At 67.6% G+C, this 114136-nt stretch carries 113 protein-coding genes and 3 pseudogenes (2 of these 116 cut by a window edge); 59 read left to right on the forward strand and 57 right to left on the reverse strand.

Annotated elements, in window-relative coordinates; genetic code table 11:
- Positions 1-54 carry the 3' end of an alpha/beta fold hydrolase gene (locus JZ792_RS02520; protein WP_216906408.1) on the forward strand. It extends 813 nt beyond the left edge of the window, so 54 of the gene's 867 nt are visible here — the last part of the coding sequence; the start codon falls outside the window, past its left edge; it ends in the stop codon at positions 52-54.
- Positions 55-68: 14 nt separating this feature from the next.
- Here the strand turns inward: JZ792_RS02520 and JZ792_RS02525 are convergent, their stop codons facing one another.
- Positions 69-542 carry a hypothetical protein gene (locus JZ792_RS02525; protein WP_216906410.1) on the reverse strand — a complete coding sequence of 158 codons (474 nt, stop codon included), beginning with the start codon at positions 540-542 and terminating at the stop codon, positions 69-71.
- A 41-nt stretch (positions 543-583) separates the two neighbouring features.
- Here JZ792_RS02525 and JZ792_RS02530 point away from each other — a divergent pair, with 41 nt between their 5' ends.
- From JZ792_RS02530 to JZ792_RS02540, 3 genes are read left to right on the forward strand one after another with little or no spacing between them, the layout of a single operon-like run.
- On the forward strand, positions 584-1882 hold the full coding sequence (locus tag JZ792_RS02530; RefSeq protein WP_216906412.1) for an NADH-ubiquinone oxidoreductase-F iron-sulfur binding region domain-containing protein: 1299 nt from the start codon (positions 584-586) through the stop codon (positions 1880-1882).
- A complete protein-coding gene (locus JZ792_RS02535; protein ID WP_216906414.1) occupies positions 1879-2133 on the forward strand; it encodes a ferredoxin in 255 nt (84 codons plus the stop codon). Before JZ792_RS02530 ends, JZ792_RS02535 begins: the two co-directional genes overlap by 4 nt.
- Complete coding sequence (locus JZ792_RS02540; RefSeq protein WP_216906657.1) at positions 2124-2321, forward strand: ferredoxin; 198 nt, start codon at positions 2124-2126, stop codon at positions 2319-2321. The genes JZ792_RS02535 and JZ792_RS02540 overlap by 10 nt, the downstream gene beginning before the upstream one ends.
- Positions 2322-2333: 12 nt before the next feature.
- Here the strand turns inward: JZ792_RS02540 and JZ792_RS02545 are convergent, their stop codons facing one another.
- Positions 2334-3506, reverse strand: a complete 1173-nt coding sequence (locus JZ792_RS02545; RefSeq protein ID WP_216906416.1) for an acyl-CoA dehydrogenase family protein — start codon at positions 3504-3506, stop codon at positions 2334-2336.
- Between the two features lie 124 nt (positions 3507-3630).
- Between JZ792_RS02545 and JZ792_RS02550 the strand changes: the two genes are divergently transcribed.
- Positions 3631-4464 carry an acyl-CoA thioesterase gene (locus tag JZ792_RS02550; protein WP_216906418.1) on the forward strand — a complete coding sequence of 278 codons (834 nt, stop codon included), beginning with the start codon at positions 3631-3633 and terminating at the stop codon, positions 4462-4464.
- 64 nt (positions 4465-4528) lie between these two features.
- Complete coding sequence (locus JZ792_RS02555; protein ID WP_216906421.1) at positions 4529-6130, forward strand: FAD-dependent oxidoreductase; 1602 nt, start codon at positions 4529-4531, stop codon at positions 6128-6130.
- A 60-nt stretch (positions 6131-6190) separates the two neighbouring features.
- On the opposite strand, the gene JZ792_RS02560 is transcribed toward JZ792_RS02555, so the two are convergent.
- Together JZ792_RS02560 and JZ792_RS02565 are read right to left on the reverse strand one after the other, a co-directional pair.
- Complete coding sequence (locus JZ792_RS02560; protein ID WP_216906424.1) at positions 6191-6493, reverse strand: hypothetical protein; 303 nt, start codon at positions 6491-6493, stop codon at positions 6191-6193.
- 21 nt (positions 6494-6514) lie between these two features.
- Positions 6515-8026 carry a class I adenylate-forming enzyme family protein gene (locus JZ792_RS02565; protein WP_216906426.1) on the reverse strand — a complete coding sequence of 504 codons (1512 nt, stop codon included), beginning with the start codon at positions 8024-8026 and terminating at the stop codon, positions 6515-6517.
- A gap of 240 nt (positions 8027-8266) precedes the next feature.
- Between JZ792_RS02565 and JZ792_RS02570 the strand changes: the two genes are divergently transcribed.
- The 9 genes from JZ792_RS02570 to JZ792_RS02610 all read left to right on the forward strand — a co-directional run bounded on the left by JZ792_RS02570 (position 8267) and on the right by JZ792_RS02610 (position 17369).
- Positions 8267-9211, forward strand: coding sequence for an enoyl-CoA hydratase/isomerase family protein (locus JZ792_RS02570; RefSeq protein ID WP_216906428.1), 945 nt, complete (start codon positions 8267-8269; stop codon positions 9209-9211).
- On the forward strand, positions 9195-10544 hold the full coding sequence (locus JZ792_RS02575; RefSeq protein ID WP_254189179.1) for a CoA transferase: 1350 nt from the start codon (positions 9195-9197) through the stop codon (positions 10542-10544). The genes JZ792_RS02570 and JZ792_RS02575 overlap by 17 nt, the downstream gene beginning before the upstream one ends.
- Positions 10538-11902: an amidohydrolase family protein gene (locus JZ792_RS02580; RefSeq protein ID WP_216906430.1), complete on the forward strand. Its 1365-nt coding sequence runs from the start codon at positions 10538-10540 to the stop codon at positions 11900-11902. Before JZ792_RS02575 ends, JZ792_RS02580 begins: the two co-directional genes overlap by 7 nt.
- Positions 11903-12151: 249 nt before the next feature.
- Complete coding sequence (locus tag JZ792_RS02585; protein ID WP_216906432.1) at positions 12152-13243, forward strand: Rv1363c family protein; 1092 nt, start codon at positions 12152-12154, stop codon at positions 13241-13243.
- The gene (locus tag JZ792_RS02590) at positions 13171-13749 is read left to right on the forward strand and encodes an Rv1363c family protein (RefSeq protein WP_438804288.1); all 579 of its coding nucleotides are present in this window, start codon (positions 13171-13173) and stop codon (positions 13747-13749) included. The genes JZ792_RS02585 and JZ792_RS02590 overlap by 73 nt, the downstream gene beginning before the upstream one ends.
- A gap of 116 nt (positions 13750-13865) precedes the next feature.
- Positions 13866-14726 (forward strand): acyl-CoA thioesterase, encoded by an 861-nt coding sequence (locus JZ792_RS02595; protein ID WP_216906436.1) that lies wholly within the window; start codon positions 13866-13868, stop codon positions 14724-14726.
- Positions 14727-14871: 145 nt separating this feature from the next.
- Entirely contained in the window at positions 14872-15528 is a 657-nt protein-coding gene (locus tag JZ792_RS02600) for a TetR/AcrR family transcriptional regulator (protein WP_216906438.1), read from the forward strand.
- Between the two features lie 46 nt (positions 15529-15574).
- Complete coding sequence (locus JZ792_RS02605; RefSeq protein ID WP_216906440.1) at positions 15575-16624, forward strand: NAD(P)H-dependent amine dehydrogenase family protein; 1050 nt, start codon at positions 15575-15577, stop codon at positions 16622-16624.
- Between the two features lie 271 nt (positions 16625-16895).
- Positions 16896-17369, forward strand: coding sequence for a hypothetical protein (locus tag JZ792_RS02610; RefSeq protein ID WP_216906442.1), 474 nt, complete (start codon positions 16896-16898; stop codon positions 17367-17369).
- 36 nt (positions 17370-17405) lie between these two features.
- Here JZ792_RS02610 and JZ792_RS02615 read toward each other — a convergent pair whose 3' ends face one another.
- Positions 17406-17963 carry a TetR family transcriptional regulator gene (locus JZ792_RS02615; RefSeq protein ID WP_216906444.1) on the reverse strand — a complete coding sequence of 186 codons (558 nt, stop codon included), beginning with the start codon at positions 17961-17963 and terminating at the stop codon, positions 17406-17408.
- A 282-nt stretch (positions 17964-18245) separates the two neighbouring features.
- On the opposite strand from JZ792_RS02615, the gene JZ792_RS02620 reads away from it, so the two are divergent.
- Both JZ792_RS02620 and JZ792_RS02625 read left to right on the forward strand, forming a co-directional pair.
- Complete coding sequence (locus JZ792_RS02620) at positions 18246-19829, forward strand: LVIVD repeat-containing protein (RefSeq protein WP_216906446.1); 1584 nt, start codon at positions 18246-18248, stop codon at positions 19827-19829.
- Positions 19826-20506 (forward strand): DUF305 domain-containing protein, encoded by a 681-nt coding sequence (locus JZ792_RS02625; protein WP_216906448.1) that lies wholly within the window; start codon positions 19826-19828, stop codon positions 20504-20506. The genes JZ792_RS02620 and JZ792_RS02625 overlap by 4 nt, the downstream gene beginning before the upstream one ends.
- Here the strand turns inward: JZ792_RS02625 and JZ792_RS02630 are convergent.
- Complete coding sequence (locus tag JZ792_RS02630) at positions 20474-21418, reverse strand: LysR family transcriptional regulator (protein WP_216906450.1); 945 nt, start codon at positions 21416-21418, stop codon at positions 20474-20476. The two genes, JZ792_RS02625 and JZ792_RS02630, sit on opposite strands and share 33 nt — an antisense overlap.
- 72 nt (positions 21419-21490) lie before the next feature.
- Between JZ792_RS02630 and dapA the strand changes: the two genes are divergently transcribed.
- Entirely contained in the window at positions 21491-22399 is a 909-nt protein-coding gene (dapA, locus tag JZ792_RS02635; RefSeq protein WP_216906452.1) for a 4-hydroxy-tetrahydrodipicolinate synthase, read from the forward strand.
- A gap of 53 nt (positions 22400-22452) precedes the next feature.
- Here dapA and JZ792_RS02640 read toward each other — a convergent pair whose 3' ends face one another.
- Complete coding sequence (locus JZ792_RS02640; RefSeq protein WP_216906454.1) at positions 22453-22944, reverse strand: MarR family winged helix-turn-helix transcriptional regulator; 492 nt, start codon at positions 22942-22944, stop codon at positions 22453-22455.
- 179 nt (positions 22945-23123) lie between these two features.
- On the opposite strand from JZ792_RS02640, the gene JZ792_RS02645 reads away from it, so the two are divergent.
- Positions 23124-24566 (forward strand): MFS transporter, encoded by a 1443-nt coding sequence (locus JZ792_RS02645; protein ID WP_216906456.1) that lies wholly within the window; start codon positions 23124-23126, stop codon positions 24564-24566.
- Here the strand turns inward: JZ792_RS02645 and JZ792_RS02650 are convergent.
- The 3 genes from JZ792_RS02650 to JZ792_RS02660 all read right to left on the reverse strand — a co-directional run bounded on the left by JZ792_RS02650 (position 24563) and on the right by JZ792_RS02660 (position 27937).
- A complete protein-coding gene (locus JZ792_RS02650; RefSeq protein WP_308165114.1) occupies positions 24563-25873 on the reverse strand; it encodes a cation:proton antiporter in 1311 nt (436 codons plus the stop codon). The genes JZ792_RS02645 and JZ792_RS02650 overlap by 4 nt on opposite strands.
- A gap of 87 nt (positions 25874-25960) precedes the next feature.
- Positions 25961-27208 carry a cytochrome P450 family protein gene (locus JZ792_RS02655; RefSeq protein WP_438804289.1) on the reverse strand — a complete coding sequence of 416 codons (1248 nt, stop codon included), beginning with the start codon at positions 27206-27208 and terminating at the stop codon, positions 25961-25963.
- A gap of 273 nt (positions 27209-27481) precedes the next feature.
- Positions 27482-27937 carry a PPOX class F420-dependent oxidoreductase gene (locus tag JZ792_RS02660; protein ID WP_216906458.1) on the reverse strand — a complete coding sequence of 152 codons (456 nt, stop codon included), beginning with the start codon at positions 27935-27937 and terminating at the stop codon, positions 27482-27484.
- A 190-nt stretch (positions 27938-28127) separates the two neighbouring features.
- On the opposite strand from JZ792_RS02660, the gene JZ792_RS02665 reads away from it, so the two are divergent.
- Together JZ792_RS02665 and JZ792_RS02670 are read left to right on the forward strand one after the other, a co-directional pair.
- A complete protein-coding gene (locus tag JZ792_RS02665) occupies positions 28128-29300 on the forward strand; it encodes a DUF3089 domain-containing protein (RefSeq protein WP_216906460.1) in 1173 nt (390 codons plus the stop codon).
- Between the two features lie 171 nt (positions 29301-29471).
- A complete protein-coding gene (locus JZ792_RS02670) occupies positions 29472-29870 on the forward strand; it encodes a PPC domain-containing protein (RefSeq protein ID WP_216906462.1) in 399 nt (132 codons plus the stop codon).
- An 18-nt stretch (positions 29871-29888) separates the two neighbouring features.
- Here the strand turns inward: JZ792_RS02670 and JZ792_RS02675 are convergent, their stop codons facing one another.
- Positions 29889-30287 carry a PaaI family thioesterase gene (locus JZ792_RS02675; protein ID WP_216906464.1) on the reverse strand — a complete coding sequence of 133 codons (399 nt, stop codon included), beginning with the start codon at positions 30285-30287 and terminating at the stop codon, positions 29889-29891.
- A gap of 37 nt (positions 30288-30324) precedes the next feature.
- Here JZ792_RS02675 and JZ792_RS02680 point away from each other — a divergent pair, with 37 nt between their 5' ends.
- The 4 genes from JZ792_RS02680 (at position 30325) to JZ792_RS02695 (ending at position 32753) form a co-directional block, all read left to right on the forward strand.
- Complete coding sequence (locus tag JZ792_RS02680; protein WP_216906466.1) at positions 30325-30594, forward strand: hypothetical protein; 270 nt, start codon at positions 30325-30327, stop codon at positions 30592-30594.
- Between the two features lie 514 nt (positions 30595-31108).
- Positions 31109-31483 carry a DUF2255 family protein gene (locus JZ792_RS02685; RefSeq protein WP_254189180.1) on the forward strand — a complete coding sequence of 125 codons (375 nt, stop codon included), beginning with the start codon at positions 31109-31111 and terminating at the stop codon, positions 31481-31483.
- Positions 31484-31721: 238 nt separating this feature from the next.
- Complete coding sequence (locus JZ792_RS02690) at positions 31722-32084, forward strand: hypothetical protein (protein WP_405181149.1); 363 nt, start codon at positions 31722-31724, stop codon at positions 32082-32084.
- Between the two features lie 348 nt (positions 32085-32432).
- On the forward strand, positions 32433-32753 hold the full coding sequence (locus JZ792_RS02695; protein WP_216906471.1) for an ArsR/SmtB family transcription factor: 321 nt from the start codon (positions 32433-32435) through the stop codon (positions 32751-32753).
- 12 nt (positions 32754-32765) lie between these two features.
- Here the strand turns inward: JZ792_RS02695 and JZ792_RS02700 are convergent, their stop codons facing one another.
- From JZ792_RS02700 to JZ792_RS02720, 6 genes are all read right to left on the reverse strand, one after another.
- Positions 32766-33239, reverse strand: a complete 474-nt coding sequence (locus tag JZ792_RS02700; protein WP_216906473.1) for an iron chaperone — start codon at positions 33237-33239, stop codon at positions 32766-32768.
- 142 nt (positions 33240-33381) lie between these two features.
- Entirely contained in the window at positions 33382-34209 is an 828-nt protein-coding gene (locus JZ792_RS02705; RefSeq protein WP_216906475.1) for an alpha/beta hydrolase, read from the reverse strand.
- A 43-nt stretch (positions 34210-34252) separates the two neighbouring features.
- The gene (locus JZ792_RS42565; protein ID WP_256461337.1) at positions 34253-34378 is read right to left on the reverse strand and encodes a hypothetical protein; all 126 of its coding nucleotides are present in this window, start codon (positions 34376-34378) and stop codon (positions 34253-34255) included.
- Between the two features lie 20 nt (positions 34379-34398).
- Positions 34399-35358 carry an AraC family transcriptional regulator gene (locus JZ792_RS02710; RefSeq protein WP_216906477.1) on the reverse strand — a complete coding sequence of 320 codons (960 nt, stop codon included), beginning with the start codon at positions 35356-35358 and terminating at the stop codon, positions 34399-34401.
- A 67-nt stretch (positions 35359-35425) separates the two neighbouring features.
- On the reverse strand, positions 35426-36259 hold the full coding sequence (locus JZ792_RS02715) for an alpha/beta hydrolase (RefSeq protein WP_216906479.1): 834 nt from the start codon (positions 36257-36259) through the stop codon (positions 35426-35428).
- Positions 36260-36318: 59 nt separating this feature from the next.
- A complete protein-coding gene (locus JZ792_RS02720; RefSeq protein WP_308165115.1) occupies positions 36319-37320 on the reverse strand; it encodes a helix-turn-helix domain-containing protein in 1002 nt (333 codons plus the stop codon).
- Positions 37321-37697: 377 nt separating this feature from the next.
- Between JZ792_RS02720 and JZ792_RS02725 the strand changes: the two genes are divergently transcribed.
- On the forward strand, positions 37698-38087 hold the full coding sequence (locus tag JZ792_RS02725; RefSeq protein WP_216906483.1) for a hypothetical protein: 390 nt from the start codon (positions 37698-37700) through the stop codon (positions 38085-38087).
- Between the two features lie 43 nt (positions 38088-38130).
- Here JZ792_RS02725 and JZ792_RS02730 read toward each other — a convergent pair whose 3' ends face one another.
- Positions 38131-38916: an IclR family transcriptional regulator gene (locus JZ792_RS02730; RefSeq protein WP_216906485.1), complete on the reverse strand. Its 786-nt coding sequence runs from the start codon at positions 38914-38916 to the stop codon at positions 38131-38133.
- A 177-nt stretch (positions 38917-39093) separates the two neighbouring features.
- Between JZ792_RS02730 and JZ792_RS02735 the strand changes: the two genes are divergently transcribed.
- From JZ792_RS02735 to JZ792_RS02745, 3 genes are all read left to right on the forward strand, one after another.
- On the forward strand, positions 39094-39861 hold the full coding sequence (locus JZ792_RS02735; protein WP_216906487.1) for a CoA transferase subunit A: 768 nt from the start codon (positions 39094-39096) through the stop codon (positions 39859-39861).
- Positions 39858-40517: a CoA transferase subunit B gene (locus tag JZ792_RS02740; RefSeq protein WP_216906489.1), complete on the forward strand. Its 660-nt coding sequence runs from the start codon at positions 39858-39860 to the stop codon at positions 40515-40517. Before JZ792_RS02735 ends, JZ792_RS02740 begins: the two co-directional genes overlap by 4 nt.
- A 78-nt stretch (positions 40518-40595) precedes the next feature.
- Positions 40596-41501 (forward strand): alpha/beta fold hydrolase, encoded by a 906-nt coding sequence (locus JZ792_RS02745; protein WP_216906491.1) that lies wholly within the window; start codon positions 40596-40598, stop codon positions 41499-41501.
- A gap of 197 nt (positions 41502-41698) precedes the next feature.
- On the opposite strand, the gene JZ792_RS02750 is transcribed toward JZ792_RS02745, so the two are convergent.
- Positions 41699-42703 carry a metallophosphoesterase family protein gene (locus JZ792_RS02750; RefSeq protein ID WP_216906494.1) on the reverse strand — a complete coding sequence of 335 codons (1005 nt, stop codon included), beginning with the start codon at positions 42701-42703 and terminating at the stop codon, positions 41699-41701.
- A 63-nt stretch (positions 42704-42766) separates the two neighbouring features.
- Positions 42767-43189 (reverse strand): pyridoxamine 5'-phosphate oxidase family protein, encoded by a 423-nt coding sequence (locus JZ792_RS02755; RefSeq protein WP_216906496.1) that lies wholly within the window; start codon positions 43187-43189, stop codon positions 42767-42769.
- A gap of 69 nt (positions 43190-43258) precedes the next feature.
- On the opposite strand from JZ792_RS02755, the gene JZ792_RS02760 reads away from it, so the two are divergent.
- The 3 genes from JZ792_RS02760 to JZ792_RS02770 all read left to right on the forward strand — a co-directional run bounded on the left by JZ792_RS02760 (position 43259) and on the right by JZ792_RS02770 (position 46118).
- Entirely contained in the window at positions 43259-43729 is a 471-nt protein-coding gene (locus JZ792_RS02760) for an SRPBCC family protein (protein ID WP_216906497.1), read from the forward strand.
- A 179-nt stretch (positions 43730-43908) separates the two neighbouring features.
- The gene (locus tag JZ792_RS02765; RefSeq protein ID WP_216906498.1) at positions 43909-45198 is read left to right on the forward strand and encodes a hypothetical protein; all 1290 of its coding nucleotides are present in this window, start codon (positions 43909-43911) and stop codon (positions 45196-45198) included.
- Positions 45195-46118, forward strand: coding sequence for a hypothetical protein (locus JZ792_RS02770; RefSeq protein ID WP_216906499.1), 924 nt, complete (start codon positions 45195-45197; stop codon positions 46116-46118). The genes JZ792_RS02765 and JZ792_RS02770 overlap by 4 nt, the downstream gene beginning before the upstream one ends.
- On the opposite strand, the gene JZ792_RS02775 is transcribed toward JZ792_RS02770, so the two are convergent.
- Complete coding sequence (locus JZ792_RS02775; protein WP_216906500.1) at positions 46102-46965, reverse strand: alpha/beta fold hydrolase; 864 nt, start codon at positions 46963-46965, stop codon at positions 46102-46104. The genes JZ792_RS02770 and JZ792_RS02775 overlap by 17 nt on opposite strands.
- Positions 46966-47101: 136 nt before the next feature.
- The gene (locus JZ792_RS02780) at positions 47102-47764 is read right to left on the reverse strand and encodes a hypothetical protein (RefSeq protein WP_216906501.1); all 663 of its coding nucleotides are present in this window, start codon (positions 47762-47764) and stop codon (positions 47102-47104) included.
- A gap of 523 nt (positions 47765-48287) precedes the next feature.
- On the opposite strand from JZ792_RS02780, the gene JZ792_RS02785 reads away from it, so the two are divergent.
- The 5 genes from JZ792_RS02785 (at position 48288) to JZ792_RS02805 (ending at position 53775) form a co-directional block, all read left to right on the forward strand.
- On the forward strand, positions 48288-49382 hold the full coding sequence (locus JZ792_RS02785) for a TauD/TfdA family dioxygenase (protein WP_216906502.1): 1095 nt from the start codon (positions 48288-48290) through the stop codon (positions 49380-49382).
- A 102-nt stretch (positions 49383-49484) separates the two neighbouring features.
- Positions 49485-50582 carry an inosamine-phosphate amidinotransferase 1 gene (locus JZ792_RS02790; protein ID WP_216906503.1) on the forward strand — a complete coding sequence of 366 codons (1098 nt, stop codon included), beginning with the start codon at positions 49485-49487 and terminating at the stop codon, positions 50580-50582.
- A gap of 18 nt (positions 50583-50600) precedes the next feature.
- The gene (locus JZ792_RS02795) at positions 50601-51254 is read left to right on the forward strand and encodes a class I SAM-dependent methyltransferase (protein WP_216906505.1); all 654 of its coding nucleotides are present in this window, start codon (positions 50601-50603) and stop codon (positions 51252-51254) included.
- Positions 51255-51319: 65 nt separating this feature from the next.
- On the forward strand, positions 51320-52381 hold the full coding sequence (locus JZ792_RS02800; RefSeq protein WP_216906507.1) for an NAD(P)H-dependent amine dehydrogenase family protein: 1062 nt from the start codon (positions 51320-51322) through the stop codon (positions 52379-52381).
- The gene (locus tag JZ792_RS02805; protein ID WP_216906509.1) at positions 52378-53775 is read left to right on the forward strand and encodes an ABC transporter substrate-binding protein; all 1398 of its coding nucleotides are present in this window, start codon (positions 52378-52380) and stop codon (positions 53773-53775) included. Before JZ792_RS02800 ends, JZ792_RS02805 begins: the two co-directional genes overlap by 4 nt.
- 6 nt (positions 53776-53781) lie before the next feature.
- On the opposite strand, the gene JZ792_RS02810 is transcribed toward JZ792_RS02805, so the two are convergent.
- Positions 53782-54486 carry a TetR family transcriptional regulator gene (locus JZ792_RS02810; protein WP_216906511.1) on the reverse strand — a complete coding sequence of 235 codons (705 nt, stop codon included), beginning with the start codon at positions 54484-54486 and terminating at the stop codon, positions 53782-53784.
- 91 nt (positions 54487-54577) lie between these two features.
- On the opposite strand from JZ792_RS02810, the pseudogene JZ792_RS41750 reads away from it, so the two are divergent.
- Both JZ792_RS41750 and JZ792_RS02815 read left to right on the forward strand, forming a co-directional pair.
- A pseudogene (locus tag JZ792_RS41750) lies at positions 54578-54852 on the forward strand (nuclear transport factor 2 family protein); the annotation flags it as partial.
- Between the two features lie 6 nt (positions 54853-54858).
- Complete coding sequence (locus JZ792_RS02815; RefSeq protein WP_216906513.1) at positions 54859-55974, forward strand: NAD-dependent epimerase/dehydratase family protein; 1116 nt, start codon at positions 54859-54861, stop codon at positions 55972-55974.
- An 8-nt stretch (positions 55975-55982) separates the two neighbouring features.
- Here JZ792_RS02815 and JZ792_RS02820 read toward each other — a convergent pair whose 3' ends face one another.
- Both JZ792_RS02820 and JZ792_RS02825 read right to left on the reverse strand, forming a co-directional pair.
- Entirely contained in the window at positions 55983-56690 is a 708-nt protein-coding gene (locus JZ792_RS02820) for an MspA family porin (RefSeq protein WP_216906515.1), read from the reverse strand.
- 265 nt (positions 56691-56955) lie between these two features.
- Complete coding sequence (locus tag JZ792_RS02825) at positions 56956-62421, reverse strand: ATP-binding protein (protein WP_216906517.1); 5466 nt, start codon at positions 62419-62421, stop codon at positions 56956-56958.
- A gap of 897 nt (positions 62422-63318) precedes the next feature.
- On the opposite strand from JZ792_RS02825, the gene JZ792_RS02830 reads away from it, so the two are divergent.
- Positions 63319-63900 carry a transglycosylase SLT domain-containing protein gene (locus JZ792_RS02830; protein WP_216906519.1) on the forward strand — a complete coding sequence of 194 codons (582 nt, stop codon included), beginning with the start codon at positions 63319-63321 and terminating at the stop codon, positions 63898-63900.
- 68 nt (positions 63901-63968) lie between these two features.
- Here JZ792_RS02830 and JZ792_RS02835 read toward each other — a convergent pair whose 3' ends face one another.
- A complete protein-coding gene (locus JZ792_RS02835) occupies positions 63969-64412 on the reverse strand; it encodes a DUF8021 domain-containing protein (protein WP_216906521.1) in 444 nt (147 codons plus the stop codon).
- Positions 64413-64583: 171 nt separating this feature from the next.
- Here JZ792_RS02835 and JZ792_RS02840 point away from each other — a divergent pair, with 171 nt between their 5' ends.
- Together JZ792_RS02840 and JZ792_RS02845 are read left to right on the forward strand one after the other, a co-directional pair.
- Positions 64584-65414: a mycofactocin-coupled SDR family oxidoreductase gene (locus tag JZ792_RS02840; protein WP_216906523.1), complete on the forward strand. Its 831-nt coding sequence runs from the start codon at positions 64584-64586 to the stop codon at positions 65412-65414.
- 168 nt (positions 65415-65582) lie between these two features.
- Positions 65583-66920: an ABC transporter substrate-binding protein gene (locus JZ792_RS02845; RefSeq protein ID WP_308165116.1), complete on the forward strand. Its 1338-nt coding sequence runs from the start codon at positions 65583-65585 to the stop codon at positions 66918-66920.
- Positions 66921-66971: 51 nt separating this feature from the next.
- On the opposite strand, the gene JZ792_RS02850 is transcribed toward JZ792_RS02845, so the two are convergent.
- The gene (locus tag JZ792_RS02850; RefSeq protein ID WP_216906527.1) at positions 66972-67832 is read right to left on the reverse strand and encodes an oxygenase MpaB family protein; all 861 of its coding nucleotides are present in this window, start codon (positions 67830-67832) and stop codon (positions 66972-66974) included.
- A gap of 224 nt (positions 67833-68056) precedes the next feature.
- On the opposite strand from JZ792_RS02850, the gene JZ792_RS02855 reads away from it, so the two are divergent.
- On the forward strand, positions 68057-69673 hold the full coding sequence (locus tag JZ792_RS02855) for an acyl-CoA synthetase (RefSeq protein WP_216906666.1): 1617 nt from the start codon (positions 68057-68059) through the stop codon (positions 69671-69673).
- 12 nt (positions 69674-69685) lie between these two features.
- Here the strand turns inward: JZ792_RS02855 and JZ792_RS02860 are convergent, their stop codons facing one another.
- The 3 genes from JZ792_RS02860 to JZ792_RS02870 all read right to left on the reverse strand — a co-directional run bounded on the left by JZ792_RS02860 (position 69686) and on the right by JZ792_RS02870 (position 72436).
- Positions 69686-70930, reverse strand: coding sequence for an amidohydrolase family protein (locus JZ792_RS02860; protein ID WP_216906529.1), 1245 nt, complete (start codon positions 70928-70930; stop codon positions 69686-69688).
- A gap of 168 nt (positions 70931-71098) precedes the next feature.
- Positions 71099-71332 (reverse strand): hypothetical protein, encoded by a 234-nt coding sequence (locus tag JZ792_RS02865; RefSeq protein WP_109524067.1) that lies wholly within the window; start codon positions 71330-71332, stop codon positions 71099-71101.
- Positions 71333-71461: 129 nt separating this feature from the next.
- Positions 71462-72436: an ATP-binding protein gene (locus tag JZ792_RS02870; RefSeq protein WP_216906531.1), complete on the reverse strand. Its 975-nt coding sequence runs from the start codon at positions 72434-72436 to the stop codon at positions 71462-71464.
- A gap of 129 nt (positions 72437-72565) precedes the next feature.
- Here JZ792_RS02870 and JZ792_RS02875 point away from each other — a divergent pair, with 129 nt between their 5' ends.
- Positions 72566-73918 (forward strand): hypothetical protein, encoded by a 1353-nt coding sequence (locus JZ792_RS02875; protein ID WP_216906533.1) that lies wholly within the window; start codon positions 72566-72568, stop codon positions 73916-73918.
- On the opposite strand, the gene JZ792_RS02880 is transcribed toward JZ792_RS02875, so the two are convergent.
- The 7 genes from JZ792_RS02880 to JZ792_RS02910 all read right to left on the reverse strand — a co-directional run bounded on the left by JZ792_RS02880 (position 73833) and on the right by JZ792_RS02910 (position 84176).
- Complete coding sequence (locus tag JZ792_RS02880; RefSeq protein WP_308165117.1) at positions 73833-74966, reverse strand: S8 family peptidase; 1134 nt, start codon at positions 74964-74966, stop codon at positions 73833-73835. The genes JZ792_RS02875 and JZ792_RS02880 overlap by 86 nt on opposite strands.
- A gap of 29 nt (positions 74967-74995) precedes the next feature.
- Positions 74996-75250 carry a carboxypeptidase-like regulatory domain-containing protein gene (locus tag JZ792_RS02885; RefSeq protein ID WP_216906538.1) on the reverse strand — a complete coding sequence of 85 codons (255 nt, stop codon included), beginning with the start codon at positions 75248-75250 and terminating at the stop codon, positions 74996-74998.
- Entirely contained in the window at positions 75247-76179 is a 933-nt protein-coding gene (locus JZ792_RS02890; RefSeq protein ID WP_216906540.1) for a trypsin-like serine peptidase, read from the reverse strand. Before JZ792_RS02890 ends, JZ792_RS02885 begins: the two co-directional genes overlap by 4 nt.
- 127 nt (positions 76180-76306) lie before the next feature.
- A complete protein-coding gene (locus JZ792_RS02895) occupies positions 76307-78277 on the reverse strand; it encodes a trypsin-like serine peptidase (RefSeq protein ID WP_254189181.1) in 1971 nt (656 codons plus the stop codon).
- A 126-nt stretch (positions 78278-78403) separates the two neighbouring features.
- On the reverse strand, positions 78404-81004 hold the full coding sequence (locus JZ792_RS02900) for a helix-turn-helix transcriptional regulator (RefSeq protein ID WP_216906542.1): 2601 nt from the start codon (positions 81002-81004) through the stop codon (positions 78404-78406).
- Positions 81005-81129: 125 nt separating this feature from the next.
- Positions 81130-82254, reverse strand: coding sequence for a catalase family protein (locus JZ792_RS02905; RefSeq protein WP_216906543.1), 1125 nt, complete (start codon positions 82252-82254; stop codon positions 81130-81132).
- 17 nt (positions 82255-82271) lie between these two features.
- Positions 82272-84176: a peroxidase family protein gene (locus tag JZ792_RS02910; RefSeq protein ID WP_216906544.1), complete on the reverse strand. Its 1905-nt coding sequence runs from the start codon at positions 84174-84176 to the stop codon at positions 82272-82274.
- A gap of 334 nt (positions 84177-84510) precedes the next feature.
- On the opposite strand from JZ792_RS02910, the gene JZ792_RS02915 reads away from it, so the two are divergent.
- Entirely contained in the window at positions 84511-85251 is a 741-nt protein-coding gene (locus JZ792_RS02915) for a hypothetical protein (protein WP_216906545.1), read from the forward strand.
- Between the two features lie 170 nt (positions 85252-85421).
- Here JZ792_RS02915 and JZ792_RS02920 read toward each other — a convergent pair whose 3' ends face one another.
- Complete coding sequence (locus JZ792_RS02920) at positions 85422-86057, reverse strand: flavin reductase family protein (protein WP_216906546.1); 636 nt, start codon at positions 86055-86057, stop codon at positions 85422-85424.
- Positions 86058-86571: 514 nt separating this feature from the next.
- Positions 86572-86898 (reverse strand): hypothetical protein, encoded by a 327-nt coding sequence (locus JZ792_RS41755; RefSeq protein ID WP_254189182.1) that lies wholly within the window; start codon positions 86896-86898, stop codon positions 86572-86574.
- On the opposite strand from JZ792_RS41755, the gene JZ792_RS41760 reads away from it, so the two are divergent.
- Positions 86897-87103 carry a PASTA domain-containing protein gene (locus tag JZ792_RS41760; RefSeq protein ID WP_254189183.1) on the forward strand — a complete coding sequence of 69 codons (207 nt, stop codon included), beginning with the start codon at positions 86897-86899 and terminating at the stop codon, positions 87101-87103. The two genes, JZ792_RS41755 and JZ792_RS41760, sit on opposite strands and share 2 nt — an antisense overlap.
- A 181-nt stretch (positions 87104-87284) precedes the next feature.
- Here JZ792_RS41760 and JZ792_RS02930 read toward each other — a convergent pair whose 3' ends face one another.
- Positions 87285-87551, reverse strand: a complete 267-nt coding sequence (locus JZ792_RS02930) for a hypothetical protein (RefSeq protein ID WP_216906547.1) — start codon at positions 87549-87551, stop codon at positions 87285-87287.
- Here JZ792_RS02930 and JZ792_RS02935 point away from each other — a divergent pair.
- The 6 genes from JZ792_RS02935 (at position 87550) to JZ792_RS02960 (ending at position 92404) form a co-directional block, all read left to right on the forward strand.
- Entirely contained in the window at positions 87550-87822 is a 273-nt protein-coding gene (locus JZ792_RS02935) for a hypothetical protein (protein ID WP_216906548.1), read from the forward strand. The genes JZ792_RS02930 and JZ792_RS02935 overlap by 2 nt on opposite strands.
- Before the next feature lie 236 nt (positions 87823-88058).
- Positions 88059-88247, forward strand: a complete 189-nt coding sequence (locus JZ792_RS02940; protein WP_216906550.1) for a hypothetical protein — start codon at positions 88059-88061, stop codon at positions 88245-88247.
- A gap of 481 nt (positions 88248-88728) precedes the next feature.
- Positions 88729-89676 (forward strand): ABC transporter ATP-binding protein, encoded by a 948-nt coding sequence (locus JZ792_RS02945; RefSeq protein WP_216906552.1) that lies wholly within the window; start codon positions 88729-88731, stop codon positions 89674-89676.
- 1 nt (position 89677) lies between these two features.
- On the forward strand, positions 89678-90451 hold the full coding sequence (locus JZ792_RS02950; protein WP_216906554.1) for an ABC transporter permease: 774 nt from the start codon (positions 89678-89680) through the stop codon (positions 90449-90451).
- Between the two features lie 135 nt (positions 90452-90586).
- Complete coding sequence (locus tag JZ792_RS02955; protein ID WP_216906556.1) at positions 90587-91741, forward strand: sensor histidine kinase; 1155 nt, start codon at positions 90587-90589, stop codon at positions 91739-91741.
- A gap of 57 nt (positions 91742-91798) precedes the next feature.
- Positions 91799-92404 (forward strand): response regulator transcription factor, encoded by a 606-nt coding sequence (locus JZ792_RS02960; RefSeq protein ID WP_216906558.1) that lies wholly within the window; start codon positions 91799-91801, stop codon positions 92402-92404.
- 17 nt (positions 92405-92421) lie between these two features.
- On the opposite strand, the gene JZ792_RS02965 is transcribed toward JZ792_RS02960, so the two are convergent.
- Positions 92422-93135, reverse strand: coding sequence for a hypothetical protein (locus JZ792_RS02965; RefSeq protein WP_216906560.1), 714 nt, complete (start codon positions 93133-93135; stop codon positions 92422-92424).
- Between the two features lie 225 nt (positions 93136-93360).
- On the opposite strand from JZ792_RS02965, the gene JZ792_RS02970 reads away from it, so the two are divergent.
- Positions 93361-94044 carry a hypothetical protein gene (locus JZ792_RS02970; protein ID WP_216906561.1) on the forward strand — a complete coding sequence of 228 codons (684 nt, stop codon included), beginning with the start codon at positions 93361-93363 and terminating at the stop codon, positions 94042-94044.
- A gap of 189 nt (positions 94045-94233) precedes the next feature.
- Here JZ792_RS02970 and JZ792_RS02975 read toward each other — a convergent pair whose 3' ends face one another.
- Positions 94234-94689, reverse strand: coding sequence for a hypothetical protein (locus tag JZ792_RS02975; protein WP_216906562.1), 456 nt, complete (start codon positions 94687-94689; stop codon positions 94234-94236).
- A gap of 303 nt (positions 94690-94992) precedes the next feature.
- Here JZ792_RS02975 and JZ792_RS02980 point away from each other — a divergent pair, with 303 nt between their 5' ends.
- From JZ792_RS02980 to JZ792_RS02990, 3 genes are all read left to right on the forward strand, one after another.
- Positions 94993-95826 carry a helix-turn-helix domain-containing protein gene (locus tag JZ792_RS02980; RefSeq protein ID WP_216906563.1) on the forward strand — a complete coding sequence of 278 codons (834 nt, stop codon included), beginning with the start codon at positions 94993-94995 and terminating at the stop codon, positions 95824-95826.
- 98 nt (positions 95827-95924) lie between these two features.
- Positions 95925-96890, forward strand: a complete 966-nt coding sequence (locus JZ792_RS02985; RefSeq protein ID WP_216906564.1) for an alpha/beta hydrolase — start codon at positions 95925-95927, stop codon at positions 96888-96890.
- A 227-nt stretch (positions 96891-97117) separates the two neighbouring features.
- Positions 97118-98566: an NAD(P)-binding domain-containing protein gene (locus JZ792_RS02990; protein ID WP_216906565.1), complete on the forward strand. Its 1449-nt coding sequence runs from the start codon at positions 97118-97120 to the stop codon at positions 98564-98566.
- Between the two features lie 335 nt (positions 98567-98901).
- Here the strand turns inward: JZ792_RS02990 and JZ792_RS02995 are convergent, their stop codons facing one another.
- Both JZ792_RS02995 and JZ792_RS03000 read right to left on the reverse strand, forming a co-directional pair.
- Positions 98902-99414, reverse strand: coding sequence for a hypothetical protein (locus JZ792_RS02995; RefSeq protein ID WP_216906566.1), 513 nt, complete (start codon positions 99412-99414; stop codon positions 98902-98904).
- Positions 99398-99655 (reverse strand): hypothetical protein, encoded by a 258-nt coding sequence (locus tag JZ792_RS03000; protein WP_216906568.1) that lies wholly within the window; start codon positions 99653-99655, stop codon positions 99398-99400. Before JZ792_RS03000 ends, JZ792_RS02995 begins: the two co-directional genes overlap by 17 nt.
- A gap of 330 nt (positions 99656-99985) precedes the next feature.
- Between JZ792_RS03000 and JZ792_RS43485 the strand changes: the two are divergent.
- Positions 99986-100187, forward strand: a pseudogene (locus tag JZ792_RS43485) (biotin/lipoyl-containing protein); the annotation flags it as partial.
- 6 nt (positions 100188-100193) lie between these two features.
- On the opposite strand, the pseudogene JZ792_RS03005 reads toward JZ792_RS43485, so the two are convergent.
- Positions 100194-101855 (reverse strand): annotated as a pseudogene (locus tag JZ792_RS03005) (ATP-binding protein); the annotation flags it as partial.
- A 396-nt stretch (positions 101856-102251) separates the two neighbouring features.
- On the opposite strand from JZ792_RS03005, the gene JZ792_RS03010 reads away from it, so the two are divergent.
- Positions 102252-102935: a response regulator transcription factor gene (locus tag JZ792_RS03010; protein WP_216906570.1), complete on the forward strand. Its 684-nt coding sequence runs from the start codon at positions 102252-102254 to the stop codon at positions 102933-102935.
- A gap of 12 nt (positions 102936-102947) precedes the next feature.
- On the forward strand, positions 102948-103949 hold the full coding sequence (locus JZ792_RS03015; RefSeq protein WP_216906572.1) for a sensor histidine kinase: 1002 nt from the start codon (positions 102948-102950) through the stop codon (positions 103947-103949).
- Here the strand turns inward: JZ792_RS03015 and JZ792_RS03020 are convergent.
- The 12 genes from JZ792_RS03020 to JZ792_RS03075 all read right to left on the reverse strand — a co-directional run.
- Positions 103934-105052, reverse strand: coding sequence for a DegT/DnrJ/EryC1/StrS family aminotransferase (locus JZ792_RS03020; RefSeq protein WP_216906574.1), 1119 nt, complete (start codon positions 105050-105052; stop codon positions 103934-103936). The two genes, JZ792_RS03015 and JZ792_RS03020, sit on opposite strands and share 16 nt — an antisense overlap.
- Entirely contained in the window at positions 105049-105498 is a 450-nt protein-coding gene (locus tag JZ792_RS03025; RefSeq protein WP_254189184.1) for a sugar 3,4-ketoisomerase, read from the reverse strand. Before JZ792_RS03025 ends, JZ792_RS03020 begins: the two co-directional genes overlap by 4 nt.
- Before the next feature lie 28 nt (positions 105499-105526).
- The gene (locus tag JZ792_RS03030; RefSeq protein WP_308165118.1) at positions 105527-106459 is read right to left on the reverse strand and encodes an ACP S-malonyltransferase; all 933 of its coding nucleotides are present in this window, start codon (positions 106457-106459) and stop codon (positions 105527-105529) included.
- 7 nt (positions 106460-106466) lie between these two features.
- The gene (locus JZ792_RS03035; RefSeq protein ID WP_216906578.1) at positions 106467-107621 is read right to left on the reverse strand and encodes a nucleotide disphospho-sugar-binding domain-containing protein; all 1155 of its coding nucleotides are present in this window, start codon (positions 107619-107621) and stop codon (positions 106467-106469) included.
- A gap of 37 nt (positions 107622-107658) precedes the next feature.
- A complete protein-coding gene (locus tag JZ792_RS03040) occupies positions 107659-107907 on the reverse strand; it encodes an acyl carrier protein (protein ID WP_216906580.1) in 249 nt (82 codons plus the stop codon).
- 68 nt (positions 107908-107975) lie between these two features.
- The gene (locus tag JZ792_RS03045) at positions 107976-108251 is read right to left on the reverse strand and encodes an acyl carrier protein (RefSeq protein WP_216906582.1); all 276 of its coding nucleotides are present in this window, start codon (positions 108249-108251) and stop codon (positions 107976-107978) included.
- 34 nt (positions 108252-108285) lie between these two features.
- Complete coding sequence (locus JZ792_RS03050) at positions 108286-109506, reverse strand: ketosynthase chain-length factor (RefSeq protein WP_216906584.1); 1221 nt, start codon at positions 109504-109506, stop codon at positions 108286-108288.
- Positions 109503-110771: a beta-ketoacyl-[acyl-carrier-protein] synthase family protein gene (locus tag JZ792_RS03055; RefSeq protein WP_308165119.1), complete on the reverse strand. Its 1269-nt coding sequence runs from the start codon at positions 110769-110771 to the stop codon at positions 109503-109505. Before JZ792_RS03055 ends, JZ792_RS03050 begins: the two co-directional genes overlap by 4 nt.
- Positions 110768-111094, reverse strand: a complete 327-nt coding sequence (locus JZ792_RS03060; protein ID WP_216906677.1) for a TcmI family type II polyketide cyclase — start codon at positions 111092-111094, stop codon at positions 110768-110770. Before JZ792_RS03060 ends, JZ792_RS03055 begins: the two co-directional genes overlap by 4 nt.
- Before the next feature lie 14 nt (positions 111095-111108).
- Complete coding sequence (locus JZ792_RS03065) at positions 111109-112593, reverse strand: FAD-dependent monooxygenase (RefSeq protein WP_216906586.1); 1485 nt, start codon at positions 112591-112593, stop codon at positions 111109-111111.
- 45 nt (positions 112594-112638) lie between these two features.
- The gene (gene fabG / locus JZ792_RS03070) at positions 112639-113391 is read right to left on the reverse strand and encodes a 3-oxoacyl-ACP reductase FabG (RefSeq protein WP_216906588.1); all 753 of its coding nucleotides are present in this window, start codon (positions 113389-113391) and stop codon (positions 112639-112641) included.
- Positions 113381-114136 carry the 3' portion of a beta-ketoacyl-[acyl-carrier-protein] synthase family protein gene (locus tag JZ792_RS03075; RefSeq protein ID WP_216906590.1) on the reverse strand. It continues 528 nt past the right edge of the window, so only the last 756 of its 1284 coding nucleotides appear in the window; the start codon falls outside the window, past its right edge; it ends in the stop codon at positions 113381-113383. Before JZ792_RS03075 ends, fabG begins: the two co-directional genes overlap by 11 nt.

The following is a 114136-nucleotide window of genomic DNA, read 5'->3' on the forward strand; positions in this document are numbered from 1 at the left end:
TTCGACACCTGGGTACTCGCCGCGCCCGCCATCCTGCGATTCCTGAGCAGCTGATGGCCGCGCGCGATTCACTTCGCGAGAACGGTGACCTCGCAGTTGAGCGAGGCCTCGAGCGCGGTGTGCAGGCGACTCTCCGGCACCCGCTCGAGATCTTCCTTCGCCACGATCACCGAGACGACGTCGAACCCGTCGGCGTCCTGGGTCCGCACGACCTCGGCGGTCAGCCCGAATCCGGCGAGGACGCCGCGGGCGTCGTCGTCGGTGCCGCGGCTGATGAAGGTCACCACACCGGCGGCTGGTTCGGTGCCGAAGGCCCGCGCGCAGAGTTCGAGCGCGGCCCGATGTGCGCCGTCGGCGTCGTCGGTGGCGACGAGCAACTGCACTTCGCGCCGATTCGTCGGCGCGGCGGACAGGTCACCGCCCAGCACCTCGCCGTCCCATGCCACGACCCCCGCACGCAACGCCGAGACCCCTTGCGCCAGTTGCTCATCGGTGAGCTCACCGGCCGGGTCGATATTGATACGCAGCACCGCCGTCCTCATGTCGGCCAGCTTAACCAGGAAATCAGCCAGAGGAGGTGACCATGCGCGATGCGTTCGAACCATCCGGTTCACTCACCGTTGCCACGGCCCCCGGCTGCCGCCCGCGTCTGTTGCGGGCCGCGCCGGGCATCGAGAGTGCGGCCGAATACCGCGAACAGGGCGGCTACCGCCCCCTGGCCTCGACCACGGATCTGCTCGCCGAGGTCGAAGGCAGCGGATTACTCGGCCGAGGCGGGGCCGGGTTCCCGCTCGCCGTCAAACTTCGCACGGTCCGCGAGGCCGGTCTGCGCGGCCGTGACACCGTCGTGGTGGCCAACGGCGAAGAGGGCGAACCGTCCTCCATCAAGGACAAATGGTTGCTGCGCCACCGCCCGCACCTGATCCTGGACGGACTGCGCCTGGCCGCGGCGGTCGTGGGAGCGCGACGGGCTTTCGTCTACGTCTCCGACCCCGAAGCGGCCGAGCGGATCGAGGCCGCCGTCGCCGAGGCCGCGTTCGATGATCTCGTCGTTCGCGTCGTCAGTGTCGCACCCGCGTACGTGGCCGGTGAGGAGACCGCGGCCGTCCAGGCCATCAACGGCGGGCCCGCGCTGCCCAAGGACAAGCCGCCACGCCCCTTCGAGCAGGGCGTCGCCGGTGTCCCGACGGTGGTGAGCAATGTCGAGACACTGTCGAACCTGCCGTTCGTCCAACGCTACGGCGGGCAGGCGTTCCGGTCCGAGGGCACGGCCACCTCGCCGGGAACCTTCCTGGCGACGCTCACCGTCGCCGGACGCGCGCCCGCGCTCTACGAACTCCCCCACGGTGTCGCGCTCACCGATCTGCTGTCCTGGGAGGGTATTTCGCCCGATGACGTGCGCGGCGCGCTCATGGGCGGCTACTTCGCGGGCATGCTCGACCGCGACGTACTCGGCGCGACGCTCGACCACGCCGCGCTGCGCGCGCTCGGCAGCGGACTCGGGTGCGGGGCGATCTCACTGATCACCTCCGAATGCCCCGTCGCGGTCGCCGCGGCGGTGATGAGCTACTTCGACCGCGAGAACGCCGGACAGTGCGGTTCCTGCTTCAACGGCACCGCCGCCATGGCCGCCGCCCTGTGCGCGCTTCGCGACGGCGTCGCGGGCACCGAGGATCTGGCCCGGCTCGAGCGCTGGTCGGTGGTGCTGCGCGGGCGTGGCGCGTGCGGCACTCTCGACGGCGCGACCAACACCGCGGCGACCCTGCTCGCCCGTTTCCCCGTCGAGGTCGTCGACCACCTCGACAATCGTTGTCCGACATGCCGATCCGGCGCCTACACCGCCGATCGACCCTTCGCAGTGGAAGCGGTGGCCCACGCATGAAGATCCGACTCGACCGCACCATGTGCGACGGCTTCGGCATCTGCGCCAAACACGCGCCGGAGTACTTCTCGCTCGACGACTGGGGCTACGCCGTCCTGGTCGGCGACGGCGTCATCCCGCCGTCGGACCGCGACGCGGTCATGCGGGCGCTGCTGGACTGCCCGGTGCACGCCATCATCGAAACCCCCGACACCGCCGCGCGTGCCGACGGTCCCTCGGCCGTCGCACAGACCACGGAGGTATCGCGATGAGGATCCACGTCGACACCGTGCTGTGCGAGAGCAACGGCATCTGCGCGGGAATCGTCCCCGAGGTGTTCGATCTCGACGACGACGATCGGCTCGAACTGCTGCGCGAGGAACTCACCCCGGATATCGAACCGCGGGTGCGCGACGCGGTAGTGCAGTGTCCGCGCAACGCCATCTCTCTCGCGCACTAGCGGATTCGGCGACTACCGGGGCAGTCCGAGCACTCGCTCGGCGATGATGTTGCGCTGGATCTCCGAGGTGCCGCCCGCGATGGTTCCGGCGAAGGTCCGCACGTAGCGGTCGAACCATCCGGCGGCCACGTCCTCGAGATTCAGGGCGCTGCGCCTGCCGGTGACGCCGGGATGGGCCAGCCCGTCCGGCCCCGCGGCGTCGAGCGCGGCTTCGGTGGCCCGCTGGGCCGCTTCCGAGCCGAGCAGTTTCAGCACCGACATACCCGCCACGTCGTCCACGCCGCGCGCGGCCTTGGCCAGCGCGCCGGAGCCGAGCAGGCGCAGCGCGTAGTTGTCCATGACCAGCGTCGCGTATTGATCGGCCTGCACGGGGCCGTCGGGCTCGAATTCGTCCACCAGATTGCCGAGCCGGTCGGCGAAGGCCAGCCACAGCAGCGTGCGTTCGTGTCCGAGTGATCCGGTCGCCACCGCCCACCCCTTGTGCAACTCGCCGACCAGGTTCTCGGCGGGCACCTCGACATCGGCGAAGAAGACCTCGTTGAAGTCGAGGTCGTCGCGGTCGCAGACCGAGGCGAAGGGTCGCCGGTGCACCCCTGGCGAATCGGTGGGGATGAGCAGGGCCGAGATGCCACGGTGTTTGACGGCGTCGGGGTCGGTGCGCACGAAGGTCAGCAGGACGTCGGCGTCGTGGGCTCCCGAGGTCCACACCTTCTGGCCGTTGACGACGAACCGGTCGCCGTCGAGTACGGCGCGGGTGCGCAGACCGGCCAGATCCGAACCCGCGCCGGGTTCGCTCATGCCGAGCGAGGCGGTCATATCGCCGCGCAGGATCGGAATCGCCCAGCGCCGTTGCTGTTCGGCGGAACCGAAGGTGATCAGCGAGGCGGCGATGATGCCGAGTCCCTGCGGGTTGAAATTCTCGTGGATGCCGCGACGCGCCAATTCCTCGCGGTGCACGTACTGCTCGATGACCCCGGCGTCGCGACCCCCGAATTCCGGCGGGTAGCCCGGCGCCAGCCAGCCGTTGTCGAATTGCAGGCGCTGCCAGCGCCGCGCCCATTCGGGGATGTGGGAGGTCGAGCGGGCCCGTTCGGTCGCTTCCGATTCGTCGGGCAGATGCTCGTCGAGGAAGGCGACGAATTCCGCGCGGAACGCCTCCACGGTCTCGTCGAAGGTCAGTTGCACGATCCAGCCTCGCTCTCGGCGCGTGAGCCCCCGCGGACCGTAACCCGGGTGCGTTGTCACCGGTCCGCTACCGTCACGGAGAATGCCCCTCTCAGTCAGAGAGAGTATCACTTACACTATTCGCATGTCCGATATGTGGAGCGACCTTCTCGCGTGCCTGGATCTGAAGGAAATCGCCGTCGACGACGACGCGACCTCGGCCGGAGCCACCGGCGCCCTGTACTACGAGGGCCCCAACCAGCAACTCGAGTACCACCGTATTTTCGGCGGTCAGATCCTGGCGCAGCTGCTGAGCGCCGCGCGTCTGGCCAGCCCCGACAAGACGGTCAAATCGCTGCACACCGTGTTCCCGCGTGAGGGCCGCGCCGATCAGCCGGTGCGCTACGAGGTGATCCGCAGGCACGAGGGCCGCTCCTTCGGCACCCTCGCCATCAACGCCACCCAGGGCACCGAGGTCGTCGCCTCGGCCGTCGCCTCGATCCACGCCCCGGAGGAAGGGATCGACCGCCAGACCGTCGACGCGGTCGGCGGCGCGGCCGAGCAGAGCACGCCTCGCGAATTCGGCCTCATCCCGTGGGAGGTCCGCGCCGACGCCGATCTCGACAGCACCGCCACCGGCCCCGCCGAATTCCAGTTCTGGATGCGCACGCCGGAGGTCGACCCCACCCTGGCCCCCGCCCTGGCCGCCTACGCCACCGACCTCACCCTGATCGGCACCGCGCTGCGCCCCGTCGATGGCATCAGCCACGTCGGCAACGGCACCCAGTTCCTGTCCGCGGTCACCTCGCACACGCTGTGGTTCCACCGCCCGCTGCGCACCGACGACTGGCTGCTGATGCGCCAGCACAGCCCGATCCTGGCCAACGGCAGGGCATTCGGCCGCGGTGACGCGCTCACCGAGGACGGCACCCTCGTGGCCTCCTTCGCCCAGGAAGCACTAGTGCGGTTCCGTTCGTGATCCGTCGGCGCACCAGCGCCCGCCACACGGACCCCGATCCGTCACCTTCGAAGGAGGCCGACCGATGACCTACGTCATCACACAGAACTGCTGCAAGGACGCCAGCTGCGTGTCGGCATGCCCGGTCGACTGCATCCGGCCGAGCGCCACCGACGGGTCGCCGGGCACCCAGATGCTGTTCATCGATCCGGAGACCTGCATCGACTGCGGCGCGTGCGCCGACGAGTGCCCGGTCGACGCGGTCTACTCCGAATTCGACCTCCCCGAGGGCATGGAGCGGTTCCTCGACATCAACGCGGAATACTTCCGGCACAACCCGCTCGAACCGGCGATGATCATGCCGATGACCCGTCCGCCCGCCGTCGACCGGGGCGCGCTGCGCGTCGCGATCGTCGGCGCGGGCCCCGCCGCCTGCTACGCGGCCGCCGAACTGCTCGGCGTCGACGGCGTGGAAGTCGAACTGTTCGAACGGCTTCCGACGCCGTTCGGGCTGATCCGGGCCGGCGTGGCGCCCGATCACCAGCGCACCAAATCGGTGGTCAAGATCTTCGAGGGCGCCTTCGGCAACGCCCGGTTCGGCTGCTATCTCAATGTCGAGATCGGGCAGGCGATCACGCACGCGGATCTGCTCGCCAACCACCACGCGGTGATCTACGCGGTAGGCGCGTCCTCCAGCCGGGACCTGGGCATCCCGGGAGACCGGCTCGCGGGCCACCACGCCGCCGCCGATTTCGTCGGCTGGTACAACGGTCATCCCGACCACGCGGCACGGGAATTCGAGCTGTCCGGGCGGCGCGCGGTCATCATCGGCAACGGCAATGTCGCCCTCGACGTCGCCAGGATGCTGCTGCTCGACACCGACGCGCTCACCGGCACCGATATCGCCGAGCACGCGCTCGCGGCCCTCGCGGGCAGCGAGATCGAGGAAGTGGTCATCCTGGGCCGTCGCGGACCGCGCGACGGCGCGTTCTCCCTCGGCGAGTTCCACGCGCTCGGACATCTGCCCGGGATCGACGTCGTCATCGACGGCGGCGACACCGAGAGCAGGCCCGACGACGACGTGGAGACCAGGCTCAAACTCGATATCGCGCGCGAGTTCGCCGAGCGCACCCCGACACCGGGCAACAAGCGCATCGTCTTCCGGTTCGACAGCTCGCCGACCGAATTCGTCGGCGAGGACGGGGTGACGGGTTTGCGCGTCGCGCGCACCGGAACCGACGAATCGACCGTCATCGAGACCTCGCTGGTGCTGCGGTCGATCGGTTACCGCGGCTCGGCGGTGACGGGTCTGCCCTACGACGAGGCGACCGGGACGGTGCCGCACGAGAACGGCAAGGTGATCGGCGCGGACGGCGCTCCGGTCCCCGGCGTGTACGTCACCGGCTGGATCAAGCGCGGGCCGCGCGGGGTCATCGGGACCAATCGCGGCTGCGCGGAGGAAACCGTCGCCCAGCTCATCGCCGATTTCGACCGGGGCGCGCTGCACCGTGAGGTCGGCGACCGCGCGGCACTGCGCGGACTGCTGGCCGAACGCGGTGTCGACGCGGTCGACTGGAAGGGCTGGCGGGCCATCGACGCCGCCGAACGCAAGCGTGGCGCCGAGGTGACCCGCCCGCGCGTGAAGTTCATCGATATCGAGGAGATGGTGACCACCGCGAGGGGGTAGCCCGAAACGACGATGGCACCGCACCCGTCACCGGGGCGGTGCCATCGTCGTATCCGGGAATCAGTCGCTGGCGGGCAGCGGCTTGGCCTCTTTGAGCGCCAGCTTGGTCGCGCCGACGCTCAGACTGCCCGCGCCCGCCTTGGTGACGAGCACCTCCGCACCGCTCTCGTCGACGTAGCGCTTGCCCATCACCGTGCCGTCGGCGAATTCGGCGTCGAGCGCCGCGTCCGCGGCCTTCTCGCCGTCGATCGCCACCATGGCGACGCCGCCCGCGCGCAGATCGTCGAGGCTGTCCGACGACTTCACGACGATGACCTCGGTATCGCAGACCTGGCTGCGTAGCCGAGAACCGTTCTTGATCATGATCATCCTTCCTGACCGGTACTACTGACCCGCGCCGCCGACAGCGGCGTCGAGGGTGAGTTCATCGATGAGTTCACGCCGCAGCACCTTGCCGGTCGGCGTCGCGGGCAGGCCGTCCCTGAACACCACCCGATCCGGGGTGCGTGAACCACGCAGTGTGCCACGCACGTAGGTGCGCAGTTCCTCCGGATCCGGATCCGCGCCCTCCTCGGGCACCACGACGGCGACGATGATCTGCCCCCATTCGGCGTCCTCGACGCCGACGACCGCCACCTCGCGCACACCGGGATGCTCCACGAGCACGTCCTCGATCTCGGCGGGCGCGATGTTCTCGCCGCCGCGAATGATCGTGTCGTCGGAACGGCCGCCGATGAACAGGTAGCCCTCGGCGTCGAGCACCGCGACATCCTTGGTCGGGAACCACCCGTTCTCGTCGAGCACCGAACCGATACCGGTGTACTTGCCCGACACCTGCTCACCGCGCACGAACAGTTCACCGGGTTCGTCCGGGCCGAGCACCGCGCCGAGTTCGTCGCGGATCTCGACCTCGATGCCCGGGACCGGGCGTCCGACCGAACCGAGTCTGCGCACCACGGCCGGATCGTCGGACGCGCGCGCCGCGCGGTGGTCGTCCGGGCCCAATACCGCGATGGTGGAACTGGTCTCGGTCAGTCCGTAGGCGTTGACGAAGCCGACCTCGGGCAGCAGTTCCAGCGCCGTGCGCACCAGCGGCAGCGGCACCTTGGATCCGCCGTAGGCCAGGTTGCGCAGCGTCGGCAGGGTGGTGCCGGCGCGCTTGATCTCGGTGATGACGCGATCGAGCATGGTCGGCACGACCGTCGCGGTGGTGACGCGTTCGTTGTTGATCAGCCGCACCCACTCGGCCGGATCGAAACTGCGCAGGTAGACCATCTTGCGGCCCGCGTACAGATTCGACAGCGCGGCGCTCACACCGGCGACGTGATACGGCGGCACACAGATCAGCGCCACGTCGTCGGGGTCCGCCGCGGCGAAATCGACCGTGCCGGTGATGTAGCTGACCAGGTTGTTGTGCGACAGTTCCACGGCCTTGGGCGCGGAGGTCGTACCCGAGGTGAACAGCACCACGGCGACGTCGTCGGGCTCGGGCATCTCCGATACCGGATCGGCCGAGGCCGCGGCGTCGAGGAAATCCTCCGAACGCAGCAGACGGCCCTCGTAGCCGCCGACGCTGTCGACGTAATCGCTGTCGCAGATCAGCAGCGGATCCTCGAGCCGATCGATCAGCTCGCGCAGTTTCACCCCGCTGAGCCGGTAGTTCAGCGGCGCGAACGAGACACCGGCGCGCGCCGACGAGAAGATCAGCAGCGGCAGCATCGCGCCGCCGGTGCCGACGTAGGCGACGGTGCGCGCGCCCGATCCCTGGATGACCCCGGCGCCGCCTTCGGTCAGCGTGTTCAAATGCCCCGCGGTCCACCGCAATTCGTCGGAGACGACCGCGACGCGGTCCGGGGCGCTCGACGCCGCCATGTCCAGCAACAACGAAATGCTCATGCAGTCGCCTCTCAGTGCGCCACCGATCGACATCGCCTCGGCATACCGCTGTCGGCATTCGGCGCGGACCGCCGGTCGATCCGCGTGATAGTGGCATTCTCCTGTTCGGAGAATAACATATGCAAACGAGCGTAACCCGTAGGCCGAAAAGTGCGGGAGCCCGGCATCGGACCAGCGCAAAGGGCGGAGGTGGCATCATGATCAGCACCACGACCGCACCAGGAAAGGCCGGAAAATACCGTGATCCGGGTGATAGAACCGAGCACCGCGCCCGATATCACCGAGGCGATGCCGTCCGGCCCGGTGATCGCCGTCGGCGTCGATCCCGCCGACCCGCAGTCATGGCTCCAGCACGCAACGTTCACGCTCACCGAGAACGAATCGAGCGATCCGCGCCTGGTCACCGTCGACTCCGTCGACAAGACGCTCGAGGAGATCGAGACCCGGTGCGCGCGGTCGCCGCTGGCCGCGACGATCTGTGACGACGTCCTGCGCGCCACCGCGGCCTGCACCGAACTGTGGCCGGGGCTCGCCCTGGAATCGCTGGCCTACTCGACATTGCAGGCCGGACCCGAATTCCGGCGCTGGCTCGACGAACGCGGGCCGAAACTCATCGCCGAGGAAACCACCGAGGCGGTGCTGTGCGCACGCGACGGCGACACCCTCGAGGTCTCGTTCAACCGTCCGCACCGGCACAACGCCTTCGACAATCGCACCAGGGCCGGTCTGCTCGACGCGCTGACGGTGGCCAGGCTGGACCCATCCGTGCGCGCGGTGCACCTGCGCGGCGCGGGACCGTCGTTCTGTAGCGGCGGCGATCTCGCGGAATTCGGCACCTTCGTCGACCCGGCGGCTTCCCACGTCGCGCGCACCAGGCACAGCCCGGCGCAGGCGATCGACGAACTGACCCGCAGGCTCGGGCGCGAGTGCCGGGCCTTCGTGCACGGCCGCGTCCTCGGCAGCGGACTGGAGATGGCCTCGTTCTTCGGCACCGTGCGCGCCCACCCCGACACGATCTTCGGCCTCCCCGAACTCGAACTCGGCCTGATCCCCGGCGCGGGCGGCACGGTGAGCGTCACCCGCAGAATCGGGCGCTGGCGCACGGCGTACCTGGTGCTCACCGGCCACACGATCACGGCGACGACGGCACTCGAGTGGGGTCTGATCGATGAGATCGGCGACTGATCCGATGGGCGGGACCGGCGGACCGACCCGGGGGCGTGCCCCCGGCGGTGCGGAGCCGAGGGCACCCCGCGGCGACTCCGAGCCGAACGACGAGATCACCGACGCGCCCTGCCCCCCGAGTGACGACACCGTCGACCCGGTGGAGGCCGCCGCACTGTGGGCGAGCAGCGGGCTCGCGTGGTTGACGGGGACAGCCGAAGGCACACCGGAGTTCTCACGCGCCCCGGTACTTGTGCGGGCGCTGGAGGTCGGACGGCGGATCACCGCGACGACCGGTGTCGCGATCGATGTACCGAATCTCCTGGCGGGCCGCGCTGCCCTGCTCGGGCTGCGACGCCGGGGCGATATGTCCGCGGGCGGGGCGACGACGCTGTCGGCCGCACTGGACGGGTGGTGCGCGCTGACCCTCTCGCGGACGGCCGATGTGGAGACCGTGCCCGCGCTGCTGGAATCCGACGCCGTCGAATCCGATCCGTGGCCCGCGATCCGGGAGTGGGCGGCGCGACGTCCGGCCGAGGAGATCACCGAGCGCGCCCGACTCCTCGGCCTGCCCGCCGCGACACTCGGTGAAACCGCCCCGGCGGCACCGCGTATCCGGCGCGTGGGCCCGCGCGGACCCGCGCGCGGTGTCGTCGGACGCCTCGTGGTCGATCTGACGTCGATGTGGGCCGGACCGCTGTGCGCCCGACTGCTCGCCGAGGCGGGCGCGACGGTGGTCAAGGTCGAGAGTCCGCGCCGCCCCGACGGCACCCGTGGCGGCGACCCGGCCTTCTTCGACTGGATGAACGGCGGAAAACTCTGCTGGGCAGCCGATCTGGACACCGACGCCGATTCGCTGCGCGATCTGCTCGCGGTCGCCGACATCGTGCTCGAGGGTTCGCGGCCCGCCGCGCTCGAACGGCGCGGCCTCGGACCGCACGACATCCCCGCGCGCCCCGGCCGGGTCTGGCTCCGGATCACCGGTCACGGGACGGAAGGCCCCGCGGCCGATCACGTGGCTTTCGGGGACGACGCCGCGGTGTCGGGCGGGTTGGTCGGCGGTGCGCCGCGGCGGCCCGTTTTCTGCGGCGACGCCATCGCCGATCCGCTCACCGGACTCGAGGCCGCCGCGGCGGTACTCGACGCGCTCGGACGCGGCGGCGGCGAACTCGTCGAACTGTCCATGGCCGCCGTCGCCGCGACCTACGCGGCACTGCCGCGCGCACCGCGCGATTCGACGTTCCCCGCACTCGCACCGGCCCGCCCGACCGATATCGGACCGCGCGCGGGCGCCGTCGGCGCGGATACCGACACCGTGCGACGGCTGGTCGCAGACAGGCTCGCGGCGTGCTGATCCAGCGCGCCACCCTTCTCGACGGCAGGCGCGTCGATCTGCGGGTCGGCGCGCGGATCGTCGCGATGGCCGAACGGTTGCAGGCGGCGCGCGGCGAAGAGGTTTTCGACGCGGCGGGCGGCGCGATCGTGCCCGGTCTGCACGACCATCACGTCCATCTCCGCTCGACCGCGGCGGCGCAGACCTCGGCGCGGGTCGGGCCGCCGTGGACGACCGATCCCGAGACTTTCGCCGTGGCGCTGCGCACCGCCACCGCCGATGTCGACGGGTGGATCCGGGCCGTGGGCTACCACGAATCCGTCGCGGGCGATATCGACCGCCGCGACCTGGACGCGATCGAATCCCGCAGGCCGATACGGGTCCAGCACCGCAGCGGCGCGTTGTGGATCGTGAACTCCCCCGGTCTTGCCGCGCTCGGGATGCCGGACCATCCGGACGGCAGGCTGTTCCGCGTCGACACCGACCCCGGGCACACCCTGCCCCCGGTCGAACATCGTCTGAACCGGCTCGGCGCGACTCTGTCGACGTGGGGCGTCACCGGCGTCACCGACGCGACTCCCGGTCAGAGCCGAGCCGATATCGACGCGCTCGCCGCCGCGCATCACAGCGGCGAACTGCCGCAACGACCGCACAGCCTGGCGGCGCTTGGCGTCACCGCCGTGCCCGGGGTGACGATCGGTCCGGTCAAGATCATCCTCGACGACGAGACCCTCGATCTCGACGATCTCACCGACCGGGCCGCGCGCTGTCATCGCGCCGATCGCGGTATCGCCGTGCACTGCGTGACCGAAAGCCAACTGGCGGTGACCGTCGCGGCGCTGCAGGCGGCGGGCCACGACCCGCGTGACCGCATCGAACACGGCGCGCTGATCCACGACGACTACCTCGACGTGCTCGCCGCACTGGGTGTGACGGTGGTGACCCAGCCGAATTTCGTGGCCGAGCGCGGCGACGCCTATCTGCGCGACATTCCCGTGCGGGACCATCCGATGCTGTGGCGGGTCGCCTCGTTGCTCGACCGGGGCGTCCGGCTGGCGCTGTCCACCGATATGCCGTTCGGGGACGGCGATCCGTGGGCCGCCATGCGCGCCGCCGTGCACCGCAGGACCGTCGACGGCGAGATTCTCGGTCCCTCCGAACGGATTTCGGCCGAGCGGGCGCTGGCACTCTTCTGCGGATCCGCGCAGCGCCCGGACCTGGCGCGGCGCGTGGACGTGGGGCAGCCGGGTGATCTGTGTGTGCTCACGGCGGCGCCCGAGCAGGCGCTGGCCGAACTCGCCTCGGACATGGTCGCGCTGACCGTCGTCGGCGGGCACGCGACCTACCGCTTGGACGCGGCGAACACCGACGCGCGGTGACAGCTCGAGCGACCGCGACCGCCGTCAGGACCTTTGACCGGAATGATGTTCGCGAAAATGAGGAATGACATTTCCGCATGTCAGAATACAAATCACCAGAGTTCCGTATGGAAATTTATGACCTGATTCACAACGGAGTGGTAACGTCATTCTCGTCAAAGTTGACACGACGGACCGATCGGTAGCCCGCACGGGCGCACGCCCGCAGCCCGGGAATTCGCGATCCGTCACGATGTCGAGGGACCGACGATGCAACCACTCACCGACCATGCTCTCGACCCACCCGGCGTGCGTGGCGCCGAATCCGACGAGACCACGGCGACCGCCGAAGCCGATTCGCGCACACTGCTTCTGGCACTGGAAGAGGCCGAGGCAGAAGCCGAGGCGGCCGAAGCCGCCGCCGAGGCGGCCCGCGCTCGAGCCCACGCCGCGCGATTACGTCGACACGCGGCGAGCGTCACCTCCGCGCCGAAGGGCCGACGCGAAGCGGATACCGGGAACGGTCGAACGAAGTCCGTCGCGGCGGAAGCGACGACGACGGACGACGTCGCCGAACCGGCGCCGACGGATCGAGCCGACAGCGCCGAAATCGCGAGCCTCGAATCCGAAGCGGCGAGCGAACTCTCGTCGGACACGCCTCCCGGCGACGCGGTCACCGACTCCGAGACCGGCACGGAAGACGCCGACACCGCCGCACGGTCGGATATCCCCACCGCGACCACCGAGACTGCCGCCGGGACGGATTCGGTCGGCATCACGCTCGAGAAGACGACCGCCGTCCCGTCCGACGACATCGCGCTCGCCGACCCGGAGACCGCCACCGCGGCACCGTTGCCGACCGATAGCCGAGACACGACATTCCGCCGCCGCATCGCCGTGGTGACGGCGGCCGTGGCACTCGTCGTCGTCGCCCTCGCCGCCAGCGGATTCTTCGTGTGGAATCACCACACGGCGTCCGAGGAACATCGCCGGACCGCGGAATTCAGCGCGGCGGCACGTCAGGGTGTCGTCGCACTGACCACTCTGGATTTCAATCGTGCCGCCGAGGACGTGCAGCGCGTGCTCGATAATTCCACCGGTTCCTTCCGTGAGGACTTCAGCAGTCGCGCAGACGATTTCACCAATGTCATCCGACAGTCACAGGTGGCTACCGAGGGGACGGTCAACGGTGTCGCGGTCGAGTCCATGACCGACGACACCGCAGTGGTACTGGTCGCGGCGACCTCGCGGGTGACCAATTCCGCGGGCGCCGAGCAGGAGCCTCGCGCATGGCGACTCAGCGTCACAGTGACGCGAGTGGACGGTCAGATCAAGATGTCGAAAGTCGAGTTCGTACCGTGATCGCACGTATAGTCGGCCGGCTCCGCGCCGAGCCCTGGATGGTCCTGCTCGCGCTCGCGGTCCTCGTTTCGGTGGCCACCGCGACCACCCTGGCGGTACGGCAGTACCAGCCGGACCGCGAGACCGGCGAGGACGCCGCGCGATCGGCCGTCGCCGCCGCCTCCGAAGGCACCGTCGCCCTGTTGTCGTACGGGCCGAACACCCTCGACCGCGATTTCGCGTCGGCGAAGGGCCATCTCACCGGCGACTTCCTGACCTACTATTCGCAGTTCACCCAGCAGATCGTCGCGCCCGCGGCGAAACAGAAAGCGGTCGAGACCACCGCCGCCGTGGTGCGCGCCGCGGTCTCGGACCTGAAGCCGGACTCGGCGGTGGTGCTGGTCTTCATCAATCAGACGACCACGAGTGCGGACAAACCCGATCCGGCCATGGCCGCGAGCAGTGTGCGGGTATCGCTGACCAAGGTCGACGACGACTGGCGGATCTCGTCCTTCGATCCGGTGTAGCGGTTACCGCGTTCTCGCTCCTGAACCACATGTTCTACCGGGACGCGCGTGATAGGCGACTGCCCCCACTGGAAGAACTCAGTTCTCGGATAGGCAAGGCTGTCCTACACTGAGTCATGCCCGATATGTGGAGCGACCTGCTGACCTGCTTCGATCTCCGTCTCCGACCGACGACCCCGTCGGCGCAGGACGGCGGTCGGCCGGACCCGCCCCCGGCCCGGCGCAGCACCCTGACCGTCTTCGAGGCGCCCTGTCAGCAGATCGAGCATCACCGACTGTTCGGCGGACAGTTGCTCGGACAGTTCGTCCGTGCCGCGACCCGCGCGTGCCCGTCGAAGGTCGTGAAATCCCTGCACGTGCTGTTCGCCAACGAGGGCAAGAGCGACTCCCCCGTCTACTACATCGTGCAGCGCCAGCAGGAGGGCAGGACATACGCCTCGCTGACGATCACCGCGCGACAGAAACGCGACGTCATCGCCACCGCCATGGTGTCGATGCATGTCGGCGAAGAGGGTCGCGAACATCAGACCGTCGACGGCATCCCCGCCCTGCCCGGCCCCGAGCACCGTCGCGATATCGCGCTCATGCCGTGGGAGACGCGGGCGACGAGCGATCTCGATTCCCCCGAGGTCGGCCCGCCCGATTACGAACTCTGGATGCGGACACCGGGCGTCGAGGACGATCTGAATCCGGCGATCCTGGCCTATGCGACCGACCTCAGTCCGATCGGCACGGCTCTGCGCCCGCTCGACGGAATCGGTCAGGCGGGGAACGGCACCGACTTCACCTCGGCGACCATCACGCATTCGGTGTGGTTCCACCGCGAGGTACGCGTCGACGATTGGCTGCTCCTGCGGCACCACAGCCCGCTGGTCGCGCACGGCCGCTGCTTCGGCCGGGGCGACATCCTGACCGAGGACGGCATCCTGGTCGCGTCGTTCGCGCAAGAGGGCTTGCTCCGTTTCCGGCCCTCGTGACGAGCGAGAAGAGAACACAATTCTCGATTTTGTAAGGCTAAATCTCAAAAACCTCGAAACGCCTGCAATGAGCGCAACAATCTTGGCACGTTCTCCGGTACAGTGCAATCATGTTCTCTCAGCATGACAGCGGGTCGGTAGCCCGGTGACCAGCGCCAGTGAAGAGCCGGCGTGGAAGCAGCGCGCCGTCGAGCGGTCCATCCGGACCGCGAAACTCCGTGCCGAACAGCGCGTACAGCGCTTCCTCGACGCGGCGCAGGCGATCATCACCGAGAAGGGCACGACGGATTTCACCGTCCAAGAGGTCGTCGACCGCTCCAAGCAGTCGCTGCGCAGCTTCTACCTGCAATTCGACGGTAAACACGAACTTCTGCTCGCGCTGTTCGAAGACGCGCTGAGCCGCGCCGCCGAGCAGATCCGCGCTGCCGCCACGGGCCAGAACGACCCCTATGACCGCCTCGAGATCGCCGTCCGCCTGCTGTTCGAGCTGTGTCGCCCCGATCCCACCGCGCAGCGCCCGCTGTTCACCGATTTCGCGCCGCAGCTGCTGGTCACCCATCCCGCGCAGGTCAAGATCGCGCACGCGCCGTTGCTCGCACTGCTGGCAGAACTGCTCTCCGAAGCGGATTCCGACGGCAAGCTGCGTTCGAACGTCAACGCCCGCCGGATGGCCGCCATGGTGATGCAGACCGTCATGTTCACCGCCCAATCCACCGGCGCGGAGGACGAGGAGACGCTCAATCCGATTACCGCGGACGAGGTCTGGAACTTCTGCGCGCTCGGCTTCGCGGGCAAGCTCTGAGGAGAATTTCATTCTCACTCCGTGAGAATGGCCCTACACTCGGGGCATGACCCGAACGACGGCCGCTCCGTACCGCGTAATCCAGTGGGCCACCGGCAATATCGGCGCGCGCTCGTTACGCGCGGTGCTCGAGCATCCGCATCTGGACCTGGTCGGCGTCTATGTGCACGGCGCGAAGAAAGTCGGCGTCGACGCGGGCACCCTGTGCGGTCTGGAGCGTGAGACCGGCGTCCTCGCGACCGGCGACATGGACGAGATCCTCGCCCTGGACGCCGATTGCGTGCTGTATATGCCCCGCGCGTTCGATGCCGAGCAGGTGTGCCGATTGCTCACCTCCGGCTTCAATATCGTCACCACCCGGGGCGAGTTCCACCATCCGCCCAGCATGGACCGGGAGTTGTGCGCGCAGGTCGAATCCGCGTGCTGGCTCGGCAATTCCTCGATCCACAGCACCGGAAGCAGCCCCGGATTCATCACCGAGGCCGTCCCGATCGCGCTCACCTCGATCCAGCGCCGCCTCGAACGCCTGACCATTCGGGAATTCGCCGATCTGTCCCGTCGCGATTCACCGGGAATCCTGTTCGACGTCATGGGTTTCGGCGCACCGCCCACGGCGTTCGACCAGCATCGACTCGACCATCTGCGGGCGAATTTCGAGCCGTCGCTGCGACTGCTCGCCGACGCGCTGCATCTGCCGCTCGACACCGTCGACGTGGCGGGCGAGGTGGCGACCGCCAGGCATCGCACCCGCATCGCCGCGGGCACCCTGGCGCCGGGGAGTGTGGCGGCCCAACGCATCACGATCACCGGTCACCGGGACGGCACACCGCTGATCGAGTTCTGTGCCATGTGGTACTGCACGACCGATCTCGAACCGGAATGGTCCGTGCGACCCACCGGCTGGCACATCGACGTCGACGGTGACGCCCCGCTCGACGTCGACCTGCGCTTTCCCGTTTCCCTGGACATGATGAGCGCCGTCTCCCCCGGCTACACCGCCAACCGCGCGGTGAACGCGGTGCCGTACCTGTGCGCGGCGCCGCCCGGAATCCGGACCAGCGTCGACCTGCCGCAGTTCACCCCGATACTCCACTGACCCGGTCCGCCGAGACCCCGGTCGAGCGGTTTCCCACGGTCGCGGTACGGCTTCTCGTCGGTGACCGACCGTGAACGGGCAGCTAACCGGAAAACAATATCCGGATCGCGTTCGTGTCTGTTCGACGCCCCCGTGCCCGAATCTTCGTGTCTAGTTCCCGCTAGCTGCATATTCAATTTTGAGAATGTTGTTTACGTCACTCAAGAAGCTGATTACCATCAACGGGGTAAGGACTCTCACAGTCGACATCCACCTAACGAGGCGAGCAATCGTGCCCGACCAAGCAGATACCAGCAGATTCCCAGCACTCCCGGCGCGATCGGAGGCGCCGGAGCGGACCTCGCACGCCCAGCGCAACCCGTGGCCGCAGGCCGCCGCACCACAGAAACCCGAGACCGAGGCCGATTCGGTCATCATCAGCGTCAGCGATGTGCTCGACTATTTCGAGAAGTGCCCGAGCTGCGGGTACCACGCGCAGGCCACGGCGACCACCCGTCGTTTCGACAACGGTCGCATCGAGACCACGGTCCACCCCACCTGCGGCCTGCCCTGCGGATGGCACGGCACCGTCCAGGTGACCTCCCGATCCGGGGCCCGGACCGAGACCAGGCCCGTCGCGGCGACGGATCCGGCCACCAGGCGCGAAGCACCGGCTCGGCCGGGCAAACCCGAACCGGGTATCCGCCACCGCCCGCTCCGTCGCCCCGGACTTGCCACGGCGCGACCGCGCACCCCTATTTCCTGAATTCGCGGGCGGGGTAGGCCGGACCGGACACTCGACTCATCTGGTCAGTCCGCGTTCCAGCAGACCCCACGCCTGCCGGGCTACTTCCCGTTTGGCCTGCACGTCGGCCTTCGTCAGTATCCCCGCCAGCATCGCCACCGCGAGAACCACTTCCGAGGCGGTGACGTCCGCGCGGATCGTTCCCCGCTGCGCCGGATCGGCCAATTTGTGCGCGACCAGTTCGATCAACCTGCCCGAGACTTCGAGCAATCGCGGATCGTCGGTTCCCGTCGGATCGAACATCGAGATGAACGCGGCCGACAGGGTGAGCTGATCGACGATGACCGCCAGCACGTCGTCGACGGTGCTGTCGGGATCGGCGGCCAGTTCCTCTACTTCGAGGATGTTCTCCTCGAAAACCGCGAGCGCCAAACTCTCCCGCGTCGGAAAGTGCCGATACAGCACGCCCTGACCGACGCCCGCCGCCCGCGCGATCGAGCTGAGCGCCGCCTCGAAGCCGTTCTCCGCGAATATTTCTCGTGCCGCCCGAATGAGTGCCGCGCGATTGCTCGCCGCGGCCTTCGGCCCCCTGTTGGCACGGCCTGCCGATGTCATCGCGCCAACGTACCGCACCGGATCGATTCGCTCGAACCTCGGTGCCCGCCGCGCGGAGGCCGGGATTCGTGATGTGATCCGTAACATCATTGACTCCGAACGTAACCGGTAGCACACTTACCGACACTCCTACCGGATAGTTAAGTCCGGTTAGTGGATCGCTGTCGCACCCTCGACAGACTCCGCACCACGGCGTCTCCGGCCCACATCAGGGAATCGGGGACATCGCGGCCGCACCGCGTGCCATCCGGACGAAAGGCGCCCTCACCGCCGAGGGACACTATGAGATCACAGCATTGGCTCCGTGCTCGACGGATTTCGGTGATCGCGGCAGCCGCCGCGTTGCTGCTTCCGACCGGAATCCTCTCCGCGCAACCGGAATCCGGTTCACCGGGCCGAGTCACCGAGATCGGTGGTCTCAGCACCGTCGCCGTGGGCCGCGCCGCGTGCGGGGCGGGTTCGGACCCCGCCTCCGGTCCCGAGACCGGCTTGCAGGGCGATGTTCCCGCCGCCGACCGGGACAGCAAGCGCAGTGCCGCGGGCTACAGCTGCAATATCACCAGACTCGGCGGCTACCCGGGTGTCGGCGGCGGTATCACCTCGACCACCTTCGACCATTGCGCCTATGTCGGCACCTTCTTCCCCGGTAATCTGCTCGGCCGCGAGCAGGGCGTGCAGGTACTCGACGTCTCGAATCCGTCGACGCCCGTCCTCACCGCCACGTTGACCGAACCCGCCATGCTCGCGGGCACCTGGGAAAGCCTGAAGGTCAACCACGAACGCAAACTTCTCGTCGGCACCGGGGCTCCCGTGCTCACCGGCGCGGGACTGCTCTCGGTCTACGACATCTCCGACTGCGCGCACCCGCGTCTGCTCAATCCCGGCCCGGGCACCGATCTCGGTATGCCACTGCCCATTACGGCGCACGAAGGCGGCTTCTCCCCCGACGGCAAGACCTATTGGGCCTCGGGCGTCGCCCCCGGGCTCGTCAGCGCCGTCGATCTCAGCGACCCCGCCGCGCCCCGGGTCATCTGGCAGAGCCTGCCCGGACTGTCGATGCACGGTCTCGGATTCAGCGCCGACGGCAACACCCTGTACCTGGCCAACAACTTCGGCGGCATGATGGTCCTCGATGTCTCGGCCGTGCAGCGGCGCGACCGCGACCCCCAGGTCCGCGAACTCTCGCACACCACGTGGACCGACGGCTGGGCGACACAGCACCATGTTCCCGTCACCTACGACGGCACGCCCTACGTGTTCTCCGTGCAGGAGGCCGGATCCGGCGGCGTCAAGATCTTCGACGCGCGCGACGGCAGCCGTCCGCAACTGGTGAATTCCATCAAGCTGGAAATCGATCTGCCGGACAACCAGGACGTGGCCATGGCCTCGGCGGCGGGCGGTTCGCTGTTCGCCTACGACGCGCACTACTGCGCCGCCGACCGGCCCGCGAATCCCACCGCGCTCGCCTGCGGATGGCTGTCGTCGGGAATTCGCGTGTTCGACGTCCGCGATCCGCGCTCGGTGCGCGAGATCGCCTACTACAACCCGCCCGCACGCACCGGCGACAACACCGAACTCACCAATTCGCCGCATGCGCTCGCCTCGATCATCGGACCGCCGGTCCTGGCCGCGCCGACGGTGATCCAGACGATCCTGCAGGGGCAGTTCGACCTGTCGCAGGCGATCGGCAGCCGGTCCGGCATGGTCGCGTTCGGGGATCTGTCCACCGACTGGTGCTTCTCGCCGCCCGAATGGCGTGGCAACCAGTTGTGGACGACGTGCGCCGACAACGGATTCCTCACCCTGCAATTGTCGCCCTCGGTCTACACGCCGCCCGCCGACCAGAAATCCACCGTCGGCTCATGACCCGAGCCGACTGGGTCAAAGGCGCCGCGCTCACCAGTTTCGCGGTGTTGCTGCTGGTCGTGGGCGCGGCGCTGGGACCGCTCGTGCTGTCCGACGACACCGCCGCACCACCGGTGATGAGCGATACCGAGATCGGCTTCACCCAGGACATGGTGGCCCACCACAATCAGGCGCTGTCGATGACCCAGCGCCTGGACCGCGCGGCGGACCCGACGGTCAGGGCGCTGGCCCAGCAATTGGCCGACACCCAGCGTCTCGAACTGGGCATGATGCTCGGCTGGCTGCGCATGGCCCGTGTCGTCACCACCAACCCGCACCCGATGGCGTGGATGCACGACGACACCGGGCCCGACAAGTCCGCACACCCGGGGCACGCGCACGGCGGCGCGGCCACGAGCGCGGCGGCCCAGACCCCGGCGCCGACGACCATGCCGGGGATGGCGACACAGGAGGAACTCGACGCCCTGTCCGCCGCGCGCGGCGCCGACGCCGAGATCCTGTTCCTGCGCCTGATGCAACGCCACCACTACGGCGGCATCCAGATGGCGCAGGCCGCCGAGCGACAACTGTCGAGCGGAATCGTCAAACAGGCGGCCCGCGACATGCTCGACACCCAGAGTCGCGAGTCCGGGTTGCTCGGACTGCTACTGGACCAGCGGACCGCGGCCACTCCCTGATACCCGCCCACGCGGCACCTGCTCGAGCGTCAGTTCCGCGAGCACAGCCCGGATCGCCGGACTGGCATCGGCGCTGTGCCGCCAGGCCGCGTGCACGTCGCGGGTCGGTTGCCGTCGCAGCGGACGGGCGACGAGTCCGTCTCCCAGCGGCGGCCGTGCCAGGCGCGGGATCAGGGCGATGACCGCGCCGGAGTCGACCAGCGACAGTTGGGTGGCGAAATCGTCGACCAGGTGGCGCACATCGGGTTCGGCGCGGGCGTCGGCGAACAATCGGCGGAACCACTGGTGGCACACCGTGCCCGGCGGACTCGTCACCCAGGCGTGGCCCGCGAGGTCGTCCGCGGTCAGTGGCCGGTCGATCTCGGCCAGCGGATGCGCGCGTTCCATGACGACGTCGCCGATATCGGTGTGCATGTGACGCTGGGTCAACGACGGCGGCAACGGCGCGGGCAGTCCGTCGGCGTCGTGGACGAGCGCCAGGTCCGCGGTACCCGTGTCGACGCTGTGCACGGCCCGGTCCGGATCCTGTTCGGTGATGAGCACGCGCAGATCCGGGCACCGCGTCGACAGGCGCGCCACGGCGGGCGCGAGCAGCCCTCTGATCGCGGTCGAGAACGCGGCGACGCGCAGTGTTCCGCGCGGCGCGCCTTCCGAAACCGATTGGGCCGCTTCGGCGCATCGTTCCAGAGCCTGGAACACCTCGGGCGCGGAGTCGACCACGGCCTGCCCGGCCGGGGTCAGCACGACCCCGCGCCCGGCCTGCGCCAGCACGGGCACACCGATCTGCCGTTCCAGCCGCTTGATCTGCTGCGAGACCGCCGAGGCCGTGAACCCGAGTTCCTCGGCCGCACGCGCCAACGTCCCCGACGCGGCCACGGCCCGCAACGCTCGCAGCGCGCCGACATCGATCATGAAGCAAGGCTACGCAATATCGACAAGAAAGCATCGCTGGACCGCATCTATCGACGGGCGCAGGATCGAGACATGACCGATCCGAACACCACCGCCGCCCGACTCTTCGGCACGAACCTCGTCGCCATGGTGACCCCGATGCGTCCCGGCGGCGGGCTCGACCGATCCGGCGTCACCGGACTCGTCGACCACCTGCTCGCCACCGGATGCGACGGCATCGTCGTCGCCGGAACCACCGGGGAGGCACCGACACTCACCGAGGCCGAATCCGCCGGTCTCGTCCGCGCCGTGGTCGCGCGATCGAAGAGTCGAGCGCGGGTGATCGCCGGAATCGGCACCTACGACACCGTCGCGAGTGTGCGCCGCGCACGCGACGGGCAGGACGCCGGTGCGGACGCGCTGCTGCTGGTCTGCCCGTACTACTCGAGGCCGACCCAGGCCGGGGTGATCGCGCACTGCGTGACCGTCGCCGATGCCACCGATCTGCCGGTGATGCTCTACGACGTACCGGCGCGTACCGGTCTCGCGATGGACGCGAGCACCCTGATCGAACTGTCCGCCCACCCCCGGATCCTGGCGGTCAAGGACGCCAAGGGCGACCTGTTCGAGGCGATGTCGGTCATGGCCTCGACGCCACTGGCGTACTACTGCGGTATCGACGAACTCGCCCTGCCCTACCTCGCGTGCGGCGCCGCCGGCCTGGTCAGCGTCGCGGGCAATATCGTCGCCGACCGCAATGGCGCGCTCATCCGCGCGGTCCGCGACGGCGATCTCGACTCGGCGCGGGCTATCCAGGCCGGGCTGATCCCGCTGGCCGATGCCCTCGTGCGCGTGTCCCCCGGGGCGGTGACGGCGAAGGCAGCCCTTGCCGAGCGCGGCATCATCGCCCATGCGACCGTGCGTCTTCCACTGCTGGAGGTACCGGTCCCGGATCTCGCGCTGCTGCGAGACGCGTTGGCAGGTACGCCGTTACCCGTGTGAGAGAAGTGGTGTGAGCGTCTCCGTGCGATCACGTGTTCGGACCGCGTGGCGGTTCAGCCCGCGGCGCCCCGGCCGAAACGGGTGGCCGACAGCGAACCGGCCGGGCGCGGCCACGGCCGCCCGTGATACCGCTCGATATCGGTGTTGAACCGCTCCAGGTAGGCACCGAAGATCGCGACATCCTCGGGAGCCCAATCGCTCAGGATGGTGTCCAGGTGCCGGATACTCTCGGCACGTTGCGCTTCCAACTGACGTTCACCGTCGGCGGTGGCGCGGAACTTGCGCGCCAATCCGCCGTCGGGATCGGCGATCCGCTCGAGCAGACCGGCTTTCATCATGGCGGCGGTCTGCCGGTTCACGGTCGAATCGTCCAGGCCGAGCGCCTCGCCGAGTTGGCCGATGGTCATCGGCCCCTCCATGTGGAGCCGGGCGAGCAGTGTGTAGACGCTGCGGTCGAGACTGCGCTCGTCACCTTTGCGGGAGGCCAGGCTGTATCGGCCGAACAGCATGGTCTCGAACTCGATCGAGTCGATGGCCTTGTCCATTGCGGTCCTTTCGACAGCTCCGCGAGACACTGCGGACAACTCCCCGACACCAGGTATACCACGCGTTATGCAGGACACATAGGCCATGCATCATGCATGACGTGTGCATCACACATAGGATATGCATAATGCATATTGGATGTACGATGCATATCGTTAGTTAACGTCAGCAAAGGGAGATGTCCGTGAGCACACCCAGCTCCACCGTCCGGCACAATGCCGTCCTGGCCGTCGTGGCGTCCGCGGGCATCGTCGCCGCGCTGATGCAGACCCTCGTCGTGCCGCTACTCGGTCAACTTCCACAGATCCTGCACAGCACCGCGTCCAACACCACCTGGGTGGTCACCGCGACGCTGCTCGTCGGCGCCGTCGTCACGCCGGTCGCCGGACGACTCGGTGACATGTACGGAAAACGCCCGGTACTGCTGGCCTCCATCGTCCCGCTCATCGTCGGATCGATCGTGTGCGCCACCGCCACCTCGGTGTTGCCGATGATCATCGGCCGCGGTCTCCAGGGCATGGGCGTCGGCATCATCCCGATCGGCATCAGCGCGATGCGCGACCTGCTGCCGCCGGAACGCCTCGGTTCGGCCATCGCCCTGATCAGCGCCAGCCTCGGAATCGGCGGCGCGCTCGGACTTCCCATCGCCGCCGCCGTCGTCGAGAACAGCGACTGGCGGATGCTGTTCTGGGGCTGCGCCGTGCTCGCCGCGATCGTCGGCGTCCTGATCTACCTCGTCATCCCCGAGATCCCCACCCAAGGCCCCGCCGGACGTTTCGACTACCTGGGCGCGATCGGACTCGGAATCGGACTCGTCTGCCTGCTGCTCGCGGTCTCCAAGGGCGCGACCTGGGGCTGGACCAGCGCCACCATCCTCGGCCTGTTCGCCGCCGCGATCGTCGCGATCCTGATCTGGGGCCGCTACGAACTGCGCACCAGCCAGCCACTGGTCGACCTGCGCGTCACCGCCCGCCCCCAGGTCCTGCTCACCAACGCGACCTCGGTGGTCGTCTCCATGGCGATGTACGCCCAGGCGCTGCTGATCCCCCAGCTGCTGCAATTGCCGAAATCCACCGGATTCGGTCTCGGGCAGTCCATGTTCGCCATGGGCCTGTGGATGGCGCCCGCCGGTCTGACGATGATGGTGATCTCCCCGTTCGGCGCGCGGCTCTCGGCCCTGCGCGGCCCCAAGTTCACCCTCGCCGCCGGCTGCGCCATCATCGCCGCGGGCTATGCCGCCTCGCTGATTCTGATGGGTTCCACCTGGGGGATCCTCGCGGCGACCGTCATCATCAACACCGGCGTCGGCTTCGCCTACGGCGCGATGCCCGCGCTGATCATGGGTGCGGTCCCGGTTTCCGAGACCGCCGCGGCCAACAGCTTCAACACCCTGATGCGGGCCATCGGCACCTCGATCTCGGCGGCCGTCGTCGGCGCGATCCTGGCGCAGATGACCCTCTCGGTCGGCGGACACATGCTCCCGACGGAGACCGGTTTCCGGGTCGGCCTGCTGATCGGCGGCGGCGTGGCGATCCTGGGCGCCGTGCTCGCGACGACCATCCCGGTCAAGCGGGTGCTGCCCGGCGTCGCGCCGCAGCCGAAGGTGGCCGCCCGGGTCTAATGCCTACCCCCGGAGTCCGCCGCACGCGATTCGTCGCGTGCGGCGGTTTCGTCTTCTCCGGCGGCGGATTCGGCCGACGCCCGCTCTGATTCCTCGTCGCCGTGTTCGTCGTCCCCGAATTCGTCGGCGAGCCGCTCGGGCACACCGATGACGCGCAACGCGGGCGCGGTCATCGCCGTCGTCACCAGCGCCATCACCACCAGCAGCGAATACAGTTGCGGCCCGATGATTCCGATTCCGAGCCCGACATTCAGGATCACCAGTTCGGTCAGACCCCGGGTGTTCAGCAACGCGGCGAGCGCGGCGGCCGGGCGCGGACGCAGCCCGGTCGCCCGTCCCGCCAGGTAGACGCCGAGCAGTTTCCCCGCGACGGCCACCACCACGATGACGGTCAATTCGCCGACCGCGGTCCGGTCCAGCGATCCGAGATCGACGGCCAGACCCGACACCACGAAGAATCCGGGCAGCAGCACCGAACTCAGGACCCGCGCGCCCGATTCCACACTCGTCCTGCGGGTGCGCGGGAATACGACACCGAAGGCGAACGCGCCGAATATCAGGTGCAGCCCGATCCATTCGGTGACCGCGCCGAGGAGCAGCGCCCCACCGACACCGACCACGATCATCGTCTGCTCGGTGCCCACCTCGGCCAGTCGCGCGAGGGCGGGTCGCACCACCCACCAGGTCACGGCGACCAGGGGTATCAACAGGAACAGTCGCCACTGGGTCCCCGCCGCCGGGTGCGCGACGGCGAGCACCACGGCGAGCGCCGACCAGGCCAGGATGTCGACCAGCGCGGCGCACGCCAGGCTGAGCTGGCCGAGCCTGGTGCGAATCAGCCCACGATCGTGCAGGATTCGCACGAGTACCGGAAAGGCCGTGACCGCGAGCGCGCAGCCGACGAAGAGGGCGAAATTCAACCGGTCGCCGGTGGCGTGGCGCGACAGCGCGATCGCGGCGACACCGCATCCGAGGACGAACGGGAACAGATAGGCGGCGGCCGACACCACCGAGATCGAGCGCCGCGCGCCCGCGAACATGCCACGATCGAGTTCGAGTCCGGCCACGAACATGAACACGGCGACACCGACATTGGCGAGCAGACTCAGATAGGGACGGATCTCGGGCGGGAACAACGCGGACGAGAGATCGGCGCCGAGGACGGTGGGGCCGACCAGGATTCCCGCCGTGATCTCCCCGATGACGGCGGGCTGGCCGACCTTCTCGGCGAGCCACCCCAGAACCCGCGCCACCGCCATGATGACGACGAGATCCAGGAATACCGTCACGATCTGACTACTGTGCACGCTTCCATCCTCGCGACATCCCGCCCGGCGACGCGACTCTCGGTCCGTATCCGTCGGCGGGATCACATCGCCGAGGGATACGAACGGTCACACGGCGAGCGGTGGGGCGGGCGGGAAGGTGACGGGCAACTCGGTCAGAGCACGATGGAACGGGCCGGGCCGCCACGCGGGGCCCCCGTCGGTCAGGTCGATCCTGATCTCGGGCAGGACGTCGAGCAGTTGATCGATCGCGCATTCGGCGATCAGATACGCCAGCGATTGCGCCGGGCAGGCGTGCGGGCCGACACCCCACGCGAGATGGGCGCGATTGCCGGTGAGTTCGGTGCTGCGGACTTCGGGATCGTTGTTGCACGCGGCCATGCTGATCACCACCGGCTGGTGCGCGGGCAGCCAGACGTCGTCGATGACGATCGGCTGGCGCGGGTAGGTCACCAGCAGATTCGCCACCGGCGGATCGTTGAACAGCACCTCGTCGAGTGCGTCGCGCGAGGACAGATTCCCGCCGAGGACGTTGTCGCCGAAGCGGACGTCGGAGACGATCAACAACAGGGTGTTGACGATCAGGTTGAGCTGGAATTCGATGCCGCCCCCGTAGATCTGCGACACGTGGTGCGACGCCTCGATGTCGTCGAGGCCGGAGGGATGTCGCAGCAATGTCGACGGGATGTCGCGACCGGGTTCGGCCCGTTTGAGCGTCACCAGATTCATCAGCGCCTCGCCGAGCAGCCGATTTCCCGTCTCGGCGTCCCCACCGTCGATGAGCGCGCTCGTCGCCGCCGCGACCTGGTCGTAGATCTCGGGCGGGCATCCGAGCATATGGTTGATGACATCGAACACCAGGGGGAACGCGTACTGCCGGATCAGATCGGCACGCCCGTCCGCGCAGAACGAATTGATCAACTCGACGGCGTGTTTCTCCACGACGCCGCGCAGCGAGAACAGGTCGACCGAGTCGATACCGGCCGTGATCGCCTGGCGATAGCGGGTGAATTCCGCGCCCGAGCATCTGCTCGCCATCGGCCGCCATTCGAGCAGCGGCAGGACGGGGCAATCCGACGGCACGCTCTGCTGCCAGGTTCTGGGGTCCGCGGGAAAACGTTCCGGGTCGTTGAGGATCCGCACCGCGGTCCGGTAGGCGATCACCAGGGTGGCCGGTACGCCGGGCGCGAGTTCCACGGGGGCCAAACTGCCGTAGCGACCGCGCATCTCGCGATAGTATCGGTGCGGATCGGCGGCGAATTCCGTTGTGTGCAGCGGGATCCGGTGTTCGTCTGCCGGAATCGGCGAGTGGTGGACGACCGGGCACGACATCTCCCGGGACTGCTGCGTACTCAAGTGAGAAACCTCCCCAATGTGTTCGTGTGCACTACAGGTTTGGTGAATCGCCGACACTCCGCGCGCTGACGCCGCGACGGAGCGCGTTGCCGGGTCTACGCAGGACCCCGGTAGATGGTACGACACGGTGAGGTAACAGGCGGACCCGCGAAAACGGGCTGGGCGGAATGTTTTTCGCGCTCCCCGCGCGCGCGGAACTCGTTCCCGGCCGACGCCGCTCGGGCCGAACCCGGTCGCGGCGCGAGCTTTTCGAGGTGCTCGAAGGCCGTCCGCCTACCGCTCGGGCGGGAAACCGCCGGTGGCGATCGGACCCCAGCGTTCGATGTGCACGCGGATCAGCGATTTGTTCTGCCGGACCATGGCCTCCCGGTATTCGGCCCAGTCCGGGTGCTCGCCGGAGATGCAGCGGAAGTAGTCGACCAGTCCGTCCAGGGCCTCCGGCATGTCGAGCACCTCGGCGCGTCCGTCGACCTGCACGTAGGCGTCGTTCCATTCGTCGGACAGCACGCACAGCGAGACCCGGGGATCGCGGCGGGCATTGCTGGTCTTGGCCCGGGTCGGATAGGTCGCGATCACCAGACGGCCGTCCGAGTCGACGCCGCAGGTGACCGGCGAGAGCTGGGGACTGCCGTCGGCGCGTCTCGTCTCCAGTACGGCACGGTGACGCGGGCGCAGGAATTCGAGCAGTTCGGCTCGTCGGACGACGTCGGCGGTGGCGATACGTGGCATGACCCCGATACTCGCACGCGAGCGTCGGCCGAGTCTCCGACGCACCCGCGACCCCCGCCCCGAAGACCTCGGTTCGGTCCCGGGAACGGGAGAACCGGACGGCTACGATGGCCCGACCCGGATCTCCCCCGCGCGGTGCCGCAGATCCACGGCGGCCGATGGCGGGACCGACACTGTGAAGGCGGAGGCGATGCGCGATAGTCGATGGTGGCGTGCGGTTGCGGCCGTGGTCTGCGGCATCGGTGTCATTCCCTGGGTGCCGGTCGGCGCGGGCGCCGCACCCGACGAGGGCGTCGTGTGGTTGTGCCGTCCCGGCCTGACCGACGACCCGTGTGCCGCGAGCACCGCGACGACCGTGCGGCGAGCGGGACAACCGGACCTGCGCGAGGAGGCGCCCGCGCCCGCCGATCCCGGCGTCGACTGTTTCTACGTGTACCCCACGGTGTCGTTGCAGTCGACGCCCAACGCCGACACCACCGTGACACCCGAACTGCGCACCGTCGCCGCCCAGCAGGCGGCGCGCTTCTCCCAGGTGTGCGAGGTGTACGCGCCGGTGTACCGCCAGCGCACCCTCGGCGCGCTCGCCGACGAAGACGATTACACCGCCGAACAGCGCGCCGAACTGTCACGCATCGCGTACACGGACGTGCGACGCGCCTGGCAGCAGTTCCTCGCCGAACACGATCCGTCGCGACCGGTGGTGCTGATCGGTCATTCGCAGGGCACCCGCATGTTGCGACAGCTGATCCGCGAGGAGATCGACCCGCGGCCCGAGATACGCGATCGAATCCTGTCCGCGATCCTGCTCGGCGGAAATACGGTGGTGCGCAAGAACAGCGATGTCGGCGGCGACTTCCAGCACCTGTCGCTGTGCCGCAGCGAGGCTCAGACCGGGTGCGTGCTCGCCTGGCAGACCTTCGACGAAATACCGCCGCCGGACAGCAGATTCGGCCGCAACCCGGTGACACCGGAGGCGACGCCGCAGCCGTACGGGCCGGATTACGAACTCGCCTGCACCAATCCGGCCTCGCTGGAACTCAACGAATCACGCACCGCGGCAACCATATTGCGCGCCCAGCCGGTGCCGAGCCCGATGGGCGTCGAACTCGCGCTTGCGCTCGGTCCGGGCGCGATCGCCGCGCCGACACCGTGGTTGGTCCCCGCGCAGACCTACCGGGTGCGGTGTATCCACCAGGACGGCGCGACCGCGCTCATGGCGACCGCGGAGCCGGGTAGCCCGAATCTGCCCGCCGTTCCCGACGCGGACTGGGGCCTGCATCTGGCCGACGTCGAGATGGCACTGGGCGATCTGGTGCGCATCGTGGCGGCACAGACCGTCGCCTATCGCGCCGCCAATCCCTGACGCGGAGTGTCCGACGAAGTGGCGCGCCCGACTCGATCCGCGAACGTGCGCCGGGTGCCGGACCAGCACGTTAACCGGCCTTTCAGGTATCGGCAAGTCGCGGTTGCCAGAGTCGGTGGCATCGCATTCCACCGGCGACATCCACCTCGCCCCCACGACAGGACACCGACCATGGCCTCCAACATCCGCACCGTGCGCGCCGCCTCCGCGATCGCGCTCGCCACCGTCGCGACCACCGTCGCCGTCGCTTTCGCTGGCACCGCGCACGCGGGGGTCTACACCGAGGTCGAATTCGCGCCGGGTACCAGCGCGGCGGTCGTCGACGGAGCGGTGGTGCGCGGCGATGCCGACAGCTATTTCTTCGAGGCGCGCCGCGGACAGGTACTCGACAGCACCCTGACCTCGGTGGAGGGGAACGCGAATCTCAGCATCTCCGGCCCCGACGGACCCGTGATCGTCGTCTCCGACGCCTGGACCCGGATCGTGCTGCCGTCGGACGGCTTCTACCGGGTGACCGTCGCACCGACGCGCGGCAATGCCACCTACACGCTGTACGTGGAAATCGTCTGAAAACGGCGTCCGCGCCGGTCAGGACTGTGTGACCGCGAGCAGTTGGGTGGTACGCGCGCAGTGGCGGCCCTGCGCGTCGTGCACATCGACCTCCACGCAGATCAGCGCCCGGCCGACCCGGACCGGTCGGGCCACGGCGGTGGCCGAATCACCCCGCAGCGGGGCGAGGAAGTAGGTCGACGATTCCGCGGTGGTGGTGACCTGTCCGGGTTCGACCTGGGCGGCCGCGCACAGCGCCGCGGCGATATCGCACAGACTCATGAGCGCGCCGCCGTGCATACCGCCGCCCATCGTGCCCAATTGCTCCCGATGGGCCAGCCGCACCCGCACCGATTCGGCGCTCGCCTCCTCGATCCGGACACCGAGGGTTTCCGCGAAAGGGGCGACGGCGTAGAGGAGTTCGTCGTTCAGCTGCATCACGTCATCATGGCAGCGTTATCGCGCGGACCGGACCGTGCGGGTCGAGTTCGCGTCGATGGACTTCTCGGCATCCGCGAACGATCCGCGGTGCGCCGGAGAAGGTCAGAGGCAGACGCTGATGCTGAACGGGGGGATCGGGATGTTCAGGCAGAGCGCGACCGAGCCGATGGGTGTGGCGGACGGTTCCGCTGTGGCGGGTGCGGCGGAGGCGGCGGGAGCGGCGATCGCACCGATGGACAGCGCGATGGCGGTGACGGCAAACGCTTGTGTGGCTTTGTTGATCATGATCACGTTCCTCGGCTGAGCGGTATGGCGACTGGCGAGCCAGTGTTGACCCGCCTGACATCATGCGCCGATGCCATGCCACGGGCAAGTGGCAATGACCCGGTCGGGTCGCGTGTTTCGCCGATCCGAGGGCGTAAAAGCCCGTGTGCCAGGAAAATACGTGAAACCACCGCCGCCGATACTCGCGCGGATCGAGGGGCGCGGAGCCGCCTATTCGAGCGTGCGGGCCGAGAATTCGCCGGTCCGGCTCGACGGCGGCAGCCCGGGTGGCCGGCAACTCGAGTCCGTCGGCCGCGCGTTCGGTCTCGTCGAGTTGCAGGGCGCATGTCATCCACGGCATGAGCGCGCCCGCGGGCCCGGGGAGGTACCGCGGGTACCTGGACCAGCGGTCACTGCCGGAGCGCCGGTCGCGCGGATGTCATAGACGGGTGTGCGAATCACGCCACATCAGCGAACTGTCGGCAAATATCATGGGGTATCCGACGGTGGACTCGGGCGCCGCGACCGGAGCCCGTCAATCGAAAGGGGATGTCATGAGCACTTGGACCAATGACCAACTGGAGACGATCGAACGGGTCGACGAGATCGAGATCGCCGCGCGGCGCACCGACGGAACACTGAACAAGCCACGGGTCATCTGGGCGGTGCGCGACGGCGACGACGTCTACATCCGGTCGGTGAACGGATCGAGCGCCGCCTGGTACCGCGCCACCCGCGGCCGCCACGAGGGCCATCTGAAGGCGGCGGGTGTCGATGCCGACGTCACGTTCACCGATGTCGGCGCCGCGGTCAAGGACCGTGTCGATGCCGCCTACCGCGACAAGTACCGCCGCTACGCCGCCTCGATCGTCGATTCGATCAACAGCCCCGGCGCGGCCGAGACCACGATGCGCGTCGTTCCGCGTTAGACGACGGAGTCACACTGGCCGTTCAGCGGGCTTGACGCCCCGCCGACGAGGCGGCGGCACCCGGCGATACGTCCGATCGCGCCGGGACCTGTGACGACGCCGATCTGATTGCACAACTTGCCAATTGCATACCTTGCGGAATTCTTCATCGATCCCCCCTTATCTCGCCCCTTTCTCGGTAGCGTCGGCCCGCACGAAGCCGTTCGTACCGTGGGAGAAGGGAAAGACCTTGGCGGACATGGAAGTTGCGTTGAAGGACATGATGATGCTGGACGGTGCCATCGGGGCCGCCGTCGTCGACTACGGCAGTGGCATGCCGCTCGGGGTGCTCGGCGGATCGAAGTCTTTCGACCTCGAGGTCGCGTCGGCGGGCAATACCGAGGTGATCCGCGCGAAGATGCGCACCATCGAGCAGTTGGGGCTGAGCGAGGAGATCGATGATGTGCTCATCACCCTCGCGACCCAATACCATCTGATCCGGCCGACGCGCAGCCGCCGGGCCAAGGGCCTTTTCCTCTACCTCGCACTCGACCGGTCGCGCGGCAATCTGGCGATGGCGCGGCACCGGCTCAAAGATATCGAGGCAGAACTCGAAATCTGAATCTCTTGACCGGTCGGTATGATTCTTTCGGCACGTGATCCGCGCACCGGAAGAATCATCTCGAGCCCGACATTCGTTGTCGCACCGGAGCATCGGAATCCCCACCGGGATCGATATGCCCGGTGGTAACCTCCATCAGCGCTCGGCCGTTCGTCGGTGTACCGGATCCGATTCGGAGATCCACCCGGCGAACAACCGTCGCATCCGCGAATCCCCACGGAACGAGCCGTGCCGCGGGTCTGTCGGCGCCGACGGACAGTCGAGTCATCGGGATCGGAAAGATATTTGGTTACGCCGTGTGCGGGGTCGGAGGTTTTCGTGGGTGGTGCGCGACAGCCGCTGTACCGAATGAAAGCGGATTTCTTCAAAACACTCGGACATCCGGTGCGAATACGGGTTCTGGAATTGCTGAGCGAACGCGACCACGCGGTGTCCGAAATGCTGCCCGAGGTCGGAATAGAGCCCGCGAACTTATCGCAGCAACTGGCCGTACTGCGGCGCACCGGACTGGTCACCGCGCGACGGGAGGGCCTGTCGGTGACCTACGCCCTGACCTCGCCGCAGGTGGCCGAACTGCTGCGCGTGGCACGTGCGATCCTGACCAATGTCGTTGCCGGACAAGCGGAATTGCTCGAGGAGCCCGTGCTGGTCCAGGACTCGGCGCGCTGAACGGACCCGAACTCAGCCCGCCGCCTTCCGCACCAGCTCGGTGATCCTGGCCTCGACGGCCGGGGTGAGTTTCGTCAGGGCGAAGGCGGTGGGCCACATGGTGCCGTCGTCGAGGGCGGCGATGTCGTTGAAACCGAGAGTGGCGTATCGCGCCTTGAATTTCTCGGCGCTCTGGAAGAACAGGACGACCTTGCCGTCCCTGGCATAGGCGGGCATGCCGTACCAGAGTTTCGGTGTGAGTTCGGGAGCGCCCGCGCCGACGATGGCGTGGATTCTCTCGGCCATGACGCGGTCGGGGGCCGCCATCTCGGCGATCTTGGCGACCACGTCGGCTTCGCCGTTGGCCTTGGACGCGCGCGAGCCGCGGCGCGCCGCCGTCTTCAGCTCCTGCGCGTGCTCCTTCATCGCGGCCTTCTCCTCGTCGGAGAACCCGACCGAGGACTTCTTCCGCGCGGCTGCCCGGGTGGTCTTCTGTGCTTCGGCCATTGCCGTTTCCTTCCCTACCGGGATCGATGTGAACGACTCTCATCGTAGGAAACCGGGGAGACCGCGGGCTTCTTCGAAACTGATCAATCCGGCATCGGCTCGGTCGGGTACCGGACACCTTCGGGTCCGGTACCCGCCGGGGTCAGGAGGTCGCGGTGATGGCGGCGCGCACCACGTCGGCGACCCGGCCCGGTTGCGACACCAGCGACACGTGGGAGGCGTCGACCTCGCTGGTGCGGCCGGGTGCGGCGCGCCCGGCCATCATCTTCTGGAGTGCGGGCGGGATCACCCGGTCCTGCTGGGAGATCAGGTACCAGCTCGGGGTGTCGGCCCAGGACGGTGCGCCGCTCGGCTCGAGATTGGCCGCCAGCGCGGCCGATTTCTGGTGGGCGTACATATCGGCGGCCACCGCCGCCGACACATCCTGGCAGAACACCTCGTGGAAGTACTCCTCGGCGATGTAGCCGTCGACATCGGCGCCCACCGGGCTCGCCCCGTCCGGGACGGAGGTGAGCTGCAACGCGGGGGGAAGCAACCGGCTGCCCGGATAGGTGACCGGGTTCAGCAGACCCTGGACGAATTCGCCCTCCGCGGGCGCGAACGCGGCGATGTAGACATTGGCCCGCACGTCGGAATCATGGGTGTTGGTGATCACCGCACCACCGTAGGAATGGCCGACCAGCACGATCGGGCCCTTGATATCCGCCAGGAATTCGGTGAGCCGGGCCGCGTCGCCCGCCGGACTGCGCAGCGGGTTGTCGAAGGTGCGGACCGGGTAGCCGCTCGCGGACAACTGCGCGGCCACATCGGTCCAGCCGCTGGCATCGGCGAAGGCGCCGTGCACCAGGACGACCGTCGGTACCGGAGCCGCGTTCGCGGGTGCCGCGGCGAGTCCGGCGAGCGTCAGGACGGAAGCGACCAGGGTCGCGGCCGTGCGAAGTCGGCGGCGAGCCGTTCTTCGGGAGTTCATGGATCCTCCGTGGTTCGAGTGTGTGAGAGCCCTCGCGCCGACTCTAGGAATGCGAGCCCGCGTCGAACTGGCTACGCGGGCACGGTTCTTTGCTCAGCGCGCCGAAGCGGCTGGTGCTCAGCGCGCCGAGATGGCTGCTGCTCAGTGCGCCGAGACGGCGGCTACTCATCTCGCCGAGACGGCAGCTACTCATCTCGCCGAGACGGCGGTGATCTCCGCGTTGCGCCACTCGGAGGGCGTGGCGGAGTACGCGGCACGGAAACGGTGCGTGAAATGCGTGGCGTCGTTGAACCCGTGCCTGCGTGCCACCGCGGCGATGGTGAGGTGGCGGTGGGTGCGTAGGGTGACGCGCGCGCGTTCGAGCCTTCGGCCGATCACGAAGTCGGACAGTCCGATTCCGGTGCGCGACCACACCTTGTAGAGCTGGCGCGTGGAGACGCTGTGCGCGGCGGCGATGCTGTCGGCGCACAGGGCCGGATCGTCGAGATTGTCCTCGACGTAGCGGCGGATCCGCGCGATCATGTCCGGTTCGGGGTCGCTTTCGGCCGTCTCGGCGGCGTTCAGGAGCAGTGCCCGGATCAGGTCGATCGTGGTGGTGTTCAGTTCGGGCAGCATCTCCGCGCTGGTGCTCGCCACGGTGGCGAGTTGCGGCAGAAAGGTACGGACGATGTCGTACAGGGCGTTGTCCGGCCGTAGCCCACGGACCGCCCTGGCCGTTACCCGGTCCGAGAGCATGAGACGCGCGCGGTCGAAATGCACGACCAGCACCGTCCCGGTGCCGCCGCGACGGAAATCGAACGGGGTCGCGTGATCGACGGCGATCAGCGTCGGCTCGCCGGGAATCGGGCCGATCACCGTGCCGTGATGGGTGAGGGTCCAGTCGCCGGGCGAGAGCACAGCGACCGCCATGCGCGCGACCGGCGCCGCCCCGGCCCGCACCGCCGTGCGGGCGGCGGCGATACCGGTGCTCTCCAGTCGCATCAGCGCGGTGCCGTCACCGAGATCCCACTGATGCAGTCGAATACGCGGTGACGTCCGCGGCAGCGGGGTGACCGAGACGGTGTCGGGGAGTCCGGCCTCGCGCAGCGCCGCCCGTAGCGCGGCCGGATCGTAGGGCCGCGCTTTCGAGACATCCAGAAGTAGTGCCATCGTGCTCTCCGCCGCCGGGGTCGCGGATTTCGGAGTCTACGCGGCGGACGGCTGGAATACCGACCGCTCAGTCCCCCGCCGGTTCCCGCACGGACCGCGCGGCCTGCGCCAGCGCCCATTCCAGCGCGTAGTCGGCGACCTCCTGCCAGCCGGGTTCCGCGCAGATCCAGTGCGAACGACCCGGGAACTCGTGGTATTCGGTGACGGCCTTCGACTTGTGGTAGAGCTTCGCGTTCGACTTGTTCACCGACGGCGGCATGATGTGGTCCTCGCTACCGCCGATGAACAGCAGCGGGGCGCGGTCGTCGCGGGAGTAGTCGACCCAGGTCTCGTGATGGCCGGGCCTGAAATTCTCGAAGACACCGTAGGTCCACACCCAATTGCCCGGCGCCGGAATGTGATAGCGGTCGTGGGCCGCGCGCGAGGCGGCCTCGTCGATGGTGTTGGTGAAGGCGTAGTGGAACTCCTCGGCCGTGAAACCCACCGCCTTGTGCCGGTTCGACAAACTCTTGAGCACCGGGAAAAGCGATTTCGCCTGCGACGGCGGCGTCACCCGCACGCCTTCGGTCGGCGCGGAATCGATCGCGGCGGCCGCCACGCCCAGACCTCGGTCGACCAGCAACTGAGTGAGCGTGCCGCCGAAGGAATGCCCCATGATGATCGGCGCGGTCGGTAGCGCCTCCACCACGGCGGCGAGATGATCCACGGTTTCGGTGACGGTGAGATCGGCGATCAGCGTGGGGTTTTCGCGCAATGCCTCCACTTCGATCTCGAAGCCGGGATAGCCGGGCGTGACCACGGTGTAACCCTTGGCTCCGTAGTACTCGACCCAGTGCTCCCAGCTGCGCGGAGTCATCCACAGACCGTGGACGAGGACGATGGTGTCGGGGGCGCCGGTCATGGCGGTCTCCGTCTCTGGCGCTGTCGGCGCCGGCGTCGGGGGTGGCGGACGCCGCGAGATTAGCGCCGTACGGGACGGCCGATCTGGCTCTGGTCGCACGGTTGTTTGCTCTCGGCGCCGACCGCCCGCTCCTGCTGCGCGATCCGGCGCCATTCCCTCGGCGACAGGCCGAACATGTCGCGGAACCGGCGACTGAAATGCGCGTTGTTGACGAAACCCCAGCGGCGCGCCACCGCCGCGACGGGCGACTCGGCGTCGCGGGCGAGTTCCTCGCGCGCGCCGATGAGGCGTTCGGCGATGATCCACTGTTCCAGACTGAATCCGGCCTCGGCGCAGAGCCGGAACAGGCGACGGGTGGAGATGTCGTGTACCCGGGCGATCCGCGCCGGGGTGAGTTCGGGATCGTTGAGATGTCTGCGCACATAGGCGCGAACCCGTGGCAGCAGCACTTCGGCCATCAGGCCGCGCGCGTAGTCGATGTCGTAGGCCGAAGCCAGCAGCGCCCTGGTGAGTTCGATACCGGTGTCGCCGAGCGCCGCGGCGCTCGGATCCGCCGATAGCCGCTCGGCCTGTCGCGTGAGTTCGCCGATATGGGCGGTGACCAGGGTGTGCAGCGGGCTTGCCGCCAGCCGCGTCGCCGCCTCGCGGACCACCTCGTGCGGCAGGCCGACGGCTTCGATGGGCACGTGCAGGCAGGTCGACGCCCCGAATCCGGGCAGCCGGTAGTCGTAGGGCGTGTTGAGGTCGACCACGAACAGATCGCCCGCGGGCAATACCTGTTGCACACCGAACTGCTCGTTGTATCCGACGCTGCTCAGTTGCACCGCGATGGCGAGCACCTCGGCCGGTCCGGCCTTCACCTGACGCGGCGAGCGCAGCAGTCGATACCCGGTCATATCGCTGCGGAAGACGCTGGCCTCGCCGTAGGACCAGACTTCCATCAGACAGTCGATCTTGTCCGGATCCTGCAACACCACCCGGGACGGCACCGACTGTTCCTGCATGGCCACCCGCGTCGCGTCCGCGCGCTCGTGCGGCGCGTAGTCCGCGGACCGGAACACCACTACCACCTCGCCACCTCCCGTGGAGCCGTCACCGCGACCCCTTCACTCGAAACCGGTCAGTCGTTCAAGTTAGTGCGAAACCGGGGCCGGGGCAGCGCGTGTGCACTGTCGGCACACAACGGTGCACTCGCAAGCAGATTCGGCGGCTCCCGGTTGCGCAGCGCCAGGTGAACGCGGGGATGGGTCGAACCAGCGTCGACACAAGAAAACAATGATGTTCGCATGTAATGTCCGGCAGAAACAATCGGTCGCCCGACCGACTACACCGCAGGTGGGATGAATGTCTAGGGTGGGTGGATGAGACAGTCACATGTGCTCTACCGTCGGTCCGCGCCGTCGGCGCCGGCCGGGGACCACCGGTGACACCGCCACCCATGACCGTCCGAGTAGCCGAAGAGCGCTTCCCCGAACTCGTCCTCGCCATTCACGACGCGCGCGACTCCCATCGGAAATGGCTGTACCGCAATATCATCGACATCTCGGCCGTGCGCATCGACGACGCCGACCCGCACGTGCTCCATCGCGCGCACGATCTCGCGAACCCGCCCGTGACCGCGGTGACGGTGACCAGGGGCGACACCGCCGTCGATATCACCTTCCATCTCGACGCCGGCGACGCGCTCGCCCTCTTCCACCCCTCGGCCATGCTCGGATTCGCCGCGGACCCGGACGAACTGACCGCCTGGATCGGTCACCTCGCCACGGTGACCGCCGAAACCCTCGCCGCGACCGGCATCCCGGCCGTGCTCGATATTCCGCGCTGACCCACGTCCGTGGCAGGAATGCCCGCCCGTTCCGGACGAGCGCTCACGTGTCGCCCACCGGATGGCGCTGCCGCAACGCGCGGGTCAGGCGGTGCGCCTCCCGCAACAGCAACTCACCGAGGTGCGAGCGGCGGTCGACGCCGAAACGGCTCTCGACCCCGGTGACGCTCAGCGCCCACGCCGGTTCGTCGCGGTCGTCGAACACGGCGGCACCCATGCCCCAACTGCCCTCGACCAGCAGTCCCGGGTTCAGCGAGTAGCCGGTCTCCCTGGTGCGCACCAGTCGCTCGGTCACCGCGTCCCGGGCGTGGCGCTCACCCCACTCCTCGGTGAGATCGACCCGGTCGAGGTAGTCCGCGACATCGTGCGGCGCCAGATGCGCGAGGATGACCAGCCCGGCCGACGCCACACCCAGCGGCAGCCGGATGCCGATGTGCAGGACATGCGAACGCAACGGGAAACTTCCCTCTTCGGCTGCCACACAGACGGTTTCGTCGCCGCGACGCACCGACAGAAAGGTGCTCTCCCCCGTCGTGCGTGCCAGATCCCGCAATACCGGCCGCGCGATGTCGACGATGTCGTAGCGGCTCGCGGCCAGCGAACCGAGTAGATACAACTCCGGGCCGATCGACCACCTGCCGGATCGGTGGTCGCGGTCGGCGAGCCCTTCGTCGGCCAGGGTCGTCAGCAGGCGGTGTACCGTCGGACGGGCCAGTCCGGTGGCGCTCGCGAGTTCCGAGGTCGTCGCGCCCGTGGGCTCGGCGGCGGCCAGCGCGCGCAACAGCGCGGTGGCCCGCCGGATCACCTGCGGCTTCTGCTGATCGTCCACCGCGCCAGCATACGTCCACTCAGTGAACGCTGGAACGGGAGCCGTCCACGTCGCGAACAATGTGCTCCCATCTCGACCGTTCCGCTTGAAATGCGGTCACTCTGACGGTTGAGTATCGACAGATCCCGATCGGGATGACCACTGAATGGACGCATCGACGCGACCGGAAGGAACGACATGGGCGCCACGGTCTTCACGACCCCCGCCGCTGCCGTAGCGGATATCGGCAACGACACATCTATCGCAGTCGGCGGCTTCGGACTGTGCGGTATCCCCGACGAATTGATCCGAGCGCTCGCCGAATCCGGCGTGAACAATCTGGAGATATTCTCCAACAACTGCGGCGTCGACGAGCACGGTCTCGGCATTCTGCTCTCCGCCGGACGCATTCGGCGTGTGGTCGCCTCCTATGTCGGCGAGAACAAGGAATTCGCGCGCCAGTACCTCAGCGGCGAACTCGAGGTGGAACTCACCCCGCAGGGCACGCTGGCCGAACGGCTGCGCGCGGGCGGCGCCGGCATCCCGGCGTTCTACACCCCGGCCGGAGTCGGCACCCCGGTCGCCGACGGTGGCCTGCCCTGGCGCTATGCCGCCGACGGCACCATCGCGGTGGCGTCCCCGCCCAAGGAGACGCGTACCTTCGGCGGAAACAGCTACGTCCTGGAAACGGGTATCACCGCCGACTACGCCCTCGTGCACGCCGCCGTCGGCGATACCGCGGGCAATCTGGTCTTCGAGAAATCCGCGCTCAACTTCAATCCGCTGGCCGCGATGGCGGGCCGCATCACCATCGCCCAGGTCGAGAATCTGGTGCCCGCGGGCACCCTCGATCCGGCGCAGGTCCATCTGCCCGGCGTGTTCGTGCAGCGCATCGTGCACACCGGAACGCAGAACAAGCAGATCGAGAAGCGCACCGTCACCGTCGAGGAGGGTTCGAACCGATGACCACACGCACAGGATGGACCCGCGACCAGATGGCCGCGCGCGCCGCCACCGAACTCACCGACGGCGAGTACGTGAATCTCGGAATCGGTTTGCCGACACTGATTCCCGGCTTCCTGAGCCCCGATGTCAAGGTCACCCTGCATTCGGAGAACGGCATCCTCGGCACCGGGCCGTACCCGACACCGGACGCCGTCGACGCGGATCTGATCAACGCGGGCAAGGAGACGGTCACCGTCCTGCCCGGCGCCGCGTTCTTCGATTCCGCGCTGTCGTTCGGCATGATCCGCGGCGGTCACATCAACACCGCCGTCCTCGGCGGCATGCAGGTGTCACGCCACGGTGACCTCGCCAACTGGATGGTGCCCGGCAAGATGGTCAAGGGCATGGGCGGCGCCATGGATCTGGTCCACGGTGCGGGACGGGTCATCGTGCTCATGGAGCACACCGACCGCGACGGCAACCCCAAGATCGTCGAGGCGTGTACCCTGCCGCTGACGGGCCGCCGCGTCGTCGACCGGATCATCACCGATCTGGCCGTCATCGACATCCCCGGCGACGGCACCCTGGTCCTGCGCGAACTCGCGCCGGGCGTCACCACCGAACAGGTCGTGGCCGCCACCGGCGCGCCACTGATCGTCGACAGTGTCGTGAGCTGATCGGGCCTACCGCCGACCTTCGACTCGAGCCGTCGCGATATCTGGGCATCGCGACGGCGCCGACGCATACTGTCGGGTATGTCGGAGTATGACGAATTCGGACTGTTCGCCGAGAACGCGGAGGAGGCGGGGCTGCCGTGGTCGGGTGCCCCGCGGGTGCGCAGGATTTCCGCCGATATCGGCAACGGAGCGAATATCAGCGCCCTGCGCTGGGGTGAGGCCGAACCGGAACTCGTCCTGCTGCACGGCGGCGCGCAGAACGCTCACACCTGGGACACGGTGGCGCTGGCGCTGAACCGGCCCCTGGTCGCGATCGATCTGCCCGGCCACGGCCATTCCGACTGGTGGCCCGATCACGACTACACGCCCGACCGTCTGGCCGAAGCCGTCGCGACCGCCGTGGACGCGCTCGCGCCCGGCGCGCAGGCGATCGTCGGCATGTCCCTGGGTGGTCTGACCGCACTTCGCCTCGCCGCTCGCCGCCCCGACCTGGTCCGGCGACTCGTTCTGGTCGACGTCACGCCCGGCACCGGCGACCATCCCGCGAAGACTGCGGCCATCACCGCCTTCGTCCACGGCCCCGCCGATTTCGCGTCCTTCGACGAGATCCTGGAACGCACCGTCACGCACAACCCCGGCCGATCGGTCCGGTCACTGCGTCGCGGCATCCTGCACAACGCGCGCGAACAGGACAACGGCCGCTGGATCTGGCGCTACGACCGGATACGTCCCACCGCCGACGGCACACTCGACTTCGGCCCGCTGTGGGAGGACGTCTCCGCGCTCGCCACCGCGCCCATGCTCGTCCGCGGAGCGCGTTCACCGGTCGTCGACGACGCCGACACCGCCGAATTCCTGCGCCGCCAGCCCGATGCGCGGATCGAGATCGTCGCCGACGCCGGACATTCCGTCCAGGGCGACCGACCGATCGAACTCGCAGCCCTCATCCAGGACTTCACCGTCGACCGGACCGCGGCGCTCTGAACGGGGCGCGTTTGTGCGGAGGTCGGCCTCCGACAGTCGGGCGTGCCGCCCCGAGCACACGCCCGACCAGGGCAGGCTCGAGTCCTCCGAGCGGCCGACCGAACAACGCGCCCGGTTCCGCCGCACGCGCTGTCCCTCCCCCAGCGGCGAGACTCGAACTCGTCCTTCGAGAAAGGCAGCGGTACAGCCGATCCCGCTCAGCGCGGCAATTCCGGCAGGTCTACCCCCAACGCGGTCGCGAGTTCGATCACCCTGCGCGGCGTGGTGCACTGGCGGGTCAAGCTCGCGTGATCGAGTCGGCCGTGATGGGCCTGGAACAGGAATCGCGCGGCGCGATGCTCTCCGATCCGATCCGCACCCAGTTCGCGGGCACGGTCGTACGCGGCGTTGATCACGGCGGGGAACGATTCGCGCAATCGCGCGGCCCACGCGTCGACCGCCGCGAGCCACTCACGGGTGGCCGGATCGGGAGTCGACGCGAACCTCGCGACTGTCTCCGCCGATTGCGACCAGGTGAAGTCGTGCCAAGGTTTGGACCGCAGGACGGGCAATTGCCATCGGCGGCGGGTATTCGACCAATGATCGGCGTGAGCCCGGACCGAGTGAACCGTGAATTCCGGTACACAGAGCGCGGATAACGCCCCGCCGTGACAGGCCCCGGTGTCGAGACCGAATATCCGGCCGTCGCGGATCAACGGCTCGTCGCCGGTCACGTGGTGGCCGAATACGATCGGGACGGAATCGTCGTAGCGATCGTGCCAATGACCGTCGGCGAACCGCGCGCCGAGTTCCCGCTCACCACGAGTCGAACCGCACAGTACTTCCGGGCGCTGATCCGCGAGTGCGATACCGGGCACCATGGCGGCGTGCACGACCCGAATCGCTTCGTTCTCGAAGTAGTACGGCAGTGTCCGCATCCACTCGACCATGTCGGCGTAGTCGTCACCGATCTGGAGGCGCGTGATCTCCTGAGCGTAGGAGAGGATCCCTCGCACGTGTTTGCGCTCGTGATTCCCCATGACCACGACCGAGTTCGGCCGCTCACGAAAGAATCGGACGACCGCGCCCGGTTCGGGACCACGGTCGACCAGATCACCCACGCTGATCAGGAGATCGTCCGGGGCGAGTTCGACCGTGTCGAGCAGTTCGAGCAATTCCTCGAAACAGCCGTGTATATCGCCGACGATGACGCTGCGCCGCATTCGGACGAGGTTAGGCGTCTGTCGGCCCCGGCGACAAAGGGTTTTCCGCCGCCGACGGTTCCCTCAGATCGCGCCCATGTCGGCGGAGAGCCAGTGGTCCGGGCGCATGAATACCGCGACCTGGTCGCCGTGGGATTGCGCGAATTCCAGGTAGGGGTCGACCTTTTCGGCGGGCAGGTAGCGCGCGGCCATCTCGCGCAGCATGCCGTCCTTCATGGGTTCGGTGCGGGTGATCGGGCCCTCGGCGGTCACGTAGCGGACGGTCGGCGTCACGACCTGCGCCATGAGGCTGAACCGCCCGGCCGCCTCCAGCAGTCGGATCTTCGTCGAATGCGCGCCGGTCAGTACCCAGAGTTCGGAGCCGGGTGAGTACTGGTACCAGATCGGCACATTGAGCGGGGCGCGGTCCGGACTCGCGGCGACCGCGAGCGCGCCGATATGGGGTTGGGCGAGGAACTCCTGTCGTTCTTGCGAAGTCAGTGCCATGACTCCACTTTACGTTCACGGGGTGACCGAATGCTGGCACCGCGGGCGGGAGGGTGATTCGATCGAGCCATGACAGATACCAACGAGCTACCGCACGTCGTGTCGGCCGAACGCGAGATCGCGGCCGACGCGGACCGGATCTTCGAGTTGATCGCCGATCCCGCCCAGCAGCCGCGATGGGACGGTAACGACAATCTGAACGAGGCCGCGGCGGGCCAGCGGGTGCGCGGCACGGGCGACGTCTTCGTCATGGCGCTGACCAACGGCGCGGTGCGCCACAACCGGGTGGTGGAGTTCGAGGAGGGGCGGCGGATCGCCTGGCTGCCTTCCGAACCGGACCAGGAGCCGCCCGGGCATCTGTGGCGCTGGGAGCTCGAACCCGTCGGGGACGGTGTCACCCGGGTCACCCACACCTACGACTGGTCGCGGCTGACCGATCCGAAACGTCTGGTGCGCGCGAAGGCGACGACAGCGGAGAAACTGCTCGCCTCGATCGAGAATCTCGCCGCGCTGGCCGAGGGAGCCGAGGACTCCCGGTAGGCGGAATACCGGCGAATCACTGCTAGCTTCTCGTCGCGGCTCGGCCCGGATTGAGCAGAAACCCCTGTTCTCTACCCCACACTCGACCGAACAGAATTCTGGCAAGAGGAGTTTCCACAAGAATGGTGTGTAACTTCTTCCGGTGTGTTACACATGTCTCCCATGGCAAGGAGGCGGTTGTGACACGTCCGTATCGGCTCGTCATCTGGGGACCGGGAGACATGGGTGGGCGCGCGCTCCAGGCGGCGCTGCGATCCGCCGATTTCGATGTGGTCGGCGTCAAGGTCTTCAGTCCGCACAAGGACGGCAGGGATATCGGCGAACTCGTCGGACTCGCACCGGTCGGCGTCACGGCGACGACCTCCAAGGAAGCGATTCTCGCCCTCGACGCCGACTGCGTCGTCCACACGCCGACCACGCCGTCGCTGTTGCGCGGCGCGGACGCCGACGTGGTGGATCTGCTCGAATCGGGGAAGAACGTGGTGTCGGCCGCCTCGTACCACAACCCGTCGATGACGAACTGGCTGTCGGCCTCGCGCACACCGCTGTCGGTGCTGCGTACGGTCGCGGAGATGAAGGTCACCGGCGACGCGTTCGGGCCGAGCCTCCGCCCCGCGCTGACGGCGGTGAAATGGGGTATGCGCGCGCTGGACTCCGCCCCCGCCCGGCCGCTCCGCCCCGCCGTCGAGCGACTCGCGGGTCCGGTCGTCGATCGCGTGATTCCCCGCCGCCCCTTGGGAAGCCGACTCCAGGTGGCCTGCGAGAAGGGCGGCGTCTCGTTGCACGGCACCGGCCTGCACCCGGGACTGATGGTCGAACAGGTGCTGCTGCGACTGGCCGGACTGCTCGACGAGGTCACCGAGGTGCGTTTCCTCGAGGTCGGCGATCTGTCCGCCGCGCCCGACGGCATGTGGGGCGGTCTGGAGAGTCTGGGATTCGGGACGCCGCTCGGCGCCGTCGACTCCGATCACGCGATCGGTCTGATGCAGCACTTCTATTTCAACGATGTGCTCGGCAATGTCGGCCACGCCCTGTTCGGCGTCGGGTCCGACGCGGTGCGCGTGGAACGCCACATCTATCCCGTACCCGCGCGGGTCACGGTGCGCGCGGGCGGCACGGTGATCGAACCCGGCACCGTGGGCGCCATCCACATGACCTATCGCGGCTACATCGGCGATCGCCTCTTCATGACCAACGAGGAATGCTGGCACGTCGGCCCCGGCAACGCCCATCTCGGACCGGACCATCCGCGCAGTCTGTCCGGTGGACATGTGATCACCCTCGACGGCAGTCCGTGCCGGGTCGAGATGCGCAACGAGATGGACGACGAGGCCTACAGCGCGGACTGGTCGGCGGTCACCGATATCTCGGTGCGGGCCATGCTCGCCGCGGTGCCCGAATTATGCGCCGCGCCAACGGGAGTCGCGATGCCCGATCTGACCCCGCGCTACCGGCTGGAGAACGCGTGAGCACCATCGCGGTCGCCGTACTCGGCACGGGAGCGGTCGCCGATCGGCTCGTCGCCGGAATCGAACGCCGTCCCGACCTGCGGTCGACCGGTCGGACGACGCCCGCGCTGCCCGTTCCCGACGGCACCGCGTGCGTCCTGTACGTGCCGTCCCTCGCCGAGATCGCCACGGACGCACCGAAAGACGTGGTGACGCGCCTGCTGCGCGACGGCTACGACGTGGTGTCGGCGCTGCCGCCCGGTGCGGACCTGCCGGTCGCCGACGTCCGCGCGGCGTGCCGGGCCGGTGACTCGACCTTCCACGCGACGGGCGGTTTCCAGACCGCGATCGCGACCCGGATCCTGCGCTCGCTGTCGGAGGTGACCACCGATATCCGCCGGATCGAACTCGAGGAGGAACTCGACCTCCCGCTCGCCGGGGTGTATCCGTGGAACGCCCTGGGCGACATCGGTATCGGCGGTACGGAGGTCGCGGCGAGGTCGGCCGTCGCGGCGGTCGCCGACTACTACGAAGCGGGGTTGCACGCACTCGACGACGCGGCCTTCGCGGGCACGGGCGAACCGGGGGTGAGCCCGGCGGTGTCGGTCGAGGTGCGCCTCGACGACGCGGGCGCCGTCGAGAAGGTGATCGTCGACCGCGCTCTCGGCCCTCGAATCGGCTACCGCTCGATCTGGAGCGCGGGCACGACCGACGACGCGCCGCTGCGCTATCGCCTGGTCACCAGCACCGACACCGCGAAGGGCGCGACGACGCTGCGGGTCGCCGCCGGGGAGGGCGTCCATCCCGCCGAGCACCTGACCTGCGTCGGCCTGCTCGACGCGGTGCGCCCGATCCACGACAGCGGTCAGGGGATCGCGCACCGCGATCTGTCGATCACCTACCTGATGCCCGACGAGCGTCTGATCACCCGGCGGCGGTAGCGGTCGCCGTTCGGTTCGGTGTGACGTCGAGGAAGGCCACCATCTCGGCAGCGGTCTCGGCCGGGCGTTCGACGTGCGGCAGGTGCCCGGTGTCGGAGAGGTCGACGCGACGCAGTCCCGGCACCATCGCGGTGACGATCTCGGCGATGAGGCGCAGATCCTCCACGTCGCGCTCGCCGGTGATCAGCAGCACCGGCATCCCGAGTTCGCCGAGACTTTCGACGTGGGGCCGGTCGGGCGGCGTCTCCCTGTCCGCGTCGAGCCACACCCGACAGGTGTCCGCGGCGATGGCCGTCCACAACCGCGCGGCCAGTTCGGGATCGCGGCGGGCGGGTTCGAACAGCGGGTGCTGGAACCAGAGTTTCCTGGCCGCGTCGAGGTCTCCGTCGACGGCGGTGCGCGTCAGTTCCCGCCAGCGTGCCCGCCACGACTCCGACCAGTCCCAGCCCGCCAGGTTCGGGCTGATCAAGACCAGTCGATCGACCCGATCCGGATGGGACAACGCGAAGTCGACGGCGATCCGGCCGCCCATCGAGACACCGGCCACGGACACCCGCTCCAGCCCGAGTCCGTCGATTAGCGCCGCCAGATCGTCGGCGTGCCGGAACGTCTCGACGGTGCGATCCTCCGACTCGCCGCAGCCGCGCAGGTCGTAGCGGACGCAGTGGTGACGCGCGGTGAGCGTCGGCCACAGGTCGTCCCAGGTCGCACGGTCGCCGCCCGCGCCGGGGACGAGGACCAGCGGGCTGCCCGCACCCGCCACCTCCGCCGACAACGCGACCCCCGCGGCCACGGTGATCCGATGTGTCGCCTGTCCACCCTCACCTACGGAGCCGTCAACGCGCATGCGCCAACTATCCCCGAGTGGGTGAGCGCGTGGATAGGGCAGCGACACGACAACCCAGGGGAAGCGCCGCGTCGACCGTGTGGCCGATGCTCGGCGCGGAAGGCCCGCCGCCCACGGGAAGCGGGCGGCGGGACGATCACACCGCGGGCTCGGGCGCCGCGGGCTCGGGCAGCGGCGCGACGGAACCCTCCACCGCGCCGACCACGGCGCCGACCGCCGCACCGACCGCGGCCGCGGGCAGGGCGATCACGGCGTAGCCGATCGCCGCGCAGACGACCGGCATGACGACGAGACCGGCGGGCAGGAAGGGGAAGCCGACGATGAGGCCGGTGGCGGCGCCGATCAGAGCGCTGGTCGCGGCGAGCGGGCTGGCGAGGGTGGATCCGACGGACGCGCCGATCACCGACGCGCCGATGACATCCTCGGCGATCCGGTCCGAGCGAGCGTGATCGACACCGGCCGAATCGAGCGCGTCCGACAGCGAGGATTCGACGCCCTCGGAACCGTCGTTGATCTGCTGCGCCTGTTCGGGGGTGATGAAATCGGGCCTGCCGACCTCGATATCACCGATACGGATGGTATTGACCGGGGCCTGCGGCGGCGCCGCGTTCTCGGGGGCGGGATCATCGATCGGCGTGGCTCGGACCGGTTCCGACGCCACGACCGACGGTTCGCCGTACGGCGTGGCGAATGCGGGAGCGGCGGCGACAGCGACGGCCACCGGCAACGCGCCGGCCACCAGGAATACGGCGGTGCGGCGGGAAGGCCGACGATGCGAGACAGGTTTCGATATGACCATGAGATCTCTTTTCCGGGAGGCGGAAGGCTCTTCTTCTGATTCGGACCGGATGACCTGGCGGATTGAATCGCCGAGTAAGAAATCCGGTGACCCGCTATTCACCGTGGCTATTGCCTCGAATATCCGCGGAAACGCCACGGCGCGCGTTCCGGAATGGAATGCGAGGGTTCCGCCGCTTTTCGACCGCACGGTGCGCGACACCGGAAATCTGTCCCGTCCGGGGCGCGCAATGTCGCGATACGAACGTCCACCGACAGCGGATTCGGCAGACGCACCGGCTCCGGTAGCCCTCCCGCGATCGACCTCTCCGTGAATATCACTGGGCCGGTGAGCAATTCGACGGCTCCGCGACACGCCAACTCAGCTTAGGACTGCCTTGCCTAACCGACCGGCGCTCGGTTATGGTCGACACCGTTCATGGTTGCGAGTCGGTCGGGCGCCCGTGTGCCCCACCGGGTTCCCGCGCAGCGTCGCGGAACCGTGCGAAGTCGACGGGTCAGCGCACACGCAAAGGGGAATCAGCATGCAGGTCGCCGCAGACAGCGGATCACGTTCGCTCGAAACGCGCATGTTGAGCACGAATTCGCGGGCTTTCCTGCACCAACTCGGCACGACGCTCGCCGCGGCGTACGGCAGCCTGTCCAATCCTCGCTGTCGGCAAGCGATCTCGGTACTGGCCGACAGTATCGACGGCGAGTTGCGCGAGGTGATCGCGCCCCCGGCGACGGACGGCGGCGTCTGCCTGATCCGCGGAATACAGATCGACGAGCGTTCGATCGGCGGGACCCCACCGATCTGGGCGGCGATCGACGACACGACGAGTCTGCCCGTCGACCTACAGATGTTGTTGCTGGCGTGCATGATCGGACGTCCGTTCGGGTGGCGCGGCCAACAGGAGGGACGTCTGGTCAACAACGTCGTGCCCGCGCGCGGACACGAGAAGGTCCAGACCGGCGCGAGCAGTTCGATCCTGCTGAGCCCGCATACCGAGGACTCCTTCCACCCGCACCGATCCCACGTCTTCCTGCTCGGATGCGTCCGCAACAGGGACGCGGTCGCCACCACCGTCGCCTCGATCCGGGATGTGCGCCTGTCCGCGGCCGACCGCGAAATACTCTCGCGCCCTGCCGTTCCGATCCTGCCCGACCTCACCTACGGGGATCCGGCGCGGTGGGGGGCGGCGGAGGCGGTGCCGACGCTGTGGGCACGCGCGGACGGGATGTGCCTGCGCTACGACCCGGATTACACGCCGTTGGCCGAGGCCGACCCCGAATTCCGCGCCGCCTACCGACGACTCGGCAGCGAACTCGAACGGGTCACCCGGCGCGTGGTGCTCGAACCGGGTGATGTCGCGATCATCGACAACGACGTGGTGGTGCACGGGCGGGTTCCGTTCACCGCGCGTTTCGACGGCACCGACCGCTGGCTCAAGAGAGTGAATATCGCGATACCCCGACGAGCGCGCCCCCTCGCGGAATCGAACGAGAACGGTTACGGCCAGCAGGTCGACTATCTGACACGAGAGCCGATTCCGGATCCGCGAGCGACGCCGCGCCACCGAGGCGAGACCCCGGCGGGGAAGCCGGAACGACACGGCGCGACCGCGTCCCGGCATTAACCTGATCGAATCCGGTCCATCGAAGCGACGAAAGAGATCGACGTGCGTCTGAACAGCTATGACGAGTGGTCCCCGCTGCGCGAAGTAATCGTAGGCTCGGGATTGAACTACACCACACACGAACGCGAACTCACCTTCGACATGTTCCTGCACGAGAACATCTCGATCGACAACGATCTCTCGCGCAAACCCTGGCTCTATCCGCCGTTCTCCCCGCCCGAGGGCAGCGACGCACGGTCGAGAATCACCATCGCGCAGCGGCACGTCGACGAATTGAACGAGGATATCGACGGTCTCGTCCGAACACTGGAATCCCTGTCGATCACGGTGCGCCGTCCCTTGGATCTGGGGCCCGATGTTCCCGAGGTGGGAACTCCGGCCTGGTCGGCGGCGATGATCCCCGCGCTGAACGTGCGCGACAACGTGATCATCATGGGCGACGAGATCGTCGAGACGCCGCCGATGATGCGCTCGCGCTATTTCGAGAACCAATTGCTCAAACCGGTTCTCATGGACTATTTCCGGCAGGGCGCGCGCTGGTCGGTGATGCCGCGTCCGCTGATGACCGACGGATCGTTCGACTTCTCCTATGTCGAGGGCGGTGGCTCCTTCGACGAACCCCTCACGCCCAGCGCGCTTCCCGACGACTCGCCCTACCGCGTCGGTTTCGAGATGATGATGGATGCCGCCCAGATCCTGCGTTTCGGCAAGGACGTGCTGGTCAACGTCTCGACGCAGAATCACCAACTCGCCTACGAATGGCTGGATCGGCATCTCGGCGATCGATTCCGATTGCACCGGATCTACCGATTGAGCGACGACCATATCGACAGCACGGTGCTGCCGCTGCGGCCCGGTCTGCTGCTGGCCCGCTCACCGGAGATCGTGGACCGCCTGCCCGCGGCACTCCAGAAATGGGACCGCGTCTACTACCCCGAGCCCACCGCCGACCAGTTCCCGCCCTACGACGACAACGACCTGGTCCTCACCAGCAAATACATCGACATGAACGTGCTCTCGATCGACGCCGAGACCGTCCTGGTCAATTCCGCGCACACCGAACTCGTCGGACTCCTGGAATCGCGCGGCATGACGGTCGTTCCGGTCCAGCACCGCCATCGTCGCCTGTTCGGCGGCGGATTCCACTGCTTCACCGTCGACACCGTCCGCGACGGCGGACTCGAGGACTACCTGTCCTGATCGGGCGACAATGGTCCGATGAGCGCCGATACCGCGTACCACGGTGAGTTGGGCGAACAGTTCGCCGCCCTGGCCACCGACAACGTCCACAACGCCCACACCGATCGGCCAGCCATGTTGCGGCTCGCCGGTGACGTCACCGGAACGCGAGTCCTCGACATCGGCTGCGGTGCGGGCCATTACGGCGCGGAACTGCTGAAACGTGGCGCGGCGCGGTTCACCGGGATCGACGGCAGCGAAACCCTGCTCGACGCGGCGCGACAGCGACTCGGCGACGACGCGATCCTGCACTGTCACGACTTGGAGCAGCCGCTGACCTTCCTCGCGGATCACTCGTTCGATCTGGCCGTGATGGCGCTCGTCTATCACCACGTGGCCGCGCGCGGCCAGTTGCTCGCCGAGATCCGGCGGGTGCTGCGCCCCGGTGGGCGCCTGCTCGTCTCCACCACTCACCCCACCGGCGACTGGATTCATTTCGGCGGGTCGATCCGGAGCGATACGAGAAGTCCCGGCATCGCCCGCACTTCCTGGCCGTCGCGCTCGGTCGCCCCTGACCGTCGCCGGGATCCGCGCAACGCGGACGCGCCTCGCACCGGAGACCGCGACACTATTTTTCTCCGATCGGGAAAAATATGGGCGAAAACGCTCCGTCGACCCGATCACGAGGTGTAAGCAGGAGCGGTGCGGGCAGCCGTCGCTCCGGCACACGCGTCGTGATCAGCGAGGAAGAGGTAGTGATGTCATCGACCAAGTACCGGGTCGTCCAGTGGACGACGGGGAATGTGGGGACCAGCTCGGTGCGGGCGCTCGCCGCCAATCCCGCGATCGAGCTTGTCGGCTGTTTCGCCTGGTCGCCGGATAAGATCGGGCGCGATATCGGCGAGCTGGCGGGTGGGGAACCGCTCGGCGTGACGGCCACCGACGATATCGATGCCCTGCTCGCGTCGAAACCCGATTGCGTGGTCTACAACCCCATGTGGTTCGACGTGGACCAAGCCGTTCGCATCCTCTCCGCCGGTGTGAACATGGTGACCACGGCATCCTTCATCACCGGACACAATCTCGGCGAGGGCCGCGATCGGCTCGCGGAGGCGTGCGTGCGCGGCGGGTCGACGCTCTTCGGCTCCGGCGTGAGTCCCGGCTTCGCCCAACTGCTGGCCATCGTGGCGGCCAACGCCTGCGACCGGGTCGACAAGATCGTCATCGCCGAATCGGCCGACACCACCTTCTACGATTCACCCGCCACCGAGCGGCCGGTGGGATTCGGCACCCCGATCGACGATCCCGATCTGCCGGGCATGGCCGCCGCGGGCACCGCCGTGTTCGCCGAAGCCGTTCGGCTGGTGGCGGATTCACTCGGCGTGGTCCTCGACGAGATCGTCTGCGAGGCCGAATACGCGCAGACCACCGAGGATCTGGTCATGGCATCGTGGACCATCGACAAGGGCTGCGTCGCCGGGGTGCACGCGAGCTGGCAGGGCCGCGTCGGGGGCCGGACCGTCGTCGACATCAATGTCCGCTGGCGTAAGGGCCAGACGCTGGACCCGGACTGGAAACTCGACGGCGACGGCTGGAAGATCACCGTCGAGGGTCGCCCGACGGTGAATATGACCGTCGGATTCCTCCCGCCGCCCGATTTCCAGGCCGAGACGATCGCCGATTTCATGGTCCTGGGCCACATCATGACCGCCATGCCGCCCATCCACGCGATCCCCGCGGTCGTGGCGGCCGCACCGGGGATCGTGACCTACAACGATCTGCCGCTCACACTGCCCCGCGACATCACCTCCCCGGCATGAGGTATCAGCGGCGGGTGCAGCGCAGGTCGCCGAATCGGGCGCTGATCGTCCTCGTCGCGGTCTCGACCCTGCTCCTCGCCGGATGCGCGGGACGGGGCGAGCAGAACGACGAAGGACCGTCGACCGCGACGGGCACCGGCGAATTCGGCGATCTCGGGACGGTGTGCGGTAGCGGCCAGCACACCAAGGCCTCCGCCCAGGGCGTCACGGCGGACACCATCGAGATCGGTGTCTTCAGCGATCTCGGTTTCACCAAGAATCCCGAATTCATCGACGCCGCGAAGGTTTTCGCGGGGTGGTGCAACGATCACGGCGGGATCGGCGGGCGCACCGTCGAGCTCGCGATCCACGACACGAATCTCACCGAGGTCCGCCAGCGCATGATCGAAGCCTGCCGTGGCGATTTCGCCCTGGTCGGTGGTGGCTCGGGACTCGACGCGCTCGGCGTGAAGGATCGACTGTCCTGCCTGCTTCCGAGTTTCCCCGCGCAGGTCGCCCAGGCACGCAGTGTCGGCGCCGATCTCGAGATCAGCGCCTCGCCCACCGCGCTCCCGCACCACGACAGCTACACCGGATTCCGGCGCTGGCTGGTCACGGAGGCGTACCCGGATTCCCTCGGCAAGGTCGGTTTCATCAGCGCCGATTCGCCGGTCTCGAAAGTGCTCGGAGAGAAGGGCAAGGAGAGTTTCCGGGCCCAGGGGGCCACGATCGTCTACGACGACCTGTACCCGATCGCCGGTGTGTCGAACTGGGCTCCGTTCGCGCAGGGGATCAAGGAGAAAGGCGTGCGCGGCCTGATCTTCAACGGCGAACCGCGTCAGCTCTCGAAACTCGAGGAAGCGCTGACATCGATCGAATACCGGCTCGACTGGATCGACGCCACGAACAACAACTACTCCCCCGCGTTCTTGAAAGAGGCGAGTAATTCGATCGGTTTCCAGAACAATGTCGCCGACCTCGGCGGTGTCGTGCCCTTCGAGAAGGCCGACAGCGTGCCCGCGATGAAACAGGTCGAGAGCATGTTCGACAAGTACGCGCCCGGCACCGAGATCACCTTCCCGCAGTTGCGGGCGATATCGGCCTGGCTGCTTTTCGCGAAATCCGCGGCGAGCTGCGGCGACGACCTCACGCGCCGGTGCGTCTACGACGCGGCTTCCTCGGAGAAGGCGTGGACGGCGGGCGGATTGCAGGCGCCGGTGAACCTGTCGAATCGCGACGCGCCCAGCGGCTGTTTCAATATCGAACAGGCGACGGCCGACGGGTGGAAACCCGCCGATTTCCGGCCCGACACCGGTCTCTACCGCTGTGATGTCGCACCCTACAAATACCAGGGCGACTACGGTGCACCCAAGACGCTCGCCGATGTCGGCAAATCCATGACCGACCTGCGGTAGCGGGAACTACCCGGACGCCCGTTTGCGGATCAGCAGGCGATCGAGCCCGTCCAGGATGACGGTCATCTTGAAATCGAGTTGGTCGTCGTCGGCTTCCTGGTCGGCGATCACCTCCCGCAACACGGGCAGTTCGCGTTCGTCCACCGTCTCCAGCGCGCTGAGCACGCCGGGGACGTCGGGATGCACGCGGTGCTGTGCGAGCAGCACCGCGTGCATCCCCGACGAGAAACTCGTCTCCGTGATCAGCGTGAGCGCGATACGCGCGTCGTGGATATCGAAACCGGCACCGACCAGCGCTTCGAGCACACGCTCGACCGGCGCGAGGGTGCCGAGTCCCCGCGCGCCGGACAGTCGGACCGAGGAGGCCAGGACGCCGACCTGGACGACCGCGTCACGCAGTGCCACCGCATACGAGCGCACGACCTCGCGCCACTCACGGTCCACCGGCAGGGCGACACGGGCGAGTTCGGTCTCGAAGATGTCGAGCGCCACCAGCTCGCGCAGGCCCTCGCGGTCACCGACGTGATAATTGAGCGCTTTGGGATCGACGCCGAGTTCGTCCGCGACGGCCTGCATGGTCAGCGCCTCCGGCGCGACTTTCCTTGCCGCCGAGGCGATCCGCTCGAGGCTGAGCTGCCGTGGCCGACCGCGCCGACGCGGCCCGGCGTCGCCGTCCGCGGCATCGGATACCCCGCGTGCTTCACCGCTCACCCGTCCACCCTATGGCCAGACATGTTCCCGGCGCGCACCGGACCGACAAGGAAGAACCGACAGACATGAAAACCCGGCAAACCCGCAGAACCCGGGAAACACCACCGTTAACCACGTGCACGTTCCGGAAATCGAGCTGAACTCCCGACAACGGCCGGCGGCGTGTGGGCCCTGCACGGATACGGCCACTACGACGAGACCTACGAGAAGTCCGGCGAGCGATGGCGCGTCACGTCCTCCACCTCGACCCGGCTCCGGGAGGATATCGCCACGCCCCTGTTCTCGATACGCGTCTCGGAGCGTATGCGAAACGCCGGAGCGAGATTCGCGCGGAAGTCGGCCGGGCAACCTTCGGGAAAGGTCTGATTATCCATGTCCGTCAACACAATTCTGGTGACCGGCGGTTTCGGTCAGGTGGGCAAACGCTGCTGCGAGATCCTGCTCGACCGGGGGCGCACGGTGATCGCGATGGACCTGCGCACCGATCGGACCGTCGCGACGGCCGAGGAACTGTCGGGCTCGGCACGGCCGGGCACCCTGGTTCCCGCCTTCGTCGACCTGCTCGATCCGGCGGCGGTGGCCGGACTCGTCGACGCACACCGTCCCGACGCGATCGTGCATATGGCCGCGAGCCTCGCACCGGCGTCCTACCTGAACCCCGCGGCCGCACACCGGGTCAATGTCGATGGCACCGGGAACGTGGTGGCGGCGGCGACCACGGTGGACCGGCCGCCGCTGCTGATCCTGGCGTCGAGCGCGTCGGTCTACGGATCGCGCAATCCCTACCGATATCCGGAACTCGTCACCGACGAGACACCCGTCGATCCCATCGACCACTACGGCCGGGACAAACTGCTGGCCGAGACGATCGTCCGGGAAAGCGGCCTGCCGTACGCGGTGTTGCGTTTGGGCGGGGTCATCTCCCCCGACGGGATGTCGAGTATGGACCGGACCCACCTGGTCCTGATCCGAGCGACGCCGAGGGACAACCGGATTCACGCCGTCGACGCACGCGATGTCGCCCTGGCCTTCGCCAACGCGGTGGACCGCGCGGACAGTATCGACGGCAGGACCCTGCTCATCGCGGGCGACGAGTCCTACCGCAAGCTCCAGCGCGAACTCGAGGACGACATGACCCAGTCCATCGGGCTCGGCCGCCTCGGTCCGTCGGTGAGTCTGCCCGGCGATCCCGACGACGATCGCGGGTGGACGTTCACCGGTTGGTTCGACACCACCGAGTCCGAGGCACTGCTGGACTTCCAGCGGCACACCTGGTCCGAGACCCGCGAGTGGATCGCCCACTCCCAGGGACGCTCCCGCACGCTGCTGCTACGAACATTCGGCCCGCTCCTGCGGCCCGCCATCCGCCTGCTCATGGCCGTGCAGCGCCGCCGCGACGGACGCGGCGAGTACGCCGACCCGTGGACCCTGTTCGAGAAGACCTACGGCCCGGAGGTTCTCGCGAACAAGAACCCCGAGCGTCCCTGAAGCACGCCTCAGAACCCGAAAGCCGCGCCGTACCCCGTCGTCTGGGCGGTGGCGTTCCTCGCGTCGGCGCGCACGGTGACGAACGGCATGGCCGAAGCCGGGGAAATGCACCCGTTCACGCTCAGCGGCGTATTGCTGTGGGCGAAGGTGTAGGGGAATTCGACTTCCGAGTCCAGTTCCGTCGCACCGATCACCGCCGCCGTGACGGTACCCGGCGCCAGGTTCACCGCGAGTTCACCGGCCAGGCCCGTTTCCATCTCGATGGAGGGCTGAATGGCGAAACTCACGCCCGCGCCGATCCCGACCGTCGGCGGCGCGTCGATCTCCAAACCGAGATCGACGCCGAAATCGACGCCGACCGAAGGGGCGATCCCGACGCCGACGGCCACACTCGGGGAGATACCGACCGAAATACCGTTGGAGATGTCCACCGCGCAGCCGATCAGATATCCGGCGACGATCTCGCCGCCGCGCAGTGCGGCGCCGTCGATCACGACCGAGAAGTCCCCGGAAACCTTGACCGAGTGGACGAACGGGACATTCATCGCGATATCACCGGCGGGGACCACGGAATTCGAGTCCACCGCGGCGACGATATGCAGTCCGCCCGCGGCGACCTCCCCCGGTGCCGCACCCGCCGTAGCGCCGATGAGACCGGTGCAGGCGATGATCACGGTGCTGATGAGGACGAGAACATACGAAGGCTTGCGGTTCATAACGCTCCGGTCGAGTGATAGTCGAATGGGAACTTTCACCAACGGATTCGCACGACGATCGCCGCGAATTCCCCGCGATGTGTACGAATCCGAATAAGCAGCCGAACTGTTCGATCACGGTATTCGTACCGCACCGGCCATTGTCGATGTGACAGGCGCGCGGGACCGCCGACAACGACGAAAGGGCGGCCACCTCCGATTCGGCCGTGTCACAGACGAACACGAACCGAACCGATGGTGGCCGCCCTTGTCGACGGCTCGCCGATCAGCCTGCCAGGTGAGCCTCGATGGACTCGATGATGCGCGGACGCAGTTCGGCGGCGCGGATGACCGCGTCGACCGAACCCACCTCGACGGCGCGCTGGATATTGTGCACGCGGTCGAATTCGGCGGCGACCTCGCCGAGTTTCTCGGTACGCACCGACGACCGCAGTCCGTCGAGTTCGGCGGTGAGCGCCGCCCGGTCGGTGCCGGTGGCGTGCAACACGCCCGCTTCCAGGTCACGGACCCGAGGATCGGCGGCGGTGCGGGAGTCGACCTCGCCCGCGAACACCACCGCGGCGGCAGGCGCGCCGCCCAGGACCGACGCGAACGAACCTTCCAGCGCGAGCACGGTCATGCTCGGGTTCAGCGCCTTCGAGAACACCACGAACGCGCCGCCGTGGTAGCGGGAGATCACGCAGAACACGATCGGACCTCGGAAGTTCACGATCGCGCGGCCGATCTCGGCGCCGTATTCCAGTTGCAGTTTCCGCATCGACTCCGGGGAGCCGTCGAAGCCCGACAGGTTCGCCAGCACCACCAGCGGACGATTGTCGCTGGCCGCGTTGATGGCCCGCGCGGCCTTCTTCGACGACCGCGGGAACAGGGTGCCCGCGGTGTAGGTGTCGGGTCCGTCGGTGGACGGGAACCCGCGCCGCTGCACACCCTGGGATTCGATGCCGAGCAGGCAGACCGGAATCCCGCCGAGGTGCGCGTCCTGCACCACCGCGGTCTCGGCGTCGGCCATGCCCGCCCACCGTTCCAGCACCGGATGGTCCTGGTCGGCGACGGCGCGCATCACGGTCCGGATGTCGAAGGGCTTCTTACGATCCGGATTCGAGGCCGCCGAGAAGATCTGGCCGACGGTCGTGAAATCACTGCCCTCGATGACGTGCGGGAAGTCGCGGACATCGCGGTCGATCGGATCGTCGGTGCGCGCGCGCCGCGGCGCCTGCTCACCGGGAGCGATGTAGGTGTGGTCGTAGTGCGACATCAGTACTTCGCGCGCGCCGTTCAGATCCGGCGCCCAGTACTGCGCCTGACCGTTCGGGCCCATCACCCGGTCGTAACCGCCGATACCGAAGTTGTCCTCGGCCGATACGCCACCGGAGAAGTCCAGCGCGTGTTTGCCGGTGAGCACCATCGCGGAATCCGGCGTCATCACCAGGATGCCCTTGGTGTGCATGAGCATGGTCGCCTCAGCGTTCCAGTACGGCTGGGCGCCGACGTTGATGCCGGTGACGACGATATTGATCTCGTTGCCGTCCTGGGTGAATTCGACGATCCGCTTGAGCGCGGCCGCCACCCAGTCCATGTTCTCGGTACCCGACTCCATCGAGATCCTGGCGCCCGAGGACAGCGCGTACCACTCCAGCGGCAGCCGCAGCCGATCGGCGAGATCGAGCGCGCCGATGATGCGACGGCATTCCGGTTCCGACAGCGCGCCGAGGGATTTCGTCGGATCGCCGAGCAGCACGACGCGCTTGACACCGTCGGGATGACGCTCGGTCGGCGTGCTGACCACACCGGCGACGATCGCCGCCTTGTTCTGGCCCTTGGGCCGATCGACCGGTACCAGGGCGTGGTCGGCGTCCAGATCGTATTCGGCGAAATCACCGAGCAGACCGGTCAATTCGTACGGGTAGACGGTGTTGCGGCTGCTGGCCCGCAGTACCTTCTGGCGGTAGGCGTCGATCGGCTCGACCGGCTCGTCGGACGGCTCGCCGACGAGCACCCGGGTGTTGCCGGTGGCGTCGAAGGAGACCCGGATCTCGACCTTGGTCAGCTCGCCGGTCCTGCGGTCGACCTGGCGCGCGATGAGCAGGATCTCCTCGAGCCCCGCGCCCGCCGTCGTCGGCCGCACGTGTCCGGCGACGGTCTCCAGCTCGGCGGGGGTGACGTCGATCGGCGGCCAGATGTACATCACGATGCGGTTGGTGTTGAACCGCTTGTTCGACGGCCGCCGCGACTGCGCGCGGCGGATCGAGTCGAGGCAGGTGGCGATGGTGGCCTCGGCCGTCGGCAGGGCCAGCAGCCTGCCGTCGTGCTCGCGCAACGCGGCCAGGTCACGCACCTGCGCGAACGCGATCAGGCGATCGTCGGAAGGGTTCTCCTTCGCGACGGCGCGGAACAGGTAGATCTCGTCGTCGTCGGAGGACGGCAGACGGGTCAGGTCGAATTTGCGCAGGCGCTCCATCTGCATGCGCTGGGCGATGTAGGGGTGCAGGCCGCGGATCAACCGCTCCTCGACCATGCCCGTGCTCGACCGGCGGAAGGTGAAGTGGTGGTGCATGACCGCGCCGCCGCTGCCCGCGACGGTCGCGGTGATCCGGTGTACCTGGGCGGGCAGCAGGTGCGCGCTGAAGACCTCGTGCAGTGCCGCCGCCATGGCGTCGAAATCGTCGGGCTGGCGCTCCCAGCCGAGGTAGATATCGGCGTCGACGACCCCCGCGCTGCCCGCGACCTCGATGAGTCCGCGTACGGCCGTGTCGAGTTCGTCGAAGCTCACCGCGGTCGAGACGAGGCTGAGTCCGTCGCGCTCGGCGATCACGAACGCGCAGCCGCCGACCTCGCGGGTGCGCACATCGCGCAGACCCTTGTTGCCGTAGTACCGGCGGGTCAGTACCTCGAGCATGACGCTGTTGTCGAGGTTGCCGCGCACCAGACGCTGCCCGAGCAGGCGGACCAGCGGCTCGGTGCTGCTCACCATCTCCGCGACGCGCTCGGCGCGATCGGGCGAGGTGGGCTCGGCGTCCAAGTGGCGCAGATGGTTACGGACGTTGGTGTACACGCGGGCACGGTTGCGCCGCAGCAGCGGCTGGCCGAACCAGGCGTAGACCACGCCGCGCGCGAGATCGGCGATCGCGGGGAAACGCACCTGCGTCGCGGCAACAAGTCGCTCCAGCCCCAGACCGACCGGCTCGCGCAGCGCCCGGTCCGGCACCGGCTCGGTCAGCCATTCGCGCAGCAGTGTCGTGATGACCGTGACGGTCGCCGACGGACGCTGCTGGGCAAGGAAGATGCGGAAGACCGCGGCTTCGAGTTCGGGGGTGCGTTCCAGATCGGTGACGCCGTAGTGGCCGAGCGCCTTGGCGAGTTTGGCCTGGAACGAGGCGGGCACACCGGCCCGTTCGACGTCGAGGCTCTGCAGATACGTGTGGAAGTACTCGCGGGAGCTGTGGACGTGGCTGTTGCCGCCGTCCTCGCCGGAGGTCCTGTTGTGGCTCAGGTCGGCGAGGTCGGTGAACACCTCGACGAGTTCCAGTTCCCCGCCCAGCGGCCTGCGGTTGTCCGCGATGGCCTCCTTGCGGACGACGAGGTAGTCGCCGAGTACCCGGCTGTCGTCGTGCGGGTCGACGTCGAAACCGAGCAGCAGGCTGCGCAGATCCTCCTGACCGCGCACGGTGGTCTCGTGCGGGCGGACCCGTGCCGACCCGGCGGGCAGGTCGAGTTCGACGGATCCGGACGCCGCCACGTCCTCGGCCTCGGCGTCGTCGACGAGCGGTTCCAGCCGCATCAACGGCGCACCGGTCTCCACCTGACTGCCGACCGTGACCACGCATTCCTTGAGCCGCGCCTTGAACGGCGCGCGCAGCACGGTCTCCATCTTCATGCTCTCGAGCACGAGAATCGGTGCGCCCGCCTCGACCTCGGCGCCGACCGCGAGCGGTGTGGCGACGACGAGCGCGGGTGCGGGCGAGCGGACGACGCCGCCCTCGTCACGGCTGACGCGATGCGCGACACCGTCGACGTCGACCAGATGGATCGGCCCGTGCGTGCCGGTGATCAGGCGGTATCGGGTGCCGTTGACCACGATCTGGCCGGTGTGCCGGTCGAAACGCTCGAGATCGACGTCGGCGGTGTGGACCTCGCCGCCCGCCTCGATGCCGATCCGGAAGCGGTGCGCGCCGATCCGGGCGACCCGCACGCGGTAACCGGCGCCGCGCAGTTTGAGATCGAGCGGACGGCCGCTCTCGTGCTGCACCTGCGGACGGCCGCCGGAGGCGGTGGAGAGCAGCCGGTGCCGCTCGGCCCGTTCCTCTTCCTCGTAGGCGTCGATGGCGGCGGCCGCCAGCGCGATGGCGGAATGCTGGTGCGAGACCAACCGTCCCTCGCCGCGCACCCGGTCGATCCAGCCGGTGTCGGCGCTGGCGTCGATCACCTCGGGCTGGTTCAGCAGGTCGAGGACGAAACTCTTGTTGGTCGCGCCGCCCTCGATGACCACCCGGGTCTGCGCCACGGCCCGGCGCAACCTGCCCATCGCCTCGTCGCGGTCGCGGCCGTAGGCGATGATCTTGGCGATCATGGAGTCGAAGTCGGCGGGGATGACATCGCCCTCGCTGACACCGGTGTCGACGCGGATGCCCGGCCCGGCGGGCAGGTCCAGGCGGACGATGCGGCCGGGGGCGGGCGCGAAATCGCGATCCGGATCCTCGGCGTTGAGCCTGGCCTCGATGGCGTGGCCGCGCTCGGCGGGCGGCTCGCCCTCAAGCCTGCCGCCCGAGGCCACCGTCAGCTGGGCGCGCACGAGATCGAAGCCGGTGGTGTACTCGGTGATCGGGTGCTCGACCTGGAGGCGGGTGTTGACCTCGAGGAAGGCGAACAGCTCGTCGCCGGGGTGGTACAGGAATTCGACGGTCGCGGCGCCGCAGTAACCGACCGCGATCGCCAGCCGCTCGGCCGAGGCCTTGAGGTCGGCCACCTGGTCGGCGCGCAGCACGGGCGAGGCCGACTCCTCGATGACCTTCTGGTTGCGCCGCTGCACCGAGCAGTCGCGCACGCCCAGCGCCCACGCGGTGCCCTGACCGTCGGCGATCACCTGGACCTCGACGTGTCTGGCTCCGGTGACCAGCCTTTCCAGGAACACCACGCCGCTGCCGAAGGCGCGCGCGGCTTCCTGCCGGGTGCGCTCGTAGGCGTCGACGAGTTCGTCCGCGTTGGTGATGACCCGGATACCGCGGCCACCGCCGCCCGCGGTCGCCTTCAGCATCAGCGGATAGCCGACCTGCGCCGCGGCCGCCAGCGCGTCCTCGACGGTCTCGACCGCGCCGCGACTCCACGGCGCGACGGGCACGCCGACCTCCTCGGCGATCAGCTTCGCGCCGATCTTGTCGCCGAGTTTGCGCATGGCCTCCGGGCTCGGGCCGACGAAGGTGACCCCGATCTGCTCGCACAATTCCGCGAACGCCGGATCCTCGGCCACGAAACCCCAGCCGACCCACGCCGCGTCGGCGCCGGTCTCGAGCAGGGCGGTCTTCAGCGCTTTCAGGTCCAGGTACGGACGCGCGGCGGCCGGACCGATGTCGTAGGCGATATCGGCTTCGCGCACGAATGTCGCGTTGCGGTCGACATCGGTATGAAGAGCGACGGTTTCGATCGGTCGCCCGGTCTCCGAGGCCAGATCCCGGACGGCGTGGATGAGCCGCATGGCGGCTTCTCCTCGATTGACGATGGCGATGCGGCTGAACACTCGCCGCTCCTTCCTCCACAGTAGGCCCGGTCGACAGGCGCGGGTTTCATTTTCTCAGTTCCGCGTAGTCTGCACCTTTATTCGTCATCTGCCCACAGCGTTCGACTGTTACTCGCCCGTATCCCCGGATAAGGGGGCGAACGGCCCGTCAACGGCGTGTTGCCGGTCGGCGAAATCGGGCGGGTAGGCATCTCGCCGACCGGCGACTCCGCCCGCGACCTCCCCCGGCGCGGTCGCCTTCGACCTCACCCCGGATACCCGCCCTCCGGTCGACACCGACCGCGACAGCCCGGCACACGACGGCGACCGCCGCTCGACTCGAACCGGTATCGCGCGTTCGGCGGTCACCGGACGAATTCTCTCGACGCCCGGTTACCGGAATGCGATCCGAAGATCACGGTTCGACTTCTATTTCTGTGGTGTCGGTCACAGAAGGTTTATCGGCAAACTCCCAGCATACGCGCCGGTTCATGCGGCATGACCTGGGCTTTCCAAGATCACTAATCCTTTCCGTTCATCTTCCGTTCATCTCGCATTAATCTCTTGTGATCAAGCTGAGATCCGGTCGAGCACAATCAGAACTTCGGTTGGACCGATAAGTAAATCCACACATATTCGGAAACGACCGCACGGCAGATGCGTTTCGCACAGCGCGGTCATCGGAGAATCCGACGGCACGAGCCGTGATCGCATTCTCCCCCGCGACGGCGGACCTCCCGGCACCGACCGGGCACCTCCCCCGCGTCGCGCGCAGGCCGCCTGCTTCACAACAAAATCCGAAAACAGCATATGCACCACCGATTCGGACGGGACATATCGACGAGTTCCCGTCGCGTATCAGCACTGCCCGAACCCGGCTCGAACACCTTCGGACACGATCAAGGAACCGATTCGCACATGCCTGATTCCCGCTTTCCCGCTTTCCGTCTCCCGTCGCTGCGTAGCGGCGTCGCCGTCGCCGTGGCCGCCGCAGGCGTCATCGCCCTCGGCAGCTCCGCCGTGACCGCTCAGGCCGACGACAGCGTTGCGGCGGGTGTCACCCCGGTCGCCGCGACCCCGATCGACTTCCCGATCCCCGGCCTTCCCGAACTGCCGGGCCTGCCGTCGCTGCCCGCGCTACCCGGGCTGCCGTTCCTCGCGCCGCCCGCCCCGGTCTACCCGGACAACCTCGACGGCTGGATCCACCACGCCCTCGACATCATGGCCGTGCGCGGCATCCCCGGCAGCTACGACGGCATCTACCGCAACGTGATGCGCGAATCCGGCGGCAACCCCCAGGCCATCAACCTCTGGGATTCCAACGCCGCCGCGGGCATCCCGTCCAAGGGCCTGCTCCAGGTGATCGACCCGACGTTCGAGGCCTACCACGTCGAGGGCACCCCCTTCGACATCTGGGATCCGGTCGCCAACATCACCGCTGCCTGCAACTACGCCGCGCACCGATACGGTTCGATGGACAACGTCAACGGCGCCTACTGATCCGTACCGACACACGTGCCTCCCCGCCGTCAGGCGGGGAGGCACTGTCATATCCGGGGGGACTCAACTCAGCCCAGGGTCGGCACGATGGTGGCGGTGATGGCGTGGATCGTCCCGTCGGGAATGACGAACGTCTCGGTGATCTCCACCGTCAGCAACCGGACACCCGCGACGCCGGAATCGAGCAGATATCGGGTGGTGACCACATCACCGGCCTCGTCCACGGTGAGATCCCGAATCCCCTGGATCACCCGGTACTGCACGCCGTGATTCAGGTCGTTCGCGAGCTGCGGCCCGGAGTATCCGGTCTGCAAACCCGCTTCGACCCGTGTCGCGTCGGGTGCGAAGGGCACGGCACTCGCGTCGTGTGAGACGAGGGCATCGATGTAGGCCCTGGCGACGGCCGCTCGCGGCGTATCCGCCGAATGCGGTGCGGCCGAGGCCATTCCGGAACCCAGACCGGCCGCGGCGAGCACCGCGCCCGTCAGAACCGACACACGTTTCATTCCCATCCGCCGATCGTGTCCCACATACCGCGGCCGCGCAACAGAATCGGCGCGCGGATTTTCCACATCGGCGAGCACCCTGCTATACGCTCGTACAGCCAGCATCGCCCGGCGCGGCCGACGAACTCGTGAGCGCGGCCGTGGCGGCGACGTGGCCGACTCGATGAGGAGCTCAGCATGGGAGAACTCGACGACCGCGTAGCGGTGATCACCGGCGGGGCGCGGGGGCAGGGTCGCGCGCACGCGATCGCCATGGCGAACGCGGGCGCGGACATCGTCGTATGCGATATCGACGAGGAGATCGCGACCGTGCCGTATCCGCTCGGCACCGGGGACGATCTCGCCGCGACCGTCGAATCGGTCGAGAAGGCAGGTCGTCGGTGCGTCGCGATCAAGGCCGATGTTCGCAGCCGGGATCAGATGAACGCGGTCGCCGAGCGGGCGATCGACGAGTTCGGTCGCATCGACATCCTGGTCGCCAATGCCGGAATCGCCACCTACAGCACCGTCGCCTCGATGGACGAGCGCATGTGGCAGGACATCATCGACGTCAATCTCACGGGCGTCTTCCACAGCGTGCGCGCCGTGGTCCCGTACATGATCGAGCGCCGATGGGGCCGGGTGATCGCGACCTCCTCGATCGCGGCCAAGATGGGCGTTCGCCACATGGCCCACTACACCGCGGCCAAGTGGGGCGTGATCGGCCTGGTCAAATCCCTGTCGCTCGAAGTCGCGGGCTACGGCATCACGGTCAACGCACTGCTGCCGGACGCGGTCGACACCGACATGATCAACAACCCCGCCATCTATCGACAGCTCATGCCGAAGAAGGACAATCCGACCAGGGCCGACATCATGGCGATGGTGGCCTCCGGTCCACCCAATTCCGACTGGATAGATCCCGCCGAGATCGCCGAAGTGGCACTGCTGCTGGCCTCCGAGCGTGGACGCCACTTCAACGGCGAGGCGGTGACGATCTCCTCGGGCAGGAGCGCGGGCACCACCTGAACCGAGCCTTCCGAGGACCGGAGTCGGTCCGGTAGACATCATCGGACACTATTTTTCCCCAGTGGGGGAATTTGTTCGAAAACGCTCCGAGCGCGGGTGCGCGGGGTGTAGCAAGTGCAGTGTGAGCAACGGGCCGCGCGGATGAATCGAAGACTTCTCGTGCTTGTGGTGTCGGCACTGTTGGTCGCGGGCTGTGGCACGACGAACACCGGACTCGCGGAAGACGATTCGCCGATCTCGACGCTGTCGAGCGAATTCGGTTACCTCGGCCCGGTGTGCCGGGACGGAAACCCGACGCGCGCCTCCACCCGGGGAGTCACCGCCGACACCATCCGTGTCGGCGTGTTCACCGACTTCGGATTCACCAAGAACCCCGAGTTCATCGACGCGGCAATGGCATTCGCGTCCTGGTGCAATGCCCGCGGCGGCATAGAGGGGCGCAGGATCGAGGTCTCGGTCCGCGACACCAACCTCACCGAAGTGCGACAGCGCATGCTCCGATCCTGCGACGAGGATTTCGCCATCGTCGGCGGCGGGGCCGGACTGGACGCGCTCGGGGTGCGGGAACGACTGAACTGCCTGCTGCCCAGTTTCCCCGCCCAGGTGGTCCAACCGCGCAGCGTGGGAGCCGATCTGGAGTTCAGCGCCTCACCCACCGCGCTCCCGCGCCACGATATCTACACCGGCTTCCGGCACTGGCTGGTCAAGGAGGCCTATCCCGCATCGATCGGAAAGATCGGTTTCGTCACCGCCGACTCCCCGGTGTCGAAGGTGCTGGCCGACAAGGGCAGGGAGAGTTTCCAGGCGCTCGGGGCGACGATCGTCTACGACGACCCGCACCCCATCGTCGGCATGACGAATTGGATGCCGATCGCGCAGACGATCAAGGACAGGGGTGTGCGCGGCCTGGTCTTCAACGGCGAACCCAGCCAACTGGCGAAACTCGAGCAGGCGCTCACCACGCTCGGCCACCGACCCGACTGGATCGACGCGACCAACAACAACTACTCCCCCACATTTCTCGAGGACGCGGGCGCGTCCATCGGTTTCCAGAACAATGTCGCGGATCTGGGCGGTGTCGTGCCGTTCGAGAAGGCCGAGACCGTCACCGCGACCCACCAGGTCAAGGCCATTTTCGACGAGTACGCGCCCAACACCAGGATGAGTTTCCCGCAGCTGCGCGCGATCTCGGCGTGGCTGCTGTTCGCGATGTCGGCGGCCGAATGCGGTGACGACCTCACCCGCCGATGCCTGTACGACGCGGCGTCCTCGGAGACGTCATGGACGGCGGGCGGCCTCCAGGGCCGGATCGATCTGTCCAATCCACTCGTGCCGAAGAGTTGTTTCAACGTCGAACAGGCGACGACCGAGGGGTGGCGGCCCGCCGATTTCACACCCGACACCGGCCTTTTCCGGTGCAACATACCGCTGTACAAGTTCCGGACCGACTACGGCTCACCCATGACCCTGGCCGATGTCGGCAAGACATTGAGCGATCTCGAATAGCGACGTTGGAAGTTAGCCGAAATTCTTTCGGAGGCCGAGTTCCACCGCTGTTCACACCAGGGGTTTTCCCAGCGCCCTGCGGCGGCGCATATCGCGCAGGTAGGTCTCGAACGGATACAGCCGAACCCGCTCGGGGAGCACGCGCAGGACCACCCCGATCGCCCGCATGGTCAGTTCGAAGATCCGCTGCCTGCGAGGGCCCCACGACAGGCCGAGCAGATCGCGGAACTGTTGCGGGAGAAAGCCCGTCGTGAAGAATCGATTGACCCGCCGCAGCGCCAGACGTTCGCGGCGCGTGTACGGCGCCAGATCGACGACCTGGTCGAGCAGGTAGCTCCGCACCTCGTCGTCGACGGAGATCTCCACCATTCGCGCGTCCCAGTATTCGGCGAAGGCCGCGCGATCGGAGGGCCACATCTCCGGACGCATCTGCAACGTGGTGCCGAACCGACGGGATTCGCGATAGAGCTCGTCGGCGAAGTCGTCGTCCAGGCGTCCGTACAGGTAGGTCAGCGAATCGAGAGCGCCCCGATAGATACACGCCGCGACCCACAATTGCAGTCGCGGATCGAAGGCGTTGTATTCGACCGGACTGTCCGGCCCCGAACGCACGTGCCGGTGCGAGGTGTTGGTGGCGGCGCGGTACGCCGCGCGGTCCTCGTCGTCACCCAGGATCGCCACGGCGAGGTAGGTCAACGTGGTGCGCCCGCGTTTACGGGGATGCAGGCTGTATCGACCGCTGTCGACGGTACTTTCCACCACGCCGCGCCCGACCGGGGCCATGCTCAACTGCATGATCACGTTCGCGCCGCCGCCGAGCAGCGCGGCGGGGCCCGCGAGATACCGCCTCCGCAGCGCCGGCGGTGCGTCCGATCCGTCCGGGGCCGGGGTGGTTCGGGTCGATCGCGTCATCGCACACTCCGACGATTGATGAGATAAATTCTCTATCATCCTCTCACTACCGACGACTCGGGGCAAGCACCTCTCGGCAATAAGTGAATAGGGATTCTTTCTTGCGCTAAGCTCTCGGGCAGTCGGACCCCGGCGCACTCCGGGCCGCCGATCGATCACGGAGGTGTTGTGTGAAGGCGGAACTTCGGTCCCCACGAACGGCGCTGCGACCGGTCACCGACGCGATGTCGGCGGTCGGAGTCCTGAGTAGACGCGGGATGTTCGACTGGCGTCATCCCGGCGAGATGATCAGGACGATGCGCGATTCCGCCGTCTACGGGCCTTTCGTCACGGTGCTCGCCCATTCGACGCGCCTCGACCCCGCCGCCGAGGCGATCGTGGACGAACGCGGACCGCTCACCTTCGGCGAACTCGACCGGCAGTCCAACGCGCTCGCCCGCGGTCTCGCCGCCACCGGGATCGGTCCGGGAACGGTGATCGCGGCGCTGTGCCGTGACCATCGGGGCATGGTGCTCACCCTGCTCGCCGCAGGCAAACTCGGCGCGCGAGTGCTGCTGATGAACACCGGATTCGCCGGACCACAACTCGCCGCCGTCGCCGAACGCGAGAAGGTCGGCGCGATCATGCACGACAGCGAGTTCACCGCACTGCTCGGTGCGATCGGGACCGGGACACCGCGCGTACTCACCTGGGTCGACGGCGACGTCCCGGAGGGAGCGGCGGTCATCGACGCACTGATCGCGGCGAATTCGACCGACCCGCTGCCCGCCCCGGCGCAGCCCGGCGGCCTCGTCATCCTCACCAGCGGGACCACCGGCACCCCGAAAGGGGCTCCACGGGACAAGGTTTCGCCGCTGCAATCGGCACAATTCCTCGATCGGGTGCCGCTTCCACGCGGCGGCACCCTGGTGATGGCCGCGCCGATCTTCCACGGCACCGGTCTGTCGCAGCTCACCCTCGGGTGGGCGCTCGGCAACAGGATCGTGTTCGAGCAACGCAGATTCGACCCGGTCCGGACGTTGGCCGATGTGGCCGAACACCGCGCGGAGACCCTCGTGGTGGTCCCGACCATGCTGCAACGGATCATCGACCTCGGCCCGGAGGTACTGGCGAGATACGACACCTCGTCGCTGCGGGTGATCTTCGCCGCCGGATCGTCGATCTCGCCGGACCTGAGCCGCCGCACGGCCGAGACGTTCGGCGAAGTGCTCTACAACCTCTATGCCTCCACCGAAGTGGCCGTCGCCGCCGTCGCGACGCCCGAGGATATGCGGCTGGCACCGGGAACGGTCGGCCGTCCGCCGGTCGGCTGCCGCGTCGCGATCTACGACGAACAGCGCGACAGGATCACGACACCCGGTGTCGTGGGCACGATCTTCGTCTCCAGCGGACTCAGCTTCGCCGGTTATACCGACGGCAGGCACAAGGAATCCGTCGACGGATTGCTCTCCAGCGGTGACGTCGGCCATTTCGACGCCGAGGGAAGGCTTTTCATCGACGGTCGCGACGACGACATGATCGTGTCCGGCGGCGAGAACGTGTACCCGCTCGAAGTGGAGAATCTGCTCGTCGCCCGACCCGACGTGCTCGAGGCGGCCGTCGTCGGCGTCGACGATCGCGATTTCGGGAAACGATTGCGCGCCTTCGTCGTACTCGCCGACGGCGCCGAGGGCGACCCGAGTGAGATCAGGGATCACGTCAAGGCGAACCTCGCCCGGCACAAGGTTCCCCGCGATGTGATCTTCCTCGACGAACTGCCGCGTAACGCGACCGGCAAACTGCTGCGGCGCGCTCTCCAGGACTTCGACGCCGAGGACGCGAGCGCGACGCGGCCCGAATAGGCCCGTGGCGGGTCAGGCGGCGTGGATGGGACTCCCGCTCTCGAGCGCGGCGGGATCGGGGTTTGCGATGGGCAACCCCAGGAAACGGCGCGCGTTGTCGCCCATGAAATCGTAGGTACGCCGAACGTCCATCCCCTCGGCGTATTTCCAGAACCCCTTCGGCTCGGCCAGTCCTTCCGGATGCGGGAAATCCGACCCGAACAGGACCTTGTCCCAGCCGACGGTATCGACGACGTCGGCCACGCAACCCTCCCAGAACGGGCTCACCCAGATATTGCGGCGGAACACCTCGTGGGGATGCTCCGGGAAGTTCTGCGGCATCTTCTTGTACAGATCCGCGAAATCGTGGAACAGCGGATAGATCCAACCGCTGCCGTTCTCGACGCTGGCGATCCGCAGGTTCGGGAAGCGGGTCAACGTGCCGTGGCAGATCAGGCTGGTGATCATGTCGGCGATCTCGCGATGCCCGAGCGCCATCCAGCGGAACGGGCTCTGCGCCATGAAATTCGCCGTATGCGGCGGCTCCCACTTGGCGATGTAATCATCGAGCGGCGGATAGCTGGCGTGCAGCACGATCGGCAGACCGGCGGATTCGACATCACGCCAGAACGGATCGAATTCCGGCAGCGCCGGTGAACGCCACCCGTGCAACCCGTTGACCGGACCCGGCTTGATCAGGGCGGCCTTCGCGCCGTGGTCGAGGATGTAGGCCAGTTCGCGCTGGGCGGCGTCGACCTCGGACAGGTTGATGATCGGCGTCGAGAAGACCCGATCTTCGTAGTTGTAGGACCAGTGCTCGACCATCCACTGGTTCAGCGCGTGGATGATCGCCAGGGTCAACTGCGGGTCGTCGGCGGCCGAATGCTCGACCAGACTCGCCAGGGTCGGGTAGTTGAGCGCCTCGACCACCCCTTGACGATCCAGTTCGGCGACCCGGTCCGCCGGGTTCCGGGTCGAGGGCGGAGCCTCGATCGCCGGTCCCTGCATCTCCCGCAGCGTCAGCCCCTCGGTGTTGAGCCCCGCGAAGAACTTCTCGTGCGCGCCCGGGGCCGCGACCCGTTCGAAGGTCGGATTCGGGATGAAATCGGTGACCTTGTTGTTGATCACGATCCGGGTCTGGCGACCGATCTGCGCGAACTGCACCGCACGCGAATACTCCTCGGGCAGAAACCTCGTCAACGCCTCCGGCGTCTCGTACATGTGCTGATCAGCGTCGAAGATCGGCGCATCCCGGAAAGATTCCTCGGCTCGACTCATGATCGCGCTCCTCGGGTAGAGGGGATCGCCACGGTCGTGGCCGCTCGCGCGCGTGCGCCGACACGGACATCCATCCGATCCCTTTCGAACTGTGCGGATAATTCTACTGTAATACATACAGTATATCCGACGCCCGATCGGCGACAGTCAGGACCGCATCGGCCGGTTCTAGTGCTTCTTCGCCTTGTTCGGCTTCTTCTTGACCTTCGGCTTGTCGTGGTCGGGCTCCCACTCGTAGCCCGCCTGGTTCTGTTCGCAGTGATAGTTCTCGACGAGGACGTCGCCGCGGTCGAGTTCGCACCAGCGTTCGGACTTGCTACAGGAAGTCAGGCCGAGTGTCGCGGACAGCGCGACCCCGAGCACGATCGCGGTGGCGTGGATTCGGGTACGACGGATCGTCATCGAGGCTGCTCCTTCAGGTCTGCTGCCGAATCGGTATACACGGCGGTATCCCGGCGCATGAACAGCATTCGGGTATCGGCGCGGAATGTCCAGCGACACCGGTCGTGTTCGGCAGCACCACCGGCACGGTCAGCGCGGAGCGGCGACCTCGAGACCAGACCCGAGGTCGAGGTCCGGCCGCGGCACGAAGTCGGGGTCGACCTGATCGATCAACTCGACACCCGCCCACGCTTCGGCGTTGCGGATATGGAACTCGACCGCGTGCCGCTGATACGCCGCCCAGTCGCGCGTGATGGCGTCGACGGCCGAGCGGATCGTCGCGAGAGCGCGGCGGTTACCTGGTTCGAGTTCGGCGACCGGACGGACCTCGCCGCGTTCGGCGGCGCGCACGTGCGTCGAGCGATCCAGCCAGCACAGCAGGTTCTCACCGACGTGTTCACGAAGGAACGCCAGATCGTCCTCGTCGCAGATCTTGTTGCCGACCACCGCGATATCGATGCCGAAATCTGCGGCGTAGTCGCGATATTGGCGATAGACGCCGATGCTGCGCACCGTCGGTTCGCAGACCAGCGCGGTCAGGTCGAAACGCGTGAACAGCCCGGAGGCGAACGAGTCCGCGCCCGCCGTCATGTCGACGACCACGTACTCCCCGGCTCGGTCGATCATGTGATTGAGCAGTAGTTCGGCCGCGCCGACCTTCGAGTGATAGCAGGCCACACCCAGATCGTCCTCGGCGAAGGGACCGGTCACCATGAGCCTGGCTCCCCCGACCTCGCGCACGCAGGCGCGGTAGATCGGATTGTCCGCCACGACGCCGATCAACCGGGAACCCGCGCCCGCCGGGGTGGTCTTGATCATCGCCTCCGCCGAGGCGATCCGCGGATTGTCGCCTCGCAGATACTCTTTGATCAGGGGCAACTGCTCCCCCAGGGTCGGCAGTGTCAGCGACTCCTCTTCCTCGGCCCCGAGGGCCGCGGCCAGGTGCTGATTGATATCGGCGTCGATTGCCAGGACGGGCGAGCCCTGCTCGACCAGATGGCGAATGAACAGCGAGGACAGCGTCGTCTTACCGCTACCCCCCTTGCCGACGAAGGCGATTTTCATCGCCGCACACTCCTCTCCGAGGTCAATAACGAAATTCATGTTCAACACGGACGGTGGTCAATCTATCGCGCACACCGCCGTCGCGACCCGAACACGGCTCGCGTGTCGAGGAATCCCTAGGGTCGACAGGTGATCTCCTTGCGAACCGCCTCGAGAGCGATGTACATCGCCGCCGCGGCGCTGCTCACACTGCTGCTCCTCGTCCCGCAGGTTCGGATGTACCGGGACGATCTGCCGCGCACCGATGTGGTCGCCCAGTTGCGCTTCATCCGTGCGGAACTGGATTCCGGCTCGGCCGAGGAGATGCAGGGCATGTTCCCCGAGGGGTACGTCTTCTCCTACGTCCTCTACGGATTGACGTGGACCGATATCGCGCGCGGCGACCCGACCTATCGGGACGAGGCGCTGCGGGAAGCGCGCTGGGCGCTGCGACATGTCGACTCTCCCACCGGGCGGGCGGTTTTCGACGCGCGGCTCCGCCCGGCGTACGGGGTCTTCTACGTCGGATGGTCCAGTCGGTTGCGCGGAGCCGTCATCGAACTCGCCGGGGCGACCGCACCGGAGACCGCGCGATTCACCGCGGACTGCGAGGCGCTCGCGGCGGCATTCGATACCGACGGGCCGTTCCTCACGGCCTATCCGGGCCAGGCCTGGCCGGTCGACAATGTCGTAGCCATGGCCGCGCTGCGGTTGCACGATCGAATCGTCGGATCACGTTTCGACGCGGTCATCACGCGATGGCTCACCTCCGCGCGTGCCCGACTCGACCCGGCGACGGGTCTGCTACCGCATATGGCAGCACCCACGCAGGAGGGTGCGCGCGGCTCGTCGCAGTCGATCATCCAGCGGTTCCTGCCCGAGATCGACGCGGCATGGGCGGCACAGCAGTACAGCGTATTCCGCCGACTGTTCATCGATACCCCGCTCGGTCTCCCGGGAGTGCGGGAGTACCCGCGTGGTCGCGACGGCGCGGGCGACGTGGACTCCGGACCACTGCTCCTGGGCATCAGCGCCTCGGCCACGGTGGTCGGCCTCGGCGCGGCCAGGGCGAACGGCGACCGATCCCTGTCCGGTCCACTCACCGGCCTCGGCGAAAGCCTCGGCATGCCGGTCACTCTCGGGGACTCGAAACGCTACGCGTTCGGCGTCCTGCCCATCGGCGACAGCTTCCTCGCCTGGTCTTTCGCCGCGCCGTCCGCCGACTCGACGACCACGTTCTCCCCGGCCGCGCCGTGGTGGTGGCGACTGCCCTGGCACGCGCTCACGCTGATGGTGGTCGCGCTGCTCTGGTTCCCCGTAATCCTAGGTCTGCTCCGACGGGCGCGGGCGAAACGGCGACCGGCTACCGGGGTTTCGCCCTCCACCGCTGAGGGGTCGCGCCGATCGCCCCCGGGCGCTATTTCGTCGCGGCGGCGACCACCACTCCACCGACCTCCGCACCGATATCGCGGGCACAGGCGTCCAACGCGCCCACCGCACTGATCCGGGGAAAGTCCAATCCGGTGTTGCGGACATTGTCGCGTTCGTCGTCACCGTCGTTGATCGACACCGCGCCCGCCAGCAGCCAGCGGCGCACATCCGCCGCACTCGGCGGTGTCCCGGTGACCTTCAGATGCAGATCCTGGAGCAGCAGCACGACGCCCGCGACGACCGGTGTGGCCTGGCTGGTGCCGTGTTGGACGGATTCGCCGGTGTCACTGGCGATTCCCGACGACGTGGTCGGCGCGCCGGGGGCGAAGATATCGGTGGCGCACGCTCCGCCGACGCTCTCGTGCAGTCGCTGCGAGAACGGCGTGATCCGGTCCGGGCCGCTTTCGGTGACCCGCGCGCCGGACTCGTAGGAGAACGGTCCGACGTCGGAGTCGTATACCGCTCCGACGCTGAGGGTCTCGCGGAAGATCGCCGGATAGCTCATGCCCTGGGCGCTGTCGTGGGCGAAGAAGTCGTTGCCCGCCGCGACGCAGCAGACCACTCCGGCCGCGGTGAGGTCCGCCATCGCGCGGCCGATGGCGTCACCGGCCAGATCGGTGTCGGTGGTCCTGTTGTCGGAGGCTCCCAACGACATGCACACCGCGGTGATGCCGAGCGCGGCCCGCTGGTCGAATACCCACCGCAGGGCGTCGAGGATGGCGGTGAACGATCCACTGCCCGCATCGTCGAGCACCTTGACCGGGACTATGCCCGCTTCGGGTGCCATGCCGATGTGCAGGTCTCCCGCGCAGATGATGCCGCCGACGTTGGTGCCGTGGCCTTGGCCGTCGGTGGCGTCGTCGGGGTCGCCGCCGTTGTCGGCGGTGAAATTGCGGCTCGCGCGAACTCGGCCCGCGAAATCGCGGTGGGTCGTGCGCAGTCCGGTGTCGAGCACGGCGACCGTGGTGCGCCGCCCGGCCACGCCGAAGGCGCGCCTGGCTTCGGTCGCCCGGATCAGCGCGTCGACCTGGATCAGTTCGGCATTACTCGTTTCGCGTTGCAGTGGCGCCTCGACCGGACTCACCCGTTCGTGCGCCAGCACGTCGTTGTTTCTGTTCACTGTCGTAATCCTTTGCTGAGAAGGGGATTTCATTGGACTCGCACGCGCAGGAAGAGGTCATCGACGCCGAGGACGAATTCGACGTGGCGCGGGTCGTAGCCGGGGGCGTTGACCCCGATCCGGTATCGGCCGGGCCCGACCCCGGCGAGGACGAATCCGCCGTCCTCGTCGGTCATCGCGGCCACATCCGGAACGGGCGCGGGCGCGGACTCGAGGTAGACCGACGCGAAAGCGACCGGTCCGACCGGCGAGTCGACCACGCCCCGAATGAGGGCGGGAGTCATGCCCGCCAGGCGAGCAGGTTGTCGAACACCGACGTGTCGATCCGGGTTCCGGAGTTGGCGGTCGAGCCGCCGTAGGCGTGGACCGCGAACGCCATCCGCTGCCCGTCGACGAGGCGATACGCCGCGCTGCCGCTCTGGCCGCCGATCGTATCGGTTTCGTAGAAGACCTTCTGGGCGTTGACCGCCGTCACCCGGGCACCGTGGTACCACTGGGTACCCGCGGGCTTGTCCGCCGGGTATCCGGCGATATTGGCCGTGCTGGCCAGCAGGGTCGCGTCGTTGTACACGCCGAAACCGAGCCATCCCGTCGTATTGCCGAGGTCGGTCGGCAGCACGATGGCGCCGTAGTCGAAGTTCTGATCCCCGTTGACGGTCCAGCCGGTCACCGAGCGGAACGCGCCGCCCGAGGCGAGGACCGAGCCGAACGGCTGCTGCGCGCCGTTGCGTCCCGGGATCACCTGGATCGATCGCACCCAGCCGTCACGGCCGGGGACGCCGCTGTTCTTGATGAAGACCACGTGCCCGGCGGTGCCGAGGGTGTGCGGGCCGAGGAACCAGCCGGTGCCGACCCAGCGTGAGCCGTCCGCCGCGGTGATCAGCAGCGAGGCGTGGACGCGCCACGGATAGTCGGCGGTGGCCGTCACCTGCACGCGGTCGTCGATGCCGATGATGCTCTCCTCGACCGGTACCTCGGGCGCGCGGTAGGAGGCCCAGGCGACATCGGGCAGTCCGGAAAGCTCTGCGAGATCGGCGGATTCGGCGTCGGCGCGGCCACCGGACAGGACATACCCCTCGATATCCTCGATATCGCCCGCGACCGAGGCGATGCCGGGGCCGGTCCCGGTGCCCGGCGATTGTTCGATTACCTCGACGAGGGGTCCGGCGCTCGAAACCGGCGTGTGCCCTTGTAATTTCACATCGTTGTTCATGAGATTCCTGTCGTCCGATACGGAGGCGATCGGTTCGCCGTGCGCGATGGCGCTACGAGAACTCTTGCGCGACCGTCCGTCCGGAACGCGGGTAAGGCACTACTCGAAATCGGCGCTGGATGTTCGTTCAGGCGGACAGTTTTCGTCCGATGACCGCTGCCACCTCCGGATGCGCGAGGTATTCGTCGATATCGTGCGCGCGCTCCTCGGGGTTCTCGACGGGCAGGTCCCGGAGACCGGGTCCCCAGGTCGGGCGCAGTGGGCAGCCGATGGCGACGGGATCGCCTGCGTACCAGGTATTGAGCCACTCCCCCACGCGCTCGGGCCTGTTCGGGCCGCCGATGAGGAGTTTGCGATGGACCGCGTCCATGCCGAGCGGGCTGCCCGCGGTGACCAGCAGACTCACCTCCACCTCGCGCGGCAGCTGGGTGAGCAGATCCAAGGCGACCACGGTGCCGAGACTGTGGCTGACGAGGATGAGTTCGCCCCGGGTCGGCACCTCGGTGAGCACGGTGTCCAACACGCTCTTCCTGACCTGCTCGTCGTCGAGATAGGCGGCGACATCCTCGAAGAGAGCCCCGATCAGCACGGAGTCGAGGCGGCTGCGCGCGGCGATCCAGCCGAGCTGATCGCGGACCCGGCCGAGCACGACGGTGCCGAAACCTTCCTCAGCGACGGGCACGTCGGCGGTGCTCGGCATGCCCGCGCGGTGCGCCGCCTCCTCGACCAGGCTCTCGTAGAGCCCGGACCCGGTGTCGACGATCGATTCGGACGCGCTCATGCTCGCGATGAGCTGGTCACCGTAGTAGGGGAAATACACGTCGGCGGGATCGACCGGACTCAGCTCCGCCAGCGTCAGTCCCTTGTTCAATCCGGCGGCCCACATGCGCCGCAGATCGGCCGGAACGCGCTCTTGCTGCCCTCGACCGTGCAGGAACATCACACTGCGCCGGCCGCCGAACGCACTCGGCCTGCCCGGCGCGCCGCGCACGACGCTCTCGGTGATCGAAAGATGCGGCAGTGCCGTGGATTCGGGTCCGGCCGCGGCGGACTCGGACGACAATTTCGCGGTGGGTCCGAGTTCGTCGAGCAGTTTCCGCTGCGCGGGATCGAACCGCCTGGACCCCAGATCGCGGAGCAGCACGCTCACCCGGACGCCTTCGTTGGCGACCCAGTCGACGGTGTCCTCACCGTCGCCGGGTTGCCATTGCTTGCCGTCCTTGCGCAGCAACCGACCGTTGTCGTCCTTCTTCGGAACGCCCGAGTGGTGCAGCGCGACGATCTCCCATTGATCGTTGAAAACCGGCGAGCCCGAATTTCCCGGCTCGGTGTCGGAGGTGTAATGCAGGAAATCGTCGAGTTGCAGATCGAGCCGGTTGTCTCGAATAGAGATCTCCTTGAGCCTGCCCATCGGATGACCGATGACATTCATCGCCTCGCCGATCACGATCTTGCCCGAGTCGGCGATCAACGGACTCCAGCCGAACACCGTCCCGGGGGCGTCACCGTCCGGGCTCGAGGCGACTCGTACCAGCGTGTAGTCGAGATGTTCGGAGGTGACGAAGAAATCGTCGGGTGCGAGCCGATGGCGCACCGTCGTGTTCGGCACGTTGTCGAGGCCCGCTTCGGCCGAGAATTCGACCACGACCGACTCGGCGTCCGCGGGCGTGGGCAGGACGTGGTTGTTGGTGAGCAACAGTTGCGGTGACACCATCGACCCGGTGCCCATCGGTATCTCGCGGCCTTTGTCGACCAGCGAGATCCGCGCGACGGCGGCGGCGGCGCGGCTGCCTCGGGCCAGGAAGTTGACGGCCTGGAGTTCGTTGGCGAAGCCGATCACGCGTTCCAGCGAGCGGATACTGCCGACCGGGTCCTGCCCGCCCAGTTCGATCACGGCCTGCGCGGGTACTTCACCGCTGACGAGGAGGCGATCGGCGCGGGCGATGATCTGTTCTTCGGTATCGACGACATCGGAATCGGTCGCCCGACGTCGACGGGCCACTTCGTCGCGTCGCCCGGCACTGTCGGCGAATCGTCGAGCTGCGGCGTTCACCTGGTCACACCGCGCGGTCGTCCGTATTTCGCTGTCGATTTCCATGAGGTCACCTCGCCGGAGAATTGTGGATGGTGTTCTCAGCGTGGTCGCGTTTCCTGCGCGGGTCGCGAGTAACGGACCACTCGAATTCCGTCGACCGGAGTCGCGCGTTCGCCGGGGTGAAACGGATCACCGGGTGAGGTCGCCCCAGATCAACGCGGCGAGCTGGTCGCGATCGGCGGCGTCGAGTTTGGTGCAGGCCCGGTAGATATGTCCTTCGACGGTGCGGACCGAGACGCACAGCCGCTCGGCGATCTCGCGGTTGGACAGTCCGCGCGCGATGAGGGCGGTGATCTCCCGTTCGCGGTCGGTGATCGGCAGCGGGTGGGCGGCGGCCTGGATGGCGGGTGTGGTCGCGCCGTCGCACCGGGCGGCGTGATCGAGCGCGCGGGCGGCGGCCTGGGCGCTGAGTCGGCGCCTGCCCGCGTGGTCGTGGATCGGTACGGCCTGCGCCGCGGCGTCGGCGGCCGACAGCAGTAGTCCGATGTTCTCGAACTCGACGCTGACCGCCGCGAGCGCCTGGGTGTCGGAACGTTCGAAAGCGGCGGCGTGCCGGGCATAGATCGCCACCACCGGCCCCTGTGCGCGACCGACGAGTGCGGCCAGCCGTCGGGCCACCGTTCGGTCGCCGAATCGGGTGGCGTGGTGCAGCGCCTCGGCTTCCAACGCGTACTGCCCGGAGCTGTGGGCGATATCGGCGGCTTTGCGGGCGAGTTCGGCCGCGCGGTGCTGACTTCCGGAACTCGCCGCGAGCCAGGCGCGGGCGATCATGCGTTGCGGTTCGTGCAGGGCCAGCTGCGGTCCGGTGTGTTCGTCGGCCTCGGCCAGGATACGTTCGCCCTCGGCCGCGTCGCCGAGGGCGGCGTAGGCGCGGACGAGAAGCAACTGCGCGGGCAGCTTCCAGGGCAGCGCGGATTCGGCGTTCAGCGCGGCGAGCGCCTGTTCGAACGAGGTGATCGCCTCGCGGAATCGGCCGCGGTAGGTGGCGACCGCACTGCACCCGATCTTGGCGATCGCCCAGCCCAGAAACTGTGCGCAGGAGGAGAATTCACTGTATTCGGCGGCCCGCTGCTCGGCGAGGTCGAGGTCGCCGACGAGGGTCAGTGCCATCACGTCGCCGTAGCGGACCATATCCCGGATCATGCCGTCGGTGGTCTTCTGCTGGGCCCGGCTCCTGGCCGCGATCGGCGCGAAATCGCCGCCTCGCCCGGCGATCGGCATCGACAGACCGAGGGCGAACGCGGCCCAGTCGATCGCCTGTTTCGGGGGACTCGGCTCGGCCAGTACACGTTCGGCGGCTTCGATCCCCGCGGTGATCTTGTTCTCGTGGACCGCGATGGCCGCGTTCGCCGCGTCGATGACCAGGCGCAGCGCGGGATGCTCGACGCGATCGCCGAGCAGGGCCATGATCTCGTGGCCGCGTACGACATCGCCCATACTCCAGAACAGCACGCTCGCCCGGGGAATACCCCACTGGACGAGTTCCAGTTGATCGAGGCGGTCGGGGTCGAAATCGGCCAGGATGTCGTCGGCTTCCTGGGGACGGCCCTGCCAGAGCACGGCGCGGCAGAGCACTTCGGCCGCGGACAGCCCACCGCCACGCTCGAACGCGGCCCGGGCCAGGCGTTCGCCCAGCGGCAGATTCGACAGGGCGACAGCGTCTTTGGCGGCGGTGATCAACAGGTCGTTGTCGATGGCCTGGCCGCTGTCCACACACAATTGAGCGAGTCTGATGCGGTGCGAGGCGGTGCTCAGATCCTGGTCGCGCAGCATCTCCACGATCCGGCCGCGCCGCTTGCGGGCCGCCGCGGTGCCGATCCGGCGGCGCACCACGTCACCGAGCAGTGGATGACTGAAGCAGGCGCTGACGGAGCGGCCGTCGCTGCTGGTGCGAATCAGGCCGGAGATCTCGGCGGCATCCACCGCGTCCTCGCCGACGAGATCCGCGAGGACGTCGATGTCGAGCGGCTCGTAGAGGGCCAGCATCTTCAATGTGTCCATGACCGGCTCGCCGAACCGGGCCAGCCTGCACTCGAGCAGCGAGACCAGTCCCGAAGGCACCGCGGTCGGACCGCGCAGTTGCCACACCCCGTCGACTTCGGTCAGGGTGCCCGCCTCGACGGCGCCCTCGACCATATTCCGCAGGAACAGGGGGTTCCCGACCGACGACTCCCACATGACGTCGGCGCTGAGCCCTTCCAGGGTGCCGTCCAGGACGGTTTCGACGAGAGCGACGCACTGCTGTTTGGTCAGCGGTCGCAGTTCGACGCGTTCGAGATAGCCGTCCTTCCACAGGCAGGTGACCGCGTCGGGGACCGGTTCGCCCGTGCGGACCGTGGCCACGATGGGGGCGGCGCGGTCGACGGCGATCTGGTGCAGCAGCGTCGCGGAGAGTTTGTCGAGCAGATACGCGTCGTCGACACCGATCACGGTGCGGGGTTCGGCGAGCAGGTTCTCCCTGGCCGAGCCGAGGAGCGCGATGGGGTCGCGGGAGGCGGTCGGGGCGATCCACGGGGCGAATACGCCGAGCGGAATCGCCTGGGACGACTCGGTGCAGGCCACCCACCGCACCGGGGCATCCAAGGTCGAGGTCACGAGTTTGGACAGGGTGGTCTTGCCGATCCCGGCGGCGCCGACGAGTACGGCACCGCCGCCCTCGCTGTTCGTCAACGCGGTGCGAACGGCTCGGTATTCGGCGGGGCGATCGAGGAGCTGCCAGCGGTCCCCCATGAGTAGTAATTCTAGTTCTCGCGCGCCCACTCCGGGATGGGTTTGCGCAGGTAAACGGCCTACGGTGGGGTCTGCCCCGACCATCGCCGCCGAGGACGGCGGTGGGGGCAACGGCGGCGCGGTGGTCATCGGGGAAGTCGGTCGGCGGTGGGTTCGACGCGGGGGGCGTTGTTGACGTGGTGACGGTAGTTGCTCGACGCCTCGTAGACGCGTTTCTTGAGTCGGTTGATCGATCCCAGCGGCCGATGGGATTCCAGCCCGCGCCAGGAATTGAAGGACAGCACGTCGTCGCCGAAAGCTCGCCGCTCGGGCGTGTAGGGGTCCTGGCGGTCGAAGCGGATGGTCGCCACCGGGCGGTGCGGTGAATCGGCTTCCGGCCACGCGACGGTGGCGTCCTCGATCGGCATCGTCTCGGGATCGGTGCACAACTGCACGCGCAACTCGTATTCGGCGCTGTGCTCGGCGAAGAAGTCGACGATCATGTCCTGGTGGGCGTTGATGCCCGCGTCGTTGCCGACCGGTGTGCCCGCGAGCGCGCTCACCTCCGGTGAGACCGGGGTGTAGAGGATTTTCGCGACGTGGTCGCCGTAGCGCAGGGGCGCCGAGGAGTAGAAGGTCTCGCCCAGGATGTGGGTGTTGGGCCGGATGAATACGCCCAGGTTGGGTGGAACCGGACGTCCGATGCGCCGCAGCACGTGCGCGTCGAGCGCGGACAGGACGGTGCTGCCCGTTTGCAGGACGGCGTCGGGCAGCCGGGCCAGCACCCACGCGGTCGGCATTCCCCGGGTGAGGTAGGCGTGGGCGTCGGCGAAGAGGAATTCACGGTGGGTGACCATGATGAAGTCCTGGGTGCTCGCGCTGTCGTCGGGCAGTATGCGCGGGCCGTCCACGCCGATGACCTTGATTCCCAGCCCCCGCACGCCGCGCAGCTGATCGCTGCGGATCACACCCGAGGTACTGGACAGCCTGGCGACGACCGGATAGGTGGCGGGGGCGGCGAACAGCCCCTGGGCGAGTTCGGATGGCAGGTTCGCGTGGACGGTGAGTTCGCCGCGCAGGATCCCGTGACTTTTGGCGTGCGCGTCACGCAGGCCGTGTTTGTATGTGCGGTAGGCCTTTTCGAGGTTGGAACGCAGTACCGTGATGATCTTGTCGATATCGTCTTCTTCGTCGGGACGTGGGTGTTCGAGGTCGTCGCGGTAGCGCAGGTAGGCCTGCTCGGTCGTGTGCGGTGCAACGAGATCGGTCATCGTGGTCGCTTCCTTTCCTACTCCCGCCGAGAGGCGGTGCTGTGTCGCGGACCTGTGCTGTGTCGCGAGACTGTGCCGTGTCGGGGAGCGACGCTCCGCCACGGAGCGAACGGGTTGGCGACGCCGTCGAGAGCGGGCGCCAAGGTGGGGAAATGACGCAGCAGCACGCTGCGCATGGAGTTGTCACGGACCCAGGCCATACCGGCCTCGGTGTAGACCTCGGGACGGAAGTCGGTGGTGAAGAACCGGTCGGCCGACAGTCGACGCGACGCCATGAGCACGAACACCCGGAACGCGGTATCGCTGAAACCGAATCCGGGCGGTTTGGGTTCGGCGTAGAGCCCGACCATGAGGTCGACGTCCTCCACGTCGCGGTAGACCTGCGCGAGTTCGCGCGCCCACACCGGGTTGTCGGTCAACTTCTCGAAGGAGGCGGCCGGTGCCAGGCGCATCTGTCGACGGAACTCGTTGTAGCGCGGCACTCCTCGTTCCCGCACACGCAGGATGTCGACGGTCGCCAGATCCATCACCGGATGGCCGGGGCGTTCGAGTTTCTGGAGATGGATCGGATAGTTGTGCAGGGTCAGCGCGCCGGGGTTGGCGCGACCGAACGAGTAGAGCAGGGCGTCCATCGAGGTCTCGGCCAGGCGTTCCCGGATGTGAGCGATCCCCAGATCGGGCAGGGTGTGCTCGGCGACGACACTGTCGTCGGCGAGACTGCGCACCGCGAACTCGTCCGGGATCAGCGGATGCATCCGATACACCGCCACGAACTCCTCGGTCAACGAGTACGGGACCCCATGGTCCTCGACAACGGAGCCGGGGATGCCGCACAGGACTTCGTTGCCGCTGATCCGCCCGAACCGGCGCGCGATCCGCTCCCCCAGCACACCGAACCAGTTGGCGCGCATGGCGGCGACGGTGGTGGGATGGGCGATGATCGCGGGCGTCCAGTCGATGGTGTGGATCTTGGCGAGCAACGCCGAATTCACCAGGCGGGCGGTGTCGTAGAGCCGGTCGTCGTCCATATCCGGGTAGCGGCGGGCGAGGCGCTCGCAGATCGCGTTGTGCTCGCGCATGAACAGCGAGTGCAGCAGCGCGAGACCGACCCAGGCGTTGGCCGCCGTACTGGACAGATCCATCAGGCCCTCGACATCCAGCGGCGGCAGCCCCAGAAGGTCGACCTCGAGTCGGCCCCGCTTTCCCGTCCGCAGCGCTTCGGCGAATTTCGGTGTGCTGCCGTAGATCTGGGAGGCGTCCCACCAGTGGGACTCGCGCGTCGTATAGGTCGGTGGGCCGCCGGGCTCGGGGCTGGACAGGGTGGGGGTGCGTAGGATCGTCATCGGCGGGTCCGGCCACGGATCCCGATCGGCCACCGGCACGCGCCACGGTTCGGTGTCGGTGTCCCCGTGACTGACCCAGTCGTGAACCTCGAATTGGATCCAGGCCGCCGCCAACAGATTCAAGGTCGTGGCGGGCTGGAACTGTCCACGGGTCAACAGCTCCCGACTGATCCGGCGCGGATTGGGTTCCAATATCCGGTCGGAATCCTCCGGGTAGGTGTGTTCCAGGGCGACGTTGCGCCCGAACCGGCAACCGACCGAGCCCGCGCGCGGATCGGTGAGACTGTTGTAGGTGCCGTCGATGGTTCGCGCCCGCGGGTTCGCGCCCGCGGGAGACTCGTCCGGCGACAGCGGTCCGTCCGGGTGTGATCCGGTGTCGAAGAGATTGTCCGCGCGCAGTCGGCTGCGCAGACCGACGAGGACGGCCAAACCCGCCGGGGTCGGCAGTCGGAACCAGCCGATCCCGCGATCGATCGCCTCGGCGGCGGCGACCAGCACGCGGGTGACGGGCGACAGGCGGCGCGGTGGTGGCCGCGGGGTGGTCACGCGCGGTGGATGCGTCGATTCTGTGCTGACCATGAAATACCTCCGGGTGGCTGGCACGGGCTCTGACGTGCCCGAAATCGAATCGGCTCCCAGTCTTCGACGTGGTGCCGTGCCCGTCACGAGTAGTCGGCTACTCCACACCCCGATCGTCGAGGCGGAGTCGCGGACTGCTCGAGGTCGACGACTCCGCTGGGTCACCCGTCCGGCCCGAGCAGCCGAGCGGTCACGGCCGGTATCACCGGTCAGACGGTGGCGAGGAGTGCCGATCCGAGCAATCGGGTAGCGCGGTACGCGCGCCGAACCACCCGATCCGGACAACGCTGTCTTCGACGGCGCTGCGGGGGTGGAACGCGGGAAAGGTGCTCGGGTGATCAGTCCCATCGACATCGAGGTCGACCTCGACGGTGACGTCGCGGCCGCGTTGACCCGACTGGAAACCACGGGTCGTCCCATGATCGACCGCCGCGTCTGGTTCGCCGAACCCCGGCCCGACGGTGGCGCGACGTCGACTCTGCTGTCGAACGGGATCATCATCCGGTTGCGGAGCGGATCGAGCGACGATCTCACCGTCACACTGTGCCCCTGCGTACCCGAGCAACTGCTCGGCAGTTGGAGCGCGCCCTTCACCGATGTCGCGCTGCGATATCGCGTCGAAGAGAACTGGAACGGCGAAGGTCGTGAACTGTCGGCCTCCGTGGTCAGCGAGCGACCGGCCGGAGCGCTACACGACGCCACCGTGCTCGGCACCGACGTCACCGCGGACCTCGCCCCCGCACAGCGCCGGTTCCTGATCGGTTGCACACCACCCGGCGTCGCGGTCGACCGCCTCGTGGCCATGGGACCGATCGCGTCCACACAATGGAGCAACCTGCGCGTGGGGGATCTGGCGGTCGACGCCCAACGATGGCGGATCGCCGACCTCGATCTGCTCGAACTGTCAGTACGAGTCACTCCGGAACACGGTGAGTCGTACACCGCGTTGCGGGCCCGCGCGCTGGACCGGCAACGCGGGTTCGAGGACGCGGTCCGTCGCCTCGGTCTGCGCATCGCGACCGGTGCCCCCGGAACCGAGCGGGTGATGGCCGCGGCGCGATCGGTTCGCCGATGATCCCCGCCGGACGCCGAAACCTCCGACCAGCGCCGTCGCGCCGCGTCCGACCGCGTCTGCGACCGAGTACCTCCTGCTATCGAACCCCGACCAACCTCGGCGAAGGCGTCAGGTTGAGTCTGCTGACGGCATCTCGCACATCGGCGGGTCCGAGCGCATAGGCACCGCCGTCAATCCTCGCGATGAAAATGGCCCGGCCATTGTTCGTAGGGAACTCGGGTGATATCGAGGACCTCCCCGATCGTCGCCCATTCGTTGCGGCCGAGCCGGGACAGCGGACGCAGCCGTTCGATCGCGGGCAGACTGTTGCCGCGCGTATCGGTCTCGAAAACATCCGAATCGATCGCGGCGTGCGATACCCGGCCGATGACCACGGTCGAATCGCCGAGTTCGAGCGCGTGCTCGAGCCTGCATTCCAAGGCGACCGGCGACTGCGCGACCCGCGGCGGCGCCACGGTCGCACTCGGCTCCGGGGTGAGCCCGACCTCGGCGAATTCCGACACCTCGGCCGGGAAGTTCGTCCCGGTGGCATTCACCCGCTCGAACATCGATTCGCTCGCCAGGCAGACCACGAACTCCCCGGTCTCCAGCACATTGCGCAACGAGTCCTTCTTACCTACCGAGGTGAACTGCACCATCGGCGGCTGCACGCACGAGACCGTGAAGAACGAATGCGGGGCCAGATTGTCGACACCCGCCGCCGAGCGGGTCGAGACCCACGCGATCGGTCTGGGGACCACGACGCTGGTCAGGATCTTGTAGAAGCTGCCGTGACCCAATTCGTCCGGATCGATATCCGTGCGCATACAGATTCCCCTTCCGGCTGCCGCCGAATACGAGCGTTCGGTCGCGAGCCCCATCTTCGCATCGGCTGCGGCAGGGCCGGTCCCCGCATGAGCGAGCGGTGTCATACGGCGTGCCCGGCCCGAAGCGCTCGATGTGGGCACGTTCGACCGCAGTGCTGTACCTCCCCGGATCGTCGACCGAAACGACGCTGTAGGGACCGCTCGGCCCCCTCTGAGCCTACGAGCACCTCGATCGTTCGGTCGGCGTCGTGCCGACGTGCGAGGTTGTTCAGCGCGGCCGCCGTCGGCATAGCCAAGCGTCATGCCGTCGGCTACCGCACGGCCTCCGTCGGAGAATCCGATCGCCGATCATTTGCCAGCTCGAGCGTTTCCATTGAGCTCACTTTCCCATTATGGGGAAATCAACAGTCGGACAAGGCATCATATGGCGAGGCGACGACTCCTGTCGGGGGGAGACGGCTACGTGCCGACCGTTCGCTCAACCATCGGACCTGGGGAGTAACCGCATGAACCGTCAGCAAGATCCACCAGCGAGCAACACCGGACTGCCGTGGAGCGGTGCACCGGCTCGAACCCGCACCCTGGTGTGGGGCGCGGCGGTCGTCGGCGGCCTACTCCTGGTCGGCGTGACCGGCTGCGCGGTCGACACCGACGGCGGAACATCCTCCGCCGCATCGACTTCCTCCTCGGCGCCGAGGTCCACGGTGCCGGTGGCGACGTCGAGCTCTCCCCTGAGAGCGGCGCCGAGTTCCACACCTTCGGTCACGGCATCCAGCCCTCCGCTGGAAGCAGCGCCGAACAGCGCCGCAGCCGAGGCGCTGATGCCGAATGTCGTATGCATGAATCTGCAAACCGCCCAGAACACGATCCAGGCGGCCGGGGTGTTCTACTCCCGCTCGTCCGACGCCACCGGTAAAGGCCGAATGCAGGTCAACGACCGGAACTGGATCGTCGTGAGCCAGACTCCGGCACCGGGCACGCCCTTCGGCGAAGGTGAGGCAGTCCTGTCGGTCGTCAAACTCGACGAGCGAAACTCCTGCGGCTGAGCATATTTCGCAACGTCTGAACGCTCCGACTCGGACGGCGACGAAGCACGCGGCGCTCACGCAAACGACGTCCCACTCCGCACGGACACGCCCTCGATGCGCGGCATATCGACCTGAATCCGCTGCCGCGCAACGATAGTCGCCAACCGCGTCGGACCTTCTCGGTGCGCAGAACCGGAGTTCACGTCGAATACGCCCCGCCGAATACCACACCTACCAGTACGCCCACATCGCCAACGACAAGAGCGAGAACGAGAACCACGACTTCGACTTCACCGGCTTCCTCGACGGCGCGGAGGACGCGGAACGCGTCACCGGGAAGAAGTACAAGTGGATCGTCTACCGCAGTGGCGATTTCGATATCACGGTCCCGTACATATCCGGAACGGGACTTGCGCCAGAGAAAATCGATCGACATCACGCTCGGCGTCACGTTGAATACGTCCATGGCTCTGGCACGCAAGGGAACTCGCATCATCAATATCGACGGCGAGACCTACCGTTGGGTCGTCGCTCCGAACGACCCCGACAATGCGATCGTCGTGGAATCCGCCGACCGGCCCGGCCAACGCATGGTGACCTGGGTCGAATACGGCACGGTGATCGCGCCGGGACTGGTCGCGTGGGCGATCAGGAACGCACTCGGAAAGGGATGGACACCGCGCGAACGTGGGGTTCAGCTGACGTACCCCTTGGGCACCGTCCATTCGATGGTGTGAATCCGCGCGCGGGATGAGTTGATCGGCACCATATTCGAAGCAACCGCTCTGTAGGCGCTGGGCTTCCCACGAAGGAATTCATGTCCCTGTCGATGCCCCATTCGATATGATGACAATGGCCGAACTTCCATCAATGGACGTCGCGCCGAATCGAAACGCGGGGGATAGTCGTACATCGACCTCGGCGTTCCACCTCGAGCGCCTCGACAGTCGTCCACAACAGACGGGCTCCACGAGTGACGAAACGAACCGTAGGCCTTCTCACGATCCTGGCAGCGCTCACCATTGCCCTGCTCTCGACCGACTGGCATCCGGTGCGCGCCTGCCTCTATCTGCTCGGCTGGGCCGCGGTCGCCACTCTCCTGACATGGAACGACCGGCGCACCAGGAAAATCGGAGCACAAGCCGCCGCGCAGACAGGGTGAACGAGCGCGTCGAACGGGTACGTTCGACCGCGTAGGCGGTCCAACCAGAGCGGCTCGAATGCCGCGCGACCGAGAGCAGACTCAGGTCCGGAGCTGGGCCGTAGGCGCTGGAATATTTATCCCGGTCAGCCCGGGCGCGGAAACATTCGCGGACGAGACGGTCCGGGTGCGCCGACGATCCGAAGCGTCTCGCTCACCGGTAGTGGGAACCGACCATCACATGAGGCCCGCGACTCATATCGACCACAGAACGCTCCTAGGTTTTGTCAGGGCGACGCGCGGAGGTAGGAACGGGCACACACCGATCCAGCTCATTCGGAGATCCATGCATTGCGAGGGTCGACCTCAGAAGCGATCCGGGGTTCGGCTCGCATCCAGGAACCGCTCAACCCCCGCGTCACTCGTACCCATGACAAATGCCATGCCCGGCCGATGACAGTCGTGCGGGGTACTCGCGCCCGTGTCGCGGGACGCTGGTGTCATGACATCGAAGGTGATACCGAGGACCGCGACGGACTCCCCCGCACCCGTCGACGCGGCGATCGAATTACGTGCTCTGCGAAAGAGTTTCCATGTTTCCGGCGGCGACGTGGTCCGCGCGGTCGACGGACTGGACCTGGTCGTCGCGGCCGGTGAGATCGTGGCCTTTCTCGGCCCCAACGGCGCGGGTAAATCGACCACGATCGACATGATGCTCGGCCTGACGGAACCGGACTCGGGCACGGTGCGGATCCTGGGTGGTCCACCGGACCGGGCGATTTCCGCGGGGCGGGTCTCGGCGGTGCTGCAATCGGGGGGTTTGCTGTCCGATCTGACCGTCGCGGAAACCGTCGAACTGGTGGCGACCCTGCATCACCGTCCCCGACCGGTCGAGGAGGTTCTCGCACGGGCCGGGATCGCCGATATCGGTGCGCGTCGAGTCGGCAAATGCTCCGGGGGACAACAACAGCGGTTGCGTTTCGCGCTCGCGCTGCTGCCGGATCCCGACCTGATCGTGTTGGACGAGCCGACCACCGGGATGGATGTCGAAGGACGCCGGGAGTTCTGGCAGGCGATGCGCGCGGATTCCCAGCGTGGCCGCACCGTCCTGTTCGCGACCCACTATCTCGACGAGGCCGACGCCTATGCCGACCGTGTCGTCCTGGTGCGCGAGGGACGGGTGGTCGCGGACGGTACCGCCGCGGAGATCAAGAATCTTGCGGCGGGCCGCACGGTCAGCGCGACGCTGCCGCACGCGCGGCCGGCGGAACTGCTCGGTGTTCCCGGTGTGGACGACGTCGAAGTGCGCGGTGATCGAGTCCTGTTGCGCACGAAGGATTCCGACGCGGTCGCCCGTCATCTGCTCACCGAAACCACCGCCGTCGACCTCGAAATCACTTCGCACAACCTCGAATCCGCGTTCCTCACCCTCACCTCCGGAGCCCACTGAGATGTCCACTGTCGTTTCCCGCCCGGTCCGCACCACTCGTGCCCACCGCGGCCTCGGCTTCCTACGCCTGGAATTGCGCCGCCTCCTGCGCAATCGGCGGACCATGTTGTTCACCCTGGTCATGCCGCCACTGTTCTTCGTCATCTTCGGGCTGCGATCCGATTATCGGACCGAATCCTTCGGCTCGGGCAATGTGACGGGCTACGTCATGGTGTCGATGGCCGTCTACGGTGCCATGTTGGCCACCACGAGCGGCGGTGCGATGGTGGCGGTCGAGCGCGCTCAGGGATGGAGCCGCCAATTGCGGCTGACTCCCCTGCGGCCGACCGCCTATATCGCGACGAAGGTCGCCGTCGCGATGGTGCTCGGACTGGTCTCGGTTGTCGCGGTCTTCGTGGTCGGCGCCGCGCTCGGCGCACAGCTCACGGCGACCGCATGGGTCTTCTGCTTCCTGCTCGCCTGGATCTGCTCACTCGTCTTCGCGGCATTCGGCCTGTTCATCGGCTATCTGTTGCCGTCGGAGAATGTCATGCAACTGCTCGGTCCCGCCCTGGCCGGGCTGTCCTTCGCGGGGGGATTGTTCATACCGCTGCACGGCTGGTTCGCGACGGTGTCGACGGTATTTCCCACCTACGGCGTCGCGACCCTGGCCCGGATGCCGTTCGGTGACACCGCCGGTTCCTCGATCGCGGCGGCAATCCTGAACGTGACGGTCTGGGCGACCGTCTTCGTCACCGGGGCGGCCGTGCTGTTCCGCCGTGACACCGCCCGCTGACATGCGGCACATGGGGATACCGGTGACCCGGGCACCGCGGCCTTCGGTAGCGTCGATCCCCGTGAACGCCGCCCGATACCCCGCCGATTCCGTCCTGGCACGCCCGTGCGAGGACGGAATCGGCGGGCGCGACACATGAGCACCGCTCGCCGTCTGTCTGCCGTCGCGGACCGCCTCACTCGCTGTGCCGCCGGAGCGCTGGACGGCAATCGTCGCAGCTGGCTCAGTGCGCTGATCGCGGTGGCGTGGCTGTCCTATCTGATCGGGCCGATCGTGCGGAACTGGCGCGAGGGCGCACAACCCGACGCGGCGCTGGCCGCGGTGACCTTGTTCGGGTACGCGGTGTCGATCATGGGATCGTTCGTCGTCTTCCGCGGAACCCGCCGACGCGACCCGCTGGTGGTCCCGCCGGTCGATCATCGGGTGTGGCCGGTCCTGGCCGCGATGACACTGTGCACCGTCGTACTGGTCGCGCTGCTCGGGGCCGCCGCGCTGCCCACCGCGATCTATATCAGCGTCATCGCGATCTTCCATCTGCCCTCGCGCGAATCCGGGTACGTCAGCGTCGTCGTCATGCTCGCCATGCTGCTGGTTCCGGTGGCGCTGCCCGGCCTGCGCGATGTGCCGTTCTACGTGGCGTTCGTACCGCTCGTCATCTGGGCGGCCCGCCAACTCGGCCTGCGCGGCGAACGACTGAGCGAACTCGCGCGCCGTCAGAAAGCCGAACTCGCGATCGTCGCCGAGCGCAACCGGGTGGCCCGCGACGTCCACGACATCCTGGGGCATTCGCTCACCGTGATCACGGTGAAAACCGAACTCGCGCAACGACTGCTCGACGTCGATATCGAAAGGGCCAGAACCGAACTGGCCGACGTCGAGCGTCTGGCCCGCGAGGCGCTCGGTGGAGTCCGCGACACGGTCGGCGGACTGCGTGAGGTGACCTTGCGCACGGAACTCGCCAATGCGGCCTCCGCGCTCGCCGCTGCCGATATCGCCGCCGACCTCCCCGATCCGGCGAACCTGCCCGACGGCGACTACGAACTGTTCGGCTGGGTGCTGCGCGAAGCGATCACGAATGTGGTGCGCCACAGCGCCGCTCGCCACTGCACGGTCACCGTGACCGCGACGAGTATCGACGTGATCGATGACGGGCGCGGGCTCGGCCCCGATGCCGGAACCGGTTCGGGATTGGCCGGACTGCGTGAACGAACCCGTGCGGCCGGTGCGACGATGACGCTGTCGATCCCGGCGGGAGGAGGCGTCCATGTGGCCGTCACCGTGCCGAAATAGGTTCCACCCCCGGAGATCCCCCATCCTCATCACCCGCCCGCCCAGGAAGGCCGCCGCATGATCCGGCTACTGCTCGCCGACGATCAGGCGCTCGTGCGCGGCGCCCTCGCCGCGCTGCTCGGACTGGAATCGGATCTCGATGTCGTCGCCGAGGTCGGTCGAGGTGACGAAGTCCTCGACGCCGTCGCGCGCACCACGCCGGATGTGGTGCTGCTCGATGTGGAAATGCCCGGGCTGGACGGGATCACGGTCGCGGGCGCGTTGCACGAGCAATACCCCGATGTGCGCATTCTCATGGTCACGACCTTCGGCCGTCCGGGCTATCTCCGTCGCGCGATCGACGCTGGCGCGAGCGGATTCGTGGTCAAGGACACACCCGCCAGGGAGCTCGCCGACGCGGTCCGCCGTGTCCACATGGGACTGCGCGTCGTCGATCCGGCACTGGCCACCGAGACGCTGACCGCCGGCACCTCGCCGCTCACCGCCCGCGAACGCGAAGTGCTCGCCGCGGCCGCCGATGGAGCCACCGCGGCCACCATCGCCAAACGCCTGCACCTGTCCGAAGGCACGGTCCGCAATCATCTGTCGTCCGTGATCGGCAAGACCGCCACCAGTACCCGTGCCGAAGCGGTGCGCGCGGCCGAACGCCTCGGCTGGCTGTGACGGTCCTCCCGCGACGGTCAGCAACTGTAGGCGTAGCTGGTGCCCGCGGTGGTGGCGACACCGGTGCGGACATCGAGGACGACGATGGTCGCGGTCTCGTCGCGCTTCAGCTCGCAGCGGACCTGGGCCAGAGCGGTGTTCTCCCTGGGCAATTCCCCTTTGCCGTCGGCGGTTCTGGTGCCGAACGGACGCACCGCGGTGCCGTTGACACCCGCGGCGTAGAACTCGACCCGACCACCGGGGGTGAGCCCCTTACCGCCGTCGAGGTAGATCCGGCCGCCGCCCGCGATCAGGTCGGAGCGAGTGGCGACCTTGCCCGCGGGGAGCTGGGTCGCGTCGGCGAGATGTGAAGCACCCTCGGAGTTCTGCGCGACCGCGCGGTCACGCCGCGACGGGTCGACACAGACGTGGTCGGTGGGCCGCGCCTCACGCCAGACGAAACCCGGCAGGCAGGTGTCGGGGCCGTAGGCGCCACCGGTCGGGCTGCGGCGCGCCGACGCCTGACCGTTCTCGGCACGAGCGATGTCACGATCGCCCGGGCTGACACAGACCGTGTCGCCGTCGAACGCTTCACGCCAGACGAAATTCTGGGCGCAGGTGTAGGGACCGTAGGCCAGAACGGGCGCGGCGGAAGCGAGGCCCGGCAGCACCAGGCTCGTGCCGAGCACCGCGGCGACGCCGAGCGTCACGGGCAGGGAACGTCGCGGGCGGAGAGCGGAAATGGTGGACATCGTGGGTCCTTTCGAGTGTGAGGTGCCGCCGCAGCGGCCGTGTCATCACTGTGTGGGCGAGGACCAACGACGTTCCAAGCACTCGCCAACGCCGCAGGCAGACGGCGGCGCGCACGGCCCGATTCCCCGTCGGCGCCATGAACACTCCACACTGTCGGCGATCCGGAACACGCACGGCAACGAAGATCAAGGGAGCTCTGGCCGCGAAACCCAGGAGGATTGCCCGTGCGTTTGTCCAGGTCACTGATGACCCGTTCCGCCGTCACCATCGGATCGGTCTGCACCGCTTTCCTACTCGCCGCGCCGACGACGGCGGCCCCCGAACCGACCGAATTCCGGATCATCACGGGAAAGACGACCCTGGCGGTGAATCCCGACCTCGGTCTGGACAGCATCGCCCGGTTCCGGGTCGTCGGCGACACCATCGAGATCGCGGACCGCGAGATCGCCTCCGGCACGATCGACCTCACCGGCCAGGCCAAACTCACTCACGGCGACAAGACCGCCACCGTCTCCGACCTGTCGCTCGCCGTCGACACCGGCAAGGTCGAAGCGAAGGTCAACGGCAAGCAGATGGAACTCGGCTCGATCGACACCGGCATCCTGCATCTACGCAAGGACCCGGGCGAGAACGTAGTCCACCTCGTCATCGGCGCCCCCGGGGACAACATCCTCGAACTCGGCCGGACCGCCGTGAACAGTCTCAATACCCTCCTCGGCACCGACACGATCGCCGAGGGCGACGAACTCTTCACCGGCACCATCGATGTGAGCCTGCCCGCCGATCCACACCTCGCGCAGCAGTTGAACGCGGACGTCGATGCTCTCGTGGAGGCGAGTGTCGATGCCGATACGGCACTCGACACCCCGATCGACCTCGGCCTCGAACCGCAGAACTCACCCGAATAGGGATACGGGCCGACGTCCGAGTCGATGAACCCGCTCCGTCTGACGGTGGGCCGAGCAGCCACGGTGGTATTCCGATCGCCTCGCACGGTGGGCGATAACCTCCAGTTGACGGCGCAGGCTGCCGGTTCGGCGATGTGCCCCGTGCGCATCCGGTCCCGACCCACCGAGCCGGGACCAGCCGCGGTTCCGCTACGAGATTTCGGAGATCCCGGAGCAGGTGACCTGTTGGGGCACCAATCCGGAGTTGCGGACCACGAAATCGGTCCGGATCGTACCGGCTCCGGTGGGTGGGTCGAAATGGATGGTGCTGCCGTTGCCGATCACGAAACCCACCGAGCCGCTGCCGGTTTCCGACCCCGACGCACCGGTGGTCAGGTTCGTCCAGTTGAGCGTGACTTCCGTTCCGTATCCACCCCAGATGCTGCCACCCGCATGGATCGTGAAATACGGGGTGCCCTTGTACTGCGCCCCGACCACCTGACCGGAGTAGGGAAAGTCGACGATGTTGGGGCTCACACCCCTGCACACGGTGACGATCCAGCTATCGCCCTCGGCAGCCGAGGCCGTGCCAGTGCTCGACCATGCGACGGTCGTCAGCGCGGCGGCGGCGGCCACGGCCAGCCTGGCGACCTCGAACCCGTTCACAGATTTCTTTTGCGACGACATATTCGGTACTCGCCTCTCATGGAATCGACGGACGCGGCGACACTACAGAGACCGACCCCGTGCCCCTATTTCGAAGGGCAGCAATTACTTCGGTATCCGGTGGATGCCACCAGCACCGCGAGATTCCGAGGACCGGTGGAACCCGTCGGCCCGGAGATTCACGAACTGGATCCGCTGCGCCGAGTACGCCCCTTCTCTACCGTTTCTCCGAGTCGCGATCTCCCGCCACCGTGCGCGTATCGAGCGACAAGGGTCCGTCGGTGAGCGGTCGTAGCATGAGGTATGGCTGTTGTGCCGGTTCGGATCGATTCGACGATGGTGGGTGTCGCGGTGCCCGCGGTGGGCGGAGTGCCGGGGATCGCGATGGCGGGGTTCACGGGACGCGCGGAGCGACGGACGGATCTTCGGATGGTGCCGTATCCGGCGGTGACCGTGTTCATCGATTTCGGGGATGTGACGATCACGGACGAGGTGAGCGGCACATCGGGACGCGGGGGCGTGGTGGTGGGGCTCCATCCGGGTGATGTCGTGGGGTCGGGGCAGGAGGTCGATGTGCTCCAGGTGCGGTTGTCGCCGGTCATGGCACATTCGGTCTTCGGTGGGTGCGCGGAATTGGGTGGGGCGGTGGTCGGATTCGACGAGTTGTGGGGACCGGAGTCGGAAGCGTTGTGCGACCGGTTGCGACAGGCGGCCTCGTGGGACGAGCGGTTCGCGATCGCCGAAGCCGCGATCGTTCGGCGGTGCGCCCAAGGACGGGCGGTGGATCCCGAGGTGGCGTTCGCGTGGCGGCGGATGGTGCGCACCCGGGGGCAGGTTCGGGTGGAGGGAGTGGCGCGGGAAGTGGGGTGGAGCCGGAAGCGATTGTGGTCTCGGTTCGGGTCCCAGGTCGGGCTCACACCGAAGCGGGCCGCGCGGCTGGTGCGGTTCGATCATGTGGTGCATCGGCTCGCCGCGGGGCACGCCGCGGCGCTGGTGGCCGCGGAGAGCGGATTCACGGACCAGTCGCATCTGTATCGGGACGTCATGGATTTCACCGGTTTGACCTCCACCGCGGCGGCGGTCGCACCGTGGCTCGCCGTCGACGATGTCGCATGGCCGACGTCGCACGCGACATGAATCCCGGCGGGAACATTTCTCCAAGACGTCGGGTGAACGCCTCGGCGATGCTGCACGGGTGACCGTTGGGTCACGCGACGTGACGGCAGGAGAACAGCATGCGTGGCAAAGCCCCGTTCGGCACCCGGATACTCAGAGACGCCACGGAATGGGAAACGGTGACCGAGGAGGAACTGATCGCCGCTCGGGAGCGCACCAACCGCTTGGCGTCATCGAAAGCCCTGCGAATCGTCAGCGGACTGCCGGACCGCCGCGCCCGCATCTGCGAAACCACGATCGATCTGCCCGGACGCCGTCTGACCTTGCGGGTCCATCGCCCGAATCACGCCGCCGAGAAGTTGCCGCTCATCCTGTCGTTCCACGGCGGCGGATTCATCGCGGGCACCGGTGTGCAGAACGATTGGCTCAACAGCCACCTCGCGGCACGCTGCCCCGCGATCGTCGTCGCGGTGGAATACCGTCTCGCACCGGAACATCCGCTGCCACTCCCGGTGGACGACGGATACGACACGCTCGTCCGACTGGTCGAAGACGCGACCGAATGGGAGGTCGATCCGTCGGCGGTCGCGGTGCTGGGCGAGAGCGCCGGTGGCATGATCGCGGCGCTCACCGCACTGCGCGCCCGCGACGGTGGACCCGCCCTGCGCGCCCAGGTGCTGAACTATCCGGCCACGGATTGGACCGAGACCATGACGGACTATCCATCGATCACGGACAACGCCGACAATCCGACACTGTCGATCCCACGGCTGCGCGCCGCCCGACGATTCAGTCTGCCGCCGACCCTCGACCCGCGCACCGTGTCACCGCTGAAAGCCGACGACCTCACCGGACTACCGCCGACACTGGTGGTGACCGCCGAACTGGATCCGGTGGCCGACCACGGCAGCAGATACGTCGAGCGTCTGCGCGAACACGGAGTCGACGCGCGGCTGAGCTGCTATCCGCGAGCGACCCACGTCTTCCTCAGCACTCCGGGCCTGGTGCCCGCCGCTCGGCCCGCGCGGCGTGAGATCCTCGCGTTCTTGCGCGGCCATCTGAATCCCGGGGGCTTCGAGGAGTGACACCGTATTCCCACTGAACGCGGGGGCCCGAACGGACGCTGCGCGACGAGGCCACTGCCACCCACGCATCGTAGGACCTCCGGCCGCGCCGACTTCGCTTTAAATTTGTCCAGACCGTAAGTCGTGTGCCCGGCAGCACCACGGTTCTACATTTCAACGGCCACCTCGGCGGGCAGTTCGATCCGTCGTGTCCGGTGGCGACGGTCGATGAAACGGATTGGTCTGTCGTGGAACGAAATACAGCTGCCGACGCCCACGCCGCACGCGTGCTGCGCCACTTCGGACCCGATCCGGCGAACTGGGTGCGGTCGAGCGAAACCGATCATGATGTCGTGGTCGTGGGTGCGGGGCAGGCCGGTCTGGGTATCGGATTCGCGTTGCGCCGGGCCGGGATCGGCCGGGTCTCCGTCATCGACGCCGCCGCCCCCGGACAGACCGGGGTGTGGACCACCACCGCACGGATGACGAACCTGCGCACCCCCAAGAACTGGCCGGAACCCGAGTTCGGCTACCCCGAACTCAGCTTTCAGGCCTGGTACGAACTGGTCGAAGACGAGGCCGCGTACCAGAGACTGACCCGGGTTCCCCGACTCGACTGGGCGCGCTACCTCGACTGGATCGAACGCCACGTCGGCGTTCCGGTGCGTCACCGCACCCGCCTGGTCGACATCGGACCCGGCGCACACCATCTCGAATTGACCCTCGCCGTGTCGAATTCCGACGGCAGCGAGACGACCGTGGTGGAAACCGCCCGAAAACTGGTCCTCGCCAACGGTATCGAAGGCACCGGCGGCCCCTACCTGCCGCCCGAAGTCGACGGACTCCCCCCGCATCTGCTCGCCCACACCGGCCACCACATCGACTTCACGCCCTTGGCGGGCAAGTCGATCGCTGTCCTCGGCGCCGCCGCCTCGGCCTTCGACGCCGCCGGAACGGCCCTGGAAGCCGGGGCAGGCGAGGTACATCTGTTCACCCGTCGGCCGGAACTGCTCATCCAGGGTGAAGGCGGCCCGCCCTTCGCCAACGGCGGAGGCAGAGACAACTACCACCGCCGCGACGACGCCGCGCGCTGGCGACAGAAGGCCCTCGCCGCGCGCCAAGGCCGCAGCGTCCCCTTGGAATCGGTCACTCGCGCGGTCGCCTTTCCCGGATTCCGGGTGCACCTGGACGCCCCTTGGCTGTCCACGCAGGCCGAGGGCGACAGGGTGATCGTCGAAGCGGCAGACGGCACGCATTCGTTCGATTTCGTCATCGCCGGAACCGGCTACCAATACGACCCGCACACCCGCGCGGAACTACGCACGATCGCCGACGACATCGCGCTGTGGGGCGATCGCCATCAGCCCGCCGACGACCTCGCCGACGATGCCCTCGCCACGACGCCCTACCTCGCCGACGGCTTCCAACTGGTGGAGCGGCAACCCGGCCGCGCGCCATGGGTCGAACGCATCCATATATTCTCCGCGGCAGCGCATCTGAGTTTCGGCTACCCGATCGGCGACGCGCAGAGTCTCGCCCACAGCATCCCGCGTCTCATCGACGCGCTCGGTCGCGACCTGTTCTTCGAAGACCAGCAGTTCCCCGTCGCGGCCACGCAGGTCAAGGCACCGGTGTCCTTCCGTCATCACTACGAGCATGCGATCTGGACGCCGGTTCTCGCACCGAGTGAGAGCTGACAGCGGGCATACCGAGATCGGTTCTACCCGCGTGGTGGCACTCCCTCACGCCCGTTGCGCTGGATGACTTCCATCGTGGACGAACGGCTGGCAGCGGCAGACCGCCCCGTTCGCGGACGGTTTCACGCAATTGCTTCATACCCGGTGATGCCGCGCAGGCCGCCGTACCATGGGCCGCTGGAACCGGGGGTGTGGCCAGTACAGCGACGGTATCTCGGCGGACGTCCTTGTCCCCGACACCGCGACAGCAGAGGACCTGCGAAACGATCTCGGCGCCGCGAACGCGGCGATCGGAATGCAGGCATTGTGGACCTGAGCGAACAACTCGCAGAACGTCATTCAACGATCTGTACCCCGTCGAGAATCGCAGCCATCTCACCTTCGAATCGGTCGAGATCGGCGATCTTCGTTTTCGCGGAGAGGAGCACCGGGTACACAGTGCCGCCACAGCCGCAGACGATCACGCGTTGATCCTCCCACCACTCGCCACCGGAGAACACACCCGTCACTCTGCCGCCCTCGAATCCGCACGCCGCGATCGACTGGTCTTCGCGCGTGCGCCAATCCCGTGCGCCGGTCTCCGCCGTCCGCCGATTCGCGACCACCGCGGCTTGCACCGAATCGACCGGGCTGCCGACACTCAACGTGATCATCGCTGTAGGGCTGCGGAAATCGTCGGGCAATGTGTCCCGGCGTTGCAGTCCGACTCCATCGGCGCTCTCGCCCGGCCCGCGATTGCGCTGCCACCCGGGCAATTCAGGAAGCCGCACGCTGAACGGCTGTTTCTGGTTGCGTTCGAGAGTGAAAACCCGTCCGGTCGCGGCAGCGGCATCACAGGGAAGGCTCACCGAGGATGCCGTTGAGGTCGCAAGCACTGTCGAAGTTGCCGACGGGGAAGTCGTGGGCACGCCCGAACAGCCGACCACGACCGCCAGCAAGACCACGAAGCCCCCTGCCGCGCGATACGACCGCGAGCGCACACTTCTCATGCAGGGATCCAACCACGAGAGATACGACCGAACCGTCGTCGCTACGCAGCAGCGCAGCCAGCACTTGGCCGACCATGTCGGGTGTGGGCCGATCCGCCATAGAGACAGTGATCATTCGGGCTCTAGCATCGGATCCTCTCTTCGATAGAGATCCCTGACCGATCAGATTCTCACTCTCGCGAAGCCTACGGATGAACCGCAGTGGCGATCGTCCAGATTTCCGCCAGCATGTTCCTCCCATGCCACCGAGTCAGTTGCCGCACCAGATTCGTCGAAGGCCGATCCGCCTCGGGCGGCCAGGTGTACGTGATCGTCAAGCATGCCGTGATCTTGCGGCCCGCAACACGTTTTGCCCTTCGCACCGCGGTGTCGGGCCGGTGCGGTGCTTGCTTCAGCAGAAGCGCGACTGCGAGGTGGGGCTCGGGTGATGCACCGCCCGATGCGCCTGGTCGAGGTGGACGGGTCTCGCGCCGGGTCGGTCGAGACGAGGGCGGCGTACTCCGAGCGTCGGCTCCCGGCCTGGTGGCCATGCCGGTCGCGGAGGGCGAGCAGTTCGCGGCGGGCGATCCGGCCTGGTGTTGGAGAGCATGAAGATGGAAACGGTGCTGTACGCGCCGTTCCCGGCTCGCCTGCATCGCGCTGATGATCCGAAATATGTTGTCGGCGAATATGATCCGACTGTGGATGCCGTTGATGCGGATCAGCCGCGCGTCGAACTCCCGCGAGTGCTTCCGATCGCGGACGCGGACCCGGTACTCGTCGACACCGGTCCGCGCGACCATCACGCGGTAACCGCGCGCCCCCCATTTTCAGGTCGACTCCTCGTCCGACGTCGTGCCGGACGTGCGGGCGACCGGTGCGACCGGATTCCCACAGTCGCGCGCGCGCGTCCCGCTCCGCCCTGTCGTATCCGTCGATCGCCGCCACGGCCAGCGCGATCGCGGTATGGCGCGGGCTGGTCAGCGCGCCGGACTCGAGGCTGCGATCCACCCACCCGGTATCGGCCGAGGCCTCGAGCAGGGCGAGCAGGGCGAGCAGGGCGAGCAGGAAACTCTTGTTGGTCGTGCCGCCCTCGACCAGCACGGTAGCCTCGGCGACGGCGCGCCAGTGCCTCGGCGCGGTCCGCGCCGACGGCGATGATCTTCGCGATCATCGAATCGAAGTCGGCGGAGATCGAATCCCCCTCGGTGACAACGGTGTCGAACCGGATACCCGGTCCGCCCGGCGGGCGCAGCAGCACGATCCTGCCTGGGACGGCGCGAAGGCGTCGTCGGGGTCCTCGGCGTTGAGTCGAGCCTCGACGGCGTGGCCGCGCTCGACCGGCACCCGACCCGAGAGTTTCTCTCCCGCAGCCACTCTCAGTTGTAGTTCACCAGATCGACGCCGGTGACCGCCTCGGTGACCGGATGCTCCACCTGCAGGCGGGTGTTCACCTCGAGGAACGCGAAATACCGCTGCCGGGGCTGATACAGGAACTCGACCGTGCACGCGCCGCGATAGCCCACCGCGAGGACCAGCCGCTCGGCCGCGGCCTTCAACTGCCCGACCTGTTCGACATCGAGCACCGTCGAAGCGGATTCCTCGATTATCTTCTGGTTGCGGCGCTGCACCGAGCAGTCCCGCACGCCGAGCGCCCACCCGGCGCCTTGCCCATCCGCGCTAACCTGTACCTCGACATGTCGCGCACCGATGACCACCTGCTCGAGAAACACCATGCCGTTGCCGAAGGCGCGCGAGGCCTCCGCGACGGTGCGCCCGAATGCCTCACGCAACTCAGCGGCCGAGGCGACCCGCCGAATGCCGCGCCCACCGCCGCCCGCCGCCGCCTCCAACATGAGCGGATAGCCGATGCACTCGGCCGCGGCAATCGCCGCCTCGATGGTCGCCACCGGACCGCCACTCCACGACGCCACCGGCACGGTCGCGTCTTCGGCCAGTCGTTTGGCGCCGATCTTGTCGCCGAGCATCCGCATCGCCGTCGCCGAGGGGCCTATGAAGGTGATACCGATCCGGTAGCACAGTTCGGCGAACTCCGACTCTTCCGCTACGAACCCCAACCGACCCAGGCGGCGTCCGCCGCTGTCGCCCGTAACGCGGTTTCCAGTACCTCCAGGTCCAGGTAGGGCCGGTGCGCGGCGGGTCCGATGTCGTCGGCCTCGCGCGAAGCTCGTGTGCCGCTAGTGTGCAGGGCGATCGTGCGCAGGGGCTTCTCGCCCGCGCGCGGCGTTGATCTCGCGCACGGCGTTGATCAGCCGACGCGCGGCTTCACACCGATCAATGATGGCGATCCGAGTGAACATAGGCGCGTTACCCCGCTTGAACACCGATCCGGTCGACCTTGCGATCCCCGGGCGTCACCGACTGATTGCATGACAAAGAAGTGCTATTGAATTCGATGGGCCGCGAATATGCGGATAGGCATAGACGTACACATCGACCACGAAGTAATGGAACTCGCCCCGATAGTGGTGATCCGCCACCGGACGACTTCGATGTCCCCGGCGCGCGCGGACGTCCTGCGTCCCACCTGCGGCGATTCCGATCGTACTCGACAACGAGTGGATACGGCCAATAAATGATACGTAATCTAAATTCCCATCCTGCCGGAGGAATCACATTGCCACTCGCGCGGAAGTCGCTGTAGAGTCGGCCTCGGTCCTTATGGACGAGCCGGATATCAGCTGGGGGAGTTGGAGATGCGGGTACTCATAGCCGAAGACGATCACGATCTAGCGAAATCGCTCTCCGAAGATCTGGAATCGCAGGGTTTCACTTGCCTGGCGGTAGACTGCGGGCAGGGTGCCTTGGAAGCTCATTCCCAGGTAGAAGCGGTTATTCTCGATATCGGACTACCCGACATCGATGGTTTCGAGGTCTGTCGACGAATCAGGGCGACCTCTATGGTGCCGATCGTATTCCTGAGCGGTCGCAGCGACGAGTTCGACAGAGTATTGGCCCTGAAATTGGGGGCTGACGACTATGTGATGAAGCCATATAGACTGCGCGAATTAGCCGCCCGGATCGAAGCGGTCACCCGTCGGAATCGACGCGACCCGATCGACCGTGATTCCCTCGACAATACGGACAATAGAAATTCGGTCCGAAATGTCCGGCAACTACGGATAGATACCGACTGCCGGCGGATCACAATTTCGGGAAACGAAATCGCACTGACCCGCAAAGAGTTCGAGGTGCTCGAACTCCTCACCCGCGAGCCTGGCAAGGTTTTCAGTAGAGAAACAATCATGATCCAGGTCTGGGGACACGACGGCAGCGGTGACACTCGAACGCTCGGCGTGCACATGACCAGCCTCCGGAAAAAGCTGGGAACACCCCTGATCGAAACAGTGCGCGGCATCGGCTTCCGCCTGGCTCTGTGAAACTGCTGCGACATGAAACTGCTGCGACGAATCATCATCGCCCAAGCGTTCGCCCTGCTGGCGTTCGGATTCGCCATGATCATCGCCGTCGCCCTCGCGGGCCAAGTGTGGCAAGCCGCGTGCGTCATCGTCGTGACGGCCCCGTTCGTCTGCCTGGTCTTCTGGGTCTCCGCACGGTGGGCACTGCGGCCCGCGACCGAGATCATGAAAACGGTGCGGGCGGCCGAGCGCGGGCGGCTCTCCCGGCTCGACGCCCACCAAGGGCCGCCGGAGATGCGCAATCTGATCGCTTCGCTGAACACGACATCGGAGAACCTCCGCATCTCGGAGGGCAGGCACCGCCACGCGACCGCCGATTTCGCGCACCAGATGCGCACCGAGGTGCAGTTGCTGAGCGCGCGGATCGACCGCCTCGCGGCCTATCTGACCCGTGAGGGCGGCACCGCCTACGCGCAGACCAAACAGACGGCCACCCGCCTGCACTGCCTGCTGACCGGCAAGCTGGAGGAAGCCACTGGGGGCACCGAGCCTCAGCCGGTCGAGGTCGACGTCGCCGCTGTCGTCCATGCGCGATCGGAGGCGTGGTCGGCCATGGTGGCCCACCGGGGCGCCTCGGAGATCCGTTGCGGCACAGTGGATCATGCCACGATCGTGACAGCGCCCGGCACTCTCGAACACCTCATCGATATCTTCCTCGACAACGCCGTGAAACACTCGAAATCCACTCCGGGACAGGAGATCGTGATCACCGCGCGCGTCGAGACCGGCGGCGAGGTCGCGATCAGAGTCATCGACGGCGGACCGGGAATGACCGCGGCACAACGTGAACGAGCGACCGCGCGCGGATGGAAGGCCGATCCCGTCGACGGCACAGGCTTGGGTCTTTCCATCGCGGACGTGCTGGTGAAGTCGAACCGGGGCAGGCTCGAGTTCCGCCCCGTCCCGTCGGGCCACGGACTCGACGCCTGCGTCCGTTTCCCGGTGATCGTCAACGGGCGTCACCCCGGCACGTGATCGCGTGCCAACGCCTCCAGCAACGCCTCGCACACCCGCTCGACTCCGTCGATCGGCAGATGCGGGCCGATCGGCAGACTCAGCACCTCGTGACTCAGCGACTCGGCGATCGGCAGCGTGCCCGCGGCGATCCCCATGGCGGCGTACGCCCCGCTACGCGACGGTGGCACCGGGTAGTGCGTCAGCGTCGTGATCCCCCGGTCGGCCAGGAACCGTTCGACCCGTTCGCGCTGACGGACGCGCACGACGAACAGGTGCCACACCGGCACCGCCCGGTCGATCACCTCCGGCAGCACGAGATCCGCCTCCGCCAGCAGCACGCGGTACCTCCCCGCGATCGCGCGGCGGCGGTCGTTCCACTCGTGGCACCGCGCCAACTTGACGCGCAGGAAGGCCGCTTGCAGTTCGTCGAGTCTGGTGTTGAAGCCCACCGTCTCGTGATGGTACTTCCGGGTCGACCCGTAGTTGGACAGTTCGCGGACCCGCGCGGCCAGCACGGCGTCGTCGGTGACCACGCAGCCGCCGTCGCCGAGCGCCCCGAGGTTCTTGCCCGGATAGAAGCTGAACGCCGCGGCGTGGCCGAGACCTCCGGCGAGCCGATCTCCGTAATACGCGCCGTGCGCCTGCGCGGCATCCTCGACGACCTTCAACCCGTGTGCCTCGGCGATGGCGAGGATCGGGTCCATATCCGCGGGCTGCCCGTACAGGTGGACCGGCACGATCGCCTTCGTCCGCGGCGTGACAGCGGCCTCGATGCGACCCGGATCGATGTTGTAGGTGGCCGGATCGGGTTCGACGGGCACCGGCGTCGCCCCTGAATGCGTGACGGCCAGCCAGGTGGCGACGAAGGTGTTGGACGGCACGATCACCTCGTCGCCCGCGCCGATCCCGTAGGCGCGCAGTATCAGATGCAGTGCGTCCAAGCCGTTTCCGACGCCGACACAGTGCGCCACCCCGCAGAAGGCGGCGAACTCGGTCTCGAACCGCGAGACCTCGCCGCCGAGGATGTACCGGGCCGAATCCATGACACGGCGGTAGGCGGCATCCAGTTCGGGGGCCAGCTCCCGGTACGCCGACGCGAGATCGAGAAAGGGGACCGTCATGACGATTCCCCCACCGCGTTCTGGAAATCTTCGTATCTTCGGAAGTAATCGGATTCGTCGTAGTGCGCCGAGGCCAGTGAGACGCACACGGCCCCCAACGAGAAAAGATGGATCTCACGCCAGATCATCGGGGCGACGTAGAGACCCAGATGCGGCCGATCCAGGTGGAATACCTTGCGCTCCGATCCATCGTCCACGTGGACGTCGAAACTGCCGTTGATGGCGATCAGGACCTGTTGGAGTTCGCGATGGCCGTGGCCGGCGCGACTCGCGCCGTTCGGCACGTCGTAGATGTAGTAGATGCGCTTGATGTCGAAGGGTGCGTCCGTTCCCCCTTCGATGGGGGTGAGAGCGCCGCGCGCATCGGAGAACCGGGAGAAATCGAGCAGTTTGCAATTGTTGATACTGATCGCGGAGACACCCGTGACCAACTCTGAACGAACCAACGGAATACTCCATCGAGTTGTCGTTGCACTATCTGCGCACGGCGAGGGTTTCGGCGAAGGCGGTGATGTCCCGCGGCTTCGCGAGTGCGTGTCCGGGAGTGGCGGGGAGCGCGCGTTTCGCGAGCCCCTTGAGGGTCCCGGCGGGCGGCAGTTCGACGATCGCGGCCACCGAGGCGCCGCGGATGGTCTCGACGCACAGATCCCAGCGCACCGGAGACACGACCTGCCCGACGATCTTGGCGAGCGCGTCCGCGCCCGATGTCACGGGTTCGCCGTCGAGATTGGACAGCAGCGGGCGAACCGGGTCACGAGGTGCGATCCGGGCCACCGCGTCGGCGAGGGCCGCTTGGGCGGGCAGCATGAAATGCGTATGGAAGGCGCCCGCGACCCGCAGCGCGACGACCTTCGCTCCGTCCGGCGGCCGCGCGGCCAGCTTCCGCAGGGCCTCGGATCGGCCCGCCGCGACGATCTGTCCCGCGCCGTTGCGGTTGGCCGGGACCAGGTCGAGGTCGCGCATGCGGTCGAGCACCTCGGCGGGTTCGCCGCCGAGCACCGCCGACATTCCGGTGGGTTCGATCCCACAGGCCTCGGCCATCGCCCGGCCGCGCGCCGCGGCGAGGGCGACGGCCTCGGCGGGTTCGATCACTTCGGCGACCGCGGCGGCGGCCAGTTCACCCACCGAATGCCCCGCGACGATGGTGTCCGCGGTGGCGAGCCCCGCCGACGCCATCGCGCCGAACGCGAGCAGCGCGGTGGCGACCACGAGCGGCTGGACGACCGCGGTGTCGACCAGATCCTCCACCGGAGCGACCGTCCCGAGCCGGAGCAGATCGATGTCGCAGAACTCGGACCATTCGGCGAGTCGGCGCGCGGCCTCCTCGGTCTGCGACCAGGGCAGCAGCATGCCCGGTTTCTGCGCACCTTGCCCCGGCGCGAATATCGCGATCGGCGTGCGGTTCACGACCGGATCAGCCCTTCGCCAGTCGCGCGAGGACATCCACCACCTCGGAGGGCAACGGCAGCGTCGTCATCTCGTCCGCCACCACGCGGGCCCGCTCGGCGTAACTGCGATCGGACACGACCTTCTCGACCGCGGGCGGCACCACGGTCGCCACGTCCTCGCCAGGCAGCACCGTCACACCGGCGCCGAAATCGGAGATCCTCGACGCCGCGGGCACCAGTACGTGGCCCTGGGGGATCACCATCTGCGGAACGCCCGCGTGCAGGGCCGTCAAACTGGTCACCCCGCCGCCGTGGTGCACGATGAGGTCGCAGGTCGGCGCGACGACGTCCATGGGTATCCAGCCCGCCCGCAGGTCGGGCCGTTCCGCGTTGACCTCCGCCGCGACTGCCTCTGGCGCCGCGACGAGCAGCTCGACATCCAGCGGCGCCACGATGGCGACCAGGTCGAACAGCAGCGCGTACAGCGAGCGCAGGTGCTCGTGGCCTGCCGCGGGCGCGAGCCTGCTGCCCGAGGTGACCAGCACCCGAGGACGTTCGCCGCGGGTGTACATCCACCGCTCCAGCTTGCGTTGCCGGTTGCCGGGCGCCCAGCGCATGAATTGCGCGGGCTCGGCCCGCGGCGGACGAAGACTCGGCGGACAGACATCGATGAACAAGTCCGGCGCCGGCAGACCGTCCAGCCCGAGCTCCGCCAGTTCGGGCCGGAGTTCCTGTTCGGCGCCGGGATCGATGTCGGTGGTCTCGATCGCGTCCCACGCGTGCCGGACGTATGGGAGGTCGAGTTCGCGGGCCAACAGGCCCGCGGCATAGGAGAGGCTTCCGCCCACCACCAGGTCGGGACGCCAGTCCTCGGCAAGCTGTCGCAGGGCGGGCATACCGGCGACCGCCATGCGGGCGAACCACTCCCCCGTGAAGCGGGCCTGCGCGAGCGGATCGTCGGGAATCCGCACCGGACGGCCCTCGCGGTCCGTCGAGATGAAATACCAGATCGATCGATCCGTGAAAGGGACGGCGGGCAGGCCGACACCGGCGACGTTGGACATCATGTCGTCGGTCGCCGCCATCATCACCGTATGCCCGGCGTTGCGGGCCGCCGCGGCGAGCGGCGCGAGCGCGAAGACGGTCGCCGGACTCCCACCGGACACGAAAAGCATTCTCATCGGAACTCCTACAGGTTCTCTCGAGCGCGCGCGAATGTCACAACTTCAATTCGCCGATGACGGCGTAGACACCGGCCAGGTCGACCATTCGCGGCAGCTCGGCCTGGTCGATCGTGACGCCGAGCTTCAGTTCGAGGGCGGAGAGGATCTCGATGAGACGCATGGAATCCGCCTCGTGGTCCTCGATGAACTTGCTGTGCTCGGTGATCTCGTCGAATTCGATCTCGAGGACCTTGCAAACGGTGTCCTTGATGATCTCGCGGTGGGTGGTCGCCAACTGTGCCATTACCGGTTCTCCCGTTTCTACGCAAAGAATGGATCAAGTGCCGCCGCACGCGCGGCGGCGCGGTTCAGCTACGAACCCTCGACGCCCACACCCACGAAATGGGCGTTGACGGCGGCGATCAGGGCACGCGGAGTGGTCGCCTCGGCCAGCGTGGCGTCCTCCATCACGATGTCGAACTCGCGCTCGATGCGCCCGATCGTCTCCAGAATGGCGAGCGACTCGTAACCGAGCTCCTCGAATTCGATATCGAGGATGTCGGTCTTCGCATCGATGCCCTTGCTGGCGCCCGCCCCCTCTCGGAGAATGCGTTCGAGATCGTGCAGGTCGAATTTCTTGTCGATCATGTTCGGTACTTCCCAATCATTGTTCGAAGCTCGGCTACGGTGCGCGGACCACCATCGCGGAATTGAATCCGCCGTGGCCGCGCGCGAGCACGAGCGCGGTCCGCGCCGACATGCGGCGCGGCTGCTCGGTGACCAGATCGAGGTGGTAGTCGGGGTCGGCCGACACATTGATGGCGGGCGGGACGACGTCGTCGCGAATCGACAGCAGCGCGGCGACGACATCCAGCGGTGCCGCACCGGAGTTGAGCCTGCCGATCATGGTCTTCGGCGCCGCCACCGGGACGCCCCGAGGCCCGAATACCGCGGTGATCGCGTCCGCCTCGATCCGGTCGAGCGCGGGCACCGCCGCGGCGTCGGCGAAGACCACGTCGATGTCGCCCGGCGTGAGATTCGCGTCCGCGAGGGCCGACTCGATCGCCCGCCGCAGTCCCGGCGGCCGCGCGCTGCCCGGCTTGGGATCGAAAGTGGCGCCGTAGCCTGCGATCCGCCCGTAGATCCGCGCGCCGCGCGCCATCGCCGCGGCCGGTTCCTCGAGCACCAGGATCGCACCACCCTCGCCTGGCACGTGCCCCGCCGCTGCCCGATCGAACGGTCGATAGGCCGTGTCCGGGTCGTCGTCGGTGCTGAGTTTCCCGCTGGTGAGTTGGGCGACCCAGCCCCACGGGCAGATCGAGGCGTCGACGCCGCCCGACACCATGATCCTCGCGCCCTTGCGGATATTGCGCCGCGCCTGGGCAAGTGCGTCCAGACCTCCCGCCTGGTCCCCGACGACCACACCGCTCGCGCCGCGCAGACCGTTGCGGATGGAGATCTGGCCGGTGTTCACGGCGTAGAACCACGCGAACGACTGATAGGCGCTGACGTGGTTGCTGCCCTTGCTCCACAGGGCGCGCAATTCGTTCTGGCCGAACTCGAATCCGCCGGCCGAACTGGCTGTCACGACACCCGCCCCGAAGTCGTCGAACCCGTCGTCGCCGTGCGGGTCGACGCCCGCGTCGACCAGTGCCCAGTCCGCGGCGACCAGCGCGAGTCTGGTCATGTGATCGGTCTGCGGCAGCAGCCTGCTCGGCAGATGGTCCTCGGCGATGAATCCGGGCACCTCCCCCGCCAGCCGAGACGGGTAGGGGGACGGGTCGAATCGGGTGATCGGACCGATCCCGCTCACCCCGCGCAGCGACGCGGCCCAGAAGTCCTCCACGCCGAGACCGTTCGGCGCGGTGACACCGATCCCGGTCACCACGGCGGACACGCTCACGCGGCTGTCCGATCCGGCCGGGTCAACACGATGGCGCTCTGGAAGCCGCCGAATCCGCTGCCGACACTGAGCACGGTGTCGGTGCGCCACTCGCGTGCGGTCAGCGGGACGTAGTCCAGATCGCACTCCGGGTCCGGGTTGTGCAGGTTGGCGGTGGGCGGCACCACCTGGTTCGCCATGGCGAGCACGCACGCGGCGATCTCGATGGACCCGATGGCGCCGAGGGAATGGCCGACCATCGACTTGATGGAGCTGACCGGAACGCGGTAGGCGTGCTCACCCAGACTTCGCTTGAACGCCGCGGTCTCGTGGCGGTCGTTCTGCTTGGTGCCGGAACCGTGCGCGTTGACGTAATCGATCGCGGTGGGATCGACTCGGGCTTCGGCGAGCGCGACCCGGATGGCTTCGGCCATCTCCCGGCCGTCCGGCCGCAATCCGGTCATGTGGAACGCGTTGCAGCGCGACGCGAATCCGGCGATCTCCGCGTAGATGTGCGCGCCGCGCCGCCGCGCGGACTCCAGTTCCTCTAGCACGAACACGGCCGCGCCCTCACCGAGCACGAACCCGTTGCGGGCCGCGTCGAAGGGCCGGGACGCCTGCTCGGGATACTCGTGCCGAGGCGTCGTCGCCTTGATGGCGTCGAAGCAGGCCATGGTGATCGGGGAGATGGGCGCGTCGGTCGCGCCCGCGATCATCATGTCGACCGTTCCGTCACGGACCAGGTCCGCCGCGTACCCCACCGAGTCCAACCCGGAGGTGCAGCCGGTGGACACCACTGTCGCCGGTCCCTCCGCGCCGATCGCCCACGCCACCTCGGCGGCGAACGAACTGGGCACGAAGTAGTCGTACAGGTGCGGTTGCGCGTACCGGTCGTCGACGAGTTCGAGTCGCCCGTCATCGCTGACGACCCGGTACTCCTGATCCAGTCCGGTGGTGGCGCCGACCGCGGTGCCGATCGCCACGCCGATCCCGGCGGGGTCCGCATCCGCGAAATCCACGCCGCTGTCGGCGACCGCGTCGCGCGCGGCCACCACCGCGAACTGCGCGGCCCGATCCATGCGCCGGATCTCCTGCGGCGACAGCCCACGCTCCCGCGGATCGAAATCCATCTCGGCGGCCACGCGCGAGCGGAACGGCGCCGGATCGAAGAAGGTGATACCCCGCGTGGCCGTGCGGCCCTCGCTCAACAGATTCCAGAATTCCTTGACCCCGAGCCCGCCCGGCGCGAGCACGCTGACCCCGGTGATGACGACTCGGCGACTCACCGCGCGCTCCAGTGGTAGAACCGGGTCGCCATGGCGTCGGCGGGCGATTTCCAGGTCGCCGGGTCGTACGCCTCGATGAACGGCTTCAGATCGTCGCTGATCCGAACGAACGCGGGCGCGCGCTTGGCCTCCTCGATGGCCGCACCGCCGGTGTCGGCATCGAAATCCTGAAGGTGGAAGTACAGGCCACGGTAGTAGAACAACTGTCGACGACGCGTCCCCATGCGATGGGGCATCTCGGACTCGTCGAACGCGCCGAACAGATCGGCGACCTCCGCACTCGACTGCGGATTCATCCTGGCAACGATCAGCGTACTGTGCACGACACACTCACTTCTCAGTCGACTGTCTTCTGACGCGCCGCGCCGAACCAGCGCGACAAGGCCTCGCCGAGATCGGCGGCGCTGGAATCGGTCCAGGCCACGTAGCCGTCGGGGCGGATCAGGAATGCCTTGGCCTCCGCGACCGGTTCACCGTGGACCGGCGCGTGGACGGTCACGGTCACCACGTCGACCCGGTCGGACCAGCCCGCGGCGATCTCCCGCAGCGCGGGGTCGTCGGCGAGATCCAGCAGCACGCCGCGGGCCGGGTGCAGGAGTTCGGTGGTGGTCGTCTTGCCCTGCTCCCCCACCAGTTCCACTTTGGGCATCCGCGTGCCGAGCAGCGGGTGCTCGCCCGCGCCGACCTCGTAGCGGATCGACAGACCGCTGACCATGCCCGCGAGATGCCTGCTGACATCATCGAATTCGATCAGTTCCGACATCACGTCGCGCAGCGGCTGCATCTCGCTTCCGCTGAGGAACAGCAGCCCCTGGGCCCTGGTGTTCATGAGCAGGCGGACACCCACCGGGTGCCGTTCGCTGTGGTAGCTGTCCAGCAGCGTTTCCGGGGCGTCACCGCGCACCGCGGCCGCCAGCTTCCAGCCGAGGTTCACGGCGTCCTGCACGCTCACATTCATGCCCTGGCCGCCTGCGGGCAGATGGATGTGAGCCGAATCCCCCACCAGGAGTACACGTCCGCGGCGATATTCGGTCACCTGGCGTGCCGCGTTGCCGAAGGCGCTGGTCCAGATCGGGGTGCCCGCGCTGATGTCCTGGCCGGTCAACCGCTGCCAGGCACCCGAAACCTCCGCCCAGCTCGGTGGCTCGGTGCGCTTGCGCGGCGGGGTGCCGCGCTCGCACACGATGATCCGGTGGATGCCGTCGCCGAGCGGGCCCGCCATCACCATGCCGCCCGGCACGGTCTCACCGATCATGCGGGTCTCGATGTCGCAGCCGGAGACATCGGCCAGGAACATCTCCATCGTGGATTCGGTTCCGGGGAAATCGAATCCGGCCGCTTTGCGGACGGTGCTCCGGCCTCCGTCGCAACCGACCAGGTACGCACAGCTCAGTTGGCGCGGACCGTCGGCGGTGCGCACGTCGATCGCGACCTCGTCGCCTCGATCGGCACAGCCGACCACCTCGTACCCTCGGCGAATGTCGGCGCCGAGATCGCTCGCATACTTCTCCAGCATCTGCTCGGTGACGGCTTGCGGGACGCCTTTCACACCGCCGGAATGCGCCGGGCCGAGAATTCTGAAATTCACCGGGAGGCCACCGAAATGGCCGAGATCGGTGACTTCGACAGCGCCGAGTCCCGCGAGCATGCCCCGCTGGTCGAATATCTCCAGCGTGCGCGCGGTGAAACCGAGTCCGCGCGATTCGCCGGTGGGCTCGACGAGTCGTTCGAGCACGATCACGTCGACACCGGCCAGTCGCAGCTCACAGGCCAGCATCAGGCCCGCGGGACCGGCGCCGACCACAATAACGGCAGCATCCATGTCATCTCTCTTCGATAGCAGAAACAGTGGTGAGAACCGCTCGCGTCACAGCGCCAGACCGCCGTCGACCTGGAGGACGGAACCGGTGACATAGCTCGCCGACACCAGATACGAGACCGCGTCGGCCACCTCGTCCACGGTGCCGAAACGCCGCAGCGCGACATTGTCGGTGGCTTGCTCGCGCGTCGCGTCCGAAAGGCCGCTCACCATGTCGGTGTCGATGAATCCGGGAGCGATCGCGTTGGCCCGGATGCCGTACCTTCCCGTTTCCTTGGCCAATGCCTTGGTGAATCCGATGATTCCGGCCTTGGCCGCGGAATAGTTGGTCTGTCCCGGATTACCGGAGACGCCCGCGACGGAGGACAACGTGATCACACAGCCGGATCGGCGTTTCATCATCCTGAAGACCGCGGCACGGCACACCGCGAAGGTACCGTCGAGGTTGACCTCGATCACCCGATCCCAGTCCGCGTCCGACATCATGACCAGCGCGCTGTCGCGGATGATCCCGGCAGAAGTCACGGCCACCGCTATCGGCCCCAGAGCGCTCTCGGTCCGATCCACCCATTCCTTCACCGCCGCTCTGTCACGGACGTCGACCCGGGTCGCGATCACCCGCACACCGCGCGCGACGCCCTCCTTCTCCAGCGCCTGCGCCGCGTGCGCGTCGCTCTGGTAGCAGAACGCCACATCGAATCCCTCGTCGGCCAGACGCAGCACCACCGCGCGACCGATCCCCCGCGATCCCCCGCTGACCAGGGCGATCCGTCGCCCGGCCGCCGATCGGTCACCCGACATGGTCGTACCGCCCCAGCACGACGACCGAGTTGTTCCCGGCGAACGCCAGACCGTTGTTCTGTACCACCCGCAGCTCGGCGGGCACCGATTTGTTCGGGACACAGTCGATCTCGCACTCGGGATCGGTGTGCCGATGGTTGATGGTCGGCGGGATGAAACCACCGGTGATGGCCAGCGAGCAGGCGATCGCGGCCAGGGCGCTCGCGGCGCCCATGGTGTGGCCGAGCATCGATTTCAACGAGATCGTGCGGGGCGGGCGACCGGTGTACACCGACCCGATTGCCCGCGACTCGGTGATGTCGTTGGTCTTAGTCCCTGTGCCGTGCGCCGAGATCAGGTCGACCTCATCGGGCCGGACACCGGCGTCGTCCAGCGCGGCCCGCATGCACCGCTCGATACTGGACTGCTCCGGCGAGACCGGATGGTGCGCGTCGCAGCTCAGGCCGTAACCCATTACCTCGCAATGGATTCGCGCGCCGCGCGCCAGTGCCGAATCCAGGCTCTCCAGGACGAGCACTCCCGCGCCCTCGCCGTTGAGGATGCCTTGGCGGTCGGTGTCGAAGGGCCGCACGCAGTCCGGCGCGATGGTGCCGAGCCGGTAGAACGCGGTGAAGGACTTGCGGCACATGGCATCCGCGCCGCCGCACAGCGCGATGTCGGCATCACCGACCCGGATCGCGTCGAAGCCGTGACCGATCGCGTAGTTCCCCGCCGAGCACGCGGTGCCGATGGTGACCGCCTCGGC

It is taken from the genome of Nocardia noduli, assembly GCF_019038455.1.
Lineage (GTDB): Bacteria > Actinomycetota > Actinomycetes > Mycobacteriales > Mycobacteriaceae > Nocardia > Nocardia noduli.

Coding starts and splice junctions, on each gene's coding strand:
- JZ792_RS02760 (WP_216906497.1), top strand. CDS start 43,259: ATGACAGATACCAACGAGCTACCGCACGTCGTGTCGGCCGAACGCGAG.
- JZ792_RS03045 (WP_216906582.1), bottom strand. CDS start 108,251: ATGATCGACAAGAAATTCGACCTGCACGATCTCGAACGCATTCTCCGA.
- JZ792_RS02585 (WP_216906432.1), top strand. CDS start 12,152: ATGCAACCACTCACCGACCATGCTCTCGACCCACCCGGCGTGCGTGGC.
- JZ792_RS02665 (WP_216906460.1), top strand. CDS start 28,128: ATGCGCGATAGTCGATGGTGGCGTGCGGTTGCGGCCGTGGTCTGCGGC.
- JZ792_RS03000 (WP_216906568.1), bottom strand. CDS start 99,655: ATGGCGGATCGGCCCACACCCGACATGGTCGGCCAAGTGCTGGCTGCG.
- JZ792_RS02705 (WP_216906475.1), bottom strand. CDS start 34,209: ATGAACTCCCGAAGAACGGCTCGCCGCCGACTTCGCACGGCCGCGACC.
- JZ792_RS02700 (WP_216906473.1), bottom strand. CDS start 33,239: ATGGCCGAAGCACAGAAGACCACCCGGGCAGCCGCGCGGAAGAAGTCC.
- JZ792_RS02830 (WP_216906519.1), top strand. CDS start 63,319: ATGCCTGATTCCCGCTTTCCCGCTTTCCGTCTCCCGTCGCTGCGTAGC.
- JZ792_RS02785 (WP_216906502.1), top strand. CDS start 48,288: ATGCAGGTCGCCGCAGACAGCGGATCACGTTCGCTCGAAACGCGCATG.
- JZ792_RS02715 (WP_216906479.1), bottom strand. CDS start 36,259: ATGACCGGCGCCCCCGACACCATCGTCCTCGTCCACGGTCTGTGGATG.
- JZ792_RS02645 (WP_216906456.1), top strand. CDS start 23,124: ATGTCCGTGAGCACACCCAGCTCCACCGTCCGGCACAATGCCGTCCTG.
- JZ792_RS02695 (WP_216906471.1), top strand. CDS start 32,433: ATGAAAGCGGATTTCTTCAAAACACTCGGACATCCGGTGCGAATACGG.
- JZ792_RS02660 (WP_216906458.1), bottom strand. CDS start 27,937: ATGCCACGTATCGCCACCGCCGACGTCGTCCGACGAGCCGAACTGCTC.
- JZ792_RS02525 (WP_216906410.1), bottom strand. CDS start 542: ATGAGGACGGCGGTGCTGCGTATCAATATCGACCCGGCCGGTGAGCTC.
- JZ792_RS02750 (WP_216906494.1), bottom strand. CDS start 42,703: ATGCGGCGCAGCGTCATCGTCGGCGATATACACGGCTGTTTCGAGGAA.
- JZ792_RS02710 (WP_216906477.1), bottom strand. CDS start 35,358: ATGGCACTACTTCTGGATGTCTCGAAAGCGCGGCCCTACGATCCGGCC.
- JZ792_RS02895 (WP_254189181.1), bottom strand. CDS start 78,277: ATGGAAATCGACAGCGAAATACGGACGACCGCGCGGTGTGACCAGGTG.
- JZ792_RS41755 (WP_254189182.1), bottom strand. CDS start 86,898: ATGCATACGACATTCGGCATCAGCGCCTCGGCTGCGGCGCTGTTCGGC.
- JZ792_RS02745 (WP_216906491.1), top strand. CDS start 40,596: ATGTCGGAGTATGACGAATTCGGACTGTTCGCCGAGAACGCGGAGGAG.
- JZ792_RS02620 (WP_216906446.1), top strand. CDS start 18,246: ATGAGATCACAGCATTGGCTCCGTGCTCGACGGATTTCGGTGATCGCG.
- JZ792_RS02885 (WP_216906538.1), bottom strand. CDS start 75,250: ATGACTCCCGCCCTCATTCGGGGCGTGGTCGACTCGCCGGTCGGACCG.
- JZ792_RS02725 (WP_216906483.1), top strand. CDS start 37,698: ATGACCGTCCGAGTAGCCGAAGAGCGCTTCCCCGAACTCGTCCTCGCC.
- JZ792_RS02850 (WP_216906527.1), bottom strand. CDS start 67,832: ATGACGCGATCGACCCGAACCACCCCGGCCCCGGACGGATCGGACGCA.
- JZ792_RS02530 (WP_216906412.1), top strand. CDS start 584: ATGCGCGATGCGTTCGAACCATCCGGTTCACTCACCGTTGCCACGGCC.
- JZ792_RS02965 (WP_216906560.1), bottom strand. CDS start 93,135: ATGTCCACCATTTCCGCTCTCCGCCCGCGACGTTCCCTGCCCGTGACG.
- JZ792_RS02870 (WP_216906531.1), bottom strand. CDS start 72,436: ATGAAAATCGCCTTCGTCGGCAAGGGGGGTAGCGGTAAGACGACGCTG.
- JZ792_RS03040 (WP_216906580.1), bottom strand. CDS start 107,907: ATGGCACAGTTGGCGACCACCCACCGCGAGATCATCAAGGACACCGTT.
- JZ792_RS03020 (WP_216906574.1), bottom strand. CDS start 105,052: ATGACGGTCCCCTTTCTCGATCTCGCGTCGGCGTACCGGGAGCTGGCC.
- JZ792_RS02550 (WP_216906418.1), top strand. CDS start 3,631: ATGTCCGATATGTGGAGCGACCTTCTCGCGTGCCTGGATCTGAAGGAA.
- JZ792_RS02820 (WP_216906515.1), bottom strand. CDS start 56,690: ATGAACCGCAAGCCTTCGTATGTTCTCGTCCTCATCAGCACCGTGATC.
- JZ792_RS03065 (WP_216906586.1), bottom strand. CDS start 112,593: ATGGATGCTGCCGTTATTGTGGTCGGCGCCGGTCCCGCGGGCCTGATG.
- JZ792_RS02575 (WP_254189179.1), top strand. CDS start 9,195: ATGAGATCGGCGACTGATCCGATGGGCGGGACCGGCGGACCGACCCGG.
- JZ792_RS02605 (WP_216906440.1), top strand. CDS start 15,575: ATGACCCGAACGACGGCCGCTCCGTACCGCGTAATCCAGTGGGCCACC.
- JZ792_RS02630 (WP_216906450.1), bottom strand. CDS start 21,418: ATGATCGATGTCGGCGCGCTGCGAGCGTTGCGGGCCGTGGCCGCGTCG.
- JZ792_RS02780 (WP_216906501.1), bottom strand. CDS start 47,764: ATGGTCATATCGAAACCTGTCTCGCATCGTCGGCCTTCCCGCCGCACC.
- JZ792_RS02930 (WP_216906547.1), bottom strand. CDS start 87,551: ATGGACGTATTCAACGTGACGCCGAGCGTGATGTCGATCGATTTTCTC.
- JZ792_RS02590 (WP_438804288.1), top strand. CDS start 13,171: ATGGCGACTCAGCGTCACAGTGACGCGAGTGGACGGTCAGATCAAGAT.
- JZ792_RS02960 (WP_216906558.1), top strand. CDS start 91,799: ATGATCCGGCTACTGCTCGCCGACGATCAGGCGCTCGTGCGCGGCGCC.
- JZ792_RS02935 (WP_216906548.1), top strand. CDS start 87,550: ATGGCTCTGGCACGCAAGGGAACTCGCATCATCAATATCGACGGCGAG.
- JZ792_RS02615 (WP_216906444.1), bottom strand. CDS start 17,963: ATGACATCGGCAGGCCGTGCCAACAGGGGGCCGAAGGCCGCGGCGAGC.
- JZ792_RS02910 (WP_216906544.1), bottom strand. CDS start 84,176: ATGGTCAGCACAGAATCGACGCATCCACCGCGCGTGACCACCCCGCGG.
- JZ792_RS02595 (WP_216906436.1), top strand. CDS start 13,866: ATGCCCGATATGTGGAGCGACCTGCTGACCTGCTTCGATCTCCGTCTC.
- JZ792_RS02920 (WP_216906546.1), bottom strand. CDS start 86,057: ATGCGCACGGATATCGATCCGGACGAATTGGGTCACGGCAGCTTCTAC.
- JZ792_RS02740 (WP_216906489.1), top strand. CDS start 39,858: ATGACCACACGCACAGGATGGACCCGCGACCAGATGGCCGCGCGCGCC.
- JZ792_RS02555 (WP_216906421.1), top strand. CDS start 4,529: ATGACCTACGTCATCACACAGAACTGCTGCAAGGACGCCAGCTGCGTG.
- JZ792_RS02840 (WP_216906523.1), top strand. CDS start 64,584: ATGGGAGAACTCGACGACCGCGTAGCGGTGATCACCGGCGGGGCGCGG.
- JZ792_RS02675 (WP_216906464.1), bottom strand. CDS start 30,287: ATGCAGCTGAACGACGAACTCCTCTACGCCGTCGCCCCTTTCGCGGAA.
- JZ792_RS41760 (WP_254189183.1), top strand. CDS start 86,897: ATGAATCTGCAAACCGCCCAGAACACGATCCAGGCGGCCGGGGTGTTC.
- JZ792_RS02890 (WP_216906540.1), bottom strand. CDS start 76,179: ATGAACAACGATGTGAAATTACAAGGGCACACGCCGGTTTCGAGCGCC.
- JZ792_RS02775 (WP_216906500.1), bottom strand. CDS start 46,965: ATGCGCGTTGACGGCTCCGTAGGTGAGGGTGGACAGGCGACACATCGG.
- JZ792_RS02670 (WP_216906462.1), top strand. CDS start 29,472: ATGGCCTCCAACATCCGCACCGTGCGCGCCGCCTCCGCGATCGCGCTC.
- dapA (WP_216906452.1), top strand. CDS start 21,491: ATGACCGATCCGAACACCACCGCCGCCCGACTCTTCGGCACGAACCTC.
- JZ792_RS02800 (WP_216906507.1), top strand. CDS start 51,320: ATGTCATCGACCAAGTACCGGGTCGTCCAGTGGACGACGGGGAATGTG.
- JZ792_RS02905 (WP_216906543.1), bottom strand. CDS start 82,254: ATGACCGATCTCGTTGCACCGCACACGACCGAGCAGGCCTACCTGCGC.
- JZ792_RS02735 (WP_216906487.1), top strand. CDS start 39,094: ATGGGCGCCACGGTCTTCACGACCCCCGCCGCTGCCGTAGCGGATATC.
- JZ792_RS03015 (WP_216906572.1), top strand. CDS start 102,948: ATGAAACTGCTGCGACGAATCATCATCGCCCAAGCGTTCGCCCTGCTG.
- JZ792_RS02950 (WP_216906554.1), top strand. CDS start 89,678: ATGTCCACTGTCGTTTCCCGCCCGGTCCGCACCACTCGTGCCCACCGC.
- JZ792_RS02640 (WP_216906454.1), bottom strand. CDS start 22,944: ATGGACAAGGCCATCGACTCGATCGAGTTCGAGACCATGCTGTTCGGC.
- JZ792_RS02835 (WP_216906521.1), bottom strand. CDS start 64,412: ATGGGAATGAAACGTGTGTCGGTTCTGACGGGCGCGGTGCTCGCCGCG.
- JZ792_RS02900 (WP_216906542.1), bottom strand. CDS start 81,004: ATGGGGGACCGCTGGCAGCTCCTCGATCGCCCCGCCGAATACCGAGCC.
- JZ792_RS42565 (WP_256461337.1), bottom strand. CDS start 34,378: ATGAGTAGCCGCCGTCTCGGCGCACTGAGCAGCAGCCATCTCGGCGCG.
- JZ792_RS02625 (WP_216906448.1), top strand. CDS start 19,826: ATGACCCGAGCCGACTGGGTCAAAGGCGCCGCGCTCACCAGTTTCGCG.
- JZ792_RS03035 (WP_216906578.1), bottom strand. CDS start 107,621: ATGAGAATGCTTTTCGTGTCCGGTGGGAGTCCGGCGACCGTCTTCGCG.
- JZ792_RS02860 (WP_216906529.1), bottom strand. CDS start 70,930: ATGAGTCGAGCCGAGGAATCTTTCCGGGATGCGCCGATCTTCGACGCT.
- JZ792_RS02755 (WP_216906496.1), bottom strand. CDS start 43,189: ATGGCACTGACTTCGCAAGAACGACAGGAGTTCCTCGCCCAACCCCAT.
- JZ792_RS02795 (WP_216906505.1), top strand. CDS start 50,601: ATGAGCGCCGATACCGCGTACCACGGTGAGTTGGGCGAACAGTTCGCC.
- JZ792_RS02560 (WP_216906424.1), bottom strand. CDS start 6,493: ATGATCAAGAACGGTTCTCGGCTACGCAGCCAGGTCTGCGATACCGAG.
- JZ792_RS02805 (WP_216906509.1), top strand. CDS start 52,378: ATGAGGTATCAGCGGCGGGTGCAGCGCAGGTCGCCGAATCGGGCGCTG.
- JZ792_RS02685 (WP_254189180.1), top strand. CDS start 31,109: ATGAGCACTTGGACCAATGACCAACTGGAGACGATCGAACGGGTCGAC.
- JZ792_RS02955 (WP_216906556.1), top strand. CDS start 90,587: ATGAGCACCGCTCGCCGTCTGTCTGCCGTCGCGGACCGCCTCACTCGC.
- JZ792_RS02985 (WP_216906564.1), top strand. CDS start 95,925: ATGCGTGGCAAAGCCCCGTTCGGCACCCGGATACTCAGAGACGCCACG.
- JZ792_RS02815 (WP_216906513.1), top strand. CDS start 54,859: ATGTCCGTCAACACAATTCTGGTGACCGGCGGTTTCGGTCAGGTGGGC.
- JZ792_RS02865 (WP_109524067.1), bottom strand. CDS start 71,332: ATGACGATCCGTCGTACCCGAATCCACGCCACCGCGATCGTGCTCGGG.
- JZ792_RS02980 (WP_216906563.1), top strand. CDS start 94,993: ATGGCTGTTGTGCCGGTTCGGATCGATTCGACGATGGTGGGTGTCGCG.
- JZ792_RS02690 (WP_405181149.1), top strand. CDS start 31,722: ATGGAAGTTGCGTTGAAGGACATGATGATGCTGGACGGTGCCATCGGG.
- JZ792_RS02945 (WP_216906552.1), top strand. CDS start 88,729: ATGACATCGAAGGTGATACCGAGGACCGCGACGGACTCCCCCGCACCC.
- JZ792_RS02565 (WP_216906426.1), bottom strand. CDS start 8,026: ATGAGCATTTCGTTGTTGCTGGACATGGCGGCGTCGAGCGCCCCGGAC.
- JZ792_RS02855 (WP_216906666.1), top strand. CDS start 68,057: ATGTCGGCGGTCGGAGTCCTGAGTAGACGCGGGATGTTCGACTGGCGT.
- JZ792_RS02535 (WP_216906414.1), top strand. CDS start 1,879: ATGAAGATCCGACTCGACCGCACCATGTGCGACGGCTTCGGCATCTGC.
- fabG (WP_216906588.1), bottom strand. CDS start 113,391: ATGTCGGGTGACCGATCGGCGGCCGGGCGACGGATCGCCCTGGTCAGC.
- JZ792_RS03010 (WP_216906570.1), top strand. CDS start 102,252: ATGCGGGTACTCATAGCCGAAGACGATCACGATCTAGCGAAATCGCTC.